Consider the following 115,343-nt stretch of genomic DNA (forward strand, 5'->3'; position numbering starts at 1 on the left):
TGCAATGTAACGGGGATGATAGTAAGTTTTTGTTCAGGCATATGAAAAGCACCTCCTTTAATCGATATCTAAATTTTATCAAGAGGTGCTGCTCAATTATATGCGTTGTTTGAATGGGGGCTTACGTATCAACTTTTTTCAGTTGTAATAAAATCTATAACTTTTGCCTCTTAAACAACCACGGTGAACCGTACCACAAGTAGATTCAGCTTTATTAAAACTACGCCCTGGGATTTTACTAATAAACAATCTGGTGCGCAATCATCCTAGATACATATAAATATCCTATTCTTTCACCAGTTAATAAGGAATAATTCGATCCGTAAAAAAATCGTAAATGAATGATTTTAGGGGCGATGAATCACCCCCACAAATAAAATTAATTTCTAGCTAGCCCTCTTTCAAAGGCTGCTAAATGATTTAACGAGGCATTACGTAGTTGTGAAAAGACAATTCTTACATCATTAGGGATATTCATCGATAAAAATCTTTCGTACATAGATATATTATCTATTTCCCCTTGAACACCCGCTGCATATGCAGCCTTTAGATTTTCTGGAGGTGAAACAAATGATTGAGAAATATCATTAGGTAATGGTACTTGATATCGTTCGAAGAGTGGTAATAATGCACTAATATGTCTCATTTCTGCCTCTTTAATTTGTACAAACGTTCGTATATTACCAAATGTTCGGATAATGCTATTATAGCGTGCTTGGGCCAAATATTCGTCCTGAAGGGCAAAAGTTAACATTTGAGGTAAGGACAATGAGGAAGCACTTAAAGCCCCTTTAGCACCATAATCTTCAATTTGTCTATAGGTTTGTGTTACCTTTGGATATTTTGAAAAAAAAAATAAAAACCAAACAGCGTGATTTTGTTCATCTGATGCTGCACGTCGAAATCTTTCTTTGATTGTAATATCCACTGCTTTATCTGAGATATCTAAATAAGAGTCAACAGCCTCTTGTTCATCTTTAAAAGCAAATTCAATACCTGCTCTGTAATTGTCTGGACATTCCTCAGTGATTTGAAAAGATGGCTGTCTCCCTGTTAAATTTGTGAAAATTCTACTAAATTCTTCAAGGTGTCGTTTTTCATCTTTTCGGATTTCAAGTATTATGTTCCTTTCACCTTGTGTCGGAGCCATTTTAGCTAATTTTCCGTAACAAGAAATGGCACTATACTCAGCATTAATTGCCTTTTGAATATCATTTACAAGTTGAGTATCTGGTGCCAACCGATAAAAATCACCATAACTAGGAAGATAATATGGTTGATTTATAAACATGACCCTCCCCCTTTTTTTCCTTTCAACTTATTTTATGCATCATATATGGGTAGGTGTGCAGGAGAATAGATTTATAGTTTCCTGCATTTAATGGTTCTGTCCTTTTTACCATTCTTTTGGCTCATAGTTTAGTTCTCTAAATAATTGAGTGCGCTCTTTTTTTGATAAATCTCTCCATTGTCCAGGAGCGAGGTTGCCTAAATGGATATTCATGATGCGGATTCTTTGTAATCGGCGAACTTTGTATCCTAATGCTGCACACATTCGCCGAATTTGCCGGTTTAATCCTTGTGTCAAAATAATTCGAAAATCATATTTTGATAACTGAACTGTTTTACAAGGAAGTGTTTTCGTACCTAAAATTCTTACGCCCTCTGACATCCTCTTTAAAAATTCAGGAGTAATTGGTTTATCGACTGATACGATATATTCTTTTTCATGTTTATTTTCAGCACGTAGAATTTTGTTAACAATGTCTCCGTCGTTAGTGAGTAAAATTAAGCCCTCCGAATCCTTATCAAGACGCCCAATATGAAACACTCTCAGTGGATGGTTAACTAAATCAACAATATTACCCTTTATACTTCTATCCGTTGTGCTAGTAATGCCAACAGGTTTATTTAACGCAATATAAACATAATTTCCCCCTACACGGATGGGATTCCCATCTATTCGTATATCATCTCCCGGTTCCACTTGGCTACCTATCGTTGCTCGTTGGCCATTAATAGTGACTCTTCCATCAGCAATAAGTTTATCGGCACCCCGTCTAGATGCTTTCCCAGATTCACTAATATATTTATTAATACGCATACTAACTCTCCTATGAAGTTAATTATTTTCCACCTATTAACTATACGTTATTTTATAGGTACATTAAACTCATATTTAACTGTAAAAACAAGAGATTATAGAGAAAAATATTCCTGTCATCGGTTGATAAGATTTCAAAAAATGCATTCGTTTTATACAATGCTACTAATTTCCATGTTATCCTCTAAATGAAAGGGTTATACAACTTATTAATTCGGTTGTTATTTTCCATAAAACCCCTTTTCTGCATCTCCTTATGATTTTCCATATTTTCTCCTCATCCATTTCATTATCTGATTCACCTTCACAAATTACTTCCTTTCGTTACTCTTTCTTATAGAAGGAAAAATTTTTAGATGGTCATACAGTACAATCCAATGTAAGATGAAATTATGCATTATTTTTTAGTTAAAGATTATTAATAAAGAGTAATTTTTTGGAGGATAAAATGATAAAAATTATGGCTGATTCTACCTGTGATTTATCTGATGATGTACTGAAAAAGTACGATAGCAGCTTGGCACCTCTAACAATAAACATAGACGGTAAAATTTATCGAGATAGAATAGATATTCAACCGGACGAATTCTATGGGATGATGGAAGCATTACCTGAGTTTCCAACTACAGGGATGCCCAGTCCAACCGAATATCTGAAAATAATCAAACAGGCTGTGCAAGAAGGTAGTAAAGAAATATTATGTATATGCATGTCCAGTGGGACGAGTGGTGCCTATCAGTCAGCCGTTTTAGCGAAAGATTATTATTTTGAAGAAAATCCAAAGTCAAATATAAAAATCCATGTTGTTGATTCGAAATGCATGAGTCATGGAAGTGGCTGGCTAGTTATGAAAAGTGCAATGATGAGGGAAAAAGGAGCTAGTTTTGAAGAAATTATTGCTTTTAACGAGAAATATAAGAAAAAAGTAAAGCACTTTCTTTCCGTAGCCGACTTGGATCATTTAATCAAGAGTGGCAGGCTTACGAACGCAAGTGCCTTTATCGGGAAAATTCTAATGTTAAAGCCAATTATGACGATGAAAGATGGGAAAGGTGCTATCGTTGGGAAAGAAAGAGGATTGAAAAAAGTTCTAAAGCATTACACGGAAGAATTGATGAAAAGAAACGATCATGAAAAGACGGACTTTATTATCATTGGTTATACATCAGATGTGAAAATTGCTGAGAACCTGAAGGCGAAAATTCAATTGGATACCAATTTTACAGGTGATATTCATATCATGCAAATGGGAGTATCCGTTGGAACACATGTTGGTTTAGGCGCTATTTCCATGTTTTTTGTAGAAAAATAAAAAAACCGGGAAATATTGAGTGGGGATATTATGGAGATAAACTAAGAGAGGAAGCACTACAAGTAGTTAATCATCTGTTGGAAAAATTAAATTTGAGTATGGAAGCGGACGATCGGTAATAAGGTTCCATTTAAATGGAAACATGCAAAAACGCAGTAAATAGTTACTGCGTTTTATATAAGAATAAAATATATATTATTGCGATTTTTTATCAAAGAATAAATTTAAATCCGTCTTATCTGTGTCTTCTGCTAAAGCTTCCTGAATAGTATTGTTTAACATTTGCATTTTTTGCTTTTCAAAGAAAGGTACACTTATAAAATATGGTGTTCCTGATTTTTCGATGTTTAAAATAGTTTGAATACCGCTTCCCGCAACACCAATACCAATAATAATTAATGTTAACCCACCAAGGAAGGTTTCTCCAAAGGTACCAAAGCCGAAAAATAATAGGAATAACCCGATAATAATTGGCTTTAAGAAGTATTTTGTAGACAACATAGATCCAGAAATATTTTTTAAAGGAATACTCTGTTGGTCTTTACCAGCAGGGAGAAAACCTAAGATTGTATTGGATAAGTTTGTTTTGACAAATCTATTATCCACATCTACTTTCCCCTTAACCCAAAAGAACAGCAAACTAGTAGAAAATTGGAACTGTTTCATCATAATCACCTCTTATTTATTTTTTTGTATAATTAAACAATACTGCTTTATTTTACCATATAATTAATACTTTGGTAATATAATTTTATAAAAATTTACTATTTGTAGTGCTTATTTACTATTGAAACTATTTGGCAACTACATTCAGTTTTTTTACTTCACTATCACTTTAACAAACAAATACTTTCGTAGCAGATTAGTTACAGTATGGAATAAATCTAGTTCTTTTTACCTATATTTACAAAAAAGTATGGTAAAATGATAGTACAAAAGGCTCAATGAAAAGGCAAACTCATTGAAAAATGGGGACGCAAAACTACAGACCTACGGGAAATCTATGGTGGCTGAGTTACCAAAGGGGATAACAAAGAGATATTTCTAAATAGCATTGTAAATAATATAGAAATATTTTTAAAGATAGTTATCATTTTCTTGAGGCCTAGGAAAGTTCAACTATAGGAGGAAATGATAATGATAGGTCTCAAAAGAAGCAGGTTTTTTTACATATGTATTATTTTTATTTTATTGTTTTTTATCTTCCCTAATATTTCCAGCACATCAGCGAGTTTTAATTGGACTATTGAAAAAATAGAAAGCGAACTTGTTCGTGGTAATGGATATAAGCAGGTTTTACAATGGTTCAATAGTGAACGAGAATTCCTAAAGAATAATGATCCAGCTTTGTACTATTATCTGGAGGGAATTAATCAAGTAGTTGAAAATAATTTTCACAAAGCTAATGAAAATTTCCAAGAGGGGCTAACAATTAGTAAAAAGGAAAAACAAATGGAACTGGAAATTGCAATTTTAAAAGAGCTGACCGTATTAAGCGAGTATTACGGTGATAGCGGTAATCTAGTAGAATACGGTTCCCGCTTGTTAGAAATTGCGGAAGAAAATACAGATGCTAAAACTCAAATGTATGCATATAAAACGATAGCATTATCCTTTTACTATGTTATGGATGATGCCAAGGTTATCGAGTATTTAGAGAAAATGCTTCAAATAGCAAATAAATACGATGACAATTTTTATAAAGCTATTTATAAAGACTTTCATGCCGATTTATTATTATCATATGAAGAGAATAAAAGTGCATTAAAGCTTTATGAAGAAGCTGGCGAATTATTTAATAAGGCAAATGGAGTGGAAGCAGACAATTTACAACAGTGGAATCAAGCGTCGATTGCTTTAGTGAAAAGTAAACTAAGTGATAAGAAAGATAAAACAGTAAGGAAAACAGTAATAAAGGAAATAGAGCAGCTCGTGCCATTTGCGGAGAATCATTATCATCGTACAACTAACTTAGAGTATTTATATAGTATAAAAGGCCTAATTGAAAGCGAGTATGAATTAAATCAAGCGGCAGTAGACAGTTTTGAGAAAAGTAAGGAACTGTCAGAGAAGATTATCCATATCGATGGTAGGCTGGATGCAATTAGGTACGAAAGTATAAATTTAGCGCAAGCATATTATGAAAATAAAAACTTTAAACAAGCAGCAGATTTATATATGTTTGTTTCCAAAATGGATGAAGACCCACAAACATTTAAAGATATTGATGAAATGACTTCGAAAATTAGAAAGTTTACTGAAAAAGAGCTAAATGAAAAAATACAGACTTTAACAGCCTTAAAGCAAGCGCAAAAAAAGTCAATTACGCAACAAAGAATAATGATTGTGACTACAATTATAGGAATAATAATAATTACAGCTGCTTTCATTAGAGTAAATCAGTTAAAAAACTCCTTATACGTTAAATCAGTGACAGATGGTTTAACAGGGGTATATAATCGAAAAAAGATATTAGAAATCCTACAAGCGGAAAAAAAGGATTGTATAGTTGCTCTTGTCGACATTGATAACTTTAAGTCCATCAATGATACGTATGGTTATTTATTCGGAGATAAAGTGATAAAAAAGGTAGTGCAAGTAATTAAACAGGAGCTTGCTGATAATGATGAGATTGGTAGGTACGGTGGCGAAGAGTTTTTACTCATTGTACGGGATAAAAGTTTCGATGATTCGATAGTGTTATTTGATCGTATTCGAAAAAAGGTTGCACAACTTTCATGGGAACATGAAGATTTATCAACAGCTATTTGTATTGGTGTTTCCAAGAAAAAGCAGGAAGATGGTTGGGAAGAAGTATTTCGCCGTGTAGACACACTTGTCCATGAAGCTAAAAGAACCGGGAAAAATAAAGTATTATTCAGTGATTAAAGGAAAACACGCAACTACTGGTAAATTCATTACGAAAAGTGGTCAGTCAAAAATTACTAAATCATATTTCTTATTTGTGAAAGAAAAAGAGTTTGATAACAAGAAAGACCGTTTTAACGAAGACGTTAATAGTAGCCGTGACATTTATAAAATATGAAAAATAGATTGCGAATAAAGGTGCTATAGTTGAAAGAATTTCTAGGCACCTTTGCTCTTTTAAAAAAAGCAATATAGAGAATAAAAACTCCCAAATCAGAAAAAAGCAAAAGAGAACAAATAGTAGTATAAATAGAGTGAAAAATCAATAGTACACATAAGAGTTAAGTAATATAATAAACATATAGATTGATCAAAGGTGACGTACTTTTAATCAAAATGGGGGACAAGTATGAAACAACTATATATTAAGCAAAAGGTATTTAGTTTAAGTGGAAAGTTCACGGTGAAAGACGATCAAGAAAGAGATGTCTATTATGTTGAAGGTAGTTTTTTGAAGATCCCTAAGACATATACTATCTACGACAATAGAGGAAGTGAAGTTGCTCTTATTACGAAAAAGGTATTTAGTTTCTTACCGAAGTTTTTCGTGGAAGTGAATGGGCAAGAAGTATTAACGATAAAAAAAGAGTTTTCTTTCTTTAAAGCACGGTATTTAATTGATGCAGCGGGAATTGAAGTCCGCGGCAATTGGTGGGACATGGATTTTCAAGTGTTTCAATTTGGAGAAGTTATCGGTATGGTTAGTAAAAAATGGTTCACTTGGGGTGATAGCTACGAAGTGGAGATATTCAAAGATGAAATGGAAGAGATAATGGTTGCACTAGTTGTCGCAATTGATTGTGTAAAAGCAGATGAAAGAGCTGCCGCCTCTGCACCAGGACAATAGGAAGCCGTTATACGGTAACCTGTATCAATGGAAACATTCATTATTTTTTTTAATTGGCTATGTTATTGTTTATTGTTGATTTTTAGGCAGTTGTTGACTGTAGTGTAAGGCGGCGACTCCGGCGGGAACAGCACGAGCCAGAAATAAGGAGACGAGTAGCGTTGTAGTGGCTGGGGCCGTGCCCGCGGAAAGCGTCCGCCTTTCCTGTCGCTGAGATTCGTCACAAATAAATTTGAAACGGAAATTAACACCAAACTTTAACAGAGTCTTTTAATTAGAGTAACATTTGTTACATTGAGCCATAAAAAAGCAGGAAAATATAATCCCTGCTTTTTATAATGATTATTGATGATCTTATTTTGAATTTTTATTTTCACTGGAACAAAATTAAAGTACATAAGAAGATGTTATTTCATGTAACGATAGGTTAAATGAGGTACAATCTTAAATAAGTAAGTCATTTCCAGTCTTTCTAGCCATTTATAGTCGTCTCCTCCATGGCCCATCCTTAACAACTGGGATAATCCAATTTTTTGTGTTTTGTTCTCAACCTCCGTAATTATTCGTTACCGCTATCGTTCGTTTATTTGCCAAGTGCTTCACTTTCCTAATTAGACTACAGCAAATCTTCCCCTACAACATCTCATTTATTTGTTCCAGGCTAAGACCGATCGTTTGGGCAATTTGCTTTTTAGTTTCACCGTTTTTTATCCTTTTTTTAATCTCCTTTTGTAATTTCGTTCTGCCGCCCAATTTTGCTACGCGGTTTTCCTCTTTTAAGATTTCTAGAAATTCTCCATTTGTACGAAAAACCATTTCATCGAGATTTTTATATTTACTCGATTGAAGATTACCGTTATTACTTGGGTTAACATATACATCTGGTATCCAAGTTGTCGGAAAAACAATACACTCCACTAATTCGACTGTCATTTCCTCTGTAAAGCGGATGAGAAAGGTCGCAATATACAAATTACTAGTTGGATTATTTTCTAAAAATTCTATTAATCCAATCGCCTTGGATATATCATCTTTATTTACCTTTCCATCAATTACAGCAGATTTAATATTGACAAAGGATTTCGATCCCGATTTTAATTGAAATTCAAAATCATACACGCCAACTTCTGAATCTGCCGGTATGACAGATTGGAAGCCATAATCTTGAGCGTACTTTTCTAAGTTTTGACTAATGACTTCTTCAATAATTCGCCAAACAGTCCGCCCTTTTGCAGCTTTCCGCCAACCATACGGCATTAATTGATTATTAGCGATCGGAATATGTTTAATTTTATCGTGAACAAGTTTATTAATATTTTCTTCTAGTACTTGTCTTTCTTTAGCAATATTGTTAATAAGTAATTCTCGGTTCATCACCATACTCCATACCCCCTGAATGTTATACAAACATACTATAACATAAGTGAAATGAATCATTGAACAGCATATACATATATTTTGCTTTATTTAACTTTGGGATAACTATTTCAAGAGAACATCCATTTGGAAAAAAAAGCAATGAAAATAAGTGTTGACTTTTCATTCTGTTTTTGTAATAATTCATGTAACTAAATACTGGTACCTTTAATTCAGTCCAGAGAGGCTGACAAGGACGACGGAAATAATGATAAATTACTAGTCTAAAAATTACTTTAGACTTGTATTTCATTATGGTTAAAGGCTTCTTGTCACGTTTTGGCAAGAAGCCTTTTTTGGTGGAGAGCAAAAGGGAAAAACACCATCATTACGACAATCCGTTCTCTGGTACCGGTTCTAGCTTAAATTTATTTGAGTGGAGGAATTGGTATGAAAAAAGTAGATTTGGATTTTTCATTACAAGCAGTACCTAAGGAAAACCGAAATGGATTTTGGAGAATGTTAGCAGTAATGCTCGGGTTAACATTTTTCTCAGCGAGTATGGTGTCGGGAGGAACTCTTGCAAGCGGGTTAAGTTTTTCTAAAATGATAGCAATCGTGTTAATAGGTAATCTCCTACTCGGGCTATATACAGGGGCACTTGCCTTTATTTCTGCAAAAACAGGATTATCAACCCCTTTACTTGCTCGTTATGCATTTGGTGAAAAGGGATCGTATTTGTCTTCATTTTTACTGGCGATTACCCAAGTAGGCTGGTTTGGTGTTGGTGTAGCGATGTTTGCTCTTCCAGTGGAGAAAGTTACTGGAATGAATGTGTATGTTCTAATAGCGGTTGCAGGTGTATTGATGACAACTACTGCATTTTTCGGTATAAAAGCATTAACAATCTTAAGTGTTATAGCAGTCCCAGCAATTGCAGTATTGGGCAGTACTTCTGTTGTTCGGGCAACGGAATCAATGGGTGGTATTCAAGCACTGTTTCATTATGAACCGCAAACACAAATGGAGTTAGCGGTGGCGTTAACTATTTGTATCGGTTCATTTATTAGTGCGGGAACATTAACACCTGACTTTGCCAGATTTTCAAAGTCTAATCGAGGGGCAGTATTAGCGACAATAATCGCCTTCTTTATTGGTAATTCTTTAATGTTCTTTTTCGGAGCAGTCGGTACTATTGCAACTGGTCAATCCGATATTTCGGAAGTAATGTTTCTCCAAGGATTAATTATTCCAGCAATTATCGTCTTAGGGTTAAATATTTGGACGACTAATGATAATGCTTTATATTCATCTGGATTAGGATTCTCCAATATTACGAAAATCGCGAAAAGTAAAATGGTCATTATCAATGGTATCATTGGTACAATTTTAGCAATGTGGTTATATAACAATTTTGTTAGCTGGTTAACAATGTTAGGATCCACCTTGCCCCCAATCGGTGCGATTATTTTAGCTGACTTTTTCCTTGTAAAGCGAGGCGTGTATGATAATTTTACAAAAATGAAGTTCAAAACGGTGAATTGGGTAGCGATGTTTTCCTGGGTAATCGGTGTATTAGCTGCAAACTTTCTCCCGGGGATTCCTCCAATTAACGCATTAATCAGTTCAGCAGTGTTTTACACCGTTGTTTCCATAGTACAGTTGAAGAGCTTTCCATTATTAGAAGCGAAAAAGGTGGGGGTTAAACAATGATTATAAAAAATGCTAGCTTAAGAGGAAGACAAGGGTTATGGAATATAGAAGTACAAAATGGGATAATAAAACAACTAACGAAAGATTATATCGTTTCAGATGAACAAACAATGGATGTCGCAGGTGCTTTAGTATTACCACCATTTATAGAACCGCATATCCATTTGGATACGACGTTAACAGCCGGTCAACCAAATTGGAATAGGAGCGGGACATTGTTTGAAGGGATTCAAAGATGGGCGGAAAGAAAACAGACGGTGACAATCGCTGATGTAAAAAATAGAGCAAAAATGGCTTTAAAATGGCAAATGGCACAAGGAATACAATTTGTCCGTACACATGTTGATGTAACAGATCCAAATTTAACCGCCTTAAAAGCAATGTTAGAAGTAAAGGAAGAAATGGCTCCATATATAGACTTGCAAATTGTCGCCTTTCCACAAGAAGGAATTTTATCCTATTCTGGCGGGAAGGAATTAATGGAAGAAGCTGTAAAAATGGGTGCTGATGTTGTCGGTGCCATTCCCCATTATGAGTTCACACGGGAATACGGAGTCGAGTCCGTACAATTTGCCTTTGATCTCGCCGAAAAATATCAGCTTCCGATAGACATCCATTGTGATGAAGTAGATGATGACCAATCCCGCTTCATTGAAGTAGTTGCTAAGGAAAGTTATGAACGGGGAATGGGATCACTCGTGACTGCTAGCCATACGACAGCAATGGGTTCCTATAATGATTCGTATGCAAACAAACTATTCCGGTTGTTAAAATTAGCCGATATAAATTTTGTAGCAAACCCATTAGTCAATATCCATCTCCAAGGTCGCTTTGATTCTTATCCGAAACGGCGTGGAATTACTAGGGTAAAAGAATTACTTAGTGCGGGGTTAAACGTATGTTTTGGTCATGATGATATTTTTGATCCGTGGTATCCGTTAGGAACAGGTAATATGTTGCAAGTTCTTTTTATGGGTATTCATGTGAGTCAATTAATGGGATATGAGGAAATTATCCAATCCATTGATTTAATAACAACAAACAGTGCGAAAACGTTAGGATTGGAATCTCACTATGGGATAGAAATTGGCAAACCAGCTAACTTTATTATTCTTTCTGCAAACGATGAATTTGACGCAATTCGGAAACAAGCATCTGTCTTATATTCCTTTAGAAACGGAAAACTAATAACTAAAACAACACCGAGTAAAACAAACATAATAGTAAATGACAAAGAAGAAACAATTGAATTTGAAAGGCTAGGTTAACCATCAGTTTCCCTATTGTCAAATTGGTAGGCTACAAAGAAAATATGATTATGTTAAACATTTTCTGTAGCCTCTTTTTTGTTTTAATTTTTCTTCTTTTCGCAATTCGGAGGTAAAAAATGACATTTAAAAACTGTTAAGCTATAATACAAGTGGTAACCAACTTTTAACACTATTAATCCCAAGTTGAACATTTGTTAGTGAATAAATGTATAGTAGGAAAATGAAACAAATTTAACCCTATTGCCACTGTAGAAAGGGTGAAACAAATGATTACATTGAAAAATGTTAGTAAGACCTATCCACAAGGTTCAAAACAGTTTCATGCGATTCAATCAGTTAATTTAACGATTAGTAAAGGGAATATTCATGGCGTTATCGGAGCGAGTGGAGCGGGAAAATCAACTTTATTAAGAATCATTAATCTATTGGAAACCCCAGATAGTGGAGAAGTAATAATTGAAGGTAACGATATTGCGAAATTAAAACAGAAAAAATTACGTGAAGCAAGACGCTCGATTGGAATGATTTTTCAGCATTTTCATCTCGTCCATAACAAGACTGTTTTTGATAATGTCGCTGTATCCTTACAACTAGCACGATTTCCAAAAAAAGAAATAAATAATCGAGTAATCGAATGTTTACGTTTTGTCGGTCTTGAGGATCAACGAGCAAAGTATCCGGCTCAATTAAGTGGTGGTCAAAAACAACGAGTTGCAATTGCACGGGCGTTAGCAAACAAGCCTTCTATCCTTTTATGTGATGAACCAACATCAGCACTCGATCCAAACACGACCGGTGATATTTTGCGTGTATTAAAGATGATTAATGAACAACTAGGTGTCACAATCGTCATAGTAAGTCACGAAATGAATGTGATTAAAAGTATTTGTAATCAAGTAACGGTACTCAATAATGGACAAGTCTATGAAACTTTGGAAATAGAGCCTCGTGGTTTAGCAACTGCCAATCATGACCCAAGTTGGTTCGTGGAACAGTTAAAGAAGGAGGCTATCCAAAATGCCTGAAGTACTTATTTTATATCAAACAGAAATATGGCAATCAATAGTAGAAACATTCATTATGGTAGGGATTTCTATTTTGGCTGCTGTGTTCATTGGCCTGCCGATAGGAACATTATTATTTTTAACACGAAAAGGTTCCATGATGGAAAACCGTCCTATCTTTTCCACACTGAATATTTTTGTCAATGTGGTTCGTTCCTTTCCATTCTTATTGCTTGTTGTATTTTTAATCCCATTTACCCGCTGGTTAATTGGAACGGCGATGGGGACAATTGCTTCGACGGTACCATTATCTATTATTGCTATCGCCTATTATTCACGCCTAGTAGAACAAGCTCTGCTTGAAGTGCCGAAAGGAGTGATTGAGGCGGCAACAGCAATGGGAGCTTCTACCTTTGAAATTATTTATAAGTTTGTTTTTGTAGAAGCAAGGTCTGGGCTCGTACTCGGCTTAACAACCTCTACGATTAGTTTCATCTCCTATTCGACTATTATGGGAGTAGTAGGCGGCGGTGGAATTGGTGATTTTGCCATTCGTTATGGCTATCAACGTTTTGAAACAGAATTAATGAATTACATGATTATTATCATGATTATTCTCGTTACCATTATTCAGTTTACTGGAACAACCGTCTCGAGAATGTTGGACAAACGGTAACAAAACCTATTACATAATGGAGGTATATTTAAATGAAGAAAATAGTATTATTTTTACTTACGGCGATGTTAGTATTATCTGCATGTGGGAAAAATGAAAAGGATACAGAAGGTAACAACGCGAATACGAATCAAGAAGAACAAACATTACGAGTAGCATCATTAATTCCGCCGATGACGGAAATCCTAGATGTCGTTAAACCGCTTTTAAAAGAAGAAGGGATTAACTTAGAAGTAGAAGTATTATCCGATAATGTGCAACCAAATGATGCGTTAGCGGCCAAAGAAGTAGACGCTAACTTTTTCCAACACGTACCATATATGGAGGAATATAATGAAAATAAAGGAACAGAGCTTGTTCCAATTACACCGATCTATCATGCTATTTATGGTGTTTATTCAAAAAAATACAAATCAATCGATGAAGTTCCAAACGGAGCATCCGTTGCCATTGCAAATGACTCAACGAATATTGGTCGTTCCCTCGTTCTGTTACACAACCACGGTGTTATTAAACTTAAAGATGGGGTCGAAGTAACTCAAACGACACAAAAGGACATTATTGAAAACGAAAAAAACTTAAAATTTAAAGAAGTAGACTTATTAATGTTAGCAAGAATGTACGATGAAGCTGATATAGTAGTCATGACACCTGCTTATGCCGCTCCACTCGGTTTAACACCGAAAAAGGACGCATTAATTACAGAAGGTTTAGAATCTGAGTTTGCGATTACGTTAGTAGCAAGGAAAGACAATGCCGATTCTGAGTTAATTAAAAAGTTAGCTGAAAAGATGACAGGACCGGAAGTGAAGAAGTTTTTAGAAGAAAATTATAACGAAACAGCAATACCAGCTTTTTAATAGCAGAAACTAGAACATAAGGGATTAGAATCCTACATACGATTCTATATAGCGATTCGAGCTATATATACCGTAGGGATTCTAATCCCTTTTTCCTGTTAGTAAATGTTGTTAAGCTTGATGTAAATCTTGAAATTCATACCCTTGTATGTCAATATTTATATATTAAGTATTTAACAGAACATACTCGTAAATGTGTATTAATAGAGGGGTTTTTAAAATGGAAAATAAAGCAGTTATTTTAGGCAACAACTACTATATTGGATTAAGCGTTATTAGAAGTCTAGGTGTCCATGGCATTCATACCGTGGCAATTGACTATTCGGAAAAAGATACATATGGAACAAAATCAAAATATTGTTCAGAAACGTTAATAGCCCCCCACTATAAGGAAGAAAAACGACAATTTATTGACTTTCTCATTAACTATGCCAAACAACAAACCGAGCCACCTGTCCTAATCCCATGCCATGACAATTATGTAGAAATTATCGATGAATATTTACATGAGCTAAAAAAATATTATTTATTATTGGATATCGAACAAGGCTTATATACGAAGGCAATGGATAAAGGCTCTCTTTATGATTTAGCGAAAGATTTTCAAGTATTAGTTCCTGAATCATTATCTGTGGATGATGAAAATTTATTAGAAAAAGTAGACACGATGATTAAATATCCATGTATTGTCAAGCCTACCGATTCACCAGCATTTGTCGCTAAATTTAGAAGAAAGATTTTTAAAGTTCATAATCAAGAACAACTATTAGATGCCATAAACCAAGCGAAAGAGGCAAATTTAGAAGTTATTGTTCAGCGAATTATCCCTGGTTTCGATGACCATATGTACACTTTTGATGCTTATTTAAATAACGACTCAAAAGTTGTTCATTGGGTAACATGTCAAAAACAACGGCAATTTCCAATAAACTTTGGTGCTTCTGTATATACTGGCCAAAAATACGTGCCAGAACTGTATGATATTGGGGCGAAATTTTTAGAAGGAATTGGCTTCAAAGGTTTTGTTGAAATTGAATTTAAAAAAGATGCCGAAACTGGACAATACTATTTAATAGAATTAAACGTCCGAACAACAAATTTTAACAGTTTATTATATAAAATTGGTATGAATTTCCCATATATTTTATATCGTGAGCTCACAGGCAATCCATTACCTCCATCAGCCATTAAACATGATACAAATACGTACTTTTGGTATGCATATGAAGATTTTCTTGCAATTAAAGATTACTTAAAAACAAAACAACTAACATTAGGGCAAGTAATCCGATCCTTATTTGCGAAAAAGGCGTATGCCATTTGGGATTGGAAAGACCCTAAACCAGGATTAGTCTTTGCAAAAATGATATGGAAAAAAGCAATGAAAAAACTGAAGAGATAATTTCAATGAAACATGAGATTAACGGAGATGGTGCTATGTTATTAACAAAATTAGTGGAAGATTTAACATATGAATTAATTCAAGGAAGTCTAAATATTGATATATCATCAATAGCTTATGACTCAAGAAAAGTTGAAAAAAACGGTTTGTTTGTGGCAGTAACTGGTTTTACGGTTGACGGCCACAGGTTCATTAATAATGCCATTGCAAAAGGGGCAAAGACGGTAATCGTCGAAAAAGATGTATGGGTAGAAGAAGGTGTCACCGTATTAAAAGTTCCAGATAGTCGGGCTGCCTTGGCTAAAGTTTCTGTTAACTTTTATAACCATCCAACGGAAAAATTGAATTTAATTGGAATAACGGGTACGAATGGTAAAACATCCACGTCATTTTTCTTAAAATCAATATTGGACGTAGCGGAGAAATCGAATGGAGTAATCGGCACAATTGGTACATTTATTCAAAACGAACAAATAAAAAATAATAATACTACTCCAGAATCATTAAACTTACAACAAATTTTTTCCAAAATGGTGAAGGAAAAAATTGAGAACTGTATTATGGAAGTTTCTTCCCATTCGATTAGTTTAAACCGGGTAGCATATAGTCAATTCAACACAGCAATCTTTACTAATTTGTCGCCAGATCATTTAGAATTACACCATTCGATGGAAGAATATTTTTTAACTAAGGCACAATTATTTCAGTTGTCATCTGACTATAACGTCATTAATATAGATGATGAGTATGGTGCTAGATTAGCGGAAATTGTGGAACCGTACAAAGCAAAATTAATAACATACGGATTAGATAACCGCGCACATATTCAAGCTCGCCATATTTGTCAGTCGGAAAATTTTACGGAATATGAATGTCTCACACCTAGTGGAAGTTTCACAGTGACAGTCAATATTCCTGGAATAGTGAATGTATATAATTCCTTAGCAGCGATTAGTTGTGCGTATTTACATCAAATCCCGGTTAGCGTCATTCAAAAAGGTATTGCGTCAGTAACGAATATTAAAGGACGATTTGAAGTGATTTATCATGAAAAGGATAAAAAAGTCGTTATTGACTTTGCTCATACAGAAGATGGCTTGCAAAAAGCGTTAGAAACATTAAGACCTTTTACGAAAGGTCGCTTAATCGTCGTTTTTGGTGTATATGCAGCACCTGGTAAATTGGGGGAGGATAAACGAAGAGCAATGGGCAAAGTGGCTGCTCGTTATGCTGATTTTTCCGTCGTAACTTCCGATAACCCGAAGGAACAAGATCCAAATGCCATTATTAATGAAATTGTAGCGGCAATGGAAGAGGAAAATGGCAACTATGCGATAAGAATAGATCGTAAGGAAGCGATTATCTATGCATTACAAATATGTCAACCAAATGATACGGTATTACTCGCAGGGAAAGGGCATGAAACGTCCCAAGTAATTGGTAAAGAAGAAATTCCTTTTAACGAGAAGGAAATTGTCCTCGAATATTTTTCAAAAACTCCTTTTTAATGGACTGTTGATTTTGTTCTATTGGAATTCAATCTCTATATAAATCAAGAAATTTTTTCAAAAGCAACATTGTCAAAAAATAAATTACAAACGTAATTAGAAAGTAAGTGGTGATGGGTCATGTGTGGTTTTGTTGGGTTCGCTAACAGCAATGTAACAAACAAAGAACAAATTATTCAAGCGATGATGGAGGCAATCAGGCATCGCGGTCCCGATAGTGGTGACTATTTTACGGATAAACAGGTTACATTTGGTTTCCGGAGATTAAGTATTATTGACTTAACAGATGAAGCAAGTCAACCAATGTACAATGAAGATAAAAGTATTGTATTAGTTTTTAATGGTGAAATATATAACTTTCAAGAAATACGCCAACAGTTAATTGAAAAAGGTCATGTGTTCAAAAGTCACTCTGATAGTGAAGTAATTGTCCATGGCTATGAAGAATTTGGTCCAGACATATTACAAAAACTTAGGGGAATGTTTGCTTTTGCCATTTGGGACAAAAATACGGAAAGCTTATTATTAGCCCGTGATCATTTTGGAATTAAACCATTATACTATACGCAAAATACAACAGATCAATCATTCCTTTTTGGTTCAGAAATAAAGACATTTTTACAACATCCTAGTTTTCAAAAAGAGTTAAACCGGGATGCTTTAAAACCGTATTTAACATTCCAATATTCGGGTATGGATGAAACGTTTTTCCAAGGTGTCTATAAATTAAAACCAGGACATTACATGCTATATAAAAATGGAACAATAGAAATTAAGCAATATTGGGATATTGCTTTTAACGAACAGGCAGGTACGGAAGAAGAATATATTAAAAGAATTAATAACACCATGCAGGAATCAGTGGAGTATCACAAAATTAGCGATGTAAAAGTCGGCTCCTTTTTATCTGGAGGAGTCGATTCTAGTTATATAACCGCTCTATTACAACCTAATAAAACATTCTCTGTCGGTTTCAAAGATTACGAGGGTATTTTTAATGAAACAAATATCGCTCAAGAATTATCGGAAAAACTAAACATCGAAAACCATCGAGAATTAATTAATGCAGATCAATGTTTCGAAAAACTTCCAGAAATTCAATATTATATGGATGAACCGCAGGCAAACTTGTCATCCGTACCGTTATATTTCTTATCACAACTTGCAAGTAAACATGTAACGGTCGTTTTATCTGGAGAAGGTGCCGATGAAATTTTTGCTGGTTATGATTGGTATAGAAAGTCTAAAAAGTTAGTAAAATATGAAAAAATACCGTTTGCGATACGAAGATTCATCTCTAAATCAAGTAAATTATTACCAAAAAATAAATTGACTAGTTTCTTAGTAAAAGGTGGTCAAACGATAGAGGAAAAATTCATCGGGCAAGCGATCATATTTGAAGAGTCAGAAGCAAATGATGTATTGACGGAAAGGTATCAAGCTGGGCCGTCAGTGTTCAATATTACCAATACTCACTACCGAAAAGTGAAAGATAAAGATGAATTAACAAAAATGCAATACTTAGACTTAAAGCAATGGCTTCCAGGTGATATTTTATTAAAAGCAGATAAAATGAGTATGGCTCATTCGATTGAATTGCGTGTCCCTTTTCTAGATAAGAAAGTAATGGAAATGGCAGGGGAAATTCCTAGTCATTTACGTGTTAATGAAAAAGACACGAAATATGTATTAAGAAAAGCATCAGAGAAAGTATTACCGGAAGAATGGGCGAACAGAAAAAAGGTCGGTTTCCCGGTACCAGTTCGTCATTGGTTAAAAGAGGATAAATATTACAATCTCGTAAAAGAAATGTTCCAAAGAGACTTTGTCAAGGAATTTTTCAATACTACAAAACTAGTAGAAATGCTTGATGAGCACCATGAAGGAAAACATAATCACGCAAGGAAAATTTGGACGGTGTATGTATTTTTAGTTTGGTATCAAAAGTATTTTATCGAATTATAAGTTGTATTCGAATAAATACCCAAAATAGCCTTCCTACAAAGGAGGTTGTTCATTGCGGAAAATAGTCCTTTTTGAAATAATTTTCGTTATTGGTTTGGCAATAATTATATTTGTGAAACTGAATCCAGCAATATTGGATCGGTTTCATTTCCGCGAAGGAACAGCACTATTACAAAGCAACACCATAACTGTTCAAAAAATCCCTAGTTATATTAAGGATTTTTCGCAAACTGAGGCTGGTGACATGGTAATTTCCGAAGTTTTTATTCCAGTGGATGAAGTGATGCAACTGCCAGAGCTACCACATGGATGTGAAATTACCGCCGTTACCTCTATATTGAATTATTATGGTTTCGTCGTTTCCAAGACTGTTTTGGCAGATGAATATTTGCCGAAACAGCCTTTTTCTGTAAAAAATGGGCGTCGATATGGTCCAAATCCATATAGTGCGTATGCGGGTAATCCGCGGGAAAATACGGGGTTTTTCGTATATGCTCCGCCAGTCGTGGAAGCTGTAGAAACCTTTTTACTAGAAAAGAAAGCCGATTTTACCGTGAAAGATATTAGTGGAAGCACGCAAAGTGAAATAATGGATTATTTAAAAGCAGGGACTCCTGTTGTTGTTTGGGTAACGAAAGATTTATCCCTACCTAAAATGAACTATTCATGGTATTTTTATCATAATGATGAATACTTTCAGGCACCAACGAATTCGCATACGGTCGTTTTAAATGGATTTCATGATAAAAACATTTATGCAATGGACCCATTAAAAGGTCATGTTACATACGAGTCAAAATTATTTTTCCAATCATATCAAGCATTAGGCAGTCATGCGGTTGTTATTAAGAAAAAATAAAAGAATTCAGGTGTATAAAATGGAAGAGATGAAATTAGGAATTATTGGCGGGATGGGATCAAAAGCAACAGCTGTTTTTTTTGACAAACTTGTTGAAAAAACGGTCGCAGAAAAGGACCAAGACCATATTAATACAGTCATCTTAAATCATGCTACCTTACCCGATCGTACAGAAGCGATTATTAATCAAACAGGAGATGCATTTTTACGTGCAGTCAAGACAGATTTCCAGCTATTAGAAACGGCTGGGGTAAAGCATATCGCCATTCCTTGCAACACGTCACACTACTATTATGAAGAGATGCAAGCAATGACAACAATTCCAATCATCCACATGATTGAAGAAACAGCCAAAGTAATTTACAAAAAGCATGGGGTAAATGCTAAAGTGGCTTTAATGGCAACGGATGGTACAGTTAGGAGCGGCATTTATAAAAAAGCGTGTGATAAATATGATATACAACTAGTCTTACCTAACGAACAACAACAAGCACAAATAATGGATATTATTTATACGAAGGTCAAAGGTGGAATAACGACGGAAATCCAGGAGTTCAATGACCTTGTCAATGATTTTGTGCAAAATTTACAATGTGATTGTGTAATTTTAGCATGTACGGAATTATCGTGCATAAAATTAACCGAGGATATAAAATCTTATACTGTGGATGCAATGGAAGTACTCGTAGAAAAGTCAGTCTTACTTTCAGGAAAACAATTGAAAAGTGCTACTGGCTTGTTTGATTAAACTGGCTTGTATATAAAGGGGGAGTTACATGTCTCAAGAACTCATGGCGAGTTTTGAACAATTTCTAACCGAATCTTTAAATGACGGTCATTACGTTCGTGAATTACGTCTGTCGGATGAGGAGTTAAATATTATTAAAAAGCTCTATCCATTTGCAAGACTAAGAATTTTAACAACGAAAAAAGCAAATGACGGAAAGATGTGGTATGAAATAAATATTTTACCTCCCTTTAGTCAAACAAATCAACAAGAGATAGATTATGAAAGAGTGAAAAAGGAAAATCAACAGTTGAAAAGAGAATTAGAACGGTTGAGAAAACTAGTGAAGTGACATAAGCTATACTGAGTCTGAGGCTATCGGAAAAAGTACTTCGTTTCCTTCTGAATACACAAGGTTGTGTTAAGTTGGAAGATCGTCGTACTAGACAGCCTCTTTTTTATTTCTTCCAAGGAATATTTTTTATAGATAGAGGATAAATAGTTTTCATTTTACAGTTCCGACAATCTGCGCTAAAATAAAAAATTAATAGTTTATTATGTCATTATCTTTTTTATAGGACATATAATGGGAATAATCAAAAAACGAAGGGAGAGGTATGGTTGGAAGCAAGTGAACAGAAAAGGGGTTTTGTTTTACGGTCATTGGATTGGATTGAAAGAGTAGGGAATAAGCTGCCACATCCTATTACATTGTTTTTTATTTTGGCAGGAATAATTGTACTACTATCTGCATTAATGTCTGGTTTAGGTGTATCAGTGGAGGATCCTTCTTCAGAAACTGGTAAGATTGAAGTTTTTAATTTGCTAAGTAAAGAAGGAATTCAGTACATGTTTGAGAGTGCTGTTGCAAACTTTACTGGGTTTGCTCCGTTAGGAACGGTGTTAGTGACGATGTTAGGTATCGGGATTGCTGAACGTTCTGGTCTAATTAGTGCAGCTTTACGAGCGTTAGTAACATCTGTTCCGAAACAACTAATAACTGCAGCACTAGTTTTCGGCGGAATTATGTCAAGTATGGCAGCCGATGCGGGTTACGTAATTTTGACACCACTTGGAGCAGTATTGTTTGCGGGATTAGGCAGACATCCTTTAGCAGGTTTGGCTGCAGCTTTTGCAGGTGTATCTGGTGGTTTCAGTGCGAACCTTCTACTAACTTCTCTAGACCCTTTATTAGGTGGACTTACGATTGAAGCAGCAAAAATATCTGATGCGGCTTATGCGGCACAAATGAACTATTCGATGAACTTATACTTTATGATTGCGTCTACCATTTTAATTACCATTTTAGGTACAATAGTTACGGAAAAAATAGTAGAACCACGCTTAGGTAAATATACTGGCGGTGTTCAGGAAGAAATTAATTATTTAAAGCCACTAGAAAAGAAAGGTTTATGGGGAGCATTTATTTCATTAATTATAACAACAGGTCTTTTAGTATTACTTGCAATTCCTAATTTCGGTCCATTAGGCGGTACGGGTAAATTTGTCGAGTCGCCATTTTTACAAAATTTAGTGCCAATTTTATTAATTTTCTTCTTCGTACCTGGATTAGTTTATGGAATAATAACGAAGGAAATAAAAAATGATAAAGATGTTGCCACCCAATTATCAGACACGATGGCTACGATGGGAATGTATATTGTCTTAGCTTTTGCGGCTGGGCAGTTTATTGCTTATTTCAATCATACGAATATCGGACGCATCCTTTCATTAAGTGGCGCAGAGTTTTTAGATAATATCGGAATGAGTGGAATACCACTAATTTTAATGTTTATTTTAATAACGGGATTTATTAACTTATTTATTGGTAGTGCTTCTGCTAAATGGGCAATAATGGCACCTGTCTTTGTACCGATTATGATGGAGTTTGGCTTTTCACCAGAATTAACACAAGCTGTTTATCGAGTTGCTGATTCAACGACAAATATTATTTCGCCACTAATGCCATACTTCGCAGTTGTGATTGCATTCGCCCAAAAGTATGATAAAAAAGTTGGAATTGGCACGTTAATTTCAACAATGTTACCATACTCAATTATCTTTACTATCGGTTGGGTCATCCTCCTAGTTATCTGGATCTTAACAGGCGTGGACTTGGGACCTGGTTCACCGATAATCTATCCTAATTAAACCTTTATAAACAAAATGGATTGACAAGCTTTTAACAATAAGTATTGATGAAGCAATTTACAGAAATGTTATAGTTTAATAGATTATCTTGCTTTGATAGGATAAATTTTGGGATAATATTGTTCCCCCTTAATTACGTTAATTATGTGATAATTACACAATAATCACTTATTAGCTGTTTAAGGGGGGCTGTTTTTGAACACTAGGAAAAAAATTTGAGCTTCTAAATAAATTGGAAGCATTTTTTAAAATTTAAGTTCAATTCCTTTGTTTTTACAGAAGCAACCCATACTTCCTCTGAAATCTCCGCAATGTCTTAAGCCAACTATTCCCAAAAACAGCTAGGAAAAAAGCATTGGAAAGCCCGTGTGCTAAATCGTGTGGAAAGCTCGTAGTGTAAAAAACGAGTAAACTCTTAAAGTTAAATTCTGTTCCCATACTAAAAATCACCCACAAATTCATTATCCAACCGAAAATAATCCCAGCAAAGAAGCCAAATAAAATCCTCGAAAATTTATTTTGCAATATCAACGAATTATTTAACAGTCCGGCAACTAATCCAATCATACCCCACCCATACATTTGCCAAGGAGTCCATGGTCCTTGACCTAAAAATAAATTAGACACAATAGCGGCTAATGCACCCACGACAAAACCACTTTCCGCACCAAAAACGATGGCCGTCATGATAATGACAAAGGTGGTTGGCTGCACACTTGGTATGGAAGCAAAAGGTATTCGGCTTACAGCGGCGATGGCAGCTAATATTGCTAAAATAACAAGTTCGCGACTAGATACTTTTCGTTTTTCAAAGCGGAGGAAAAGCGGAAAGAAACTTATGACTAAAAAAATTACACTAGTAAGATAAAAATGGTTAATGATGAAATTAGGACATGAAATAATGAGTGCAATGAACGCCACACTAATCAAAATAATGATAAATCGGGAATAGCCTTTTTTATGTTTTACATAACTTTCCACTTGTCGATTGCCTCCCGTACGGTAATTACTTCTGGTACGTTCGCTTCCCGGGTAATTCGATTAACGACAGTCGTGTAAAAAGTGTTGCCTTTGAAAAATTCTGCCGTTTTTGTATGAACTGCAATATCCCCGAGAAACAGCATTGCACAATGATCAGAGTAATTGGCAGCAAATTCAATATCATGAGTAACCATTACAATTGTTAAACCCTTTTGCTGTAATGCTTTTAACAACATCCCTAGTTCTTCCCTTGCTTCTGGGTCTATTCCTTTAGTCGGCTCATCAAGTAAGATTAATGGTGGTTCTGTTAAAAGAGTGCTAATTAAAGCCACTTTTTGCATTTCGCCGCCACTAATATCATATGGGTGCCGATCTAACATATCCGCGATTTTGAAGTCGTTAATCAGATTGTTTAGTCGTTCCTCACCGTTTTTAATCTTATGTTGTTTTATCACACTGAATAATTCCTCTCGCACAGTGTCATGAACGAATAGCAGTTTTGGATTTTGTGGCAAATAACCTATTTTCAACGGTGCATCTTTTTTCAACTTTTTTCCATTTACATAAATAGTTCCTCTTTGTGGGGTAAGAATATTTGCCATAATTTTTAATAAGGAAGACTTTCCTGTTCCGTTCGCACCGACGATTGTAAGCCAATCCCCTTCTTTTACTGTGAGTGAAAGCCGGTTGAGTATCTTTTCACTCCCTTTATCATATTGAAACTCCACATTCTTTAATGATAGTAAAGCTTTTTCATTTACTATCGTTTCATTCCGTAAATCGGTAAATGAGTGATCCTTTTTCTCTATAGTAACCGATTGTAGCCATTTTTTCCCATCACGCACGGTTAGTGGTATGTCTTCTATTTTTATTTGTTGATTTATTTGTAAATATAACTGGGACGGGCTTGGTACATAAGGATACATTTTCTCTAACTGCTTCGTCCAAATTTGTTCAACAATTTTCTTCGGTTCACCTATTTGAAAAATTTCGCCATCGTTTAACACGACAATTTTATCCGCAGATGGAAAGACGTCCTCCAAGCGATGCTCTGCAATTACAACGGTCATCCCAAATTCTTGGTTCATTCTTTGGAGAATCGATAAAAATTCCTTCGCGGCTATCGGATCAAGCTGTGCAGTTGGCTCGTCCAATAAAATTAATTTCGGCTCCATTAATAAAACTGAGGCTAAACTAATTAATTGCTTTTGCCCACCAGATAGTAAGTGAATCTTCTTTTGAAGGAGTGCTTGAATACCAAAATAATGGACAATCTCTGCCACTTTTTTTCGCATTTCATCGGTCGATATACCGATATTTTCTAATCCAAATACTAATTCTTCGAGTCCACGGTCCATCACTAGTTGGTTTTCTGGATCTTGAAACACCATCCCAATTTCTTTAGCAATCGTTATTTCATTGTAGTCAGCCAATCTTTTGCCACGATAAAGAATTTCTCCGCGTACATCACCGAAAGGAGCAATTTCCCGCTTTAAAAGGCGCAATAAGGTGGACTTCCCGCTTCCTGAAGGACCGCACAAAACGACAAAATCCCCTTCATGAATTTGTAAGGAAATATCTTTTAGTGCTGGATTTGTCACTTCTGGATAGTAAAAGGTTAAATTTTTCGTTTCCAGTAACGCCATAATAAAGTTTCTCCTCCTTCACTGATGAGTGGAAAACTAATGAGCAATAGAAAAATTGCAAAATAAAACCATTCTCTTCCTTCTAATAAGATGGGCTCTAATATAGGGAGGATGGAAAGCACCCCATCCCCTAGCCACCAACCGAATACAGCAATGATAACGAATAAAGTTAAGATAATAATGGTGAAGAGATCAGTGAAATAAAATTGATAAGGTGTATATTTACTTCTTTTTTGTATGCCGTACCCTCTTGCACTCATAGAATCAGCTGTTTGAATGCCATCTTCCAGTGACCAAGTTAATAATATTTGCAAAAATAACAGTCCATTCTTTAACCGTCGTTTGACCGGGATGTCTCGTAAAAAAAGGCCACGGCTTTTTTGAACGGCAATAATTTCTTGAAGTCGTCTTTTCAATAGTGGAACAAAACGCATACTTAGCATTATTAATAGTGCCCACTTCGGAAACCATTTCGAAAATAAAAATAAAAATTTATCTGCAGTAATAATCATATTAAAGGCTACAAATAAAACCATAATCGAAAACAAAGTTAACGACAGAATAACACCTTGGATAATTGCCTCTAATGTGATTGGATTTTTTAAATAAAACAAAATATAATTTCCACGATGATTGATTAGTGGTGTGAGGATAAAAAATAAACTGGTGATAAATATAATCATCGGGAGCCATTTTTTCAGTTGTTTTCCTTGATCAATAACAATGTTTAATAAAACTAATGAGATACTAGAAAATAAGAGAAAGAATGGATGTTGGTATAGCATAATAACAGTAAGAACAAAAATGAAATATAGTAAATAGACAAAAGGATGGAAGCGGTCATAACTTTTATACATACATCGCCCATCCCAATCTCTGTTTTCCTATTGGCAAAACTCCTAAAGAAGTTATTCTTTCGTATAATCTTTTGTATATATCCATTCAATTTCATCTCCGTGACTTACTTTAACAGAGCCAGAACTTCGGTCAAGTAGTACTCCATTCTTTTTAACGAGCCAACCACTTAGTGGACCGTCATCAAACTCATAATAATTACCGATGCCCGCCACATATGTTTGCGAACCACTGCCCCTCACTTCAAAGGCAATTTTTTTCCCTTTTAATAAATCAATAGTGGCATTAATTATCGTAGCATTTTTAACAATTTCTACTTTCGTTTTTTGGATGAGAATTTCATCTAATGCTTTTATCGTGACAAACACGTATGGACCCTGTTCACTTTTTGTTTGTTGCGGTTGTTTTTGTTCATCTTCTTGTGTTGAAGTGTTCGCTGTATCGTTTTCAGTTCGGTTTTGCTTTTCTTCCGTTTTGGTCGTGCTCGCCTTTTTGGAAGTTTCCTCGTTGTTTTCTTTACTTTGTTTTTGTTCTTTTACATTCGTACGGTCTGTATGCTTTTCAATATCTTCTGTTGAAGTATCTTCTTCTTGTTTTTCTGCTGGATGATCGGTAGTGTTATCGGAATCTTTTCGTTCTTCGCCCAACTCTTCTCTATGTTCCGTTAGTTGCGTGTCATGTTTGTCAGTCGGTAACACGGAGTCCTTTTCACAGCCTGTTATCACCAATAAGAAAATAACAAGAAAATAGAATAGAAGTTTTTTTATAAAGCGCATCATCTGCCTCCTTTCCATGGGGAAGAATGAGGCAAAAGAATGATTCTTTGCCTCCTATCTACATTAATTAGTAGTTATTTTTTTCCTATGATAATAAAAAGCGGTAGCTGAAAATAAAAGAAGCGATAAGCCAATTAGCAACAAATTGTAATAGGCAGTTGCTGTATTTGGTAGTGGTTTTCCTTCTTGCGCATTTTCTTCTTTAGGATTAGTTGTGTCACTATTCTTTGTATCCTCTACTGGTGAAACTTGTTCTAGATCTTTTGATTTTTGAACAAGTGAATAGATAGAACCTGTTCCTTCAGCAAACTTTTCATAGGCAGCAAGTGCCATTAATGCTTGACTAGTTGCAATAGAACTTGATTGGTTATCCGTAGGTAAATGAGCAAATCCGCCATCGGTCTGTTGGGCGGCAAGGAGAAAATCAATTAAATTTGTTTCCCCTTTTGTAAATAATTTTCCCGTTGGATCAATATTTAAGGCGGTTAAACCAATAATTACTTGGGAAACCGTTTCGATAGCTTCACCACCATTAAACGCCTCATAAAAGCCAGCAGAATCTGATTGGAAATTACTTAACCATTGGACCGCGTTTCTGATGGCTGTTTTTACATTCGCCTCATTTTGATACGGTGCAAGAGCTGCAAGTGCCATTCCTGTAATATCAGCACTTCCATTATCTCCGGCCAACGCCCATGCGCCATTAGAAAGTTGATGTTCCAATAAGGAGTTGACTAATTGGTCTCTATTCCAAGTACTATTCTCCAGTGTTTGGTAATTGGCACTATCCAACGCAAGTAAAGCAAAAATAACACCATTCGATCCTTGATTCAATAGTCTTTCGTGATTCGTAAGTTGTTCAATCAAATTGTAACCAGCAATATTATTGGCATCTTTTCCAGCAGCTGTCACTATTAGAATCGCCTTTTCTAAATCTGTTACATTACGAAACTTTGCTTCTTTATCGACAATATCTTGAATTGTTTTTTGTAAGTACGTATTTGGGATCGGTAGACTTAATCCATTGAACGCTATAGCAGTAAAAAAGTCAAAATTATCTTTGTTGGATATATATTGGATGGCAGAGTCAATCGCCTTTTGGATATCTATCTGTTCATGACCTTTGTCCGGTTGATCCGGTTGTTCTGGGGCTCCAATCGGATCCTTGTCACCAGGTTCGGACGGTTCTTCTGGACTAGTTTGGTAAGATTCCACTTTTAATTCGAGCTGGTCCCCATCTGTAAGCAAATAACTAACTAAGCCTACCTCCATATAAGAGCCATTCAAATATGCACCAAAATATTCATTGTTGCCTAATATGTCACCGATATTATTTAAAAAGGTAAGCCAAGTGTCATCAACAGAAGCAGAAATTGATAAATTATGTTCAAGTGTTGCTTGAACTAAGGCATCATATGCTGTTGCCCCTTTCACAATGGTTACTTCTGTTTTTGGAATAATTTCTGCCCCTAATTTATCCTTAATAACAACAGTAGCGTCAACCATAACTGGAGGCCAATGAGTCATTTTAAAAAGAATATTATCTCCGTTCTCAATCTTATATGTTGGAGCTCCTTCATTTGCTTCTATCCCGTTGATAAAAAAGCCCCAATAGCTTTCTCCTTCAGGGAAAATTCCGTTAATTCCAGTCATAAAGGCACCGAAATCAGATTCCTCATATGTAACGTTAGCTATTTTTTCTAAAACATCTGCGGCAGTAGCCCCAATCTCAAAAGGAACGGCAGTTGTTTGAATAACAGGTTCTCCCTTTTCATTAAGAACAGTAACGGTCGCACCGTTTTCCAAAATGGCCGCATTCGCTGTCGATAAAGAAAGAACGCTGCTTTGAGCAAAAAGCAAGAGAATAACTGTGAAAGTGATAAAAATAGATTGCCAGCGTTGTTTTTGAAACATAGTATTTCCTCCTCAATGATTGTTTTTTGGCATAAAAAAAACATCCCTGGAGGAGATGTATATGCATTATGGAAAGTAACTCGACACGTTCCTTTGCAGACACACCCCCTATCCACGTAGGGTTATCGGCGCGCAAAAATAGGCAGGTCTCCTGACTTATGTTCAACATTCTCTTTAGCCTTCCCATCAAAGACAGTGGCTTTAGTAAGAGAACTCCCAATTACAGTGGCGGGACCGCGTCGGACTTTCACCGAACTTCCCTTTTAATGTTACTGTTGCAAAAGAACCATCTTTTTAAGAACGGTTTCCTTTATTTCCCAACAGAAACAACCTATTTTTCCGATATTCAGTTAAATTCATCATAAGCCAGTATCTAGTATGCGTCAAGCAAGAAACATTTGGATAATTTGCGAATATTTAAGGAAAACGATTTAAATTATGGTATATTGGTAGAAAGTAAAGTTAGAATTTTTAAAATTACAGTGTGTTATTAATCGAAAACAATTGAAAATAGTAAAAAAGATGGAACATAGTGAAAGGTACATCCGTATCGTAAAGTAGGAGTGTCGATTTTACTGCTAATTTAATTTTTGAAAAGCTAAAAAATGGGGTAGGGAGGATTTTATGAAAAAAGGATCGTCGTACATACTTATTGGTGTTTTTGGGTTAGTAGGGGTATTAGGATTATTATTTATTATTTTTCCCTTCCTAGGACTTGCTTCTTTTTCATCACACACCAACTCTATTAGTGTCAGTACAGCTGTGCAAGGAACTACTTATAATTGGGGGTTTGAGGTAAATAATGCTAAAGACACGATAAGTGAACAAGTTACTATCAAAAACGATAATGTAATCGAGATTGATAATGTTCAAGGGGAAAGTGTGATTAAAATTGTTGTGAAAGATGCGAATGGGAAAAAGGTTTTCTCGGAAAAACAAAAAGGTTCTGGAACACTTCAGTTTCAAGCAGCGGCTGGTCCAGCAACGATTGAAATTACTTTAAATAAAGGAAACTATATTAGTTCCGTTACATTAAACCCTGAAAAATAGTTACTTAAAAAAGGGAAGAAATATTCGTGTTAGTAAATTTATTAAAAAGGATTGATTAACTTTCAGCAGAAAATATTCAACGTCAATTTCTTGAATTAATAAAAACGATTGGCTTTATACCAAAGGGAATCCAAGTAGCTAATGAAGAACTTTATAATAAATTACATCCTCTTACGAAACAATTGGCAGTAGAGATGCAGTTGTTGGAGGAACTAGAGGAATTGACGATGATAAAGGAAATGATTATTAATCAAGCAGAAAACGACGAAGATTTTTTTAGTTAATGACTTTTTTCACGAGGAAAAGCTGGTAAAAAAAGGGACTACAGGGGGAGAAAATGGTGGAAAAGCGTGTCGCAATTCAAGATGAATATAGTGAAAAAATTGCCTGGTGTTATGGGTGTGGAAGACTAAATGATAAGGGGCACCATTTTAAGACATATTGGGATGGCGAAAATACAGTCACTTACTATGAACCAAAACAAGAACATATGGCCATTCCAGGTTTTGTTTATGGAGGAATCATTGCTTCATTGATCGATTGTCATTCCACTGGCTCCGCATCCATTGCACTTCATCGAAAAAATGGCAATGAACCAGGAAGTGGAATCGAGCCTCCGCGCTTCGTTACAGGAAGTTTAAAGGTGGATTATTTAAAACCGACACCTCAAAATATCCAGTTAAAAGCAGTTGGAACAATTGAAGAAATTCATCCGAAAAAATGGCGAATCTTAACGGAAGTATATGCAAATGATTTACTATGTGCAACCGGTGATGTCACAGCAGTCGTCATGCCAAGCAGTTTTTTGAAGGAATAAACAAAAGCTGTCCCTAAAAGATTTTGGGGACAGCTTTTTTTCATCGTTAATCTAATGGATTGGCAACTTAGAGTAATAATCAGTATCAAGAATCTTTGTAGAAAAGTAAAACTTACTATTCACAATCGCTTGGATTTGCTTAATGTAGTCACTATTAATTTTTTCCCCTTTAACAGGATAAAATTCCCTCGTCACGGCATTATAGCGTCCTTTACTCGTAATAAAACTTTTATTTTGAAAAATAACGAGCGGCTCTGCATTTGAAAAAACATCTCTCCCCATTAAGAGTCTGGAATCGTATGGTAACCCAAGTAAATTAGAGACAGTCGGAATAATATCTAAACTCGAAACAGGCTCATCAATAGTCAAAGGTTCCATACCTTTCGTATATAAAATAAATGCACTTTTATAAAGATCAAAATTCTCTTCTACTTTATGTCCCGCTAACTCATCAATTGTTTTTTTATCTAGTCCATACGGATAATGGTCTGCACTTAAAACAATTAACGTCTTATCCGCAATTCCTTTCTGTTCAAGTTCCTGTAAAATTCGTTCCAAAGCTTTATCAAGCTCAATTTGAGTTGCTAAATATGCCTTTGCCTGTTCACTATAAGGGAGATCCTTCACTAATTCCCGATTTTTATAAGCAATATAGTTTCCGGAAAAGGAATACTGCATATGACCGCTAACAGTCATGTAATATGCATGAAATGGCTCTGTATCAATATATTCCGAAATCGTTACATCCATCATTTCCAAGTCTGACTCGGGCCATGTTTGTTTCACCTTTAAACCATTCCCAACCCCTTTATACGTATATCCCATATTCGGATGCGAAACATCACGCCGATAATAATCAAAAGTATGGTTATGGTAGGCGACAGTTTTATAACCTAACTTCTTTAGCTGATTTCCTAATGCAAATGGGAGCTTATTTTTCCCTGATTGATAAAAACTCCAAACTCCACTTTTCGGGATTAAACCAACATTGGCAACATATTCTCCGTCAGATGTACTAACACCCCATAACGGATTATAAAAATTTGGAAAATAAACTCCTTCATGGACAAGCTTATATAACGTTGGTGTGACATTTTTTTGTACAGCTAAATGGGAAAACCCTTCTGCTGTCAGGACAATTACGTTATACCCTGCATACTTACCAGTAAATTGATTTTTCTCCGTTGGTGGAACAGAAGAGAAATATTGGTGCATTTCTTTTATCTCTGGATTTTTTTCTTCTTTTATTAACTTATCAAAATCAATCGGCAAAGTTTGAAAGGTAATGGTTGGCTTTACCTCTTTGTCCGATGAGTCTATATTATCGTTTCTTGTCAAATTCCCTTCATCCTGAATAGAGTCCGTCTTTTCTTTTTTGCCAGACGGTAGTTTAGGATATACAGGAGAAGCGGCATGTAGTTTTGGGGACCATCCGGTAATTTGTCTTTGTAAATCGAGCCGCATCGTGGTTAATATCCCCAGTTTTTCAACAGAAAGGATTGGATCATTCGTATGAAAGTATAAGTCATAGGCAGAGTTTTGTTCATGACTTTCCATGAAAATAGTTGTTATCCCGATCATATAAGAACTAACGATGCACGAAATAAGAAAGATAGTAGAAACTCCTCTAGCTCGCTTAAATGGAAATATTCGTTTTCCGATAATTAGTAAAAATAGTGCTGGTAGAAAAAATAAAATGAGCCAAAAGCTATTTTTACCAACTGCCGCCCAAATATCATTCCAAAACTCCAATACTTGACCTGCATTACTTGCAGAAAAGATGGAATAATATGTTTTGAAAAAATCGAAGTAAATTAGTTGGGATGAATAAATACATCCAATGATGACCAAAAAAAAGCATGCTATGAGGTAATTGGTTGTTTTATTAAATAAACTGCTTAAAAGAAATGCTATGGCAGCGAAAGTGAGGATAAAAATAAACGATAATAAAAAATGGACGGAGAAGATTTTCCCAGTCGTTCCAAGACGAAAGATCACTTCTGAAAATCCAAAGGCAAATATAAAAAAGAACAGTAAATAAAAATCATGCAACTCTTTCCTCATTTCCACTCACCCTTTCATAACTAAAGAAGAAAAAGTTCTCCTTAATATTCTTGACGAGGAAATCGACAATATGTTACATCTGTACAATAACTTTATTTAAATTTTTGGAAATACATTGGAAAGTTATGGCAATTACCGACTTTTAAGAAGGGTGGAATATATTCCCAAGGTGCTTCAAAAATTTTACATTGATTTTTTCACGAAAAAGCACTATTATAAAAATACAAGCTACGTTGTTCGTACAGTTAATAAGTTTTTAACCTAGTTACTGTAATAGGGAGTTTTAGATTGAAGCAGGGAATGACAAACCTCCGTCTATACGACATAGAGGTCAAGCAGGAAAGCTTCTGCGAACACCCACTTTAAGGAGTGGTGGTTTTAAAACTTCATTATTCCAATACGGCAAATGTGGCTCTTCTATTCGTACGAAACCAGCTCCTTTTACGGGGTTGGTTTTTTTTATTGGAACTTGGACGAACTTAAAGAGGACACCGTTGTTATTGTAAATATAGTAAAGATTCAAGCAATACCGCCTTATGAACGATAGTAATGTAGGAGAAAACGGTCTTTTAATGGGCTCCTTTTAATCAATCCTTGTTTTTATGTATTTCCTAGGTTGAGTATAGTGAAAAGCAAAACTTCAGCGAAAATAAACTATTTGGAAAAAATATGAAGTTTTGTAAGAAAGGCATTTAATAAAAGTTGCATTAATGACAGGCTTGCCTCATAATCTTTACCAAGGGCAACTTTTTTCAACTAAGATAAATTTTCATAAAATTTGTTAAAGCTTTTTTTAGTACCAAATGTTTATGGAAACATAAAATAATGAATAATAGTTCTGAGGTTTTGAGAGGAGAAAAATATGACAGATAATGTATTGCTAGCGTTTGGCTTAACATTAGTGGCTGGTTTAGCAACTGGAATCGGCAGTCTGCTGGCCTTTTTTACTTCATCTACGAATACAAAATTTTTATCCTTTGCCCTCGGTTTCTCGGCAGGAGTAATGATTTATGTTTCTATGATTGATATTTTTCCAAAGGCACAAGAATCGTTAGTAAAAGCTTTAGGTTTAGAGCGAGGAAGCTGGTTCACCGTTATCGGTTTTTTTGGGGGAATGCTATTAATTGCGCTGATTGACAAATTTATTCCGAAACAGAATAATCCTCATGAATTAAAGAAAGTAGAGGATATGAATGCTCCTGTAAAAGATCCGGCTTTACTAAAAATGGGGACATTTGCTGCCCTTGCTATCGGTATTCATAATTTTCCTGAGGGAATAGCAACATTTACCTCTGCACTGCAAGATCCAAAATTAGGAATTGCCATTGCTGCGGCTATCGCAATACACAACATCCCAGAAGGAATTGCTGTCTCTGTACCAATTTATTATGCAACTGGAAGTAGAAAGAAAGCTTTTAAATTGTCATTCTTGTCCGGCTTATCTGAGCCGATCGGTGCCTTATTTGCCTTCTTTCTATTAATGCCGTTTTTAAATGATATGGTATTTGGAATTATTTTTGCCGCTGTGGCTGGGATTATGGTATTTATCTCTTTAGATGAATTATTGCCAGCTGCAAAAAAATATGAAGAAGCACATACATCAATTTACGGGTTAATTGGTGGGATGGCTGTGATGGCGATTAGCTTATTGTTATTTATATAGGGATGAATTTTTAGTTGTTGTTCTTCACTTTCGTCCCGCAGAGAGTTTTCGTATTGGAGACTCTTTTTAATCATATAACGAATAAGTATGATAAAAATGAAAGGCAAATAGTTTGGATTTTTTTCCTTCCTATTTGCCTTTTGTTTCTATATTTTAACCCCTTTTCATAACCCTAGTTTTAATTCTCTTCATTGGATAGTTTTAAAATATCTAATAGTCTAAAGAATAAGCTTAAAATAATCGCAATAATGGTTGCAAGCCCCATTCCCTTTATTTCTACCGGTCCGATATAAATGGTCGCGCCACTAATGCCAATTACTAAAACAATTAATGATAAAATCATATTTTGCGAGTTCGCATAATTTACATTTGCCTCTACTAACATTCTAATTCCGCTAATCGCAATCATACCAAATAGGAGCAAGGAAATACCGCCCATAACTGGACTTGGAACAGCACTGATCAAAGCGGAAAATTTTCCAAAGAAGGAAATAATAATCGCAATAATCGCCGCCCCGCCAATAATCCATGTAGAATACACTCTCGTTATCGCTAATACACCGATATTTTCCCCGTACGTTGTATTAGGCGTCGAACCGACCAAACTCGATATAATAGTAGATACTCCATTTCCGATAAAGGAGTGGTCGAGTCCAGGATTTTTTACTAAATCTTTTTGAACAATATTACCAGTAACAACTAAATGACCAATATGTTCTGGAATAAGTACTAGCGCAGCAGGTAAGATAATTAAGATATCCGACCAGTTAAATTTCATTTGGTAAAACTGTGGTAATGATACGGTTGCAGCATTTTGGACACTAGAAAAATCCACTAACCCAAAGAAATAGGCAATAATATAGCCGCTAACAAAGCCGATTAAGATAGGAATAATTTTTAAAAATCCGCGCATTGTTACCCAACAAATAATGGTAATTGCCAATGTTAATAAAGATACCGTTAGAATATCTGGATCTGGTCGCCAATTACTGCCAGCATTATCAGGCGCAATTAAACCAGCCATCCCTGCCGCTACTGGTACAAGCTCTAAACCAATAACTGCTACAATTGCTCCCATCGCTGCCGGAGGAAAAATGACATCAATCCATTTCGTTCCAGCATATTTAACAATAAGCCCAGCTAGTATGAGCACGATTCCGACGACAAGAAACCCTGCTAACACATAAGAATAGCCTTCTACCCCTGTTCCTTTATACTTAAGCAAAACGGCACTAACTGGGGAAATAAAGGCGAAACTTGATCCTAAGTAAGCGGGAATTTTTCCTTTCGTAATGAATAGATAAAGTAATGTGCCGATTCCATTCATTAGTAAAATCGTTGCTGGATCCACCCCGAATATAATTGGTACTAACACTGTTGAACCGAACATTGCAAATAAATGTTGAAAACTTAATGGTAAGCTTTGCCAAAATGGTAATCGTTCATCGACTTGTATTTCTCTTTGTCTCATGAAATCCTCTCCTCACAATAGTTAGTAATAATCATCTTTTGACAAATGGATGACCTTTGAACGGCTGCAAGAAGTTGGATATACTTAAGTTTTAAAAAAGTCTGTTGAATTTTTGGAAATACGTATAAAAAAACACCTTACCAGTAATTGGCAAGGTGAGGGAATGCCCATGTAAATACCGTACTAATGGGCATAAAATTGTTGATCATTTATCACTACGATAACCTTGCCAGCCTCACGGGACTGATATTAAAGGTTCACATTCATTTGTCTTTGCTATTATGGCAGGTATAACCGAAAAAGTCAACTTAAAAAATTAGTATATTTAATAATTATTATTTTAGTAGATTCAAAAGGAGTAACGATGTATGTTTCGGGGAAATAGATAAACTATATAACAAAATGTTTGTCTAATCCATTATGTTTTCAGTATTATAAAAAGTAATACTTAGATTATTTTATGAAATTAGGAGGATGTCTGATGAGGGTGTTAAATAAAAAAAGCATTGCTGCAATAATGTTAGCGGTATTGTTATTACTATCTGGCTGCGGCACGAAAGGACAAGATAATAGTACAGAGGACAAAAAGAGTGGTGAAAATACAATGGATGCGGTGGAAAAAAATCCGATTGTTACGATTGAAATGGAAGACGGTGGAAAAATTGAAATGGAGTTATACCCTAATATCGCACCTAATACCGTGGCTAACTTTGTATCATTAGTTGAAGAAGGCTATTATGATGGAGTTATTTTTCACCGCGTTATTCCAGGCTTCATGGTTCAAGGTGGTGACCCACAAGGAACGGGTATGGGCGGCCCAGGATATCAAATCGCGGGGGAATTTTCGGCGAATGGTTTTGAGAATAATTTAAAACATGAACGTGGTGTCGTATCCATGGCTAGGACACCAGATCCAAACTCCGCTGGTTCACAATTCTTTATTATGGTTGCGGAAGCCACTCATTTAGACGGAGAATATGCAGCCTTTGGGAAAGTTATATCAGGTATGGATGTTGTTGATGGAATTGTTAATGTGGAGCGGGATGCAAACGATAAGCCTCTGAAAGATCAAGTGATGAAAAAGGTTAAGGTAAATACGTTCGGTGTAACTTATCCAGAAGTGAAAAAAGTAGAGTAAGGGGATACATATAAAATTCCATCTACCAAATGCATCATAAATAATAATACCCAAGAATGTTGTAAGCATTCTTGGGTTAAACATTTACATTTTGTATAGCCATATTCATACAGTGGATTATTTTACAGCTTCTGGTACTGGCAAACCTAATCCTTCTGCTACACGAGCACCGTATTCTGGATCTGCTTTATAAAAATGCTCAATTTGGCGTTGTTTAATTTCATCCAATGTTACTAGTTTCATAGATGCTACAATATTATTTACAAGACGAGTTTTTTCTTCGTCACTCATTAAGCGGTATAAATCCCCAGCTTGCGTATAGTGGTCGTCAGAATCATAGCTTACACTATCAGCAACCCCACTCACTTCAAATGGTACAATTTTAGCATTTGGATCTTCTTTTGGTCCGTCAAAGCTATTTGGTTCATAATAGACAGAACCACCACCATTTGTACTAGGATTCATAAAGCCATCTCGTTGATAGTTACTTGCAGGAACTTTTGGCTGATTAATTGGAAGCAAGTTAAAGTTCGCGCCGATACGATAACGTTGAGTGTCATGATATGCAAATAGTCGACCTTGCAACATTTTGTCTGGTGATGTCTCTACCCCAGGAACTAATGTACCAGGTGAGAATGCTGCTTGTTCCACTTCGGCAAAATAGTTCTCCGGATTGCGATTAAGTACCATCTTACCAACTTCGATTAACGGATAATCTTTATGGGACCATACTTTTGTTACATCAAATGGATCCCATTTGTACGTATTAGCATCTTCTAACGGCATAATTTGTACATATAATGTCCAAGACGGGTAGTCACCCTTTTCTATCGCATTATGCAAATCTTCAATATGATAATCTGGATTTTCTCCGGCAATTTTAGCTGCAAGCTCCGGATCCATATTTTTAACCCCTTGATCCGTTTTGAAGTGATACTTCACCCAGACAGCTTCCCCTTCTGCATTCACCCATTTAAATGTGTGGCTTGCATATCCATTCATATGCCGCCATGTTAATGGCAGTCCACGATCACCGAATAAGTATGTAACTTGATGAAGAGATTCAGGTGATAAGCTCCAGAAATCCCATACAGCGGTTGGGTTTTTCAAATGTGTCTTTGGGTCACGCTTTTGTGTGTGTATAAAGTCTGGGAATTTGATGGCATCACGAATAAAGAAAATAGGTGTATTGTTACCAACAATATCGTAGTTACCTTCTTCTGTGTAAAATTTTACAGCAAAACCACGTGGGTCACGTACTGTATCTGCAGAACCTAGTTCCCCAGCAACAGTGGAAAAACGGATAAATAATGGTGTTCTTTTACCAACCCCGTTAAAAAGTTTTGCTTTCGTATATGGTGACATATCATTAGTTACTTCAAAATAACCATGAGCCCCGCCACCTTTCGCATGAACTACTCGCTCTGGTACTCGCTCACGATTGAAATGTGCTAGTTTTTCCAATAAATGTACATCTTGAATTAATGTTGGGCCTCTAGAACCGGCAGTAATTGAATTTTGGTTGTCTCCAACAGGAGCACCCCAACTAGTTGTTAAACGGTTATTAACCACTTACATCACCCCTCTATTATTATCAAACTCTATCATACCAAATTTAATATAAAAATCAATACTTTATTATAATAATTTTAAATTAGAACTTATTATTACGTAACTGAAACTAACTTTAGTATAAATGTTACTACCAGAAAATACAAATAAAACGCATCTTACAACAAAAAACCCTAGCAAATGTTTTGCTTAACAATTGCTAGGGTGGGAGATATTATCATTTGCGGTCAACTAATTGATAATAATAATTATCCTTTTAACAAGTTATTCACCTTTTAAATGAAAATAACAGACTTAACGTTAGTTCGCTTTTTCTTCAAAAATTTTCGCGATTTCAATGATCACTTCGGTAGCTTTTACCATCGTTTCGGCTGATACGTACTCAAACTTGCCATGCATATTTTCCCCGCCAGCGAAAATATTTGGTGTAGGTAGCCCCATGAAGGAAAGTTGGGAACCATCCGTACCGCCGCGAACAGGTTCGATAACAGGTTCAATTTGTAGTCGCTTCATTGCTTCATAAGCATTATCAAATACTTCTTTGACTGGTTCAATCTTTTCGCGCATGTTGTAATATTGGTCTTTCAAGTCTATAATAAGCGTGTCTTTCCCGTATTTATCTTGTAATTTTTCAACGACATTCGTTAATGTAGCTTTTTTCGCTTCAAATTTATTTCGGTCATGGTCACGAATAATATAGTACAAATTTGTTTTTTCCACATCACCAGAAAAGGATAATAAGTGGTAAAATCCTTCATATCCTTCTGTGAATTCTGGAGCTTCTTCTGTTGGTAGTAGGCTGTTTAATTCCATTCCAATTTTAATCGAGTTGACCATTTTATTTTTCGCAGAACCAGGGTGGATATTGTTGCCTTTAATCGTAATTTTTGCAGCGGCGGCGTTGAAGCTTTCATATTGAAGTTCCCCAAGAGGACCACCATCCATCGTATATGCATATTTTGCATTGAATCGTTCCACATCAAATTTGTGTGGACCTCTACCTATTTCTTCATCAGGCGTAAAGGCTACGCGGATTTCTCCGTGTTTAATTTCGGGATGTTGAATGAAATATTCCATTGCTGTCATAATTTCCGCAATTCCGGCCTTATCATCTGCTCCGAGTAAAGTTGTCCCGTCAGTTGTTATTAATGTTTGCCCAACGTAATTTTTTAAGTTAGGAAATGCATCGGGAGATAACACAATCCCTAAATCTTTATTTAAAATGATTTCCCCGCCATCATAGTTTTCGTGAATTTGTGGGTTTACATTTTTACCGGTAAAATCAGTAGCGGTATCAACATGAGCTAAAAAGCCAATTGTCGGGACATCTTTATTTGTATTGGCTGGTAAAGTTGCCATTACATAGCCATTTTCATCTATTGATACATCTTTCATACCGATTTCTTTTAATTCTTCTACTAACAATTTTAATAAATCCCATTGTCCAGGAGTGGAAGGGCAAGTTTGGCTATCTTCGTTAGATTGTGTGTCTACTTTCGCATATGTAATTAATCGGTTAATTAAAGCTTCTTTCACTTTGCTTCATCTCCTAAAAATTTTAGTTTTATCATAACACTTTTTATCTTTTTTATGAAGTTAAAATTTTATGTCTGTTTCAGAAAGAAAATCAATGTTGGCTGCTAGCAGTTAAACAACTCACTTAAAAACTTCGAGAAAGCTCCATAATGATTCGATTCTTTTACTAGAGTAAAAATGGGTAATCTATTCGCTTTTATAGCCATCTGAAAAAAATTACGTTAGAATATTATTCGTGAACATTTTGAGTTACGAAATATTTTTACCCATTTACCCTACTAAAATACAAACTAAAAGGAGACATACGATGATTCGTCGATTTCTATCTTATTATAAGCCACATAAAAAGTTATTTACGATTGACTTTACGAGTGCGGTAATCGTCGCTATATTGGAGCTTGCTTTTCCAATTGCAGTGCAGTGGTTTATTGATGATTTGCTGCCGTCTGGAAATTGGACCGCTGTAATTTCTGTTAGTGCTGGATTGCTTACTTTTTATATTATGAGCACTTTTTTACAATATATTGTTAATTATTTAGGGCATAAATTGGGGATTAACATTGAAACAGATATGCGCAGCCAGCTTTTTAACCATGTACAACGACAATCTTTCCGCTTTTTTGATAACACGAAAACAGGCCATGTCATGAGTCGTATTACGAACGACCTATTTGATATTGGTGAACTTGCTCACCACGGACCTGAGGACTTCTTTATTGCAATTATGACTTTAGTTGGTGCATTTTGGATTATGCTAACTGTCAATGTTCAGCTAGCATTAGTAACGATTATTGTCATCCCCTTCCTCGTCTGGGTAATTACTTTTTGTAATATTCGCATGAACCGTGCTTGGAAGAAGATGTATGAAAAAATTGCGGACGTTAATGCTCGCGTAGAAGATAGTGTATCCGGAGTACGGGTTGTACAATCATTTACAAATGAGAATTACGAGATTAATAGATTTTCCACAGATAATAAAAAGTTTCGCAAGGCAAAACTAGAGGCATATAAAGTAATGGCATATACGAATTCAAGTATCTATATGATGACTCGTTTTGTTACACTTGTGGTGCTAGTTGTCGGGGCTTGGTTAAGTTTTAATGACCAGTTATCTTATGGGGAGCTAGTAGGATTTGTATTATATGTTAATGTGCTGTTTAAGCCAGTTGATAAAATAAGTGCGTTAATGGAGTTATATCCAAAGGGTATGGCTGGATTCAAACGTTTTACCGAGTTAATTGATACCGAACCTGATGTAGTGGATCGTACCGATGCGGTGGAGGTTCCGTTTTTGCGCGGTGATATTGACTTCCATAATGTATCATTCCGCTATGAAAATAATAAGTCTGTATTAAATCAAATTAATTTGTCGATTGAAGCAGGACAAACTGTTGCCTTTGTTGGCCCATCTGGTGCTGGAAAAACAACTATTTGCTCGCTTATTCCCAGATTTTATGATGTCAATGAAGGCAGTATAACTATTGATGGAATCGATGTGCGGGAGATGACGAAGCAATCATTACGTTCGCAAATCGGTATTGTACAACAAGATGTGTTTTTATTTACTGGGACATTAAAGGAAAATATTGCATACGGCAAATTGAATGCAACTGATGAAGAAATCATTGAAGCGGCAAGACGAGCTCATTTAGTGGATTTTATTGCTTCATTACCTGATGGGTTAGAAACACAAGTTGGTGAACGAGGTATGAAGCTATCTGGAGGGCAAAAGCAACGAATTGCTATTGCAAGGATGTTTTTGAAAAACCCGCCGATTCTCATTTTGGATGAAGCAACATCTGCTTTAGATACAGAAACAGAAATGATTATTCAACAAGCATTGAACGAATTAGCAGAAAATCGTACCACCTTAGTTATCGCCCACAGATTGGCAACGATTCGCGGTGCAGATAAAATTATCGTCGTTACGGAAGAAGGAATTTCCGAAGAAGGAACCCATGATGAACTAATTAACAGGGGCGGAATCTTTGCGAAATTGCATGAAGTACAATTTCAGCGTTAATTAATTGATTATAAAAACGGTCCTTTATTTCTTGAATTAAATAAAGAAATAAATGACCGTTTCCTTTCAGATGAGCATATTTGGAAACATTGTCGCTTTAAGTTAATAACGTAGCTTAGCTTGCATAAGATTCATAACAATAACCCTTTCGAATGGAGCATTAGGAAAACTAATTTGGTCTAGACGTGTGTTGAATTCCATAAATATACCAGTTACTGTGATTTTCATTTCTACTGTATCGAACACCATAAAGTTGATCTAGTTGAATTAAATTATAGACTCTTTCATCATCCACTTGAAAAATAAATTCATGTTCATCGCCTGGTAAATAATATCCTTCTGGTATATATCCTTGTAAGAAAAAATAACCTTTTGGATCCTCTTCAAACTCTAAATCCATCCACTTTTTCACAAAAATAATATCTGAAATTCTAGCTTCGTTATGTTCTTTATCCTTATTAGAGATACTTATGAAGAAAAGAACGGACAGGCATATGGTAAATATAAGCGTGAGCAATAACAACCGTTTTTTCATGATTATCTCTATTCCTTTCATTTCGCTTAAGGCACAAAAAAGTGGAATGTTTGTACCTTGCGCGTTATTTATTATTCTTTCACTAGATTCAAATTCTGCAATATAATAATATAACCAAATTTTATCATTGCATATAGGTTTTCCAGGGATAGACAGGTGTGGTTATAAATTATAAATAACTGTTAATTTTAATTTTTATTCCAGAATAACAAAAATCTTTGTGCCTAAAGTATAATTATTTTCATCTTCGTTCTCATTGAATCTATTATTATAGCTATTCCATAAAGATAAATTTGAAGAACTCATCGTTAAACTTTCCTTTGGATATTATAATAATTAATAGGGTTAATAATTCTTGTAAATCATGCCTAGAACAAGTAAAAAAATAAATGGGAACTTTTTTATGTTGAGCTTAACCATATTAATTCTCCTCTCATATTTTTAATGCCTTAAACATGGATAGTAACCAACGATAAATGGGGTACCTTAATTGTTAACGTTTTCAATCGTGATGTTATTAAACATAAATTAATTATAATATCTTTATATAAATATATTATTATAGTATCACAAATGAATTAATAATACCATTTATTTAAAAAAATTTAATAAATTCCCAAAGGAAAAAGTTCTTTTAAAAACTTATAGGAAGTATGGGTAATTATTTAGTTGAGAAAAATAGAGCAGGATAACAAAAATTACAGAAAAAAGAGAGAACAGTGGATTTCAATAAATACTCATTGTTGATCTGCTGTTTTTTATCTAATAAGTGAAAGAATACTGTATATATTAAACTTATTTTATTATTCCAATCTAATAGTTGAAGTTTAAGTGAAACCAGACCATTCCTTTGTTCCTTTAGATGAAGGGGTGGTGAACCTCCATCAACAAATTAAACAAGCCTATAAGCAACAAATAGGAGGGGCAGATTTGAATGAGTTCCATCTGTCACGGATTTTGAAGAATGGCTTTATCACTTATCGGGGCAATCGGTTAGACTTTGCCAATACGATTGAATCTAGTAAACAAGCAATAGCAACCATTATAGCCGACCGCATGAAATCCGTTTGGGTCGAGGAAGTGGATTTTTTTGATGCGATATTTCTCGCAGGAGGTGGGGGGATTTATTTGAACTTGTTATCCAGCCCCACTTTGATAATCGCTTAAAGTACATTAACGAGAGTCAATTTGCCAATACGATTGGCTATTTACGATTAGGAAAATTGCAATTGTCGATTTATGCGCGAACTCCCACGTTATGCGCGGATTTTTCAATTTATGCGCAAACTCCCCCTTATTATGCGCGCATTTTTTTAGCTGTAACTAGTGGAGAATAAGGAAAAATCCCACTAATTTAGTTAGTTACTACACTCTAATAATTTACCAATTCAAATCCATCCCCGTGCTACCATCGCTTCTGCAACTTGTTTGAGAGATATGATGAACGCAGACTTGCGTAAGTCTATGGCATAATCATTGGCTGTAGCAGTAACCTTTTCATAAGCATTAATCATCATCGTATGTAACTTTTGATTAACTTCTTCTTCACTCCAATAGAAGCTCATCATGTTTTGCACCCATTCAAAATAAGAAACGGTAACTCCGCCAGCATTGGCAAGAATATCAGGAATAACCGTAATTCCTTTTTTGAATAAAATTTCATCAGCAGCTGGTGTTAACGGCCCGTTTGCTGCTTCAGCAACGATTTTCGCCTTGACGTATTCTGCATTTTTCTTCGTAATCACATTTTCTAACGCGGCAGGGACTAATACGTCAACATCTAGTTCAAGCAGTTCTTCTGGGTTCTCCATTATATTACAGTGATGGTAATCTAAAATAGATGATGTATTTTTGTATTGTTTAACGAGGTTCACATCGAGACCTTGAGGGGAAAAGATTGCACCAGTTGAATCACTAATAGCTACTACTTTCATTCCAGCTTCTGATAGTAATTCAGCGACAATTTGACCAGCATTGCCAAAACCTTGAATGGCAACAGTCGCATTTTTAATTTCCATACCCTTCATTTGTAATGCTTGTAAAATTGTATAAACACAACCACGACCTGTTGCCTCACTCCGTCCTTTTGATCCGCCAATAATTAATGGTTTTCCGGTAATGACACCAGGCTGAAATACTCCCTTCATTCTGCTGTACGTATCCATCATCCAACCCATAATTTGTGAATTCGTATAAACGTCAGGGGCAGGGATATCACGATCAGGACCGACAATATCAGCAATAGCTTCCATGTAACCTCTACTAATTCGTTCGATTTCACTTTTACTATGTTGCCGCGGATCACAAATGACACCGCCTTTACCGCCACCATAAGGCAGACCTACAACACCACATTTAAAAGTCATCCACATTGACAAAGCCTTTACTTCGTCTAAGGTAACGTCTGGATGGAATCGTATCCCGCCTTTTGTTGGACCGAGGGCATCATTATGCTGAGACCGGTACCCTTCAAACACTTTAATAGATCCATCATCCATTTTCACTGGAAAACTAACCGATAATACCCGTTTTGGTTTTTTCAGAATATTAATAACGTGTTGTTCTAAGCCGATTATTTCTGCAGCTTGATCTATTTGTCTTTGTACAATATGATATGGGTTCGTATCTTCTTCTACTAAAAGTTGATTTTTATCAAACGGCATCGCTTTTCTCCATTCTAAAATGTTAAATTAAAAGAATAATAGAAATATTTTAACACAATTACATAATAATAGCAAATCAAAGGTAGTATAAAAATTGTACCATAAAAATCATCCATCACTTTAATAAAGTTCTGAATGTAGTGGAAATATTATCAACGAAAAAATAATGTTAAAGAAAGTGTGGAAAGATTTTCGCAGATGGAATGACAAAAACCAACTGTTAACTCTGGAAAATAAGAAAAGAGCTAATCTAATAGGAAAAACAATCCCTTTAGAATTAGCTCTTGATGAATTGACAGTTAGAAGCTTAGGCATGGACCTCTTGTATTTCGGGGTCATTATAAATGTCTTCATTTAGTTCTCCAGTTACTTTACTTGTAATAACACCTGCTGTCATACTTCCGCTCACATTCAATGCAGTTCTTCCCATATCAATAAGCGGTTCAACGGAAATAAGTAGCCCAACAATGGCAACTGGTAAGTTCAAAACAGATAACACAATTAAGGATGCAAATGTGGCACCACCGCCTACACCGGCAACACCGAATGAGCTAATAACGACCACAATGATAAGAGTAGCAATAAATCCAGGGTCTGTTGGATTAATGCCGACAGTAGGAGCTGCCATCATGGCCAGCATCGCTGGATAGATTCCCGCACAACCATTTTGCCCGATGGAAAGACCGAATGAACCAGCAAAATTTGCAGTACCTTCATCAACACCGAAATTATCAGTTTGTGTTTTAATATTTAATGGTAATGTCCCCGCACTAGACCGCGACGTAAAAGCAAATGTTAATGCAGGTAAAGCCTTTTTCACATATTTTACTGGGCTTAATTTAGCAAAACTAATTAGCAAAAGATGGATCAAAAACATTACAATAATTGCCGCATAAGACGCAACAACAAATTTACCTAGTTTCACAATCGCGCCATAATCGCTAGTGGCTGTAATTTTTGTCATCAGTGCTAAAACGCCGTACGGAGTAAGTCTTAATACTAACGTAACAATCCGCATTATAATCGAGTATAAAGCGTCGATAATTTTCGAGAACATTTCTGCGTGTTCTGGTTGTTTTCTTTTTACCCCTAAATAGGCAATCCCGATAAACGCAGCAAAAATAACAACCGCAATCGTGGAAGTTGGTCTAGAACCTGTTAAATCAGCAAACGGGTTGCTAGGTAAAAATTGGATAATTTGTTGTGGAATGGTCATATTTTCTACTGTTGTTACACGGTCACCGAGCTCTGCAATCCGTGCAGATTCTAACTCGCCTTGTTGCAGTTGAATACCTTCTAAATTAAAGCCTAAAGCAGAAGCAATTCCGATTGCTGCAGAAATTGCTGTTGTTCCTAGCAAAATCCCAAGAACTAAAAAACTAATCTTTCCTAAGTTTTTTGTTACTTTTAGTCGGGTAAAGGCAGCAACAATAGAGATAAATACAAGTGGCATAACAACCATTTGCAATAGTTTTACATAACCAGTTCCAACGATATTAAACCAATCTATCGTTGTTGTCGTAACAATTGAACTTGTACCGTAAGCTAAGTGGATTACTACTCCAAGTAGTATTCCAATACCTAATGCAGCAAACACTCGTTTTGAAAAGGAAACGTGTTTCTTTTGCATCATAAATAAACCAGCTAACAATAGCAAGAAGACGATAATATTAATGACAATTAATAAAGAATTCACGGTGTAACCTCCTTGTGTTAATATGGAATAAAATGGATTATTACCTAAAAGCATATTTTACCATAATTACTTATAGTATAAACGATAACACTAATATAACTATAATACGATTATTCCGATTGGTAAAGTATGAATAATGAAAAACAAGAAAATTTTATAAGGTTGCATTTGCAAACGTTATCTTGGTAAAATTTTACTATAATTGCATTGCGAAACAATATTAAGTTAATACTTTCACAAAAACAATTAAACCATAAGAAAAGGAGTAGAAATAATGGCACTAATCCAATGCTCATTTTTTTCCGAAGTTTTATCGTTAAGCACGACTATGACAGTTATTTTACCACAAGAAACACACAATCAAATAGGTATGAAAGGTACAGTAAAAAAGGATAGACATCCCACATTGTACTTATTGCACGGATTTAGTGATGATGATTCCATATGGTTGCGCCGAACATCCATTGAAAGGTATGTTGCGGAATTAGGTTTGGCAGTTGTTATGCCACAAGTCCACCATAGTTTTTATACAAATATGGAATATGGAAATGATTATTGGACCTTTCTTACAGAGGAATTGCCCGCTCTTGCTCGCTCATTTTTCCCATTATCAGAACGGCGGGAGGATAATTTTGTCGCTGGTCTTTCTATGGGTGGTTACGGTGCCTTTAAATGGGCGCTTGCAAAACCAGACCAAATTGCTGCAGCGGCAAGTCTTTCTGGTGTTCTCGATATTGCTAGTCGCAAAGAAACAGCGGATGACCATATTGGTAGAGCATTTCGCTTCGTATTTGGAGAAAAGCAAATTTCCAATACGGAACATGACCTTTTCTGGTTGTTAAAGAAACTACAACAGTCAAATCAACCGCGCCCGAAATTATACCAAGCATGTGGGACAGAAGATCATCTATATAAAGACAACGTAAAATTTACTGAGATTTGTAAAAATACTGATTTGGACTTAACCGTCGACTATAGTTCAGGGACCCATGAATGGGGATACTGGGATGAGAAAATTCAATCTGTATTAAAATGGCTGCCAATAAATAATTAATAAATTAGGGCTGTCCTGAAAGTTGCATTTTTGACTCAGGATGCCCTATTCAGATTTTTAAACCTCGATATAGCCACAATCCTTATTAGCCACCTGTTTGGATGTACTTATCGGACAGATTCGATATTTAAGATTAGTTTTTTAGTTTTATTTGCTTTGCCGTTCTTGTAAAGTTCCGATTAGCGGAAAGTCAACTGGAGAAAAGTTGGGAGAATCTTTTCCAACATTTTCTTTGAAATGCTTATCCATCCTTTTCTTCCAAATGGATAATATTATCTCTTTCTCTCGATAAAATTGGCCTTTCTAGCAAGTCAATGTCTACGGCATATTTTGGTCGGCGCTTCACTTCTGTAAATACTTTGCCAATGTATTCGCCAATCATTCCAATGCTGATTAATTGCAAGCCTCCGATAAACCAAATCGAAATCATTAACGATGTCCATCCTTCTGTTGTAGCCCCTAAAAATTTTTGAAAAAGCGCATAACTACCAGTAATGACACCGATAAAAAATAATAAAAACCCTAAACTAGTTATTAATCGAATCGGTGCAATTGAAAAGGATGTTAATCCATCAAAAGCAAAAGAGAGCATTTTTTTCAAAGGGTATTTTGATTCTCCAGCCAGTCGTTTTTTTCGGTCATAATAAACCTTTGTTGAAGAGTAGCCGAGGAGCGGGATAATTCCCCGTAAAAACAAATTACTTTCTTCATATTTCAACAGTTCGCGCAATGCCCTTGTACTCAATAAGCGGAAATCAGCGTGATTATATACTAATTGAATCCCAAGTCTTTCCATCAGACGATAAAAAAACAATGCGGTATTCTTTTTGAAGAAACTGTCCGTATCCCGACTATCTCGGACACCATATACGATGTCATATCCATCATGGTACTTTTCGACAAACTGACGGATGACGGTTATATCATCTTGTAAGTCTGCATCAATAGAGATTGCACAATCACAAACTTCCGCCGCCTTATGTAAGCCAGCAAGTAGTGCCTTCTGATGACCGACATTTTTGGCTAGTTTCATTCCAGTCACAAATTCATTCGCTACACTTGCCTTCGCGATAATTGCCCATGTTTTATCTCGACTGCCATCATCAACAAATAATATTTTACTCTCCTTTGCAACGAGGTCACTAGTCACTAATTCTTGGATCGTATTCGAAAGCTGTTTTATCGTTTCGAGTAAAACTTCTTCTTCGTTATAACAAGGAACTACAATGAACAACTTAGGCAGTTGTTGCTGTCTATCCACAATAAAGAATCCTCCTTTACTTTAACATTATCTTGATACTATTTGTGTATTGTTAACCTCATATAAATAAATTTTCCATGCAGATTCATCATGATCAAATGATCGTAAGAAGGTTAATTTATTTTCCTCATAATTTTTAATAGGGATAGAAGAAAAAATATATCTGCCGCCCATCGCGTAAAAAGCATCTGTATTTAATTCCAAGTTTTTAATCTTTTTCTTGGATGTTTTTTTGAAGTTGTATTTTTTGCCGAGTTCATCCACAAAAACATAACAACGGCTACCCCATTCGTCATAATACCCCCGTAATGTTTTGTTTTTATTTAATTCACCAGCAATGATTTTCCTAAACTCATATTTATAAGCAAGTGGATAGAAGTTATTATACGTATCTAACGTATAAAATCCGTTATACTGGGCAATTACCGGGTGTATGCCAATACTTACGACACGATAGTTTTCTTGCGGTTCCCCGATATAATCTTTAATCTCAGCAAATTGCTTTTCTGCGTAAAATTCGCGAAATGACGGGGTTTTATGGATTACTCCATAGTGAATTTCTTCATTGTATGGTGTTAACACAATCAGCTGACCGACCAATGCTACCGGAATAATCCAGCGCCATTTTTTTCCCAGTTTCCATAAGTAATATAAAGCAAGGGCAAAAGTTAAATAAATAATAAAAGGACGTACAAAATGGAATCTCGCAAAGTTAAATGTATTAAAAATATCAAATCGTTCTTTTAACGGAGTCCACAGCACATTAAACCATAAGGCATACCAAAGCGATAAAGCATAATTTAAGACAAGTAAGAAAATATATACTCTCTCTTTCTTTATTTCTTTCCGAAAAATAATTAATGCTAATACAAGGAAGATTATCGGCAAAATAACAAATGTATGTAATGTCATTACATGTGTGTGACCGAGCAAGAAATTTTTTACAGATAAATGAAAGGATCGGTATAAGTCATGCCGCGATGAAATGAATTCAGAACGATGGCTCACTTCATCACTAAAAATGGTCGAGTAAACGAGCCGGTATTCTACTAGCAAAAAGACACTCGACATAAAGGCGATACTTCCAAGAAAACGCCAATTCCAAGTTCGTTTCGTAATGAGGTCATAAAGCCAAAAAAGACTAATTAATACAAGGAAGAAGAAAAATCCAAGAACGATACTTGAGTAAAATGGCAATAACCCAAGTGTTAACCAATGTTTCCACGAGTCTTTATGACTTCGAATAGCTAAAAATGCCCACAATGCTAGCGGATGCCCTAAAGTACTTAACATCCCTGATGGCCAAAAAGGGGTTATTGCAAATAAAAAGGCGACTCCAACACGTATCCAGCCAGCTTTCGGTTCTTTGACAAAAAAGTCACGCAATAGTAAATACATGCCAATAAAGGCGAATACCCTCGTTATCGTTTGGCTTAACGCATAAGCAAGCATGGAAGGAAATAGAGCGTGAAGCCAGACAATACCTGTCCATTCGGAACCGTAAGAATAGCGGGGAAGACCATTAATGACTTGTGGGATGACTGCATTAGCATCTCCGAATATTTGTCCGCTTTCTGCTAAAACTTTATACCAAGCAATATTTGAATCTAAGTTATCGTGAACACGAATATGAGCATCTTCTCCTAAAATAAATAAAGGGGAAACGAAAGCAATAAGCAAAATAGCTGCTAATATAAGTAAACGACGGTCATTTAATTTTTCTGGAACTAGCATTACCTTCACTCTTTCTAAAGTCAAACTTTGTCATTGTTTACTAAATTTTAATATCCTTGATTAATATAACCATATATTGGAATGTTTTATGCATAAAAAAAAGAAACAACAAGAAATTTGTTGTTTCTATGGAAATAAGTCGTCTAACTTCGTAATGAAGTACCTGTTAATCACTTAGTGCCTGTTAAGAAGATCATTTAGCTACTTATTTACGGTACAATCGTTACAGGACAAGGAGCAAAATGGAGGACACCGTAACTTACACTACCAATCACTGCCCCTTTAATTGGTCCCATTCCGCGAGAACCCATAACAATACAATAGGCATTCGCTTCTTTTGCTTCTTTGCAAATTTCTACTTTCGGAACACCGATGCGAATGACTTTTTCAATAGGAACAGTCGGTTTCACCGTTTGAATAGCATTATCAATAATTTCTGTCCCTAGCTCTTGTAAATAAGCATCAATTTCATCTTGTGAAATAAATCGTTTCACATTGGTAGTAGCGATATTTGGCTGGACATTTAATAAAATAATTTCACCTTTTAAACATTGGGCAAGATTTACTGCAAATTGAAATGCTCGATGGGAATGGATAGAGTTATCAATCGGAACTATAATCTTTTTAGCCATTATTTTCGGACTTCTATTAAAGAAGATGTCCTTCCCTCCCTACGTAAGTTTTCCTACTAATTAAATAATTCGCCAACACATAATGAAACACCTACTGATTTTGTTAAATTTCAAAAAATAATCATATATTGGCGAAAAAATAAACATGCACAGTAAAGAAGGGAAATGTTTGGACAAAATCATGAAGTACTAGCTAATAATTCTCTTAACATCTTCAACTCCTTCTCCATTTCCTCCAACTGTTTTTCCGCGGTGGAGACATTGCGGCCAACAGACTCAAGTTTTTCTAAGTCCCCTTGTATGCGGACATAGTCACTTTTCAATTCGGCTATTTTTTGTTGAATTTCATCCTTTGTCATTTTTGTCATCTCCTCGTATCGTAATCAAAGCTTACTGCTTATTTTTATATTATAGTTTTTGGAGCAATGATGACCAATGATAAGTGCTGCTTAAGTTTTTCTAAATTGCCTCCTTTTTACTGAAAAACAATGAGGAATTTTTTTCATAGGGACAAACATAAATGGGGTTGTCACGAAAGTTCATACTCACAAATTTGTGGTATGAATATCGGACACCCCAATAAGTAGGAAGATGAATATATAGCCACATTCATAAACCATTATGAATGATGGTTGCATAAACATATAACAATTTTTCTTAGCTAATTAACTACCTTAAAAATAAAGGTTGTATTACGATTATTCTTAACGGATACAGTTCGCTTTCCGTGGAATTATCGAAGTTTTCGCCAAGCTCACCTTTAATTATGCTGAAGTGTTTTTTCTAGCATGGTTCCTTTTTTGGCAAAATTAATATGCCAAGAAAAGGCTTTTTCTAATATATGCGGTGTTTGGCCACCGTTTGCTAAAGCTTCGTTATAGTATTCTAATAACTGTTGTTTATATAATGGATGTGCTAGTTTTTCAATAATAAGTGGTGCTCGCTCTTTCGGAGCAAGTCCTCGTAGGTCAACATAGCCCTGTTCCGTAACAATAACATCTACATCATGTTCCGTATGGTCCACGTGGGAGACGAATGGGACAATACTTGAAATCGCTCCCCCTTTGGCAATAGACTTTGTTACGAAAATAGCTAGTCTAGCATTTCGAGCAAAGTCACCAGACCCGCCAATTCCGTTCATCATCTTAGTTCCTAATACATGTGTGGAATTGACATTTCCATATATATCAACTTCAAGTGCCGTATTAATCGATATTAACCCGAGCCTGCGAATTATCTCAGGTAAATTAGAAATTTCCTGAGGACGCAAAATTAATTTATCTTGATATTTGGCAAAATTGCCATATACTTCTTTTCCGCGTTCTTCGGATAAGGTGATGGAACAACCTGATGCAAAACGAACCTTCCCAGCATCGATTAAATCAAATACTGCATCTTGTAATACTTCCGAATATACCTCTAGATCTGTGTAATCGGAGTCCAATAAACCATGTAGTACCGCATTTGCAACGGAACCGATGCCAGATTGTAAAGGTGCTAATTGTTTTGTTAAGCGCCCACTTTCAATTTCCTTTTCTAAAAAGGCCATTAAATGATTTGCCATCATTTGTGTTTCTTCATCAGGCGGTACGATAGTAGAAGGTGAGTCGACATGGTTTGTCAGAACAATACCAGCAATTTTTTCTAATTTCACTGGAATACCGATAGTGCCGATTTGATCATCGACTTTTGTCATCGGCACAGGTTTTCTCTCCCCTTGTGGTCCTTGTTCATAAATGTCGTGAACGCCAATTAATTCTTTCGGACTAGCAGTATTAAGCTCAACTATCACATTTTTTGCGTTTTCAACAAAAATACCCGAATTACCAACAGAAGTAGTTGGGATAATCATGCCATCATCGGTAATTGCGACAGCCTCAATAATTGCATAGTCAATCGTTGGTAAAACATTTGCCCGTAAAAGTTCTGCTGTATGGGACAAATGTTGATCAACAAACAGTAATTCCCCTTCGTTAATTTTTTTTCGCATCGTACTGTCTGCTTGGAATGGTAAGCGCTTTAAAATAAGTCCATGCTCAGCCATTAATTTATCAATATCAGATCCGAGTGACGCACCTGTGAAAACGTTTACTTTTAATGGATTAGTTTTAGCCCGATCAACGAGTGCAAAAGGCACCGCTTTGGCATCCCCAGCTCGTGTAAAACCACTTAACCCTAGAGTCATGCCATCTTTAATCCAAGAAGCTGCTTCTTCAGGTGACACGATCCGTCCTTGAAGTGTTTCTGGAATAAGCTCATTGTATTTCCCCATAAGTATTATCCCCCTCATTATATACTTAATAGAAAAATACCAGCTACGTAATACTTTTTCATTAACTTTTGTGTAAAAAACAAAGAAACTGTATTAAAACAGAATAAAACAAACATAAAAAATAAACAATATTGTTTAAATTTTTGTTTATAATTTCACAAGTTTATCCTAAAAAAAAGAAAACCCACTTGGACTAAGTTTTAGAACTTAAAACAAAGTGGGAAAAAGACCGCAAATCAAAAAGTTAAAACATTAAATTTTTTCGGAAGTAACTTGCATACGATTGACTTACTGGGACACGGTCGCCATTTTTCATTACTAATAGAAAGGTAGAGTGAAAATCAGGTTGTATTTCTGCTATTTCATTCATATTGACAATAAATGAACGGTGGCAGCGAATAAACTTATCGGCTGGCAAAAATTGTTCTATATCAGACAAATGGTATTTGTGAAGACCAGAAATATGTTTTGCGACAATCTTTGCCTTTCTATGTTCGGCTTCTAAATAAATAATATCGTTAATTGAAATCGGAAACCAGCGGTCATTATTTTTCACAGTAAAGATTGCTGGAGTGGATTGATCTGTTCGTATTGGTAAAATTGCTGTAATAACGGACTCTATTTCCTCGTTTTTTATTACGGGCACAGAAAGACCGAAATAGGAAATTCCAAAAACATTACTGTCAATGTAAGTGAAAATTCGTTGCTTCGACAGTAACGCTTTATAAGTAGCGGATCCTTTACGAATTTCATCGCCAGGTTTAATCTGTAAGTTAATTAGTTGGCTTGGCCGATAATATACAAATTTATTTTTATCGGCAACAGCGATAGATGTTTCAGAAGGGAAAATATCTAAGAACGTTTCCAAAATATTTGGAGCAGGTAACTTATTCACGGTTTTACCTCCATTTACCAATTGTTTTTGTATTTTGGAAAAGGCTAATAGTCATATTAATCTATCAATATTATACCGTACAAAGTAAAAAAATGCTTGTAATAGCTATTTTTCTACATAAAGTAAATGAAATTACAGGACACAGGTTGATAGAAAAATAAAAGGACTGTCTAACAATGGAAAGGAATCAAATCCTTTCATTTTGACAGTCCTTAAATTATTATGTTTTTAGTTATGTGCAGGTATTTTCCCAGCAAAATCATTTATATAGTGGCAAGCGGCTTGATGACTTTCCTTCATATGATCTTCTGTCGTTAACACTGGTTCTTTTGTTTTGCAAAGATCTGTTGCAAATGGACAACGCGTATGAAAGCGGCAACCGCTAGGGGGATTAATTGGTGAAGGAACATCCCCTTTTAAAATAATACGCTCTTTTTTTCGTTCTGGATCAGGCACTGGAATGGCAGATAATAAAGCCTTCGTATAAGGATGTTGTGGGTTCTCAAAAATCGAGTGTTTATCCCCCGTTTCCACAATCTTTCCTAAATACATCACGATAATGCGATCAGAAATATGGCGAACGACTCCTAAATCATGTGAGATAAAGAGATAAGTAAGTTTAAACTCCTTTTGCAAACTTTTTAATAAATTTAATACTTGTGCTTGGATAGACACATCAAGTGCGGAAACGGCCTCATCACAAATTATTAATTTTGGGTCAACGGAAAGTGCGCGTGCAATACCAATCCTCTGTCTTTGTCCCCCGCTAAATTCATGCGGGTAACGGTCCGCTTGATAGGCAGCAATCCCAACTTTCTCTAACAAATCTAATACACGATCATTTCTCTCCTTTTTCCGTACTACTTTTTGGATTGCCAGTGCCTCTTCCAAGATTTGTTTCACGGTTTGACGCGGATTCAGTGAGGCGTAAGGGTCTTGGAAAATGATTTGCATTTCCTTCCGTAATTTTCGCATTTTCCGATTACTTAAAGTAAGCACATTTTCCCCTTGGAAATATACTTCGCCACTAGTCGGTTCATCCAGACGCAAAATTGCTCTTCCAGTTGTTGATTTTCCACAACCGGATTCACCAACAATACTTACAGTTTCTCCTTCGTAAATGGTAAAAGATATATCATCCACTGCCTTAACATGATTCACTGTTCGTCCTAAAAATCCCCCTTTAATCGGGAAATGTTGTTTTAAATTTTTAACGGTTAACAGTGGCTTCTTTTCCATTCACATTCACCTCCTTATCTCCATCCCACTCATCTGTATAAATCCAACAGCGAACATCTCTTCCTTGTTCTAAAGTAGTAAGTTCTGGTACTTTCTCGTGGCAAATAGGGGATGCAAATGGACAACGAGGGGCAAAACTACAGCCCTTTGGCATATCAAATGGACTTGGTACCGCCCCTTTTATTGCAACGAGATCCTCTTGATCCATGTCATGTCGTGGTAATGAATTAAGCAGGCCGACAGTATATGGATGTTTCGGATTTTTGAAAAGTGTTTTCACATCCGAATACTCTACTACTTTTCCGCAATACATTACTGCTACATAGTCACAAGTTTCAGCAACTACCCCTAAGTCATGAGTAATAAAAATAACGGACATATTCAATCGTTTTTGTAAGTCCTTAATTAGTTCCAAAATTTGTGCCTGAATGGTAACGTCAAGGGCAGTCGTTGGTTCATCCGCAATTAGCAAACTCGGATTACATGCAAGTGCCATTGCAATCATTACCCTTTGCCGCATTCCTCCAGATAATTCAAATGGGTATTGATCCACTCGTTTTTCCGGCGATGGAATACCGACTAGTTTCAGCATTTCAACAGCCTTTATTTTAGCTGTTCGCTTTGATAATCCTTGATGGATTTGAAATGACTCGGCAATTTGGTCGCCAATAGTATATACAGGGTTTAAAGAAGTCATCGGTTCTTGGAAAATCATAGAAATTTGATTGCCACGAATATGCCGCATCTCTTTTTTTGATTTTTTCAGCAAATCTTCCCCTTTAAAGATTACTTCACCACCGACAATCTTCCCTGGATGGTCTATGAGGCGCATTAAGGATAAAGAAGTAATACTTTTACCAGAACCAGATTCGCCAACAATTCCTAACGTCTTTCCGGCGGGTAAAGAAAAACTAACACCGTCTACCGCCCTTACTTCTCCTTCACTAGTAAAAAAGGATGTTCGCAGATTATTAACTTCTAATATATTTTTGCTCACAACATGCACCCCTTTTTTAATTCAACTCAATTCGCTTATTTAAGTATCGATACGAAATGTCTACTAATAGATTAACAATGACGAACAAGATAGAAATAACTAGCACTGTTCCTTGGACAACTGGAAAATTTCGTTGATATATCGCATCAATGACTAATCTTCCCATTCCATTCACGGCAAAAACGCTCTCTGTTAATACAGCTCCACCGAGAAAACCGCCAAACTCTAAGCCCACTACAGTCACGACAGGAATAAGTGCATTTTTTAAAGCATGTTTGTAAATGACGATTTGTTCCTTTACTCCTTTAGCTCGAGCGGTTCGAATATAATCTTGATTAATCACTTCAAGCATACTGGAGCGAGTCATTCGAGCAATAATGGCTGCACCACCAGTACCTAATGTAATTACTGGTAAAATATTTTGTTGCCATGTTCCCCATCCGGACGGATCAAAGATACGAACTTCTATCGCAAAATACTTAATTAACATTAACCCTAGCCAAAAGTTTGGCATCGATAAACCGAATAAAGCAACAACCATAATGGAAACATCCATCCAAGAGTACTGTTTTACGGCAGAAATGATTCCAGCAATTAATCCTAAAAAAACAGCTAGAATAACACTGTATATAGCAAGCTCTAACGTTATCCAAAACCGGCTCTCAAAAATTTCATCAACGACAGGCCGGTTACTACGAATGGAATCACCTAAATCCCCTTGTAATAAATTACCTAGGAACTTTCCGTATTGAACATGTAAGGGATCATTCAAGCCAAGTTTTTCTCGGATTTGTTCAATTGTTTCTCTCGGAGCACCTTCTCCGGCGATAACTAACGCGGGATCGCCTGGTGTTAGGTGAAGTAATAAAAAGACAAGAACAGTTACCCCGAAAAGTACTGGTATCGTTTGTAAGATTCTGCGAATAATAAATTTAAACATGAAATGCCCCCCTATTTTTTACTTGACTTAGGATCTAACGCATCCCTCAGCCCGTCTCCAAAAATATTAAATGCTAATACGACCGTAACAATTGCAAGACCTGGGAATAACGCCACATGTGGATAGTCGAAAATATAGGACCGTCCATCATTTAACATAGCTCCCCACTCTGGTTCTGGGGGTTGAGCACCCAAACCTAAGAAAGACAAACCTGCAGCTGTTAAAATGGCCGTCGCTATTCGCAATGTCGCTTGTACAATTATTGGAGACATAATATTCGGTAAAATGTGCCTGAAGATTATTCGTAAGTCTTTCGCACCAAGAGCTCTAATCGCGTCTATATATTCTAGTTTCCTAACGGCTAACGTCGAACCGCGAACGATACGGGCAAAGGAAGGGACTGAGAACACAGCAACAGCAATAATGACATTGTATAAACTGCCCCCTAATACACCGGCAATAGCAATCGCAAGCAAAATTCCTGGAAATGCAAGGAAAACATCGACCACACGCATTATAATTGTGTCAATTACTCCCCCGTAATAACCAGATATAATTCCTAAAACGACCCCTGCAATCATTCCAATAAATACGGAGAAAAATCCAACAAATAAGGTTAATTTCATCCCGTGAATAATCCTTGTGAAAATATCACGACCGTTATGGTCAGTACCGAACCAATGCTCACTTGAAGGCTCTTGTAATTTAATAGAATACTTGACCAAATTCGGATCATGTGTGGTGAACATCGGTCCAAAGATTGCAACTAAAATAAAAAATAAAATAAAATATCCGCCAATAAGTGCAGCTTTATTCTTTTTGAAGCGTCGGTAAAAAATCATCCAATTGGATTGACCCTTTTGTTTGGAAACTGGAGGAGTGGTTGTCGTTTGAATTGGTTGATTCGTCATAGATTCCATCCTTTCTTTGTCTGTATCAATATTTTGAATTCATAGAGTTTAACCTATCATACAATAAAATTAATAATTATGTAATATTATATTAGTAAAAAATTAATTTAATCCTATAGTTTTCTCTCAACAAAATATGGCAAAAAACGCTATTTTATTACAAAATTCGACAAAAAAAGCAACAGCTTGTCGAAAAAAGATGTACGATTTTTCAAAAAAAGATATTGAGAATTTATTCATTTCACGGTATATTTGTAAAAACATCAAGTTGTTTACTAGATTTTCACTATTACAAAAACAAATTCAAACAGGGGGGAATTTTTTTGAAGAAAAAATCATTTTTATTACTTGCCTTCATGTTAATGTTTGCATTGGTACTATCTGCATGTGGTGGCGGTAAAAAGGAAGAGACGGGAGGCAAAAATTCAGGCGGACAAAATGGTGGAGACGAAAAGAAGGCCCAGGATTTAATTATCGCTAGCCTTTCAGAGGCAGTTTCATTAGATCCGCATGGTTCCAACGATGTTCCATCTAGTAATGTTGCTTACAATATTTATGAAACTTTAGTTTATCAAAACGAAAAAATGGAAATCGTCCCAGGACTTGCAAAGGAATGGAAAATGATTGACGACACAACCTATGAATTTAAACTACAAGAAGGTGTAAAATTCCATGATGGTTCTGATTTTACCGCAGATGTAGTAAAAGCAAACTTTGAACGAATTTTAGACCCGAAAGTTGCTTCACCTAGAGCCTTCTTATTCGAAATGATTGAGTCGGTTAATCCAGTAGATCCAACAACTGTACAATTTAAATTAAAATATCCATTTGCCCCATTCCTAGCACACTTAGCGCATAGTGGTGGCAGTATGATTAGTGCAGAAGCAATCAAAAAAGATTACGAGGAAATTGAAAAAGATTCTAAGAAAAAAGCAGGAGCTTATATTAGCTTAAATCCATCTGGAACTGGCTGGTTTAAATTAGGTAAATGGAACTCTGGTGAGTCTATTAAGCTAGTACGTAATGACGATTATTGGGGAGAAAAGGCAAAGCTGGATAGTGTCACTTGGAAAGTAGTGAAGGAAGCATTAACAAGAGTAGCAGAATTAGAAACTGGTAATTCCCATATTATTGATCCAGTTAGTCCATCGGATTTGAAACGGGTAGAAGATTTGGCGAACGCCGGTGTTAATAAGCAAACATCGTTGAGTTTATCGTATGTTGGTTTTAATGCACAAAAAGCACCGTTCGATAATGTGAAAGTTCGTCAAGCCATTTCTATGGCAATTGATAAGAACGAAATTATTAACGGAATATATGAAGGGACAGGAGTACCAGCAGTTGGTCCGCTTGCCCCAGATGTATATGGTTTTGATGCATCCGTCAAGCCAATTGAATATGATGTAGAAGGAGCTAAAAAATTATTAGCCGAAGCAGGTTTCCCTGACGGATTTGAAACAACTATTTGGACAAATGACAACCCAGATCGCCGTAAGATCGCAGAGTATGTCCAAAGCGCACTTAAAGAAATTGGTGTAGAAGTAAAAATTGAAGAATTAGAGTGGGGTTCCTACTTAGAGCAAACAGCAGCAGGTAACCATGATATGTTCATTTTAGGATGGTCTACTGCAACAGCTGATGCGGACTATGCCATGTTCCCATTATTCCATTCGGATAATGTCGGTGATCCAGGGAACCGTACGTTCTTAAAAGATGCGGAACTTGATTCTATTTTAGAAAAAGCACGACAAGAAACAGATAACACAACACGTCTTGCTTTATATAAAGAAGCACAAGAAAAACTAGTAGAACTTGCCCCGATGCTATACTTAATGCATACAGAGCATTTGAACGGCGTAAGTGATAATGTAAAAGGATTTGGTGTAACAGCTGCGGGAATGTTCTTATTAAAAGACGTAACAATTGAATAACATTTAAAAGAGCGAAGCCATCTAAAGGTGAACAATCATCACTTTAGATGGCTTTTTTTCTCGTTAAAGTAAATCTTAAATTTCATTACATAAATAAATGAATATGCTAAAATGATTAGTGACAATGTAACAATAAGCAATATTTATTTATAATAAAATACTATCTTTCGATAACATATTGATAGGAGGACATAACGATGTCAAGTTCAACTTTACATGGATTTTTACAAACAAATTTACAAGATTTAAAAGATCAAGGTTTATATAATGAAATTGACCCATTACAATCTGCCAACGGTCCAATCATTCGTATCGATGGCAAAGAATTAATTAATTTATCTTCCAACAACTATCTCGGTTTAGCAACTGATGACCGCTTAAAAGAAGTTGCTAAAAAGGCAATTGATGATTGGGGCGTTGGTGCAGGAGCGGTCCGTACTATTAATGGAACATTAGCAGTACATACTAAATTGGAAGATACAATTGCTACATTTAAAGGAACAGAAGCAGCGATTGCTTACCAGTCCGGTTTCAACTGTAATATGGCAGCAATTTCCGCCGTTATGGATAAAAATGATGCGATTTTATCTGATGAATTAAATCATGCATCGATTATTGATGGCTGCCGTCTATCAAGGGCAACAATTATTCGTTACAACCACTCAGATATGGAAGACTTACGGACAAAAGCAAAAGAAGCTAAAGAATCAGGAAAATATAAGAAGTTAATGGTCATTACTGACGGTGTATTTTCGATGGATGGTGATATTGCTCTACTACCTGAAATTGTAGAAATAGCCGAAGAATTTGACTTAATGGTATATGTCGATGATGCTCACGGTTCTGGAGTTCTCGGTAACGGTGCAGGAACAGTGAAACATTTTGGTCTGCAAGACAAGGTAGACTTTCAAATTGGGACGTTATCGAAAGCAATCGGTGTCGTTGGAGGATATGTTGCAGGAAAAAGAGAGCTAATTGACTGGTTAAAAGTACGTTCTCGGCCATTTTTATTTTCAACTGCGGTAACACCAGCAGATGCAGTGGCTGCAACAAAAGCAATTGAATTATTAATGGAAAGTACCGAACTTCATGATAAGCTTTGGGAGAATGGGCGGTATTTAAAGGCTGGCTTGAAAAGGTTAGGCTTCGATATCGGTCAAAGTGAAACACCGATAACACCTTGCATTATCGGTGATGAAATGACAACCCAACAATTTAGCAAACGACTTTACGAGGAAGGAGTATATGCTAAATCCATCGTATTCCCAACCGTACCAAAAGGAACAGGGCGCATAAGAAACATGCCAACAGCTGCCCATACGAAGGAAATGTTAGACCAAGCTTTAGCAATTTATGAAAAAGTCGGTAAAGAACTTGGAATCTTATCTTAAGGCTTTAGTAACAGACAACAATGATTATTATGCTTAATGGATAGAGCGAAATTAGGCGATTCAACGTTTTTTACGATAATCATTTGATTTTTTTGGGTAGCGGAGGAAGTTGTATGAAAAAAATTTTAGTAACAGGTGCACTAGGACAAATCGGTTCAGAACTAGTAATGAAACTTCGAGAAATTTACGGGGCAAACAATGTCGTTGCAACAGATATTCGGGAAGCGGATAATGAAGTAGTAACGAGTGGGCCTTTTGAAATTTTAAATGTATTAGAAGCTAATAAAATGGCGGATATTGCAAAAAGACACCAAGTAGACACGATCATGCATTTAGCTGCCTTACTTTCTGCAACAGCGGAGGCTAACCCGCAACTTGCATGGAATATTAATATGGGTGGGCTCATGAATGCGTTAGAAGTTGCAAGGGAAGAACATTTACAATTTTTCACCCCTAGTTCAATAGGTGCCTTTGGTCCGTCTACACCGAAGGATAATACACCACAAGACACATTACAAAGGCCTACAACGATGTACGGTGTCAATAAAGTAGCTGGTGAACTGCTATGTGATTACTACTTCGCTAAATTTGGTGTCGACACACGGGGGGTACGTTTTCCAGGATTAATTTCCTATGTTGCACCTCCTGGGGGCGGAACGACGGATTACGCAGTGGAAATTTACTATGAAGCATTAAGAAATAAAAAATATACATCTTTTATCGGAAAAGGCACCTATATGGATATGATGTATATGCCAGATGCAATTGATGCAATTATCCGGTTAATGGAAACTGATGCAGGCAGACTTATTCACCGCAATGCATTTAACGTATCAGCAATGAGTGTCGCTCCTGAACATTTTGAAGCGGCGATTAAAAAGCATATACCAGAATTTACTTTACAATACAAAGTTGATCCACTTCGGCAAAAAATTGCTGAAAGCTGGCCCAATTCCATTGATACGACTGCGGCAAAACAAGAATGGGGCTTTACAACACGGTATGATTTAGAAAAAATGACAGCGGATATGCTAGAAAAATTATCTGTGAAATTAACAAAAAATTAGTCAAGATATATAAAAGAGGTTAGGACGAAGAAGTTTAATTGTAGGGAACTTCGAACAAGTGTGGGATCAACCACTTTGGAGATACGGTATAACAGTTACTGCACCTATTTCCTCCACAAGACAAATGTCATTGTTCACCTTACAAATAAATCTCACTCTTATATCCTAACCTCTTTCACATGTCAAAAAATATGAGGCTTTCTAATAGTTATAAGTCATTTTTAGAAGAGGTGAGAAACGATGATGAATTCCTATTTAGAAATCCGCCAAGAAAATGATGAGTTTCCATATTCCTGTTATTTGCATAGCGGGGATATTTCACTATTACCTCATTGGCATAAAGAAATTGAAATTGTTTATGTGAAAAAGGGAACATTAACAATAGGAGTTAATGAAAACTTATTGACAATGGAAGAAGGTCAAATTCGAATAATTAATGGTGGTGAAGTTCATTATTTCCTCTCCTCACCTGAAAGTGAAAGAATTGTTATTCTATTTGACCAAGTTTTTTTCAAAGACATGCGTTTAGTACAAAAGGAAGAAAGGTCCTTCATAGACATCATATCAGGAATGGAGAAAAATAGTTTGTGCTGGCCAGAGGGGATCACGGAAAAGATAAAGGAATTGATCGAGACTATTTATAAAGAAGAAATAACGAAGGACAAAGGATATTTATACGCAATAAAAGCGAAAATGTATGAACTAATAGTAACGTTATACCGCAATGTTTTTAATGAATCAAATATTACAGAGGAAACAAAATATGCAAATCCGAAGCAATTGATTGATAATTTAAATCGAGTTTTTTCTTATGTAGAAGAGCATTATCAACGAAAAATTACCATTGATCATATTGCTCATTATTTAGGATTTAATCCGCAATATTTTACGAGATATTTTAAAAAATTAACAGGACAAACATTTATACATTTTTTAAACGAATATCGGTTAAATAAAGCAAAATGGATATTATTAAATGAGGATATCCCAATAATTGAGGTGGCAAACAAAGCGGGATTTAATAGTGTGAAAACATTTCATCATCTTTTTAAAGAAAAATTCGGCATCTCACCTTTAAAGTATAAAGTCAATATCCGGGAATAACTGATTTGAATTCGAGGAAGAAACAGGAGAACCTATCGATTAAAATAAATGTAAACGTTTTAATAACATTTGTATTATAATTTAAGCCTATGTTATTTTTATTGTTCATTTTTAGGCAGTTGTTGATTGTAGTGTAGGCGGCGACTCCGGCGGGAAAAGCACGAGCCAGAAATAACGAGACGCCTAGCATCGAAGCGGCTGATGCCGTGCCCGCGGAAAGCGTCCGCTTGTTCCTGTCGATTCGCTTCGTCACAAATAAAATTGGAACGGAAATCAACACCAATCTTTGCACATAGCCTAATTTAAAGAAAAGCTTCCTCGCTAAATAGTATTGGTTTAAAGATTCCTAGGTAAGACCATAATGGATAATAAATTAAAATATTATTATCCGAGGTGGCCCAAAATGAGAGATTTTAACCAAGAATATAGTGTGTTCCAAAAGGCATTAGGTATTGAAGATCCATGGTATGTTATTGATTACGAATTGAACCAAAATGATTATATTCTTGATATTTATTTAGATTTTAGACGTGGTTCTGAATTTGTATGCACTCATTGTGGTCATCCTCAGGCAAAAGTTCATGACATAGTAAATGATGATCGTACGTGGAGGCACCTTAATTTCTGGCAGTATCAAACCATCTTACACGCAAGATTGCCTCGAACAAAATGTAATCTTTGTAATAAGATTCGTACCATTCATGTAGAATGGTCTCGCCCTGGTGCTGGGTTTACATGGTTTTTTGAATCTGAATTAATGCAATTAATGAAAGAAATGCCCGTTGCTACAGTGGCCCGAAAAGTAGGTGAACATGATACTAGGTTGTGGCGTGTCTTTCATTATTATGTTGATAAAGCCATGAAAGAATTGGACTTTTCCAATGTTAAGCGAATAGCCATTGATGAGACATCTAGCCGGCGAGGACATGAATATGTCACTCTGTTTGTAGATATGGATACAAAGCTTGTTTTATTCGCTACAGAAGGAAAAGACGCGAATGTTCTTAAAAAATTTTCTTCCTTCTTAAAGGATCATAATGTTGAGCCTAATAACATTAAAGAAGTCTGTAGTGATATGTCCCCAGCATTCAAAAAGGGTGTCGAAACAGAATTTCCAGAAGCACACATAACCTTTGATAAATTTCATGTCATGAAACTTATGAATGAGGCGCTAGATCAGGTACGACGCAATGAGCAAATTGAACAACCAGGCCTTAAAAAGACACGTTATTTATGGTTAAAAAACCATAAAAATCTAAACACCGAACAACAGGAAAAGATCCTAAAATTAAAGGATACCAATTTAAAAACAGCTAGAGCTTATAGATTGAAGCTTTCGCTTCAAGAAATGTGGACCAAAACTGAACGCTTTGCCACCCTTCATTTTAATGAGTGGTACCAATGGGCCACCCGTTCTCAGTTAGAACCAATAATAAAGGTTGCCCAAACATTAAAGAAACACGAACAAGGGATATTAAGATGGTTCGTTTCAAAAATGACTAATGGTCTACTCGAAGGTATCAATAGTCTAGTTCAAGCTGCAAAGAGAAAAGCTAGGGGCTACAGAACCACAAAGAACTTTATTGCGATGATCTACGCAACAGCTAATAAGTTATTGATTAGTGTAGAACCACATAAGCTAGGGTAGGTCCTTCTCAACTTACAGACCCAGCTCCATTTTACGGGGAGGTTGTCAAGTGCTTTCCTTGACAGCCTCCCCGTAAAATGGAAAACTATCAAAAGTTGAGAAGGAGGCTTACCACTTATTATGGTCCGAGATTCTTTTATACCCACACTAAATAGCGAAGAGCCAAAGAAAAGATAAGATAAGCATAGATTAGGAGGATATGACATGGTGAATGTAACCGTATGGAACGAAAATCGTCATGAGAAAAGCAACCCAGCTGTAAGTGAGGTTTATCCTCTAGGGATTCACGGTACCATTAGTGAATTTTTATCGAAAGCAGGATTTGCAGTAAAAACAGCTACGCTAGATGAGCCGGAACATGGATTAACAGAGGAAATTTTAAATAACACCGACGTACTAATCTGGTGGGGACATATGGCTCATGATGAAGTAAGAGATTCAATTGTTGGGAAAGTAAAGCAGCGAGTACTAGATGGAATGGGACTAATAGTTTTACATTCTGGTCATTTTTCGAAAATATTTAAAGCATTAATGGGTACAAGCTGTGATTTAAAATGGCGTGAAGCTGGTGAAAAAGAGAGAATTTGGGTAGTCAATCCAAGCCATCCAATTACGGACGGACTGCCAGAATATATTGAATTAGCGAATGAAGAAATGTATGGCGAGCATTTTGATATTCCTGCACCAGATGAATTAGTTTTTGTCAGTTGGTTTCAAGGTGGCGAAGTTTTCCGAAGTGGTTGTACCTATAGAAGAGGGAACGGAAAAGTATTTTATTTCCGCCCAGGACATGAAACATATCCAACATACCATAATGAACAAATTCAACAAGTGATCATTAATGCGGTTAAATGGGCAACACCGGTAAAACGCAGCCGTCCAGTATATGGCAACTCTAAACCTTTAGAAGAGCTATAAAAAAACAACGGAGAAGGAATGGATACGATGAAAAAAATTCCCGTCGCATTACAACTATATACATTACGTGAACAGTGTGAACATAATTTTTACGAAACATTGCAAAAGGTCGCCCAGCTTGGATATAGCGGAGTCGAGCTAGCCGGGTTCCATCAGTTATCTGCAGACCAACTAAAGACTATTTTAGACGAATTAAACTTAGTGGCTATTTCTAGCCATGTCCCTTTAGCTGATTTACAAAATAATTTAGAAGAAGTCATTAGCAATCATAAAATATTAAATACGAAATATATCGTATGTCCTTATTTACTGGAAGAACAAAGACAGGAATCATTTTACGATGATTTAATACCATTTTTAGAGGAAACGGGAAACAGACTCCGCCAAGAAGGGTTGATTCTTTGTTACCATAACCATGACTTTGAATTAGAGACACTTTCTAATGGTAAAACAGCGTTAGAAACCATTTTTGATAGTGTCAGTAAGGAGAATTTGCAAACGGAACTGGATATTTATTGGTTAACAAAGGCGGGAGAAAATCCGCTTGACTGGTTGCACCGCTATTCAGGTCGCACACCGCTCGTCCATTTAAAGGACATGACACTAGATGATGAGAAAATTTTTGCTGAACTTGGAACTGGTGGGGTTAATATTGATGCTGTTCTGCAAATTGGCGAACAAAACCAAGTGGAATGGTGGATAGTTGAACAAGACCAATGCAAAGGAGATCCATTAGAAAGTGTCACAATCAGCATTAACTACTTAAAAGAAAAATTACCTTATTTAGTTTAATGCGAATACACTAATGCCATTAGAAAATTGCACAAAGACTTTTATAATGAGTAGCTAAATAAATTGACCATTTTTTATATAAACTGGAGGTTAATGATATGGAAAAGTTAAAAGTAGGCGTAATTGGTTGTGGGAGTATTGCAAAACATCGCCATTTACCAGAATATGAAATGAATGCAAACGTGGAAATTGTTGCAGTTTGTGATATTGTTCCAGAACGTGCCGAACAAATGGCAGAAAAATATAATGCAAAAGCATTTACTGAGTATGAAGAATTATTAAAGTTAGAAGAAATTGATGCCGTTAGTGTATGTTTACCAAACTATTTACATGCTCCTGTTTCAATCGCAGCGCTAAACGCTGGAAAACACGTTCTTTGTGAAAAGCCGATGGCAACATCAAGAGAAGAAGCGCAAGCAATGATTGATGCTGCAAAAGCAAATGACAAAAAACTAATGATTGCTCATAATCAACGTTTTGTTGAATCCCATAAATTAGCAAAAGAAATTATCGATAGCGGAAAACTTGGTAAAATATATAGTTTTAAAACTACTTTCGGACATCCTGGCCCTGAAGGTTGGAGTGTGGATGGAAGAGATAGCTGGTTTTTCGAAAAAGAGAAAGCATTTATCGGTGCCCTTGGTGATTTAGGTGTCCATAAAGCAGACTTAATTCGCTACTTGTTAGGGGAGTTCACAGAAGTGGCAGCTTTTGTAGAAACAAATGCGAAAGAAAATACCGATGTCGATGATAATGCAGTAGTGATTTTGCGATCGAACCAAGGAGTTATCGGACAACTTTCAGCAAGCTGGGCTTACGTAACTGGTGATGATAACTCCACGATCATTTACGGTGAAAAAGGGATATTAAAATTAGAAGCCGATCCGAAATATGCATTAATCGAACAGTATACAAACGGTGAAGTGAAAAATCATGAGTTAGGAAAAATTCAAACGAATGAAGAAGGTGGTCAAACAACAACACATGTTATTGATCACTTCGTAGAAAGTATATTAGAAAATAAAGAACCATTGATTACTGGTGAAGAAGGGAAGAAATCATTAGAAATCATTTTAGCTGCTCTCGAATCTCAAGAGAAAAAGGCAGTCGTTCGTTTACAATAAGGTGAGGAGGTAATCTATATGAAATTAGGAGTATTTACCGTACTATTTTCCGATAAATCATTTGAAGAAATGTTAGATTACGTAAAAGCAGCAGGACTCGATGCGGTTGAAATTGGGACAGGCGGCTATCCAGGAAATGCCCATTGCCCATTAGACGAACTGTTAGCAGATGAGAAGAAACGCGAAGCTTATTTAGAAGCAGTAACTTCCCGTGGCTTAACAATTAGCGCTTTTAGTTGTCACGGAAATCCGTTATCACCAGACAAAGCATTTGCAGAAGAGTCCGATTCGAACTTACGAAAAACCATTCAACTAGCTTCATTATTAGGAGTTCCAGTCGTTAATACCTTTTCTGGCACTCCGGGAGATCATGAAGAAGCAAAATATCCGAATTGGCCGACAGTTGCTTGGCCAACAGAATATGCCGATATTTTAACATGGCAATGGGAGGAAAAATTAATCCCATATTGGAAGGAAATTGGTGAACTAGCAGAGCAAAACAATGTGAAAATTGGTTTAGAACTTCATGGTGGCTTTTTAGTTCATACACCATACACGATGTTAAAACTACGAGAAGCAACAAGCCCTGCGATAGGAGCAAACTTAGACCCATCCCATATGTGGTGGCAAGGAATTGACCCAGTTGCAGCAATTAAAATTTTAGGAAAAGCTGGAGCTATCCATCATTTCCATGCTAAAGACACATACATTGACCAAGATAATGTAAATATGTACGGCCTACTGGATATGCAACCATATGGTAATGTCCAAACACGGGCATGGACTTTCCGCAGTGTTGGCTGTGGACATAGTGTTCAAGAATGGTCTGATATGATTAGTGCACTTCGCACATATGGCTACGATTATGTCGTTAGCATCGAACATGAGGATCCGCTAATGTCAATTGAAGAAGGATTTACACGTGCGGTGACGAACTTGAAATCCGTACTTATCCGGGAACAACCTGCTGACATGTGGTGGGCATAATAAGTTGTATAAACAAGGAAGCAATTGGTCATAACCGGTTGCTTCCTGCAATTGTTTATCTAGCCTCCCAATAAGTAATGAGTAAAATAGGTGATAAATAGTTGATAACCGAACTAGTAGATAACATTTTGTAGGAATTACCCTACTATTAGAAATTTCACTTAACTTAACTAAGATGAATTTTTTACGCTTCTGGAGGATACGCATATGACTAAAAAATATAACTTAGCGATTATCGGCTATGGCGGAATGGGCGGTTACCATGCTCACCATATTTTAAAGGATCATAACCGAATACAAGTTACAGGTACTTTTGACATTCTTGAAGAACGGCAAAAGGCAGCAGAAGGAGAGGGCTATAAAGCATATGAAAGCCTGTCAGCGCTTTTATCAGATGAAACAATTGATATCGTTTTAATTGCGACACCGAATGATGTCCATAAAGAAATTGCCATTCAAGCATTAAGAGCAAAAAAACATGTCGTTTGTGAAAAACCAGTAACAATTTTTAGTAACGACTTTGAGGAAATACTTGCAGTAGCCAATGAAACGAATCGCCACTTTATGGTTCATCAAAATAGACGTTGGGATGAAGACTTCTTAACAATGAAGAAAATTTATGATGCCAACTTAATCGGAGACGTGTTCCATATAGAGTCACGTGTCCATGGAGCGAATGGAATACCTGGTGATTGGCGCCATTTAAAACAATATGGTGGTGGCATGGTGCTAGATTGGGGAGTTCATCTCCTCGACCAAATCGCATTTATGGTAAAAAGTAAAATTACGAGTGTATATGCGAACTTAAGCTATATTTTAGGAGATGAAGTTGATGACGGATTTCAAACGATTTTGACGTTTGAAAATGGTGTAACCGCTCTAGTTGAAGTTGGTACAACAAACTTTATCCAATTACCTAGATGGTATGCGAAAGGAATAGAAGGAACTGCAGTCATTAATGATTGGAATATTAACGGAAAACTGGTGAAGCAAAACTTCGATAAAGAGTATGCGGCACCAAAGCCAATTAAAGCTGGACAAGGATTAACAAAAACGATGGCACCTCCTTCTGAAGAGGCAACAACTTCGTATGATTTACCGAAAGAAGTGGATCATATGGAAAGCTTCTATGACAATTTTTTATCGGTTGTGGAAGGAAAGTCCGCACCAATTGTTCAAAATGAAGAAGTGTTACGCATTTTGAAATTAATGGAAACTATTTTTGAATCAGCTAAGAAAAATGAAGTGATAAAAGTAAGTTTATAATAATCATGAGAATCAATCTCCTTTACAGTTCAATATTTAAAATAATCCACGAACAAAAACGCAGAGTATAACTATTATGTTGCTCTGCGTTTTTATTAATTCATTCACAAAAACAAAGTTGGAAGGTAATGTTCATCACAAAATCGAGTAGGGTAACCGAAGTATTCCGTTTGTCGTCAAATAGACGATTATTTGCCTGCCCGCACTAGTTAATACGGATGTTTTTGCGTTTTTGACCCCATTAAACCCGTTTTATTCCTCAATTTTGCAATTTATAGCGATAACATGTGACAAAGCTTTCACACCTTAAAAAGAACTAGTTCCAGTTAAATTATTCATAAATTTACCGAGAAAAAATAGTTGTAAACGAAAGGCAACTGTTATATAATTAGTATAACAAACAAAACATTTAATCGGAGAAGGTGTCATAGGTGATCATAAATTTAGATCTACAATCAGATGTTCCTATTTATTTACAGCTGAGAAATAAGATTATTGAAGGCATAGCTTCGAAGGAACTTGTTGCTGGAGAACCGCTGCCTTCCGTTCGAATGATGGCAGCAGATTTAGGTGTTAATATGCATACGATAAATAAAGCGTACCAACTTTTGAAACAAGATGGATTTATATTAATTCACCGGCAAAAGGGGGTAGTTGTTAACCCAGATGGAATGCCTGAAGTTACTAATGAATATCGCCAAAGCTTAAAAGATGCACTAAGACCAATTATAGGTGAAGCAATTGCACGAGGGATGAGTGCAAAGGATTTTCAAGTAGTATGCGCAGAGATTTTTTCACAAATTACTCGGGAGGTTGATTAGGATGCATGTTTTATTTATAGCTCTTATTTTTTTGCCAATTTTAATAATTACTGCGATCACACCGTATATTACGAGGAAAACAGAAAGCTTCGGAGTATCTATTCCATCCGAGCTTTATTCTAATCCGACCATTGCAAGCTATAGAAAAGCTTACGCGATACAAACATCGATTATCGGTAGCATTTTTTTTATAATGGCAATCGTTCTTTCCGATATTATTAGTAAAGAAATTTGGGCAATTATTTTTTCTGTAGCCATTTTTGTTTATATGTTTATCGGGTTTCTAGTCTATTACCAATTTCATAAAAAAATGAAGCAGTTGAAGGCAGAACAAAACTGGCATCAGACGAAAAAAGAAACAGTAGTCATCGATACAAGTTTTTACCAAAAAAAGCTAACATATTCCAACAGGTGGTTTCTTATTCCGTTATTTATGGCGCTTATTTCATCCGCCTATAGCTTTATGAATTACGATAAAATTCCTAATCAAATTCCGATGCAATATGATTTTAGTGGAGAGGTTACACGTTGGGCGGAAAAATCAGTTGGAGCGGTCATTAATTTCCCTTTGTTACAATTGTTTATGATTGGTTTATTCATTTTTATTAATATCATCATTGCCCGTAGTAAACAGCAAATAGATCCTGCTAATCCGAAAGTTTCTATGGAGCAAAACATTATCTTTCGTAGAAGATGGTCTCTTTTTACAATAATTGGGGCAACTTTACTAGTGTCAATATTTATAGTTCCACAAATTTCTTTTTTTGTTTCTGTCGATCCAACTATTTACTTTATTATAACCATGGTAATTATTGGTATTATTGTGTTCGGGGCAATCATCTTATCGATTACGACCGGCCAAGGCGGTAGTAGGGTAAAAGTAGTAAAAGGAAATAATGATGAGATGATTAATCGAGATGATGATCGTTACTGGAAATTAGGGGTTTTCTATTTTAACCGGGAAGACCCAGCACTATTTTTAGAAAAACGCTTCGGTAGTGGCTGGACAATGAATTTTGCTAGACCGTTAGGATGGATTATCCTCCTAGCAATCACTCTAATCCCGATTATCATTGCAATCATTACGTCGTAAAACTATTTACTTGGCGTTTATTGGTACATTTTTTATAAAGTCTGACACACATCGTTGTTGTTCAGGTTTTTTTTGTTGTATGACATAGATTCGTTCGTTATAATTAAAAAAATGAATGAATAGTCACTCATATAATAAAGGGGGAAATTTCCGTGTCAAACTCTATTACTGCTTTGCCATTATTAGAACTTTGGGAAAAAATTTTATCAACATTAAATGAACAGCCAGAGCGACTAGCAGACTTTAAAACGATTTATCAAATTAATTTAACTGGTGAGGAGTCAGGAAGTTTTTTATTATCACTGAAGGATCAACAAGCACAGTTATTAGAAAATGAAGCGGTGGCAGATGTTACATTAACGATGAGTGTCAACGACTTTAAGAAATTGCTAACCGGTAAATTAAATAGTACTGCCGCATATATGATGGGGAAATTAAAGGTAAAAGGAAATATAGGCTATGCACTTAAATTAGAGTCTTTATTGAAAAAATATGATTTAAACTAACATATTGGGGGGTAATTTTAAGCTGTAAGTACTTAGAATTACCCCCTAACGGTTGTCAGTCTAAAACAAGAAATGAGCAACTAATACGATGATTGGTAGTGTGATTAACGTTCGTTCGATAAAAATAATAACTAAATCAAGGAATTTAATCGGAATCTTTGAACCTAAAAGCAATCCACCAACTTCTGACATATAAATTAATTGTGATACGGAAAGTGCTGCAATAATAAATCTCGTCATTTCACTCTCAATACCGCTACCAATTAAAGAAGGCAAAAACATATCGGCAAAACCAATTAACATTGTTTCTGATGCGGCAGCTGCTTCAGGTACTTGCATTAACTCTAATAACGGGATAAAAGGCAAACCAATCCACTTAAATATCGGAGTGAATTCCGCCAACATTAATGTCACTGTACCAATGGCCATAACAACTGGTGCAACACCAATCCACATATCTAAAATATTTTTTCCGCCTTCAACAAAAAATCCTTTAAAACTTTTATTGCGATCAGCTTGTTTCAAAGCTTCAGAATACCCCCATTTTAACGGAGTATAGCCTTTAGGGATTTCTTCATTAGCATTGGCAGTCTCTTTACCGTTAACATATGTCTCTGGTTTTCTCGAAAGTGGTGGAATTCTAGGCATAATAATCGCAGCAATAAACCCAGCAAAAGTAACAGTTAAATAAAAAGGCACAAACATATGGGCTAGATCCACGGTAGAAATTACGACTAAACTAAAGGTAATGGAGACAATAGAAAATGTTGTACCAATAATCGCAGCTTCTTTTTTCGTGTAATATCCGCCTTCGTATTGTTTACTAGTTAAAAGCACGCCAATTGTCCCATCACCAAGCCAGGAGGCAGTAGCGTCTATAGCAGACCTTCCAGGTAATTTAAAAAGTGGTCGCATAATTTTAATAAGTAAAGCTCCAAAAAATTCTAATAAACCAAAGTTTAATAGTAAAGGTAACAATAGCCCAGCAAATAAAAATACCGCAAAAAGAACAGATAATAGCTGATCTTCTCCTAACAAAAGTCCCCCAGTATTTTCAGACCAAATCGCTTCCGGTCCCCATTGGAAAAAAGTCATATAGGCAAAAATAACAGCTAAAATTCTAATGCTGAACCAAGCTGGTGATAAGTTGAATAAATTATTCCAAAACGGTGACGAAGTAATAAAGTTAGGTGCCCAAATTTTTGTAATCACTGTTCCTAAAAAAGCAATAGTAATAATCACTAACATAGCTACTGGGATTATCGAAAGAAATTCTGTTTGTACCCATTTTGCCAATATAGCAATGGGAATCGTAATTTCTCCATCCAATTTAATTGGTAACATAAATAAAATAATACCTATCAATGAAGGAATAATAAATTTAATTATACTGCTTGTTTTTGTTGCTTCCGTTCTAACCGATGTGTTTGTCTTTTCCATTTTGTACCCCTTTCTTAACCTATTAATCTTGTATTCTTGAATTAATATACATATTAATGGTTTTTTATTAATTTGTCTACCGTTTTTTACTTTAAGGCTATATTATTGCTTATTGTTGATTTCTAGTCATTTGTTGATTGTAGTGTAAGGCGGCGTGACGATTTTTTAATAAGCAAGGGAATTTTGAATGAACGGATATACAATAATATGCATAAAAATCTCTAGCAATACAATCCGGGCTTAAGTTGTGTATTTCTTTTTTACTAATATTCATTTAAAATATATTTATTATTTGAATTTTATTCATCTTAGGGGGATTTTATACAATGACAACATATCCAAATAGTCAAAAAACGTTGGAAATAATTAAACAACTCGTATCCATTCCAAGTCCTACTGGTAATACGGAGCGGGTCATTACTTTTGTCGAGGATTTTTTTAGAAGTCTAGGTATAGATACATACAGAAATCGAAAAGGCGGGCTAATTGCCACGATAAAAGGAATAGATGACACCAAACACCGAATGGTAACAGCACATGTCGACACGTTAGGGGCAATGGTAAAGGAAATAAAAGATAATGGAAGACTATGCCTCGATTTAATCGGTGGTTTTGCTTGGAATTCGATTGAAGGAGAATATTGTCAAATTGAAACTTCAACAGGAAAAATTTATTCAGGAACAATATTAATGCATCAACAATCAGTCCATGTGTATAAAGATGCAAAAACAGCAGAAAGAAATCAGCAAAATATGGAAGTAAGAATTGATGAACGAGTAACAAACAAAGCGGAAGTACGGGCTTTAGGTATTGAAGTAGGGGACTTTGTCTCCTTTGATCCACGGGTACAAATATTGAGTAATGGATACATAAAGTCACGACACTTAGACGATAAGGCGAGTGTTGGAATCCTAATGAAATTAATGGAACATATCGTTCAGAGTGAGCTAACTTTACCATATACTACTCACTTTTTAATATCTAATAATGAGGAAATAGGCTATGGTGGGAACTCGAATATAACGCCAGAAACGGTTGAATATTTAGCAGTTGATATGGGAGCGATGGGAGACGGACAGCAAACAGACGAACATACTGTTTCTATTTGTGTAAAAGATGCTAGTGGGCCGTACCACTATAAGTTACGCAAGCATCTAGTTGCATTAGCAGAAAAACATCATATTGGCTACAAATTAGATATATACCCATATTACGGTTCCGATGCATCTGCAGCCATTGGAAGTGGATACGATATCGTCCATGGCTTAATTGGACCAGGCATTGATTCATCTCATGCTTTTGAGCGCACGCATATTTCTTCTATCGAAAACACGGAAAAATTACTATACCAATATATCTTATCGGAAATGGTTAAGTAAAAAAGTTAACAAAGAAAAACGCTAAGAGCTGGTAAAAAAATTCTAGCCCCTAGCGTTTTTTTATCTGTAAACCATCTTCCTTGTGTAACCACTAATCATTCCAACGATAAGTCCAAAACCTTTCATACTGCAGCCATTTTAATGCGTTCGGATCTTTTGCTTCTAACCGTTTTGCCATATCGTCATAAAAAAGAGCTGTTTGGGTTTGATGGGCTCTAATTGCACCGAGCTTTTGTTCCGCAGCTGTTAAAACATCATGAATAATATCTGGTTTACCGAGTTGTTCCTCACAATTATTGGAAAAAGCAATACAATACAATTTTGGCCGCTGTTCTTTCGAAAATCTTCTAACCGCACGAACGACGGCTCTTCCTGTTGCATCATGGTCAGGATGAACGGCATATCCAGGATAAAAACTAATTACTAAAGAAGTGTTAAATTCAGTAATCAGTTGAAAAATTTCATCGGCAAGTTTTCCTTCATCTTCAAACTCTACCGTTTTGTCATGATAGCCAAGCATCCGTAAATCTTTAATCCCAATCGCCTCGGCGGATGCTTGCAACTCTTTTTTTCGTATTTGCGGTAATGTTTCTCGATTAGCAAACGGAGGATTCCCTAAATTTCTCCCCATTTCCCCAAGTGTTAAACATGCATAAGTAACGGGCACCTCATTTTGAATATAAGTTGCCAAAGTCCCGGAAATTCCAAACGCTTCATCATCCGGATGAGGCAAAACGACGAGTACATGTCTTTCGTTTTCTATCATCTTTATACTACCTTCCCTTCTTGTACATCAAAATGGGGTTTTACTAAGTTCAAAGGCAATAGCTAATTTACCAGAATGATCAAGCCCAGCCATTATTAGTCGGTTTTGTTCATCAAGCTCAAAATGGGTCAACCCTTCCCCATAAACCCACCCTGATGGTAATTTTAAACCAATACGATAAGGACCGTCCCCAGCAATTTTCCCCCGTTCAAATTGAATCATTGCATTCCGAATAAATGCACTCGCATTAAAAAAGCTGGCATCTTTATGGGTAGCGTACGCCCCATTTGTCGTCTCTAAATGAATATAGACATTTTGATTGGCGAACGAATCGATAATTTCTTGTACTTTTTTTGAATCAATAAGTTGCATAAAAAATCCTCCTAAGAAGTTAACTGTTTACATTTTTTAGCAAAATACGACGTCCCAATAGCAAGCTAAGTGAAAGAAGTTCGACATTAACCTTTTTCTATTTATTTATAAGTATATAAAATGCGGAGCGATTTAGCTAAATGATTGCTTACTTTTAAAAAAATTCCTCCATCGATTCAAGCCAGATATTTTCTATAAATATTTGCATGAATATAGAAAAACCTTCTCACCATTAAACTTGGGAAAAGGTTCCTGTTTGTTCATATGTTATTTTTACATTTTCATTTGTTTTACGACTGGTGTTTTTTCTGTGAATTGATTATAAGCTCCATGCATAACAGGGCCGACAAATTGATTCAGTTTCCAACCGTGTTGGATTGCAGCGGAGACAAATTCCTTTGCTTTCACTACTGCTTCTAATACAGGCAAACCGTTGGCGAGATTTGCTGTAATCGCAGCAGCAAATGTACATCCAGCACCATGATTGTACGTTGTATCAATTTTTTCTGTTTCTAGTAGAACGAACTCGTCCCCATCGAAAAATAGATCCACAGCAGTATCATGTGGTAATTGTTTTCCGCCTTTAATTACGACGTTTTTTGCACCAAGGTCGTAAATTTTTTCTGCTGCTTTTTTCATATCCTCAATCGTTTTAATCGGACCTAATTTTGATAACTGCCAAGCCTCAAATAAGTTTGGAGTAGTTACTAATGCACGCGGTAGTAGTAATTCTCGAGCAGCATCGACTGTTTCAGGCAGTAATACCTCATCTTCCCCTTTACATACCATTACAGGGTCAATCACGATATTTTTTATCTTATATTGATCCATATATTTTGCGCCAAGCTCGACGATTTCTACGGAACCGAGCATCCCTGTTTTCATTGCATCTAAGCCGACAGAAAAAGCGCATTCTAACTGTGCATCAACTGTCTCCGTGGCAATCGGTGTTACATTATGTTTCCACCCGTTATTTGGATCCATTGCAACAATCGATGTTAAGGCAGTCATTCCATACACACCGTGTTCTTGAAATGTTTTTAAATCGGCTTGAATACCAGCGCCACCACTCGTATCAGAGCCTGCAAGTGTTAAAGTCTTTTTTAAACTCATTGAAAAATCCCCCTTAAATTAGGAAAAGTCTAGTTGAACACTATGAATTAATTAATTCTTATTTTATTATAACAACAAATTTTCAAAGTACAATAAAAGAAAACTCGGTATAGTGAGAGGAAAATGATAGTTGCGACTTAGAAGCTTTTTCCCTATTATTTTTCAATGGAATGGTTATACTAATCAAAAATGCTTTTAGGAGGATGGGTATGTCGATTACACCTGAGCAGAGAATTCAACTTCATGGCTTTAATAATCTAACGAAGTCACTCAGTTTTAATATGTATGATATTTGCTTTACGAAAACGAAGGAAGATAGGGAAGCTTATATTGAATATATTGACGAACAATACAATGCGGACAGATTAACAAACATTTTAAAAAATGTCTCTGACATAATAGGTGCTCATGTGTTGAACGTAGCGAAACAAGACTATGTACCTCAAGGGGCAAGTGTTACCGTATTAGTGTCGGAAGGACCAGTTGTGGAAGTTCCCACGGAACATTTTGAAGAATCACCGGGACCGTTACCTGACTCTGTCGTTATTCAATTAGATAAAAGTCATATAACTGTACATACATATCCAGAATATCATCCGTATGAAGGAATTAGCACATTTCGAGCGGATATTGATGTAGTAACTTGCGGCGAGATTTCACCACTCAAAGCATTAAACTATTTAATTAATTCATTTGACACTGATATTATGAGTATTGATTATCGTGTCCGTGGATTTACGAGAGATGTGAACGGTCATAAACTTTTTATTGACCATGATATTAGCTCCATTCAAAACTATATACCAGATGATATTAAAGAGCTGTACGATATGATTGATGTGAACGTTTATCAAGATAATATTTTCCATACGAAATGTAAACTAAAGAATTTTGACCTCGATGATTATTTATTTAATTTAAATAAAAGTCAATTAAGTGAAGAAGAAAAAGCGGAAATTACTAGAAAGCTAAGAAGGGAAATGGATGAAATTTTTTACGCAAAAAATATGAACGTAGATCCTTAAATTAGTAATCCTGTTCCTGCAATAAAGTAAATTCAAATGCTAGGTGGATAAGATGAATGCAAAAAAAATGAATGCGATTGTTTTAGCAGGTGGTGCTTCTCGGAGAATGGGTCGAAACAAAGCACTGTTGCAGTATAATGGGATAACAGCGATAGAAAGGCTAATTGTCTTACTAGAAAGAATCGTAAATAAAGTTATTGTTGTCGGCAGGGAAGATACAGACTATTCGTTTGTATCTAAGCAAATAGTATATGATATGTATCACGGATTCGGCCCACTTGCAGGAATCCACGCTGGGTTAATGCATTCTGATACAGAAGTTAATTTAGTCATTGCCGTTGATATGCCCTTCGTTGACCGAGATGTTATTACATTTCTTGCCCACTCTTATAAAGATGAGAACGCATTAATACCGAAAATAGATAATCGACTACAGCCGTTATTTGCTCTTTACCATAGGAGAATTTTTCCGTCCATTGAGCAATCGATAAGCAATCAGGAGCTAAGTATGCAATTGTTTATAACGAAGATTAACGGAAAAATATTATTGGAAGAAGACTTTCCTTTCAAAGCAATTTGGTTAAATCGGGTGTTTTCTAACACTAACTATCCGGAAGAGTACGAAATTGTTCGTTCACTCGTTCAATAAGGATTTTCTCTAGTTCCATCCATCGTGACCCGCGTAGGAAATTGTTCGTTTATTTGCTTTGTAAGTAATTGAAGTCGGTGTTCCTGCTAAGAATCGGTTACTGATTCACGTTGTAAAGGACAGTTCGCCAAATAAAAATGGGCAAACTGTCCTTTTTTGTGTTCCTCCAACGGTTTGGATGCTATTTTTGTAAAAACGCTCGAACACACACCGGTTCCACACCTATTTTTATGTTAATGCCCCATATCACACAATTTCCGCTACTAATGGAGCGTTTCTATGCCTATGAAATCTAGTTACACGCCTCATACAAAACAACGCTACTCTAAAAGATCTTTCATAAATTGAGGTAATTGGAAACATCCTTGAAAGATACCTTCGTTAAAATATTTCGTCGTTACTTTTTCTCTTAAATGACCGCTTTTTATTGGATGATGCTTAGATCCAATTGTAAAACTCCAAAATCCCCCAGGATAAGTCGGTACTACAGCCATGTACGTGTTTGCATGAACAAACAGATTATGTATATGTTCAGATGTTTGTTTTAATATATCTTGATGGAAAATTGGTGACTGGCTTTGACAAACCATTATCCCATCTAGTTTTAAAGCCTTTTTAATATTAGCATAAAAATCGTATTCAAAGAGTTGTTCTGCAGGCCCAACTGGGTCAGATGAATCAACGATAATAATATCGTATTCTGCTGTTTTTTCTTTAACAAATTGTATGCCATCAGTAAAAATAAACTGAACTCGCACGTCAGATAAATTTCCAGAAACTTCTTGTAAATGATCTTTACATGCTTTAACAACTAGTTCATCAATTTCCACCATATCAATACGCTCAATGTCTTTATATTTTGCAGCCTCTCTAGCCGCACCACAATCGCCACCGCCAATAATGAGTACTTTTTTCGGATTTGGATGTAAATTTATCGGCACATGTACAATCATTTCATTATAAATATGACCGTCAAGAGCTGTTGTTTGAACAACCCCATCTAATACGAGTGTTCTTCCAAAATCGACAGTATCGACGATCATAACGTGTTGAATCGGTGATTGTTCTGAGTAAATAACCTCTTTCACGCGATAGCTTATTTTTAAATTATCACGGTCATCTTCTGTGAGCCATAATGAATGGTTTTTTGCTTCTATCCAGTTCGGAAAATTAGTCATGAACAAATCCCCCTAATCAATATTTTATTACAGTTTAACAATTTTGGACTTAATATGCGAGTGTCTGTCCTGTTTAGGGAAACAATCGCCTGCCTCGCAATCGGTAAGAAATATTGATAAACTAGTATTGGTGAGTCCATAATGAAAATAAATAGCATCGTATGACAGAGGTGAAAAAATGCAAATTAACCATCAAATAATATTAAATAAAATGGCTGAAAAGTTAAATGAAGCACTAACAGTAGATAGTGGAAATCGAGTTCGTGAACAGGTGCAAGCTATAAAAACTCTTTGTGAAGTTATTTTAGATACACATGAGCAAAGTCAAGAAGTGGTGTATGGGGTTTCTAACCGTGTGCAACCAAAATACAATGACCAGACTAAAGTTGAACCTCAAACTATAAATGTTGGGAAAAAACTTGATACCGATGATGGTGCCAATGGGGAGTCGTTATTTGATTTTTAAAGTTTGCTAAAGAAAGTAGCGCCTTATCGTTTTCCAGTAAAATTTGTTACATAAAAAGTAGTTTATTGTTAAAGACAACAATAACTTAAATAAATGTGATTTACTATTTTAGTTATTTGATTCATTAACTTTAACTAAAAAGGTTTTTCCATTTCTTGAAAATCTTTAAAATATTTTTTGGTGAAGAAGTTAAAATCAAGTCAACTACTAATTGTGAGGAGAATACGGATGAATATCTTTTTATTTTTAGGGGCGTTAAACGGGTTTTTATCAGTGGCATTTGGTGCTTTCGGAGCCCATATGTTGGAAGGACGGATTGAAGCAAAATATTTGGATACTTGGCAAACAGGTGTAACTTATGAAATGTTGCATGCAGTAGGGCTCTTAGTCATAGGATTATTAATGGCAAAATTTCCAGGTAATGCTTTGCTAACGTGGTCAGGTTGGTTTATGTTGATCGGCATTATTTTATTTACGGGCAGCTTGTTTGTGCTAAGTTTAACAGGGATTCGCGTATTCGGTGCGATTACTCCAATAGGTGGCGTGTCATTTTTAATAGCATGGGCATTATTAATGATTGCAGCTGTGAAGTTATTTTAAGTAAAGATAAAATAAAGGCTAATCAAAGTTGTCAGCTACTTTGATTAGCCTTTTCTCTTACCTTGGAGAATAAGTAGTCATTTGTTGTTGAGTCATGCCACCAAATGGATAATCATACTCTAATTCTTCTTCAAACACAGCGTAGTTAAAAAATACCATTGGTAATAAATAACGGTAACCAGTTTGCGGGTCACTTAGGATTAAATGATCTCTGCCCGCTGCTTCCACAATTCCTTTAAATACTTTTGAATTCCACTCATTGCTGCCTTCAAAAGACATATAAACCGTTGTTAACTTTCCTTTATTTAACCGGAAAATATTTTCAATATAAGACTGTTCTAACGGTAACATCCCTGGAATTTGTGGCCCTGTTCCACCGACACCTGGCGTTTGGACAACTCCGCCAGAAGGTACTTGCGGAAACATTGGAATAAATCCTTGTTGCTGGGCAGGTTGTTGGAATGGATAAGTTACACCTGTTGTTTGTTGAAAAGGATACTGCCCCATACCAGCTTGCATATTTGGATACATTTGCCGATAAGTTTGGTTCATATTTGATTGATTATTAGTCACCATACTTCCCCCTCATAACGTTTATAAGTATTTTTAAAATAACAAAATCTTTTAAAACACCGTCGGACAATTCGCCTGTGTCGGTGAATAAAAACAATGTGATTTATATCTTCCGGCATTCCATTGGTTATACCATTGGGATGGACAACTTCCTGATGGCATAAAAAACCAAAGGGAAGTAGATGCCGGGTGAAAACGTTCGCCGCGAATAACTCGTCTTGCTAAGTTAATCTCATTTTGTCGTGCTGCTTGATAAAAGTAACCTTTCTGGGTTGCTTCAAAACCGCCTGGACTTTGGAACACCATTCGACGTATATTACGAATATCCCGAAAATCTAAACAATCTGCCCTTACACGATTAACGCCAACATTGCCTACCATTAACATCCCGAGCTCGCCATCACCTTCAGCCTCAGCCCTTATTAATCGTGCTAGTAGTTTTACATCCTCCTCGTTGTAAGAAATAACGGCCATAAAATCCCCCATTCCGAAAAACATAGGCTCTAATCCATAAAATATGTAGAATGGTTGTCTTTTGTTCTTCAAATCTGCAATTTTTTTAAAAACCTTTGTCGAGAAAAAGTTATTAGAGGATACAAATTAAAATGATTTATACTAATATATATGATTAGCAAAAGTAGGTATGATAAGTTTTTGAGAGGTACAAGAGGAAGGTAAAAAAACTGCCCCAATATCGGCGCAGTTTTTTCCTATATATTATAGAGCCACATATGTGCGAAAGCGTTCTTCATCTAATAAATTGCCAACGAAGAAAGAACCGAACTCCCCGTATCGCGCACTCACTTCATCAAAACGCATTTCATAAACTAATTTTTTAAACTGCAATACATCATCAGAGAATAAAGTAACCCCCCATTCAAAGTCATCAAAACCGACCGAACCAGTAATTATTTGTTTTACCTTCCCAGCATATTCACGGCCAATTCTGCCATGACTTCTCATTAGTTCACGGCGCTCTTCCATCGGTAGCATGTACCAGTTATCATTGCCCTCTCTACGTTTGTCCATTGGATAAAAGCAAATGTATTTTGATTTTGGAAGTGATGGATAGAGTCTTGAGCGGACATAAGGATTTTCATAAGGATCCCCGCCATCCCCACCTGCCAAATAATTACTCAATTCAACAACTGAAACGTAGGAATATGTAGGAATAAGAAATTCAGCTAATGTTGTTTTATTTAATTCATTCGCAAGATCGTCTAGCTCTTCCATCGTCGGTCTTAATAACATAATCATCAAATCAGCTTTTTGTCCGACTATAGAATAAAATGCGTGACTTCCTTGCTTATTTTCATCAACCTCTGCCCATTTATTTAATAAAGCTAAAAACTCTTCAACTGCAGCATCCCGCTCTTCTTGAGAAATCGCCTTCCAGCTCGTCCAATCGATAGAACGAAAATCATGCAGTGAATACCAGCCATCTAATGTTTGCACTGCTTCATTCATGTCATATCACTCCTTTGTCCTTTTCACACATACTATATCATAGACAATAACTATTTTTCCTAATAAATGATTGTGACGAAATGATGGCACTCTAATAAAAATGATTTAAAATGATATTAAAAAGTTTATGGTTGATATGGTGTTAGTATAGAAGCGTGGAAACAGCTTAGTTAAGTCTCTATTATAATAAATAGAGAGGAAGTGTCCGAAATGAAACAAAAGCGATATAATCAAGAATTTAAACAAACAATCGTAGAACTTCACAAGGCTGGCACGTCTGTGAGTGACCTCCAACGCGAATATGGTGTATCAGAAGTTACAATTTATAAATGGATCAAAGCCCACTCTCCAGTTGCTGGGTCAGAAGATGGTTTAACTCCTGCACAAATTGCAGAAATACAAAAAGAGAACTTGCGTCTTCAGCAGGAGGTAGAAATTTTAAAAAAGGCTATGACCATATTCGCGCAAAAGTAACAGACCAGGAGATCATTGATCACATTGAACAAGAAAAAGAGAATCCAATTCAATAAATGTGCAAAGTTCTTGAAGCCCAAAAAGTACGTACTATCAATCGTTTAAAAAAGTTCCATCTTCATACCAGATTGAAAATGAAGCGATTTTAGAGCGCATTAGAGTCATTCATGCGGAGAGTAAAGGTCGTTATGGCGCACCTAAAATCCATTTTCTACTGAATCAGGAGGACTTTTCAGTTAGTTTGAAACGGGTACAACGGATTATGAAAGAAGCAGATATCCGCTCTATTATTACGAAAAAGTATCGTCCAACACAAACTGTTGGTCACGTTAAAGATCGTGAAAATCTTTTGGAACAAGATTTTGAAACTACCACTATAAATGAAAAATGGGTGGCAGATATAACGTAATATTAATACCCTTCGGGATGGCTGGTGTTACCTAGCTTCCGTTCTTGACCTGCACACAAAGAAAATAGTAGGATACTCTTTTTCAAAAACAATGACTGTGGAACTTGTTCTCCAAGCGTTATTAAACGCAATCGATGTTCAACAGCCCGGAGAGGGCCTTGTTTTACACACTGATTTAGGCAGCCAATATACCAGTGAAGCTTTTGAAGAAGCATTAAAACAGACAAAAATAAATCAATCTTTTAGTCGTAAAGGTTGTCCGTATGACAACGCCTGCATTGAGTCTTTCCACGCAATATTAAAGAAGGAGGAAGTGTATACAACTATTTATTCTGATTTTGAAACAGCAAGGTTAGCCCTTTTTCAATTTATTGAATCGTGGTATAACCGTAAACGGATCCATGGAGCTATTAACTATATGACACCTCAGCAATTAGAGGATTGTTGTCGTCGTAAAGCGGCTTGATTAGTAAACAAATAAAAAGATTTCACTGAGCCACAGCGGAGCTGCTTGCCAATGAGTGCAGCGCCCGATTCTTAGTAGGCGGTGGAAGGGGGCGGGGCCCCACCAGCGAATACTTAGAATCGATTTGTCCGTGTTATGCTTACAGCAGGAAGAGCCCCTAGGCTGTTTTTTTGGCGAACCTGCTCCGATCCACCAACACGGACAAAAGCAAGGTCAACGGTGGCGGGCAACAAGTGGGAATGCCAAAACAAAACTTTTTGACTGATTATTTTGGAAATATAGATTTAAAGTGATTTAACTTTTTTGTGTCCAAGATATTGACCTAGATCCAATATTATGAATTAGTGTAAATAGGGAATAGTAAATGAAGATATGTGCAACAGTTGAATAATGATCCACCAATTATCCAAAAGTAATGGAAAACAATCAAAAAAAATTATTGTATCAAAGCATTTTTTGTAAATAATATTGTCTCTTTACAGTAAATCGTTTTTGTTTTAATCAATTGGAGTATTCATCGAAAATAAATTTCCTGTTGTAAACGGTGACAATCATTCATTAGCTTGAAAAATTTTTCACAAATAGTATGCTAAAGAAGGAAACTTTATCAAGGAGGCACAATTTATGGATTTATTTTCAATCGTAAAAGAAAAAATTAGTGGAAAAGGATTGCGGATCGTTTTTCCTGAAGGATTAGATGAGCGAATTTTACAAGCAGCTTCTAGACTTGCAGCAGATAATTTAGTTAAGCCGATCTTACTAGGAAATAATGCTGAAATTGAAGCGAAAGCTAGCTCGCTATCTGTTAGTTTAGATGGGGTAGACATAATTGACCCAAATACATATAGTGAATACGATTTATTAGTGGAAAAATTTGTTGAAAGAAGAAAAGGGAAAGCAACGGAAGAGCAAGCACAACAAATTTTGCGTGACGTGAACTATTTTGGAACAATGCTCGTTTATTTACAAAAAGCGGACGGATTAGTTAGTGGGGCAGCCCATTCTACTGCTGATACGGTACGTCCAGCACTCCAAATTATTAAAACGAAACAAGGAGTGAAGAAAACATCCGGAGCATTTATCATGGTTCGCGATGATAAAAAGTATGTGTTTGCTGATTGTGCAATTAATATGTCATTAGATGCGCAGGATTTGGCGGAAATTGCCAATGAGAGTGCGAAAACAGCGAAAATGTTTGATATTGATCCGAAAATCGCAATGCTTAGTTTCTCTACAAAAGGTTCAGCAAAATCCCCAGACACGGAAAAAGTAGCGGAAGCGGTTCAACTTGCAAAACAATTAAACCCTGAATTAGTAATTGACGGGGAATTCCAATTCGATGCTGCATTCGTACCAACCGTTGCGGAAAAGAAAGCACCAGGCTCAGTTATTAAAGGGGACGCGACGGTATTTGTGTTCCCAAGCCTGGAAGCGGGAAATATTGGTTATAAAATTGCCCAACGGCTAGGTAATTTTGAAGCGGTCGGACCGATTTTACAAGGTCTTAATGCTCCAGTAAATGATTTATCTCGTGGATGCAGTAGTGAAGATGTGTATAAATTGGCTTTAATTACTGCAGCTCAATGTATATAATAAAGATACTATCCCGTCAGCTACATAGACGGGATTTCTTTTCATACTCATTTTTGTAAAGGTAGCTTACGTATGAAATATTGAATTTTTAATAAGGAGAATACATATGAGCGAGGCACTAACTCTTTTACGACAACCAGAGTGGCGTGTAATGGACCAATCCAGCTTAGGTCCACAATTCCCTGCCATTCAATCATTCGCAATCGATGATACGTTATGTGAATCGGTTGGCTCGGGAAATTCAGCCGCCGTTGCGCGTGCATGGGTTCATGAAAAAACCGTTGTGTTAGGTATTCAAGATGTTAGGTTACCATACCTGGAGAAAGGTTTAACATATTTAACGGAGCAAGGATATCAATATATCGTTAGAACATCTGGAGGACTTGCCGTATTACTAGATTCAGGCGTTTTAAATTTAACGTTAATTTTCCCTGAAACAGAAAAGTCGATAGATATTAACCGCGGGTATGATGCGATGTATCAATTAATCAAAATGATGTTTGCCGATGTAACGGATAAAATTGAAGCATATGAGATTGTCGGTTCCTATTGTCCAGGAAGTTATGATTTAAGTATTGACGGGAAAAAGTTTGCGGGAATTTCCCAACGACGGGTTAAACGTGGTGTCGCTGTTCAAATATACTTATGTGTTACTGGAAGTGGCAGTGAGAGGGCAGCGATTATTCGCGAGTTTTATGAACAATCCATACAAGAGGAAGAAACAAAAACGGCCTATCCGAAAATAAAACCAGAAGTAATGGCATCTTTATCAGAGTTGTTAAACATAAATTTGACGGTCGACAATACGATGATGCGCTTTTTACAAGTTTTGCAGAAATTAAGTAACAAACCACTAATTACGTCTCAACTTTACGACTTTGAAGTGCCCAAATATGACCATTATTATGAGAGAGTCGTTGAACGGAATGAAAAGTGGCTACCATTGTAACAAAATGGCTAATAAAAAGAGCTAACGCAAAGTATATGCGTAGCTCTTTATTATTATATCCGTTGTTGCCAAACCCGATTTGGAAATCTGGCTGTCGTTTTTAAAAAGTTTTTTCTCCCTTAACTCCCTACTATTCTGCAACTTTTTCTAAATTTCCGTTGCGATCCATTTTAAAAGTCGTTGCTGGTCTTTCCTCTTCATCAAACAGTACAAGCTTGCGTGCACGATTCATTATTTGAATTAATGTTTCATAATCTTCTTGCATTGTTTGAGAGTTTTGTTCTAATTCTTCAATTTTGCTTTCTAATTCTTCATTCTGTTTGCGCAAATCTCGAATTTCTTGTTTTAATCTTGCATTCTCACTCTTATAAATATTAGATTGCAAACTTGAGACATTTAAGCTTTGTAAGAAACGAATAACTTGATCCATCGTTAAATCATTAGTACTTGTCACAGTAGTTACCGGTTCCGTTTGAATGGTAGTTTGTGTAACAGGTTCACTGATTACTTCAGATAGACTTTGTTCAGTTAGATCAGATAATTCAACATCTGTTGGCATTGGTGGCTGGTAAAGTAATTTTTTCTTACCACCATGGTCTTTTCCTAATAATCTTTGTCTTTGCTTCCGTTGTTTTTTTGCTAGTTGTAACGCTTTTTCATATTTATGGCGCACCACTGCGTTCCAGCGAAAACCGCATGCAGCACTTGTCCGATTTAGTTTATCACCTACCTCTTCAAAGGCGTTTAATTGTGTACTTCCTTCACGTACATGTCGTAAAACAGTTTCCGCTAATAATAAATCATTTTCTTCTGTCCATGCATCTTGACGAACTTTCATTTCCTCAACTCCCAATTTCAATTATGTTATTTTTAGTAGGATTACTATTATCATGGACAAATTTTTTTATCTTTATACAAGAATATTAAAAAGGATAATAGATTTTTTAAAATTTTTACTTGTAAAAGTATATTATGGATGATGGATAGCAGGTAAAATGGGAAAAAGCTAAATACATATTTTGTGAATCTTTTAACAAATGAGAAGCTTGATATATCGAATTATTAGCAGTAAAATACCTTTTAGTATAAAAAACCATTTCACTTTTAATTGATAATTTCGCTTGCTAAGTGGGATTTTAATAAACGAATAAGTGACGAGAAAAAACTATATATCATGAAGGGAATGTCAAAGATGGCAAACGAATTTCGTGTTTGCGATGACTGCCAAGCAGTTAATTTGAAAACATTAATACCAAAATTAAAGGAAATTGACCCAGAAGCAACGATTCAGATCGGTTGCCAATCTTATTGTGGACCAGGACGTAAAAAAACATTTACATTCGTGAATAATCGTCCAGTTGCTGCCTTAACAGAAGAAGAATTAATGGAGAAAGTAAAACAAAAATTACAAGGTTAATCTGTTTTGCTTTATTCCACGAAGAAAACACTCTTACATACAAGGGTGTTTTTTTAAACTTTCTATTCATAAATTTTTTAACGAAATGGAGTGGTGTGGAAATTTTAACAAATTAAATGGTATTTTCTAATGAAACAAGCTAGAAAAGCAGATATAATAGATTCATGAAACTTTGGAAGAGGGTATTGCTATGTCTGAACAAAAGTTAAGTGAAGAAAAGGTATTTAAAGACCCTGTTCATCGATATGTACATGTTCAAGATCGCGTCATATGGGACTTAATCGGTACAAAGGAGTTTCAACGATTACGGCGCATCAAACAATTAGGTACGACCTTTTTGACATTCCACGGTGCGGAACATAGTCGCTTTAATCACTCCTTAGGTGTATATGAGATCGTTAGACGAATTGTGGATAATGTTTTTAAAGGCAGACAAGGTTGGAATGAAGAAGATCGATTACTCGCCTTATGTGCGGCACTTTTACATGATTTAGGCCACGGTCCATTTTCCCACTCTTTTGAAAAAGTTTTTTCGTTAGACCATGAAAGTTTTACTCAAAAGATTATTTTAGGTGACACTGAAGTGAACAAAGTATTGCAGACGGTTGATGCAAGTTTTCCGAAACAAGTCGCAGAAGTTATTGCCAAAACATCGGAAAAAAAACTAGTCATCAGTCTTATTTCCAGTCAAATCGATGCAGATCGGATGGATTATTTACTAAGAGACGCTTACTATACTGGAGTAAGTTATGGCAATATTGATATGGAGCGGGTATTACGGGTAATGCGCCCACAGGAAGATCAAGTCGTTATTAAAAAAAGTGGGATGCATGCAGTAGAAGATTACATAATGAGTCGTTACCAAATGTACTGGCAAGTGTATTTTCATCCAGTAACCCGGAGTGGTGAAGCGGTATTAAAAAAACTTTTACATCGAGCAAAATATTTATATAATCACAGCTATTCATTTAAACATGAACCTCGTCATTTTTATACATTATTTTCCGAGCAAACGACGTTACAAGACTATTTAAATTTAGACGAAACCGTAGTATTATATTATTTTCAAGTCTGGCAAGAAGAAGAGGATGAAATATTAAAAGACTTATCTAGCCGGTTTTTAAATCGCAATTTATTCAAATATGTAGAGTTTGATCCAGCGGTAGAATATAAGAAATATAAAGAATTGACCGATTTATTCAAGGCTGCTGGCATTGATCCAGATTATTACTTCGCTTTTGATTCCTCCTCTGATTTGCCATACGATTTTTATCGACCAGGTGAAGAGGAAGAAAGGCTACCGATTCATTTACTAATGCCGAACGGAGAATTAAGGGAACTATCGACTGAGTCGGAAATTGTCGAGGCGATTAGTGGAAAAAGAAGAACGGATCATAAATTATACTTTCCTCAAGATCTTTTATATGATGAATCGAAGGAAGGGCCAATAAAAAAGCAAATTAGAAAACTATTAGGTATAGAATAACAAGGGGATACTTGAACTTTGAGTGAAGTTATTGTAGTTTTGGCCTTTTTGAAAATGAACAATGGATGCAGTAGGAGATGAAGTGAAGATGATGCTTTCGGAACATGCAAAAATATTAAATACGATTCGTTTAGCCGATGAAGTTGTTGGACGGAAAAAGTTACAAAAAATGATTTTTATAGCAAAAAAACTTGCCTATCCTTTTCAAGAAAAATTTGAATTCCATTTTTACGGACCCTATTCAGAAGAGTTAACTTTACAAATGGAAGAATTAGTAAATATGGGTTTTTTAGAAGAAGTAAAAGAGAAAAAGGGTGGCTACTTTCAATATCGTTATACAATCACTGATACAGGGGAAGAATTTTTACAAATGTATGAAAATGCATTAAATACAAACAGCTTTGATGATTTAGTACAAAATCTGAATGATCAAAGTGCCCGCTTTTTAGAACTCGTATCGACTATTCTTTACTTTGACCAATTATCCCGGGAAGAAATTTTTGATAAAGTTTATACAGTGAAAAGTAAACAAAATTATACGGAAGAAGAGATTGAAGAGGCTTTTCGCTATATTGACGCACTGAAAAGTATGGCAAACATCCAACTCCACACATAACGACTAACCGAAAATGGTTAGTTTTTTCTTTATCCAATTCAACTATTTTTATTTTCTTGCATTTTTCATGTATACTGTTCACTAAGATATAGAAAGAATGAGGAATGAGAAGGAGCGAATATATGAATTTTTTAAATCAAATTTTAGCCTTTCCGCTACAGACGTTGCCTTTTATTATTATTTCACTTGTTATTGCCTTTTCCGTACATGAATTTGCCCATGCGTTTGTAGCATATAAATTTGGTGATAATACGGCGGCACGGCAAGGAAGACTTACGTTAAATCCAGCAGTCCATTTAGACCCGATTGGAACGTTGATTTTACTATTATTTGGGTTTGGTTGGGCCCGGCCAGTACCGGTAAATCGTTACAATTTTGCCAAACCGCGCTTAGCTGGTGTCCTCGTTTCAGTAGCTGGGCCACTAAGTAATTTATTGCTAGCAGCGATAGGGGCATTGTTGCTTCATTTATTAATGTTAATCAGCTTGCCATCAGCAATAGGATTCTTTTTATATGAATTGTGTATATGGTTTTCCTATTTGAATATCGTTTTATTCGTTTTTAACTTATTGCCAATTCCGCCCCTTGATGGTTACCGGATTATTGAAGACTTAGTGCCGAACAATGTACGAGCAAAAATGAGCCAATATGAAGTATATGGGATGATTCTTTTTCTAGTCTTGGTCATAGTCGATCCGCTATACAACATAACAATTGGTCCGATTTTCCACCAAGTAATCCCGTTCTTTTTAAAATTGTTAGGCATTGACTTTTTTATTTAACTAGATTAATTCTTGCTTAGAGAAGGTTTGTTTGCGTGCAAGAAAACATATGCTGTAAATATGGAAGGAAAAAATCAGTTTGCTAGTTATTATCTGTAAGAAGGAAAATGTTAGTTGTTTTGAAATAGAAAAAATTGTTGTTCGAGGAGGATAGCAATGGAAGAAAAGAAGGAGAAAAAATCAATATCATTTAATATTATCAAAAATGACCCGACAGACGGCCATAAAGGTTATGGGACAGGGGTATTAAATTTAGAAAATATGACACCAGTTTTCATTGATGTGGAGGAAAAAGAAGCCTTTATCGATATGGGTGCCATGCATGCCCGTAGTAAAGTAGAAAGAGGTATAAAATTTTTAAAAAATAGAGAAGAAGTACCGAATGGAAAACCGTATTGGCTTATTTGGATTACGATTGAGCGAAAAGAAGCTGGACCATATTATCACGGTGTAACCGCCTGTGAATTAACGGTTGACCGTTCCATTCGCCGCGGTTATAAATCTCTTCCAGACCACGTAAATAAAATGGATAAATCACTAAAGGGTCATATTATGGTAGATCATATGGATGACTCATCTAAAAAAGTGTTAGTGGAGTTTTTGAAAAACCATGATCTAGATTTTTGGAATCGCTCTAGTGAGAAGTTGAAAAAGGATTTAGGATATAATTGATTTTTTTACATGTGACGTCATAAATAGTTTTATAATTGAAATTAGCCTATATGATTACTTTATTTTAGTCTATCTCCCGTCTGAATGATGGGGGATTATTTCTGTTTTATTATTTTGACAACTTAGACCGCGCATTCAGAAATGAAAAACAAAAAACTGCCCCTACAACGAGTGTAAGGACAGTGAAAAATCAAGTAAAATTGTAAAACTAAACGAAATTTAATTTAACCAATCAAATAACCGTTTAAACCACGGTTTCTTTTCTTGTTGTTCCTTCTCCTTTTCTTGTTTTTCTATTGGAGGAATATGGTCTAAGCAATAGTCGGTTGGTTCTGTACCAGCAACAAAATAAGTAAGCCTTGCTGTTGGACATGTTTCCGTTGCTAACAGACCGTTTTTCGCATCAACCTCCACACCGACAACCCCATTTGGAGGTTGGAATGGTTGTAATGGTTTGTCCTTTAAGGAAGTTTCCATAAAATCAATCCAAATATTTTTCGCATAACTTTTTTCAGTAACCATCGTAATCTTTTTCCCTTTATCATAACCGGTCCAAACCGCAGTGACAATTTCAGGAGAATAGCCAATCATCCAACTATCCGTATCGGTCGTACCAGATTTCCCTGCATATTCACGCGTCATTTTTTTTGCAATGGAATTTCCTGTGACCGTTGCATAGCCATTGAACCTTTCATCAAAGACGCCTGTTAACATATGGCTCATTACAAAGGCATGGCGCGGATCAAGAATTTGTTCTTGTCGGCTCTTATGCTCATAAATAACTTCTCCATGAATATTTTCTATTCGCTCAATGAAAACTGGGTCTACCGCTTCTCCATTGTTAGCGAACAAGCTATATGCTTTTGCCATTTCCAAAACACTAACACCAGATGTACCTAATGCTAGTGACGGTACTTTTTTTTGCTTGGATTGAATACCGAATTTTTTCGCATATTCCACTAACGTATCCATTCCTAAAAATAAATGTGTTTTCACTGCATAAATATTGTCAGATACAGCGATAGCTTGGGCTAATGTTATTTCGTCATTAGGATATTGATGATTATAATTTTGTGGAGTGTATTCTTTACGCCCGTCATCATACGTAAAAATCGTTTCTTCGCTGCGCAAAGTCGTACTTGGTGTAAAACCATGCTCCAGTGCAGCATAATATAATATCGGCTTCATAGTGGAACCCGGTTGTCGAATGGCTTGAATAGCTCGATTAAAACTGCTCTTTTGATAATCTCTGCCACCAACAAGTGCTTCTACATAACCGTTTTTTGGATTTATGGCAACTAGTCCGACTTGAATATCGGATTCGGTGGAAATTAACGATTGAATTGTTTTCTCGGCAACCTCTTGTTTCTCACGGTCCAGTGTCGTATAGATTCGTAAACCACCTAAGTTAATTGTTTTTTCATCAATACCAAGATCGTTTTTTAAGTGGAAACGAACTACGTCTTGGAAATATGGCGCAAATTCCACTTTCTTCACATGATCATTTCCAAATAAGTTGATTTCCTCTGTTAAAGCAGATTTCCTCTGTTGTTCCGTAATGATGTCTTTCTTTTCCATCAATTGTAGTATTAACGCCTGTCGCTGTTTTGCTTTTTCGAGGGAAACAAACGGAGAAAAGCGACTAGGACCTTTTGGAATTCCAGCTAACAAGGCCGCTTCACTTAAGGATAAATCTTTTGCACTTTTATTGAAATAAAATCGGCTAGCAGCTTCTACTCCATATGCGCCATGGCCATAATAAATTGTATTTAAATACCCTTCTAAAATTTCTTCTTTCGTATAGTTCGCTTCTAACCGAATCGTGTAGAGTGCTTCTTTCAATTTTCTTTTCCACGTTTTTTCGTGGGATAAAAATAGATTGCGTGCATATTGTTGGGAAATGGTACTTGCTCCTTGTGCTTTCCCAAGTGCTTTTACATTGGCAAAAATGGCACCGCCAATCCGTTTTAAATCAAAGCCTAAATGGGTATAAAAATGTTGATCCTCTACAGTAATAGTTGCATCCATAAGTTCAGGGGCGATATCATCTAAAGGAACCCAATAACGTTTTTGACCGCTATGCGTTTCACCAATAATAGACCCATCACTAGCAAAGTATATGGTGGACTGGGGAACAGTTAGCGGTGGAGGACCAGCAATCTTTGCAATAGTATAAGCAGATAATATGAGAAAAAATGCAATAATAACAAAACAAGCTCCAACAAAAGTAGCACCTTTAACTAATCTCAACGTCCTCAAAAAATGTGGGTTCGTCTTCAGCTCCACTAGCATCCCTTCCTTTTTTTGGGGGGACTGTCCCCAACAATTCGGAAAATTTTTAACTATCGGGGACGAGAAAAGAAACAGACCCCTTTTTCTATAGTATGGAAATTTAGGTAAGTTTTTAAACATGCGTGATGACATTAGAAAAAGTGGTTAAGCTAAGAATTAGAAGTTAAAATAAAATAGTTATAGTGAATGATAAGGGGGCAAAAAAATGTCAGGATTATGGTTTACAGAAAAGCAAACGGAACACTTTGGAATTACGATGAAGATTAAGCAAACATTACATACGGAACAAACTGATTTCCAATATTTAGAAATGGTTGATACGGAACAATGGGGAAATATGCTTTTACTCGATGGAATGGTTATGACGACGGTTAAGGACGAGTTCGTTTATCATGAAATGGTTGCCCATGTACCACTATTTACCCATCCGAATCCAGAAAAAGTATTAGTTGTTGGTGGTGGCGACGGTGGGGTGATTCGTGAAATATTAAAACATCCTTCCGTAAAAAAAGCGGTACTTGTTGATATCGATGAAAAGGTTATTGAGTACTCAAAGAAGTTTTTACCGCAAATCGCTAGCAAACTAGATGACCCTCGTGTGGAAGTACAGGTTGGTGATGGTTTTATGCATATAGCAGAAAGTAATGACGAATACGATGTAATTATGGTAGACTCCACCGAACCAGTAGGCCCTGCTGTACAGTTATTTACGAAAGGGTTTTACGCTGGCATTGCGAAAGCGCTAAAAGAAGACGGTTTATTTGTTGCACAAACAGATAATCCGTGGTTCAAAGCAGATCTCATTCGTTCTGTCCATAAAGATGTTAAAGAAATTTTTCCAATAACAAGGCTTTACACCGCTAATATTCCGACGTATCCAAGCGGGCTATGGACCTTTACAATCGGTTCGAAAAAACATGACCCGTTAAAAGCGGAGAAAGATAAAATGAAAGAAATCGATACAAAATATTACACTGCAGACATCCATTTCGCTTCATTTGTTTTACCTCGATTTTTGGAAAAATTAACGAGTGGGGAGTAAGTTACGGAGAGCAAAGAGCGGAAAAAATGTCGGTGGGAAAAAAAGGGGAGTTGTTATTATGCGTTTTGATGAAGCATATTCTGGGAATGTATTTATTCGCAGTCATCCAAATTATGAAGAAAGTAAAGCAGTCATCTATGGCATGCCAATGGATTGGACCGTATCATTTCGCCCAGGTTCCCGTTTTGGCCCTGGGAGAATTCGCGAAGTTTCCCTTGGATTGGAAGAATATAGTCCGTATTTAGATAAACATTTAGAGGAAATTCATTATTTTGATGCCGGTGATATCCCGCTTCCGTTTGGCAATCCACAAAGGAGCTTAGACTTAATTGAGGAATTTGTAACGAAATTGCTTCAAGACGGAAAATTTCCCCTCGGACTTGGAGGCGAACACCTTGTAACTTGGCCCGTTTTAAATGCCTTCCACAAACATTATCGGGATTTTATTCTCATCCATATTGATGCACATGCTGATTTGAGGGAAAATTATGAAGGGGAATTGTTATCCCATTCGACCCCCATCCGTAAAGCATGTGATCTACTTGGAGCACGTAATGTATTTTCGTTTGGAATTCGCTCTGGTATGCGTGAAGAGTTTGAGTTTGCAAAGTCAAGTGGTATGTATATGGCAAAATTTGATGTTGCCGAACCACTGAAATCCGTGTTACCAACATTGGCAGGGAAGAAAGCTTATATTACAATTGATATTGACGTGTTAGATCCATCCCATGCCCCTGGAACCGGAACAGCAGAGGCGGGTGGTATTACTTCGAAAGAGCTATTAGAAGCAATCACATTAATTGCTAATTCCGATTTACAAGTAATCGGAGCGGATATAGTAGAAGTGGCTCCGGCATATGATCCGACAGAACAAACACAAATTGCCGCAAGTAAATTTGTTCGGGAAATATTATTAGGTTGGGTGAAATGAATTTGTTCTAGAAGAAATGGCGAATTTTTTTAAAAAAATCCATCCGATTTCTTAGAATTAGTATATAATAAAAACTAGTTTGTCCAACATAACAAGGGAGCATTTCCCTTGTTTTTTCTTTTCCATAAAAAAATAGACAGACAAAGTTGTTCATTTGCGAATAAGATGTTAAAATTTTAAAAATATACATACGTATTAAAAGTGGTAATTCATTGCTTTCGTCGTCCAGCTTTTTTACAATAAAGCTATGTTAAAGATTGGTGTTGATTTCCGTTCCAAATTTATTGGTGACTTAAGCGAATGGACAGGAACAGGCGGACGCTTTCCGCGGGTACGGCCTCAGCCGCTTCGATGCACCGCGTCTCCTTATTTCTGGCTCGTGCTGTTCCCGCAGGACAAGGAACGCTTCGATAGCTGCGCATTCCACGAAGGAAAAAGCGAATGCTTTTTTCGAGGAGTCACCGCCTGACACTACAATCAACAACTGCCTAAAAATCAACAAAGATAAACTTTTACCATTCGGTTTTAATAGGATAAAATCCGGAAACGGCTTTACTATAGATGTATCGCAATTAAAGGAAGTGGAGTTATGGAAAGGACTGGTTTGCCAGTAAAAATATCATTAAAGACTCATATTAATCAAGATGGAGTATATGAAGACTTTGAGTTGATAGTTTTTGGACATTACTATTTAAAGGGTGACTCCCATTATTTAAAGTATGAAGAAGTGACAGATTCTGGGTCCATACATTCATTAGTGAAAATTTCAGAGAATCGGGTAATGATTTCCCGCAGAGGTGCCGTGAACATGCGCCTAGTGTTAATTCCAGGATATGAAATGACAGGAACTTTTCAAACGGAACAAGGTACATTTGTATTATCGACAGAAACGAAGGCGATAGAATTTACGAAATTAAGCAATGGACAAGTTGGGCATTTACAATTAAAATATCAATTATTTATGGAGCATATTGATGTCGGTTTATATCAGTTAGACTTCACTTTCAAGGAGGCAAAACAATGAATATTGTAATGGCAGTAGAGGAAAAGTTAAAATCTGCAATAAAAATGGCATGTATCGCATCCGGTTTAGTAGAGGAAGCCGTCATACCAAATATTATTTTAGAAACACCGAAAGAAAAAGCATTCGGAGATTATTCTACCAATATCGCAATGCAACTAGCGCGTGTTGCTAAAAAAGCACCGCGTCAAATTGCCGAGGCAGTAATTGCGAATATAGATAAGCAAAGTGCATCCATTGAAAAAGTAGAAATTGCCGGCCCTGGTTTCATTAATTTTTTCTTGAATAATAGTTATTTGGTGGACTTAATTCCTACTGTTTTACAGGAGGGGGAAAAGTATGGTCGCACCAATTTTGGCAACGGAGAAAAAATCCAAGTAGAGTTTGTTTCTGCTAATCCTACTGGTGACTTGCATTTAGGACATGCCCGGGGAGCGGCTGTTGGGGATTCTTTATGTAATATTTTAGATGCAGCTGGGTATGATGTTACTCGGGAGTATTATATTAATGATGCGGGAAATCAAATTCATAATCTTACTTTGTCAACAGAAGCCCGCTATTTTCAGGCGTTAGGATTGGATAAGCCGATGCCAGAAGATGGATATCATGGTGAAGATATCATTCAAATAGGAAAAAAATTGGCCGAGGAATACGGGGATAAATATGTCCATGTTAGTGATGAAGAACGATATGAGTTTTTCCGTAAGTATAGTTTAGCGATTGAAATGGAAAAGTTGAAGACAGATTTAGAAAATTTCCGTGTAAAATTTGATGTATGGTTTAGTGAAACGTCCTTATATGAAAATGGAAAAATTGATGAAGCATTACAGGCGCTTCGGGAAAAAGGTCATATATATGAGAAAGACGGGGCAACTTGGTTACAAACGATGCCATTTGGTGATGACAAGGACCGCGTTTTAATAAAACAAGACGGTACTTATACGTATTTGACACCGGATATTGCTTACCATAAAGATAAGTTTGAGCGTGGCTTTGCGAAAGTAATTAATATTTGGGGTGCAGACCATCATGGATATATTCCGCGGATGAAAGCTGCAATGGAAGCACTTGGATTTGATCCGAATGCATTAGAAGTGGAAATCATTCAACTCGTTCATCTGTTTAAAAATGGTGAAAAAATGAAGATGAGTAAAAGAACTGGAAAAGCGGTGACGATGCGCGAGCTTGTCGAAGAAGTTGGTTTAGATGCGGTTCGCTATTTCTTTGCGATGAGAAGTGCAGATACTCATCTTGATTTTGACCTTGATTTAGCAGTGTCGAAGTCTAATGAAAACCCAGTGTATTACGCTCAATACGCCCATGCACGAATATGCAGCATTCTTCGTCAAAGTGAACAGTTAGGAATAGAAGTTCAGGCACAAGATGGGGATTATTCAAGTATAGGAGCAGAGAAGGAAGTTGATTTACTGAAAAAGCTTGGGGAATATCCGCAAGCAATTGTAGAAGCAGCTGGCAGAAGATCGCCACAGCGGATTACGAACTATATACATGAACTAGCTTCTGCCTTCCATAGTTTCTATAANTTACAATAAAGCTATGTTAAAGATTGGTGTTGATTTCCGTTCCAAATTTATTGGTGACTTAAGCGAATGGACAGGAACAGGCGGACGCTTTCCGCGGGTACGGCCTCAGCCGCTTCGATGCACCGCGTCTCCTTATTTCTGGCTCGTGCTGTTCCCGCAGGACAAGGAACGCTTCGATAGCTGCGCATTCCACGAAGGAAAAAGCGAATGCTTTTTTCGAGGAGTCACCGCCTGACACTACAATCAACAACTGCCTAAAAATCAACAAAGATAAACTTTTACCATTCGGTTTTAATAGGATAAAATCCGGAAACGGCTTTACTATAGATGTATCGCAATTAAAGGAAGTGGAGTTATGGAAAGGACTGGTTTGCCAGTAAAAATATCATTAAAGACTCATATTAATCAAGATGGAGTATATGAAGACTTTGAGTTGATAGTTTTTGGACATTACTATTTAAAGGGTGACTCCCATTATTTAAAGTATGAAGAAGTGACAGATTCTGGGTCCATACATTCATTAGTGAAAATTTCAGAGAATCGGGTAATGATTTCCCGCAGAGGTGCCGTGAACATGCGCCTAGTGTTAATTCCAGGATATGAAATGACAGGAACTTTTCAAACGGAACAAGGTACATTTGTATTATCGACAGAAACGAAGGCGATAGAATTTACGAAATTAAGCAATGGACAAGTTGGGCATTTACAATTAAAATATCAATTATTTATGGAGCATATTGATGTCGGTTTATATCAGTTAGACTTCACTTTCAAGGAGGCAAAACAATGAATATTGTAATGGCAGTAGAGGAAAAGTTAAAATCTGCAATAAAAATGGCATGTATCGCATCCGGTTTAGTAGAGGAAGCCGTCATACCAAATATTATTTTAGAAACACCGAAAGAAAAAGCATTCGGAGATTATTCTACCAATATCGCAATGCAACTAGCGCGTGTTGCTAAAAAAGCACCGCGTCAAATTGCCGAGGCAGTAATTGCGAATATAGATAAGCAAAGTGCATCCATTGAAAAAGTAGAAATTGCCGGCCCTGGTTTCATTAATTTTTTCTTGAATAATAGTTATTTGGTGGACTTAATTCCTACTGTTTTACAGGAGGGGGAAAAGTATGGTCGCACCAATTTTGGCAACGGAGAAAAAATCCAAGTAGAGTTTGTTTCTGCTAATCCTACTGGTGACTTGCATTTAGGACATGCCCGGGGAGCGGCTGTTGGGGATTCTTTATGTAATATTTTAGATGCAGCTGGGTATGATGTTACTCGGGAGTATTATATTAATGATGCGGGAAATCAAATTCATAATCTTACTTTGTCAACAGAAGCCCGCTATTTTCAGGCGTTAGGATTGGATAAGCCGATGCCAGAAGATGGATATCATGGTGAAGATATCATTCAAATAGGAAAAAAATTGGCCGAGGAATACGGGGATAAATATGTCCATGTTAGTGATGAAGAACGATATGAGTTTTTCCGTAAGTATAGTTTAGCGATTGAAATGGAAAAGTTGAAGACAGATTTAGAAAATTTCCGTGTAAAATTTGATGTATGGTTTAGTGAAACGTCCTTATATGAAAATGGAAAAATTGATGAAGCATTACAGGCGCTTCGGGAAAAAGGTCATATATATGAGAAAGACGGGGCAACTTGGTTACAAACGATGCCATTTGGTGATGACAAGGACCGCGTTTTAATAAAACAAGACGGTACTTATACGTATTTGACACCGGATATTGCTTACCATAAAGATAAGTTTGAGCGTGGCTTTGCGAAAGTAATTAATATTTGGGGTGCAGACCATCATGGATATATTCCGCGGATGAAAGCTGCAATGGAAGCACTTGGATTTGATCCGAATGCATTAGAAGTGGAAATCATTCAACTCGTTCATCTGTTTAAAAATGGTGAAAAAATGAAGATGAGTAAAAGAACTGGAAAAGCGGTGACGATGCGCGAGCTTGTCGAAGAAGTTGGTTTAGATGCGGTTCGCTATTTCTTTGCGATGAGAAGTGCAGATACTCATCTTGATTTTGACCTTGATTTAGCAGTGTCGAAGTCTAATGAAAACCCAGTGTATTACGCTCAATACGCCCATGCACGAATATGCAGCATTCTTCGTCAAAGTGAACAGTTAGGAATAGAAGTTCAGGCACAAGATGGGGATTATTCAAGTATAGGAGCAGAGAAGGAAGTTGATTTACTGAAAAAGCTTGGGGAATATCCGCAAGCAATTGTAGAAGCAGCTGGCAGAAGATCGCCACAGCGGATTACGAACTATATACATGAACTAGCTTCTGCCTTCCATAGTTTCTATAATGCAGAAAAAGTGCTCGAAGAAAACAATCTCGTACAAACAAAAGCAAGACTTGGACTAATCAAAACCGTCCAAATCACGCTAAAAAACGCACTCACCCTAATCGGCGTTGAAGCACCACAACAAATGTAAAAAAAAGGGGGGACTGTCCCCCGGTATTTTCCACCATTGACTTTTTGCATTGTTTTACTAGAATAATATTTGTGGCTCTTCGGCGTTCGTTAGCTAGAAGAGCGGGTCGGGAGAGGGATAAGCATTAAAGAAGGTTAACAATGAAACAAACGTTTAATGGAGGGATTTTTCAACTAGAGAAACATGGAACGACAGTAAAGCAAGAAATAGTTGCCGGTCTCGTTGGGTTTTTTACAATTGTGTATATTATCGCTGTTAACTCCTTAATTTTATCGGAAGCGGGCATGCCGATTGAAGGAGCTATTTTAGCTACTATACTTACTTCCTTTGTCGGCTGTGTATTAATGGGGTTGTGGGCAAATGCTCCCATTCTCGTCGTTCCAGGAATGGGGATTAACGCTTTATTTACTTATACACTTGTACAGACGATGAACTTGACGTGGCAAGAAGCGTTAGCTGTTGTCTTTGTTTCTGGTGTCATTTTTACCATTATTGCCTTCACATCTTTAACGCGTATCTTAAGTGAAGCGATACCGAAGACATTAAAGGAAGCTATTAATGTTGGTTTAGGGCTATTTTTAATGTTAATCGGTTTGGAAAAAGGACAGTTAGTGGAAAGAGGCACAAATTCTATAATTGCATTAGGAGATTTAAGTAGCCCTATCGTACTTGCAACAGTTTTGACTTTACTCATCGCACTCGTATTATTTATTCGTGATGTGAAAGGTCACTTTTTATGGAGTATTTTTATCGGGACCTTCATTGCCTCGGTATTCGGTATTTTACCCGAGCAGCAATTAGAAAGTTTTTCCATCGCCAGTTATTTAAATATTTTCGGAGCGATGTCCTTTGCGAAATGGTCTTCTTTTCCATTTTTAGTAGCCGTATTTTCAGTAACGATGGTCGTTGTATTTGAAAATATTGGACTAATTTCTGGACACACATCTTTTTTAAAACAGAATGGCAAATATCAAAAAGCAATCCAAGCAAACGGGATATCAGTGATGCTATCAGGCCTTTTCGGATCAAGTCCAACAGTAGCGACTGTGGAAACAACGGCAAGTATTGCTGCTGGCGGAAAAACAGGGTTAACAGCTGTAACGACAGGAATGCTATTTTTATTATCCATCTTTTTTATTCCGTATATTAAAATGGTACCTGATAATGCCATCTCCCCTGTATTAATTATCATTGGGGGATTAATGGTACAAAACATTCGCCATCTTGATTTGCGTGACTTAACGGAAGCTTTTCCAGCCATCACTATTATTGCTATGATTCCATTCACATACAGTATCGCCGATGGAATTGCCATCGGATTTATCTTATATCCACTACTAAAAATGACGATGGGAAAAGCCCGAGAAGTATCAACAGCCCTATACATCATCGCGGGCCTATTCCTCGTCAACTACATCATTCAAATAATATAAAAAACGAAGCTCCCTGCTACAAGCATCGGGAGCTTTTTGCTAATTGGGGACAGTCCCCCACCGCTTTAAAGCGCTAAAGTGCGTGCTTTCTGCTTAGTATTCCCCTTCTAGTTCGCGGAATTTTTTTGGCGTGAGGCCATTGATTTTTTTAAATAGGGCGGTATAGTAGCTTTGATTACAAAAGCGGAAGAGGTTGGCGATTTCTGAAATGGATATATCTGAGTGCAACAAGAAATATTTGGATTCCTCAATTTTCTTTTGGTTCACGTAATTTATAAGCGTTGTTCCCGTCTCTTTTTTAAAAATACTAGATAAATAGCTAGCATTAACGAATAGGTCTGTGGCAATTTTTTCTAAAGAAAGCTCTGCAAGTATATGTTCATGAATATATGAAATAGTTTTTGTCACAATAGCGGTATACTTCGGAATCTGTTCTTCTTTTAACATTTCGATAAACGTATGAACCATATTATATTCAAACTCTTCCACGTCCTCTTTTGTCTCCAACTGTTCTATTTGTTGAATAAGAACGTCACTCAAATTATAAGCATTCTCCGGACTAACCCCTCCTTCAATACATGCCCTTGTAAATAAAGTGCAGGAGCAAATAATCGAGTTTTTTAAGGAACGTAAGGAGTTATTAGATAATCTCGCTCGCTCCCTTCCATTAATTTCTTTCAACGTTTTAACCGCTTCGATCTCATTACCTAGTTTAATAGCAGTCAGTAATTTTTTCTCCAAATAGTAGGGAGGATGTACATATTCATTTTGCTTATTTTTAATTCGTTCTTTATAAAACTGGTTAATCAACCTTCTTTTAGCTTCTGTTTTCATATGAATACCAACTTTCACAAAAAAATTAATAAAAAACAAAAATATTTAATATAAAGATAAATGATTTCAACTTAAAATTCAAGGTAAAGAGGCATGTTTGAGAGAAAAATAAAGCGGTTACATTTTAAAGTTCTTCACAACTATTATTATTTAACCATTCACATCAATCAATGGGAATGGGTTAAAAAAATATTAAGGGGGAAGTACAATGGTTATTAAGAGAAAAAAAGTATGGTTTATGGCAATTTTGCTTTCTGTCATGGTTTTGTTTTTAGGGGCTTGTAGTGGCGGTGGCGATGATAAAGAAAAAGCCGGAGAAAATGGAAACAAAGGAGACGCCAAAAAAATTACCATATTTCAGAGTAAGGTGGAAATCTCAGATCAATTGGAGGCGTTGGCAAAAGAGTATGAGAAAGAAACAGGAGTAGAAGTTGAAGTATGGGGAACGACAGGTGATGACTATTTCCAACAATTACGAATTCGTCTAAATAGTGATCAAGGACCATCGATCTTTACCCTTGAAGGACTAAGACAAGCTCAACAACTAGAATCATATGTGGCGGATTTAAGCGATGCAGATTTTGTAAAAAATATTGCTCCAAATATGGATTTAAAATTGAATGATAAAGTAGTAGGCCTTCCTTACGGTGTAGAAGGATTTGGTATTGTTTATAATAAAGATTTAGTTAAACCAGAGGATATCAAAGACTATGAATCCTTTGCTAATACATTAAAATCATTAAAAGATAAAGGAATTAATCCATATGGACTATCACAAGAAGCTTATTTCTTGATTGGACATATGAGTAACTATCCGTTCTCCATACAAGCAGATAACTACGCTTTCATTGATAAAATGGTTGCGGGAGAAGTAACAATGGCAGAAACTCCTGAATTCCAAGAGTTTGGTAAATTTATGGAAGTAATTAGAGAATACTCGACCAATCCTCTAGAAGTAACTTATGATGAAGAAGTAGGAGATTTTGCAACAGGAAAATCTGCTATGATGCACCAAGGTAACTGGGCTTGGGGAATGTTCGCTGATTATAATTTAGACTTTGAAGTAGGTATGTTGCCATTTCCATTGGCTGGAAATGATAAATTAGCTGTAGGTGTAGGTGCTTTCTGGGCGGTTAATGGAACAAAAGACGAAGCGGAAGTAAAGGCAGCTAATGATTTCCTAAATTGGTTAGTATCGAGTGAAATTGGCCAAAAGTATATTGTTGAGGAATTTGGATTTGTCCCAGCAATGACTAACATTAAAGCGAATGATCTTGATCCACTATCCCAAGCTGTATTAGAAGCTTCCAATAGTGGTCAAACAATCCCATGGTCACATAGCTACTATCCACCAAACATGATTGTAAATGATTTTACACCAGTTGCACAAGAGTTCTTCTTAAAGAAAGATATGACTGGTCAACAATTAATAGAAAAATTAGATGCTGGATTCAAAAACGCCATTAAGTAAAAAGTAATAAAAATTATTAAACAAAATTGGACACGTCAAACTTATGGCGCGTCCAGTTTTGTTAACAGGAAAATAAAAACGGAAGAAGGGAATGCATTGTCAAAAACTAAAAATCGATTATGGTTTGCCGTGTTTACATTACCTTCCATCTTTATCTTTTCAATAGTCGTCATTATTCCTTTTTTAAGTGGTATTTATTATGCCTTTTTCGATTGGGATGGAATAGGAGCAAATACAAAAGAATTTGTTGGAATAGAAAACTTTATTAAGTTATTGGATGATGAACGCTTTCTCCAATCAGCATGGGTTACTATTAAGTTTACTGTGCTAGCACTAATATCCGTTAATCTAATTGCTATCACTTTTTCTTTACTCGTCACCTCTTCATTAAGAACTGCTAAAATTACTAGAACGATGATCTTTATGCCCAACTTAATTGGGGGACTAATTTTAGGTTATATTTGGAATTTCGTTTTCTCAGATGCATTTGCAATCGTGGGGGAAAGTATTGGACTTAAATCTGTTTTTAATAATTGGCTATTAGATCCTAAATCAGCAGTATATGCATTAGTACTTGTATTCACATGGCAAATGGCAGGTTATATGATGATTATTTATATTGCTGGCCTACAAAGCATACCAGAGGAGCTAATGGAAGCGGCTAAAATAGATGGGGCAAATTATTGGCAAAGATTGAGGAAAATAGTGTTTCCTTTATTAATGCCATCAATAACAATTTCTTTATTTTTAACCTTATCTTTTGCTTTTAAAATCTATGATGTAAACCTTTCACTAACAGGTGGGGGTCCAATCAATTCAACAGAGATGTTCGCCTTAAATATATATAATGAAATTTTTGGATATAGCAATTATGGTTATGGACAAGCAAAAGCAATTGTATTCTTCATAGTAATTGCAATTATTTCACTAACTCAAGTATATATAACGAAGAAACGGGAGGTAGAAATGTAATGAAAAAAGGTAAGATATTTTATGAAATACTTCTTTTCATAGTCGCTCTTTTCTACCTTTCGCCAATCTATATTATGCTAGTAAACTCGTTCAAAAACCGAGCTGAGCTATACGAAAATGTTTTAGCTTGGCCATCAAATTTTTCTTTTGAATATTATATGGCTGCGATAGAAAAGATGAACTTCTTTAAAGCATTTGGCAATTCCTTATATATAACGGTATTGTCTGTCATATTTATCGTAATTCTATCATCAATGACAGCTTGGATGTTGGCAAGGACTAATAATTTATTAAGTAAGATTATTTTTATGACATTTATTGCGACTATGTTAATACCATTCCAAACTATTATGATGCCATTAATGCAAGAAATGAACTGGATTATGAAAACTACAGGTATTCCAATGCTCAATACCCGTGGTGGATTAATTTTTATGAATATTGGTTTTAATACTAGTATGGCAGTGTTCCTTTATCATGGCTTTATTAAATCTATCCCACTCTCCCTTGAAGAGGCAGCAATGATAGATGGAGCAACAAAATTCGGTATTTTTTGGAGAATTATTTTCCCAATGTTAAAACCTATTACCGTAACAGTTATGATATTAAATGTTATTAGTATTTGGAATGACTACTTATTACCATCATTAACTTTAACGGACAAGGACTTAAGAACGATCCCACTATCGACTTTCTATTTCTTTGGTGAATTTACAATCCAATGGAATCAAGCAATGGCAGGGTTAGTATTAACGATTATACCAGTTGTTATTTTCTATGTGTTCGCACAAAAGTATATTTTAAAGGGAATTGCCGATGGTGCAATTAAGTAAAGTAAAATGCTGTAATTCTAGGAAAACATGGGTTGGTAATACTTAGTTATTTATCATCCGTAAAAAGCGAATGATTGATCCTAGGTTGAACACACCCATGTTTTTCTTGCTTAAAAGGAGTTGCTTGGAAATGAGAGGTAGTAATTTTTTAGAAGCTGCCAATGAGATAGTCGACTATGTTATTCGGTTTTTTATAGCAAATTTTTACTGGTTTTTACTCAATATCCCAGTATGGTTTGTAGTATGGAACTTTTTATACAATCCAGTAAAAATAGGTGTTTTATATTATGTGTTAGCATTCTTACTGTTTACGACCCTCTTGTTTTTTCCAAGCACCGTTGCATTATTTGCAACTGTCAGGGACTGGATATTGAAACGACCGCAGCGTTCAACAACGAAGTCATTTTTTAACTATATGAAAATAAACTTCTCGAAAAGTTTTAAAGCAGGTATCCTATTTACGGTTATTTGGTTAATATGGGTAGGTGACTTTTACTATTTTCGAAATACTTCCACTTTCTTTTCTATCGTAATAATAGCTGTTGGGGCAGTTTTACTAGTAGTGACGATTCATTTTCTATCCCTAACGGTGCATTTGGAATTAAATTTAAAAAGTTTATTAAAAAATGCTTTCCTTATCACTATCGGAAAACCGTTAACTTATTTACTAACTTTACTCGTAACTACTTTATTTGGTTATGTAGGGGTTTTTAAAATATGGTTTTTATTTCCACTTTTTACAGGATCCCTTACAGCCTATTTTTCGTTTCTAATTTTTTATCAAATGTACAAAAAAATAACAAGTTAGTAAGACTTGTTTAAAAAATTTTTATAACATCATTCGTATCTACGGAAGGAGTTAAATTAGTGGATTATAACGTAATCAAAGATGGCGATATTTTTTTACTAACAGAAATAACAGGCGATATTGATGAAAGTACTTCCGATTCTTACGGTCTTTTTATGAAAGATACAAGGTTTCTAAGTAAATTAGTACTCACTATTGATGGTACAAAACCAGTTTTATTAAGTTCATCTAATCCAAAAAGTTATAAAGCTGTGTTTCACTCAATGGTAGATGAAAAGGATAAGGGAACGCTAGAAATCAAAAGAGAAAGATTTATTTTTAATGGAGTTTTATATGAACGAATATCTTTTATTAATCATTTTTTAACTGCAAAACAACACGATATAACTTTACATTTATCCGCTGATTTTCAAGATATGTTTATCGTACGTAAATATAGAGATGGTCAGGTAGGAACTCCACTTGGGCAACAAAAGGGAGAAAAACAACTATCCTTCCATTATGTAGGTAGTGACAAAATCAAAAGAGAAACATTAATAGAATGGAACATACAGCAACACTCAATATTTGATCATGGAACGGTTTGCTTTACAATGGATTTCCAACCTAGTGAAAGAAAAGAGCTGTTAATTACCATTAACCCAATAATAGAAAATCAGAAATCAATGAATTATTCTTTCGACGATGCAGAAGGGCTGCTACATAATCAGTACGAAAATTGGAAACGATCCATCACAAATTTTGCAACAGATAATGAACAAGTTAATAAGTTGTTTGAACAAAGCATCCAAGATTTAAAAATGTTAATGACAGATGTTGGTTATGGAGAGATCCCGACTGCAGGAGTACCTTGGTATGCAGTTCCTTTTGGTCGTGATAGTCTAATAACATCATTATTTATGTTGCCTTTAAATCCTTCGCTAGTAAAAGGTACGATTGAAACGTTAGCAGCATTTCAAGGGAAAGAAGAAAATGTGTGGAGAGATGAAGAACCAGGGAAAATTATGCATGAGCTTCGTAGTGGGGAATTAGCGAATACAAATCAAATTCCTTTTACACCTTACTATGGGACAATTGATGCTACCCCACTATTCCTCATTTTGATTGCAGAATATTATCAGTGGACGGCTGACTTGGATTTTATTAACCAACTGAAACCAAATATCGATCAGGCACTAATGTGGATGGATAAAAAGGCAGATCCAGAAACTGGCTTTATCTCCTATAAACAAAATGCAGAAAAAGGGTTTCCAAATCAAGGTTGGAAGGACTCAAGCAACTCAATTATTCATAAAAATGGGGAATATGGAGAATCTCCAATAGCTTTAATAGAAGTACAAGGTTATGCTTATCAAGCAAAAAAAATGCTTGCTCCTTTATTGAAAAAAATGGGCGATGATGCCTTAGCGGATAAACTAGAGGCCGAGGCAAATATATTAAAAAGAAATATTAATGCTTATTATTGGATGGAAGACGAGCAGTATTACGCAATAGCTCTTGATCAAAATAATAATAAAGTAGAATCCGTTACCTCCAACCCTGGCCATTTATTGTTTTCTAGTGTAGTGGAAAGCAAAAATAGGAGCCAAGTTGTTAAACGATTAACTGCAGAAGATATGTTTTCAGGATTTGGAATCCGAACAATGAGTTCTCTTTCTACAGGATATAACCCGTTAAGTTATCATAACGGTTCTGTCTGGCCACACGATAACGGGATGATTCTTTTAGGATTGTCAAAGCATAAATATAGCGAGGAAGCAGAAAAGGTGATAACAGGACTAGTTAAATCGTCCAAACACTTTGAATACAGCAGACTCCCAGAACTCTTTGCTGGTCACAGCTCCGAAATAGGATATCCTATACCATACCCAACTACATGCTCACCTCAAAGTTGGTCAGCGGCAACGGCTATTGTTATATTACAAGTGATGATGGGATTAAAACTGGACGGAATAAACAAACGCATAGAACTAACTCCTGTATTTCCTGAGAATACAACATATATGGAGATTTCAAAGATGCCAATCGGAAAAGGTTTCTTAACTTTAACCATTGAAAAAAACCACAATGACTATCATGTCATAATACATGAAAATTCAACGGGATATTCTATTAGTTAAATGATTTTTTAACAGGTGGGCGATAAGTAAAGACGGTAAAAAATATTAATTAAACACTACTTTGTACCTAGAGTGGCAAGTTATTCATAATAGCCCTCTAGCGTACTTACCATTCCATTCAACAAATCTAAATTTTTTTGTTGAACAAACAGTAATGCTTTACTAGTAAGTGAACCGATTTAACTTGTTTCATAAATATCCATCCTTTCACAAAGATTTTAACAAAATGCTAAAAAAAATAATATAGGAAGAGGCAGTTTCCCATTACAATAGATGTAATTAATTTCACTTTCTCCCGCATTTAAGAATCTATCTAGTTATAATGGAGAAAATACGGAGGACGAAGAAAAATATATAGTAATCGGAGTGTTTCATATGTCATGGACAATTAGCAGCAAATCGTTAACGACAGATTCGTTACTTTTAGAAGAAAGTTTATTCTCCCTTGCAAACGGTTTCCTAGGGGTGAGAGGGAATTTTGAAGAAGGGTATCCAGGACAGTCGGATACAATTAGAGGTACGTATATTAATGCTTTTCACGACGTAGTAGACATTTCATATGGTGAAAAATTATATGGATTTCCATCTACTCAACAAAAAATTGTTAACATCATAGACGCACAAACATTAGAGATTTTTCTAGGAGAAGACGAAGAGCGATTCTCTCTTTTCGAAGGAGAAGTACTAGAGTATGAAAGAAATCTATATTTAAACAAAGGTTTTTTAGAAAGAATCATTCATTGGCGTTCACCAAAAGGAAGAGAAATTAAACTCACTTTCAACCGACTAGTTTCCTTTGAAAGAAAAGAACTGTTCGCCATTCAGGTGCGAATAGAGCCAATAAACTTCTTTGGTGATGTAAAAATTATTTCCACTGTAAATGGCGATGTCACAAATTATGTAAATGAAAATGATCCGAGAGTCGGTTCTGGACATGCGAAACTTTTGAATACATTGGAAGCGAAAGTAGAACAAGACTATGTAGTTGTAATGAATGAAACATCTAGATCCAATTTGCGAACCGCTTGTATTACTTCCTATGTAATGAATGAGGGCACTCGCAAAGATTTTATAGAGGAAAGAATAGTTCAAACAGAATGGAAATTTCGTTTGTCAAAACAAGCAGTAATTGAAAAACGAAATGTCTATGTTGATACGTTACGGCACGGTGAAAATTTAATAGAACAAGGAATTATTTTACAAGATGGACTAAAAAACTACTCTTTTACAGATTTTTTAAAGGAACAAGAGCAATACTTAAATGAGTTTTGGTCACATGCCAATGTAAAAATTATCGGTGATGAGAAAGTGCAAGAAGGTATTCGCTTTAACTTATACCACTTACTACAATCAGCAGGCAGGGATTCCTACTCGAATATTGCAGCTAAAGGTTTATCAGGTGAAGGTTATGAAGGACATTATTTCTGGGATACGGAAATATATATGTTGCCAATCTTCATTATGACTAAGCCAGACCTTGCTAAACAATTACTTCTCTATCGCTATTCGTTACTTGATCATGCTAGAGAGCGGGCAATAGAGATGGGTCATAAGCAAGGTGCGTTATTCCCGTGGCGGACGATATCAGGAGGAGAATGTTCTCCATATTTTCCAGCTGGGACTGCTCAGTATCATATTAGTGCGGATATTGCGTACGGCTTTGTTCAATATTATTTGGCGACGGGCGACGAGGAGTTTTTCCACAAATATGTGGCGGAAGTATTGTTTGAAACGGCTCGGCTATGGTTGGAAACAGGACATTTTAAAGATGATCAATTCCGGATTGATGATGTGACAGGTCCAGATGAATATACAGCGATTGTGAACAATAATTTTTATACGAATGTGATGGCAAAATATAACTTAAATTGGGCTGTGAAAGCATTCGCAAAACTACAAGCGGAAGCCCCTAATTACTTTAAAGAACTTAACGGTCGTCTCCATTTAGAGGAGGCAGAAGTAGAAATGTGGCAAAAAGCCGCTACAAAGATGTATTTGCCATATGATGAAACATTAGAAATCCATGCACAAGATGATTCATTTTTACAAAAGGCTGTTTGGGATTTTGAGAATACACCAAAAGACCACTACCCATTGTTACTGCACTATCATCCGCTTACATTGTACCGTTATCAAGTGTGTAAACAAGCAGATACGGTTTTAGCACATTTCCTGTTGGAAGATGAGGCAGATTTAGATACAATTAAAAATTCGTATCATTATTATGAAAAAATTACTACCCATGATTCGTCCCTTTCTTCCTGTGTATTCAGCATTATGGGTGCGAAAATTGGTGAAATGAATAAGGCATATGAATATTTTATCGAAACAGCTCGCCTTGATTTGGATAATACCCACGGCAATACGAAAGACGGCTTGCATCTTGCCAATATGGGTGGAACGTGGATGGCAATTGTATTTGGATTTGCTGGACTTCGAATTAAAGAAACGGGAATTTCCTTCTGTCCACGCGTACCAGAAAAATGGGACGGTTACGAATGCTCCCTTCAATTTAAAGGACGCGATATAAAACTATTTACTAATAAAGAGTCTGTGACAATCCAAATTACCGGTGAACCTTTAGAAATCCATATTTATGATAAAAAATACACCGTAGAAGAAAAATTGTCACTCCCAGTAATTCCTAACATCTAAAAAAAAACAGTCCCCCGCCGCTTTATCGCTTTAAAGCGGTGGGGGACTGTCCCCAATTATAAAAGTGGTGAAATAATAATGGCGATGAGCTCTTTTAGTTTGCGCCATGGATGGAAGCCGAAGAGGAGTTTTTCCGGCATTTGGACAGATTTACTTATATCTTTTGCAACAATTGCTTTCATTTGCTCAATAAATTTTTGGTCCCGGAAAAAACTGTTCATTTCATGATTTAAATATAAGCTACGCATATCGAAATTAGCCGTCCCAATCGAGCAAACAAAATCATCGATAATAATTAATTTAGCATGATAAAAACCATTCTCATATTGAAAAACAACCGCCCCATTTTTCACCAACTTTCGAAAATAACGAAAGGAAGCTTCTTGCACAAAAATATGATCTTGTTTTTTCGGTACAATGATCGTCAGCTTCACTCCCCTTTTCAACGCCGTAAGTAACTCATGAAACACTTTTTTTCCTGGAACGAAGTACGGTGTTCCGATAAATATCTCCTTTTTTGCCTGTCTTAATAAGCGACAATACGTATCTTCTAATTCGACCCCTTCTGATGCATAAAACCGATGATCGACCCTTCCAGCATATAATGGAGGATAATAGTCGACTAACGCTGTTAAATCCTTCCCTGTTGCCTCTAACCAATCGATTAAAAATTGATCTTGTAAATCTTTCACCCCTTCACCAACAAACCGAACGTGGCAATCTCGCCAAGGGGACAAAACATCATCTTCATTAATATATTCCCGTCCAACATTAAAACCACCTAAATAGCCAATTTCCCCATCAATGACCGTAATTTTCCGGTGATTTCTTGATTGCAATTTATAAAGGAAAAATGGAAATCGCGGTGTATGACAAAAGGCGACATGAACACCCTTTTTCTGCAATAATTTTATTGTTTTTCTAGAAAAACGAAAACTACCAATCCAATCAAGTAAAAGTCGAACTTTCACCCCTTCTTGCACTTTTTTCATTAATAAATCAACAAACTCAGACCCAAAATCATCATTGCGGACAATATAAAAAAGTAAATGCACATGATGTTTCGCCTTATCGACATCTTTAAATAAATTTTGAAACAACTGTGGACCAGAAGTATAAACTAACACATCACTTTTTCTAGAAGGAAATCGCTTTTTTGCTAGATTTTTAATGTGGCTTCTTCTTCCTAAAGCAAAATCCAAATAAACGAAAAAAATAAAAAGAAGGACAGCAAAAAATATCCACGTGAGCAAACTCAAAAAGAGACCACCTCTTTAAAAATAGACATAAAGACTGACTATTAGTGTAACCGGAAAAACCTATTTTATTCCATTTGCCTTCAACCCTTACTAATACCGATCCCAAAAAT

At 36.0% G+C, this 115,343-nt stretch carries 98 protein-coding genes, 2 pseudogenes and 2 riboswitches; of the genes and pseudogenes, 62 read left to right on the forward strand and 38 right to left on the reverse strand.

Features of this window, described 5'->3' with window-relative positions:
* Positions 1–379 precede the first annotated feature (379 nt).
* The gene (locus tag BN1242_RS03230) at positions 380–1,291 is read right to left on the reverse strand and encodes a ferritin family protein (RefSeq protein ID WP_062351217.1); all 912 of its coding nucleotides are present in this window, start codon (positions 1,289–1,291) and stop codon (positions 380–382) included.
* Positions 1,292–1,396: 105 nt separating this feature from the next.
* Complete coding sequence (gene rluF, locus BN1242_RS03235; protein WP_062351218.1) at positions 1,397–2,104, reverse strand: 23S rRNA pseudouridine(2604) synthase RluF; 708 nt, start codon at positions 2,102–2,104, stop codon at positions 1,397–1,399.
* 448 nt (positions 2,105–2,552) lie between these two features.
* On the opposite strand from rluF, the gene BN1242_RS03240 reads away from it, so the two are divergent.
* The gene (locus BN1242_RS03240; RefSeq protein ID WP_062351219.1) at positions 2,553–3,416 is read left to right on the forward strand and encodes a DegV family protein; all 864 of its coding nucleotides are present in this window, start codon (positions 2,553–2,555) and stop codon (positions 3,414–3,416) included.
* A gap of 195 nt (positions 3,417–3,611) precedes the next feature.
* Here BN1242_RS03240 and BN1242_RS03245 read toward each other — a convergent pair whose 3' ends face one another.
* On the reverse strand, positions 3,612–4,082 hold the full coding sequence (locus BN1242_RS03245) for a hypothetical protein (protein WP_077216089.1): 471 nt from the start codon (positions 4,080–4,082) through the stop codon (positions 3,612–3,614).
* 275 nt (positions 4,083–4,357) lie between these two features.
* Positions 4,358–4,439: riboswitch (cyclic di-GMP riboswitch) on the forward strand.
* A 114-nt stretch (positions 4,440–4,553) separates the two neighbouring features.
* Between BN1242_RS03245 and BN1242_RS03250 the strand changes: the two genes are divergently transcribed.
* Both BN1242_RS03250 and BN1242_RS03260 read left to right on the forward strand, forming a co-directional pair.
* The gene (locus BN1242_RS03250) at positions 4,554–6,305 is read left to right on the forward strand and encodes a GGDEF domain-containing protein (RefSeq protein ID WP_062351222.1); all 1,752 of its coding nucleotides are present in this window, start codon (positions 4,554–4,556) and stop codon (positions 6,303–6,305) included.
* 388 nt (positions 6,306–6,693) lie between these two features.
* Entirely contained in the window at positions 6,694–7,191 is a 498-nt protein-coding gene (locus BN1242_RS03260) for an LURP-one-related/scramblase family protein (protein WP_062351230.1), read from the forward strand.
* Positions 7,192–7,824: 633 nt separating this feature from the next.
* On the opposite strand, the gene BN1242_RS03265 is transcribed toward BN1242_RS03260, so the two are convergent.
* On the reverse strand, positions 7,825–8,571 hold the full coding sequence (locus tag BN1242_RS03265; RefSeq protein WP_062351232.1) for a helix-turn-helix domain-containing protein: 747 nt from the start codon (positions 8,569–8,571) through the stop codon (positions 7,825–7,827).
* A 426-nt stretch (positions 8,572–8,997) separates the two neighbouring features.
* On the opposite strand from BN1242_RS03265, the gene codB reads away from it, so the two are divergent.
* From codB to BN1242_RS03325, 12 genes are all read left to right on the forward strand, one after another.
* Positions 8,998–10,260, forward strand: a complete 1,263-nt coding sequence (codB, locus tag BN1242_RS03270; protein WP_062351235.1) for a cytosine permease — start codon at positions 8,998–9,000, stop codon at positions 10,258–10,260.
* A complete protein-coding gene (gene codA, locus BN1242_RS03275; protein WP_062351238.1) occupies positions 10,257–11,528 on the forward strand; it encodes a cytosine deaminase in 1,272 nt (423 codons plus the stop codon). The genes codB and codA overlap by 4 nt, the downstream gene beginning before the upstream one ends.
* Before the next feature lie 269 nt (positions 11,529–11,797).
* Positions 11,798–12,556 (forward strand): methionine ABC transporter ATP-binding protein, encoded by a 759-nt coding sequence (locus BN1242_RS03280; protein WP_062351241.1) that lies wholly within the window; start codon positions 11,798–11,800, stop codon positions 12,554–12,556.
* Positions 12,549–13,211, forward strand: coding sequence for a methionine ABC transporter permease (locus BN1242_RS03285; protein ID WP_062351244.1), 663 nt, complete (start codon positions 12,549–12,551; stop codon positions 13,209–13,211). Before BN1242_RS03280 ends, BN1242_RS03285 begins: the two co-directional genes overlap by 8 nt.
* Positions 13,212–13,243: 32 nt before the next feature.
* On the forward strand, positions 13,244–14,071 hold the full coding sequence (locus BN1242_RS03290; RefSeq protein ID WP_062351246.1) for a MetQ/NlpA family ABC transporter substrate-binding protein: 828 nt from the start codon (positions 13,244–13,246) through the stop codon (positions 14,069–14,071).
* Positions 14,072–14,291: 220 nt separating this feature from the next.
* Positions 14,292–15,473: a carboxylate--amine ligase gene (locus tag BN1242_RS03295; protein WP_062351249.1), complete on the forward strand. Its 1,182-nt coding sequence runs from the start codon at positions 14,292–14,294 to the stop codon at positions 15,471–15,473.
* Between the two features lie 5 nt (positions 15,474–15,478).
* Complete coding sequence (locus BN1242_RS03300; RefSeq protein WP_203226033.1) at positions 15,479–16,981, forward strand: UDP-N-acetylmuramoyl-L-alanyl-D-glutamate--2,6-diaminopimelate ligase; 1,503 nt, start codon at positions 15,479–15,481, stop codon at positions 16,979–16,981.
* 120 nt (positions 16,982–17,101) lie between these two features.
* The gene (asnB, locus tag BN1242_RS03305) at positions 17,102–18,946 is read left to right on the forward strand and encodes an asparagine synthase (glutamine-hydrolyzing) (RefSeq protein WP_062351252.1); all 1,845 of its coding nucleotides are present in this window, start codon (positions 17,102–17,104) and stop codon (positions 18,944–18,946) included.
* A 52-nt stretch (positions 18,947–18,998) separates the two neighbouring features.
* Positions 18,999–19,805 carry a C39 family peptidase gene (locus BN1242_RS03310; RefSeq protein WP_062351254.1) on the forward strand — a complete coding sequence of 269 codons (807 nt, stop codon included), beginning with the start codon at positions 18,999–19,001 and terminating at the stop codon, positions 19,803–19,805.
* A gap of 19 nt (positions 19,806–19,824) precedes the next feature.
* Positions 19,825–20,553 (forward strand): cysteate racemase, encoded by a 729-nt coding sequence (gene cuyB, locus BN1242_RS03315; protein WP_062351742.1) that lies wholly within the window; start codon positions 19,825–19,827, stop codon positions 20,551–20,553.
* A gap of 28 nt (positions 20,554–20,581) precedes the next feature.
* Positions 20,582–20,884, forward strand: a complete 303-nt coding sequence (locus tag BN1242_RS03320) for a hypothetical protein (RefSeq protein WP_062351257.1) — start codon at positions 20,582–20,584, stop codon at positions 20,882–20,884.
* Positions 20,885–21,153: 269 nt separating this feature from the next.
* Positions 21,154–22,683, forward strand: a complete 1,530-nt coding sequence (locus BN1242_RS03325) for an AbgT family transporter (protein WP_062351260.1) — start codon at positions 21,154–21,156, stop codon at positions 22,681–22,683.
* Positions 22,684–22,956: 273 nt separating this feature from the next.
* Here BN1242_RS03325 and BN1242_RS03330 read toward each other — a convergent pair whose 3' ends face one another.
* The 5 genes from BN1242_RS03330 to BN1242_RS03350 form a co-directional block, all read right to left on the reverse strand.
* Positions 22,957–23,664: an ECF transporter S component gene (locus BN1242_RS03330; RefSeq protein ID WP_062351263.1), complete on the reverse strand. Its 708-nt coding sequence runs from the start codon at positions 23,662–23,664 to the stop codon at positions 22,957–22,959.
* Positions 23,649–25,310, reverse strand: a complete 1,662-nt coding sequence (locus tag BN1242_RS03335) for an ABC transporter ATP-binding protein (RefSeq protein WP_062351265.1) — start codon at positions 25,308–25,310, stop codon at positions 23,649–23,651. The genes BN1242_RS03330 and BN1242_RS03335 overlap by 16 nt, the downstream gene beginning before the upstream one ends.
* Positions 25,283–26,167 (reverse strand): energy-coupling factor transporter transmembrane component T, encoded by an 885-nt coding sequence (locus BN1242_RS03340; protein ID WP_062351267.1) that lies wholly within the window; start codon positions 26,165–26,167, stop codon positions 25,283–25,285. Before BN1242_RS03340 ends, BN1242_RS03335 begins: the two co-directional genes overlap by 28 nt.
* Before the next feature lie 51 nt (positions 26,168–26,218).
* The gene (locus tag BN1242_RS03345) at positions 26,219–26,941 is read right to left on the reverse strand and encodes a DUF4430 domain-containing protein (RefSeq protein ID WP_062351269.1); all 723 of its coding nucleotides are present in this window, start codon (positions 26,939–26,941) and stop codon (positions 26,219–26,221) included.
* A gap of 63 nt (positions 26,942–27,004) precedes the next feature.
* Entirely contained in the window at positions 27,005–28,855 is a 1,851-nt protein-coding gene (locus tag BN1242_RS03350; RefSeq protein WP_062351271.1) for a DUF4430 domain-containing protein, read from the reverse strand.
* Between the two features lie 124 nt (positions 28,856–28,979).
* Positions 28,980–29,161: riboswitch (cobalamin riboswitch) on the reverse strand.
* A 318-nt stretch (positions 29,162–29,479) separates the two neighbouring features.
* Here BN1242_RS03350 and BN1242_RS03355 point away from each other — a divergent pair.
* The 3 genes from BN1242_RS03355 to BN1242_RS03360 all read left to right on the forward strand — a co-directional run bounded on the left by BN1242_RS03355 (position 29,480) and on the right by BN1242_RS03360 (position 30,722).
* Positions 29,480–29,905: a hypothetical protein gene (locus BN1242_RS03355; protein ID WP_062351273.1), complete on the forward strand. Its 426-nt coding sequence runs from the start codon at positions 29,480–29,482 to the stop codon at positions 29,903–29,905.
* 74 nt (positions 29,906–29,979) lie between these two features.
* Positions 29,980–30,189 (forward strand): DUF6930 domain-containing protein, encoded by a 210-nt coding sequence (locus BN1242_RS13885; RefSeq protein WP_420805999.1) that lies wholly within the window; start codon positions 29,980–29,982, stop codon positions 30,187–30,189.
* Positions 30,190–30,242: 53 nt separating this feature from the next.
* Positions 30,243–30,722, forward strand: coding sequence for a PaaI family thioesterase (locus BN1242_RS03360; RefSeq protein WP_062351276.1), 480 nt, complete (start codon positions 30,243–30,245; stop codon positions 30,720–30,722).
* Between the two features lie 51 nt (positions 30,723–30,773).
* On the opposite strand, the gene BN1242_RS03365 is transcribed toward BN1242_RS03360, so the two are convergent.
* Positions 30,774–32,786: an LTA synthase family protein gene (locus BN1242_RS03365; protein WP_062351278.1), complete on the reverse strand. Its 2,013-nt coding sequence runs from the start codon at positions 32,784–32,786 to the stop codon at positions 30,774–30,776.
* A gap of 862 nt (positions 32,787–33,648) precedes the next feature.
* On the opposite strand from BN1242_RS03365, the gene zupT reads away from it, so the two are divergent.
* Positions 33,649–34,449: a zinc transporter ZupT gene (gene zupT, locus BN1242_RS03375; RefSeq protein ID WP_062351284.1), complete on the forward strand. Its 801-nt coding sequence runs from the start codon at positions 33,649–33,651 to the stop codon at positions 34,447–34,449.
* A 178-nt stretch (positions 34,450–34,627) separates the two neighbouring features.
* Here zupT and uraA read toward each other — a convergent pair whose 3' ends face one another.
* Positions 34,628–35,920, reverse strand: a complete 1,293-nt coding sequence (gene uraA / locus BN1242_RS03380; RefSeq protein WP_062351287.1) for a uracil permease — start codon at positions 35,918–35,920, stop codon at positions 34,628–34,630.
* Positions 35,921–36,401: 481 nt separating this feature from the next.
* On the opposite strand from uraA, the gene BN1242_RS03385 reads away from it, so the two are divergent.
* Positions 36,402–37,058, forward strand: coding sequence for a peptidylprolyl isomerase (locus tag BN1242_RS03385; RefSeq protein WP_062351290.1), 657 nt, complete (start codon positions 36,402–36,404; stop codon positions 37,056–37,058).
* 117 nt (positions 37,059–37,175) lie between these two features.
* Here the strand turns inward: BN1242_RS03385 and katA are convergent, their stop codons facing one another.
* Together katA and pepT are read right to left on the reverse strand one after the other, a co-directional pair.
* Positions 37,176–38,630, reverse strand: coding sequence for a catalase KatA (gene katA, locus BN1242_RS03390; RefSeq protein WP_062351293.1), 1,455 nt, complete (start codon positions 38,628–38,630; stop codon positions 37,176–37,178).
* Between the two features lie 300 nt (positions 38,631–38,930).
* Positions 38,931–40,166: a peptidase T gene (pepT, locus tag BN1242_RS03395; RefSeq protein WP_062351297.1), complete on the reverse strand. Its 1,236-nt coding sequence runs from the start codon at positions 40,164–40,166 to the stop codon at positions 38,931–38,933.
* A 307-nt stretch (positions 40,167–40,473) separates the two neighbouring features.
* Between pepT and BN1242_RS03400 the strand changes: the two genes are divergently transcribed.
* Positions 40,474–42,189, forward strand: coding sequence for an ABC transporter ATP-binding protein (locus BN1242_RS03400; protein ID WP_062351300.1), 1,716 nt, complete (start codon positions 40,474–40,476; stop codon positions 42,187–42,189).
* Between the two features lie 169 nt (positions 42,190–42,358).
* Here the strand turns inward: BN1242_RS03400 and BN1242_RS03405 are convergent, their stop codons facing one another.
* Complete coding sequence (locus BN1242_RS03405) at positions 42,359–42,724, reverse strand: hypothetical protein (RefSeq protein WP_062351303.1); 366 nt, start codon at positions 42,722–42,724, stop codon at positions 42,359–42,361.
* 831 nt (positions 42,725–43,555) lie between these two features.
* Between BN1242_RS03405 and BN1242_RS03410 the strand changes: the two genes are divergently transcribed.
* Positions 43,556–43,891, forward strand: coding sequence for an acetate and sugar kinases/Hsc70/actin family protein (locus tag BN1242_RS03410; RefSeq protein ID WP_062351306.1), 336 nt, complete (start codon positions 43,556–43,558; stop codon positions 43,889–43,891).
* Positions 43,892–44,112: 221 nt separating this feature from the next.
* On the opposite strand, the gene BN1242_RS03415 is transcribed toward BN1242_RS03410, so the two are convergent.
* On the reverse strand, positions 44,113–45,387 hold the full coding sequence (locus tag BN1242_RS03415; protein ID WP_062351309.1) for a Glu/Leu/Phe/Val family dehydrogenase: 1,275 nt from the start codon (positions 45,385–45,387) through the stop codon (positions 44,113–44,115).
* Positions 45,388–45,694: 307 nt separating this feature from the next.
* The gene (locus BN1242_RS03420) at positions 45,695–47,020 is read right to left on the reverse strand and encodes an L-cystine transporter (RefSeq protein WP_275259441.1); all 1,326 of its coding nucleotides are present in this window, start codon (positions 47,018–47,020) and stop codon (positions 45,695–45,697) included.
* A gap of 337 nt (positions 47,021–47,357) precedes the next feature.
* Between BN1242_RS03420 and BN1242_RS03425 the strand changes: the two genes are divergently transcribed.
* Entirely contained in the window at positions 47,358–48,137 is a 780-nt protein-coding gene (locus BN1242_RS03425; RefSeq protein WP_062351316.1) for an alpha/beta hydrolase, read from the forward strand.
* A gap of 241 nt (positions 48,138–48,378) precedes the next feature.
* On the opposite strand, the gene BN1242_RS03430 is transcribed toward BN1242_RS03425, so the two are convergent.
* The 10 genes from BN1242_RS03430 to nikC form a co-directional block, all read right to left on the reverse strand.
* Positions 48,379–49,398 carry a glycosyltransferase family 2 protein gene (locus BN1242_RS03430; protein ID WP_062351319.1) on the reverse strand — a complete coding sequence of 340 codons (1,020 nt, stop codon included), beginning with the start codon at positions 49,396–49,398 and terminating at the stop codon, positions 48,379–48,381.
* Positions 49,399–49,425: 27 nt separating this feature from the next.
* Positions 49,426–51,132, reverse strand: a complete 1,707-nt coding sequence (locus BN1242_RS03435; RefSeq protein WP_062351321.1) for a DUF6044 family protein — start codon at positions 51,130–51,132, stop codon at positions 49,426–49,428.
* A gap of 209 nt (positions 51,133–51,341) precedes the next feature.
* Complete coding sequence (locus tag BN1242_RS03440; protein ID WP_062351324.1) at positions 51,342–51,764, reverse strand: universal stress protein; 423 nt, start codon at positions 51,762–51,764, stop codon at positions 51,342–51,344.
* A gap of 179 nt (positions 51,765–51,943) precedes the next feature.
* Positions 51,944–52,123, reverse strand: coding sequence for an SE1832 family protein (locus BN1242_RS03445; protein WP_062351327.1), 180 nt, complete (start codon positions 52,121–52,123; stop codon positions 51,944–51,946).
* A 401-nt stretch (positions 52,124–52,524) separates the two neighbouring features.
* On the reverse strand, positions 52,525–54,036 hold the full coding sequence (locus BN1242_RS03450) for an acetyl-CoA hydrolase/transferase family protein (protein ID WP_062351330.1): 1,512 nt from the start codon (positions 54,034–54,036) through the stop codon (positions 52,525–52,527).
* A gap of 244 nt (positions 54,037–54,280) precedes the next feature.
* Positions 54,281–54,931 carry a LytTR family DNA-binding domain-containing protein gene (locus BN1242_RS03455; protein ID WP_062351332.1) on the reverse strand — a complete coding sequence of 217 codons (651 nt, stop codon included), beginning with the start codon at positions 54,929–54,931 and terminating at the stop codon, positions 54,281–54,283.
* Positions 54,932–55,159: 228 nt separating this feature from the next.
* Complete coding sequence (locus BN1242_RS03460) at positions 55,160–56,170, reverse strand: ABC transporter ATP-binding protein (protein ID WP_062351336.1); 1,011 nt, start codon at positions 56,168–56,170, stop codon at positions 55,160–55,162.
* Complete coding sequence (locus BN1242_RS03465) at positions 56,142–57,167, reverse strand: ABC transporter ATP-binding protein (protein ID WP_062351339.1); 1,026 nt, start codon at positions 57,165–57,167, stop codon at positions 56,142–56,144. The genes BN1242_RS03460 and BN1242_RS03465 overlap by 29 nt, the downstream gene beginning before the upstream one ends.
* A gap of 16 nt (positions 57,168–57,183) precedes the next feature.
* The gene (locus tag BN1242_RS03470) at positions 57,184–58,107 is read right to left on the reverse strand and encodes an ABC transporter permease (protein WP_062351342.1); all 924 of its coding nucleotides are present in this window, start codon (positions 58,105–58,107) and stop codon (positions 57,184–57,186) included.
* 11 nt (positions 58,108–58,118) lie between these two features.
* Complete coding sequence (gene nikC / locus BN1242_RS03475; RefSeq protein WP_077216092.1) at positions 58,119–59,027, reverse strand: nickel transporter permease; 909 nt, start codon at positions 59,025–59,027, stop codon at positions 58,119–58,121.
* A 347-nt stretch (positions 59,028–59,374) separates the two neighbouring features.
* On the opposite strand from nikC, the gene BN1242_RS03480 reads away from it, so the two are divergent.
* The 13 genes from BN1242_RS03480 to BN1242_RS03540 all read left to right on the forward strand — a co-directional run bounded on the left by BN1242_RS03480 (position 59,375) and on the right by BN1242_RS03540 (position 73,666).
* On the forward strand, positions 59,375–60,949 hold the full coding sequence (locus tag BN1242_RS03480; protein WP_072136163.1) for a glutathione ABC transporter substrate-binding protein: 1,575 nt from the start codon (positions 59,375–59,377) through the stop codon (positions 60,947–60,949).
* Between the two features lie 197 nt (positions 60,950–61,146).
* Entirely contained in the window at positions 61,147–62,340 is a 1,194-nt protein-coding gene (locus BN1242_RS03485; RefSeq protein ID WP_062351348.1) for a glycine C-acetyltransferase, read from the forward strand.
* A 113-nt stretch (positions 62,341–62,453) separates the two neighbouring features.
* Positions 62,454–63,407 carry an L-threonine 3-dehydrogenase gene (locus tag BN1242_RS03490; RefSeq protein WP_062351353.1) on the forward strand — a complete coding sequence of 318 codons (954 nt, stop codon included), beginning with the start codon at positions 62,454–62,456 and terminating at the stop codon, positions 63,405–63,407.
* Between the two features lie 240 nt (positions 63,408–63,647).
* The gene (locus tag BN1242_RS03495; protein ID WP_238985076.1) at positions 63,648–64,511 is read left to right on the forward strand and encodes an AraC family transcriptional regulator; all 864 of its coding nucleotides are present in this window, start codon (positions 63,648–63,650) and stop codon (positions 64,509–64,511) included.
* Positions 64,512–64,914: 403 nt separating this feature from the next.
* Entirely contained in the window at positions 64,915–66,159 is a 1,245-nt protein-coding gene (locus BN1242_RS03500; protein ID WP_062350066.1) for an ISL3 family transposase, read from the forward strand.
* A 204-nt stretch (positions 66,160–66,363) separates the two neighbouring features.
* Entirely contained in the window at positions 66,364–67,077 is a 714-nt protein-coding gene (locus tag BN1242_RS03505; RefSeq protein ID WP_062351356.1) for a ThuA domain-containing protein, read from the forward strand.
* Between the two features lie 27 nt (positions 67,078–67,104).
* Positions 67,105–67,869 (forward strand): sugar phosphate isomerase/epimerase family protein, encoded by a 765-nt coding sequence (locus BN1242_RS03510; RefSeq protein ID WP_062351755.1) that lies wholly within the window; start codon positions 67,105–67,107, stop codon positions 67,867–67,869.
* Between the two features lie 98 nt (positions 67,870–67,967).
* Positions 67,968–68,993 carry a Gfo/Idh/MocA family protein gene (locus BN1242_RS03515; RefSeq protein ID WP_062351359.1) on the forward strand — a complete coding sequence of 342 codons (1,026 nt, stop codon included), beginning with the start codon at positions 67,968–67,970 and terminating at the stop codon, positions 68,991–68,993.
* Between the two features lie 18 nt (positions 68,994–69,011).
* Entirely contained in the window at positions 69,012–69,980 is a 969-nt protein-coding gene (locus BN1242_RS03520) for a sugar phosphate isomerase/epimerase family protein (RefSeq protein ID WP_062351362.1), read from the forward strand.
* Between the two features lie 207 nt (positions 69,981–70,187).
* A complete protein-coding gene (locus tag BN1242_RS03525; protein WP_062351365.1) occupies positions 70,188–71,246 on the forward strand; it encodes a Gfo/Idh/MocA family protein in 1,059 nt (352 codons plus the stop codon).
* 431 nt (positions 71,247–71,677) lie between these two features.
* Positions 71,678–72,067: a GntR family transcriptional regulator gene (locus tag BN1242_RS03530; RefSeq protein ID WP_062351368.1), complete on the forward strand. Its 390-nt coding sequence runs from the start codon at positions 71,678–71,680 to the stop codon at positions 72,065–72,067.
* Between the two features lies 1 nt (position 72,068).
* Positions 72,069–73,160: a DUF1648 domain-containing protein gene (locus tag BN1242_RS03535; RefSeq protein ID WP_062351371.1), complete on the forward strand. Its 1,092-nt coding sequence runs from the start codon at positions 72,069–72,071 to the stop codon at positions 73,158–73,160.
* Positions 73,161–73,312: 152 nt separating this feature from the next.
* Positions 73,313–73,666: an SCP2 sterol-binding domain-containing protein gene (locus tag BN1242_RS03540; RefSeq protein ID WP_062351374.1), complete on the forward strand. Its 354-nt coding sequence runs from the start codon at positions 73,313–73,315 to the stop codon at positions 73,664–73,666.
* A 60-nt stretch (positions 73,667–73,726) separates the two neighbouring features.
* On the opposite strand, the gene BN1242_RS03545 is transcribed toward BN1242_RS03540, so the two are convergent.
* Entirely contained in the window at positions 73,727–75,106 is a 1,380-nt protein-coding gene (locus tag BN1242_RS03545) for a YjiH family protein (protein WP_062351377.1), read from the reverse strand.
* A gap of 326 nt (positions 75,107–75,432) precedes the next feature.
* Here BN1242_RS03545 and BN1242_RS03550 point away from each other — a divergent pair, with 326 nt between their 5' ends.
* The gene (locus BN1242_RS03550) at positions 75,433–76,485 is read left to right on the forward strand and encodes a M42 family metallopeptidase (RefSeq protein WP_062351380.1); all 1,053 of its coding nucleotides are present in this window, start codon (positions 75,433–75,435) and stop codon (positions 76,483–76,485) included.
* 91 nt (positions 76,486–76,576) lie between these two features.
* Here the strand turns inward: BN1242_RS03550 and bshB2 are convergent, their stop codons facing one another.
* From bshB2 to pdxK, 3 genes are all read right to left on the reverse strand, one after another.
* Complete coding sequence (bshB2, locus tag BN1242_RS03555) at positions 76,577–77,248, reverse strand: bacillithiol biosynthesis deacetylase BshB2 (protein WP_062351758.1); 672 nt, start codon at positions 77,246–77,248, stop codon at positions 76,577–76,579.
* 30 nt (positions 77,249–77,278) lie between these two features.
* A complete protein-coding gene (locus BN1242_RS03560; RefSeq protein ID WP_062351383.1) occupies positions 77,279–77,623 on the reverse strand; it encodes a YojF family protein in 345 nt (114 codons plus the stop codon).
* 273 nt (positions 77,624–77,896) lie between these two features.
* The gene (gene pdxK / locus BN1242_RS03565; protein ID WP_062351386.1) at positions 77,897–78,736 is read right to left on the reverse strand and encodes a pyridoxine/pyridoxal/pyridoxamine kinase; all 840 of its coding nucleotides are present in this window, start codon (positions 78,734–78,736) and stop codon (positions 77,897–77,899) included.
* 209 nt (positions 78,737–78,945) lie between these two features.
* Between pdxK and speD the strand changes: the two genes are divergently transcribed.
* Positions 78,946–79,761 (forward strand): adenosylmethionine decarboxylase, encoded by an 816-nt coding sequence (gene speD, locus BN1242_RS03570; RefSeq protein WP_062351396.1) that lies wholly within the window; start codon positions 78,946–78,948, stop codon positions 79,759–79,761.
* A 52-nt stretch (positions 79,762–79,813) separates the two neighbouring features.
* Positions 79,814–80,410, forward strand: coding sequence for a molybdenum cofactor guanylyltransferase (mobA, locus tag BN1242_RS03575; RefSeq protein WP_062351399.1), 597 nt, complete (start codon positions 79,814–79,816; stop codon positions 80,408–80,410).
* A gap of 320 nt (positions 80,411–80,730) precedes the next feature.
* On the opposite strand, the gene speE (BN1242_RS03580) is transcribed toward mobA, so the two are convergent.
* Positions 80,731–81,588 (reverse strand): polyamine aminopropyltransferase, encoded by an 858-nt coding sequence (gene speE / locus BN1242_RS03580; protein WP_062351401.1) that lies wholly within the window; start codon positions 81,586–81,588, stop codon positions 80,731–80,733.
* Positions 81,589–81,766: 178 nt separating this feature from the next.
* Between speE (BN1242_RS03580) and BN1242_RS03585 the strand changes: the two genes are divergently transcribed.
* Both BN1242_RS03585 and BN1242_RS03590 read left to right on the forward strand, forming a co-directional pair.
* Entirely contained in the window at positions 81,767–82,054 is a 288-nt protein-coding gene (locus BN1242_RS03585) for a YwdI family protein (protein ID WP_062351403.1), read from the forward strand.
* Between the two features lie 228 nt (positions 82,055–82,282).
* Positions 82,283–82,654 (forward strand): DUF423 domain-containing protein, encoded by a 372-nt coding sequence (locus BN1242_RS03590; protein ID WP_062351405.1) that lies wholly within the window; start codon positions 82,283–82,285, stop codon positions 82,652–82,654.
* 57 nt (positions 82,655–82,711) lie between these two features.
* On the opposite strand, the gene gerQ is transcribed toward BN1242_RS03590, so the two are convergent.
* The 3 genes from gerQ to hemQ all read right to left on the reverse strand — a co-directional run bounded on the left by gerQ (position 82,712) and on the right by hemQ (position 84,694).
* Positions 82,712–83,230 carry a spore coat protein GerQ gene (gene gerQ / locus BN1242_RS03595; RefSeq protein ID WP_077216094.1) on the reverse strand — a complete coding sequence of 173 codons (519 nt, stop codon included), beginning with the start codon at positions 83,228–83,230 and terminating at the stop codon, positions 82,712–82,714.
* Positions 83,231–83,278: 48 nt separating this feature from the next.
* A complete protein-coding gene (locus tag BN1242_RS03600; RefSeq protein WP_062351407.1) occupies positions 83,279–83,701 on the reverse strand; it encodes a cell wall hydrolase in 423 nt (140 codons plus the stop codon).
* 243 nt (positions 83,702–83,944) lie between these two features.
* Complete coding sequence (gene hemQ / locus BN1242_RS03605) at positions 83,945–84,694, reverse strand: hydrogen peroxide-dependent heme synthase (RefSeq protein WP_062351409.1); 750 nt, start codon at positions 84,692–84,694, stop codon at positions 83,945–83,947.
* 210 nt (positions 84,695–84,904) lie between these two features.
* Here hemQ and BN1242_RS13435 point away from each other — a divergent pair.
* The 3 genes and pseudogenes from BN1242_RS13435 to lipL all read left to right on the forward strand — a co-directional run bounded on the left by BN1242_RS13435 (position 84,905) and on the right by lipL (position 88,585).
* Positions 84,905–86,043: pseudogene (locus BN1242_RS13435) on the forward strand (IS3 family transposase).
* Positions 86,044–86,667: 624 nt separating this feature from the next.
* Positions 86,668–87,636, forward strand: coding sequence for a phosphate acetyltransferase (gene pta / locus BN1242_RS03620; protein ID WP_062351414.1), 969 nt, complete (start codon positions 86,668–86,670; stop codon positions 87,634–87,636).
* Positions 87,637–87,742: 106 nt separating this feature from the next.
* Positions 87,743–88,585 (forward strand): octanoyl-[GcvH]:protein N-octanoyltransferase, encoded by an 843-nt coding sequence (lipL, locus tag BN1242_RS03625; RefSeq protein ID WP_062351417.1) that lies wholly within the window; start codon positions 87,743–87,745, stop codon positions 88,583–88,585.
* 130 nt (positions 88,586–88,715) lie between these two features.
* Here lipL and BN1242_RS03630 read toward each other — a convergent pair whose 3' ends face one another.
* Positions 88,716–89,423 (reverse strand): RsfA family transcriptional regulator, encoded by a 708-nt coding sequence (locus tag BN1242_RS03630; RefSeq protein ID WP_062351420.1) that lies wholly within the window; start codon positions 89,421–89,423, stop codon positions 88,716–88,718.
* 354 nt (positions 89,424–89,777) lie between these two features.
* Here BN1242_RS03630 and BN1242_RS03635 point away from each other — a divergent pair, with 354 nt between their 5' ends.
* From BN1242_RS03635 to BN1242_RS03655, 5 genes are all read left to right on the forward strand, one after another.
* Positions 89,778–90,002 carry a YuzB family protein gene (locus BN1242_RS03635; RefSeq protein ID WP_062351423.1) on the forward strand — a complete coding sequence of 75 codons (225 nt, stop codon included), beginning with the start codon at positions 89,778–89,780 and terminating at the stop codon, positions 90,000–90,002.
* A gap of 190 nt (positions 90,003–90,192) precedes the next feature.
* Positions 90,193–91,488, forward strand: coding sequence for an HD domain-containing protein (locus BN1242_RS03640; protein ID WP_077216095.1), 1,296 nt, complete (start codon positions 90,193–90,195; stop codon positions 91,486–91,488).
* 91 nt (positions 91,489–91,579) lie between these two features.
* A complete protein-coding gene (locus BN1242_RS03645; RefSeq protein ID WP_062351765.1) occupies positions 91,580–92,104 on the forward strand; it encodes a YwgA family protein in 525 nt (174 codons plus the stop codon).
* Positions 92,105–92,226: 122 nt separating this feature from the next.
* Positions 92,227–92,886, forward strand: coding sequence for a site-2 protease family protein (locus tag BN1242_RS03650; protein ID WP_062351426.1), 660 nt, complete (start codon positions 92,227–92,229; stop codon positions 92,884–92,886).
* A 156-nt stretch (positions 92,887–93,042) separates the two neighbouring features.
* A complete protein-coding gene (locus BN1242_RS03655) occupies positions 93,043–93,558 on the forward strand; it encodes a YwhD family protein (RefSeq protein WP_062351429.1) in 516 nt (171 codons plus the stop codon).
* Positions 93,559–93,777: 219 nt separating this feature from the next.
* Here BN1242_RS03655 and BN1242_RS03660 read toward each other — a convergent pair whose 3' ends face one another.
* The gene (locus tag BN1242_RS03660) at positions 93,778–95,844 is read right to left on the reverse strand and encodes a transglycosylase domain-containing protein (protein WP_062351432.1); all 2,067 of its coding nucleotides are present in this window, start codon (positions 95,842–95,844) and stop codon (positions 93,778–93,780) included.
* Between the two features lie 211 nt (positions 95,845–96,055).
* Between BN1242_RS03660 and speE (BN1242_RS03665) the strand changes: the two genes are divergently transcribed.
* The 7 genes and pseudogenes from speE (BN1242_RS03665) (at position 96,056) to BN1242_RS03695 (ending at position 104,281) form a co-directional block, all read left to right on the forward strand.
* Entirely contained in the window at positions 96,056–96,892 is an 837-nt protein-coding gene (speE, locus tag BN1242_RS03665; protein ID WP_062351437.1) for a spermidine synthase, read from the forward strand.
* Between the two features lie 58 nt (positions 96,893–96,950).
* Positions 96,951–97,823, forward strand: a complete 873-nt coding sequence (gene speB, locus BN1242_RS03670; RefSeq protein WP_062351440.1) for an agmatinase — start codon at positions 96,951–96,953, stop codon at positions 97,821–97,823.
* Between the two features lie 589 nt (positions 97,824–98,412).
* Entirely contained in the window at positions 98,413–98,847 is a 435-nt protein-coding gene (locus BN1242_RS03675; protein WP_062351442.1) for a YwiB family protein, read from the forward strand.
* Positions 98,844–100,385: pseudogene (argS, locus tag BN1242_RS03680) on the forward strand (arginine--tRNA ligase); the annotation flags it as partial. The gene BN1242_RS03675 and the pseudogene argS (BN1242_RS03680), both read left to right, overlap by 4 nt.
* Positions 100,386–100,743: 358 nt before the next feature.
* The gene (locus BN1242_RS03685; RefSeq protein ID WP_062351442.1) at positions 100,744–101,178 is read left to right on the forward strand and encodes a YwiB family protein; all 435 of its coding nucleotides are present in this window, start codon (positions 100,744–100,746) and stop codon (positions 101,176–101,178) included.
* A complete protein-coding gene (argS, locus tag BN1242_RS03690; protein WP_062351445.1) occupies positions 101,175–102,848 on the forward strand; it encodes an arginine--tRNA ligase in 1,674 nt (557 codons plus the stop codon). Before BN1242_RS03685 ends, argS (BN1242_RS03690) begins: the two co-directional genes overlap by 4 nt.
* Positions 102,849–102,988: 140 nt before the next feature.
* On the forward strand, positions 102,989–104,281 hold the full coding sequence (locus BN1242_RS03695; RefSeq protein ID WP_062351450.1) for an NCS2 family permease: 1,293 nt from the start codon (positions 102,989–102,991) through the stop codon (positions 104,279–104,281).
* Positions 104,282–104,374: 93 nt separating this feature from the next.
* On the opposite strand, the gene BN1242_RS03700 is transcribed toward BN1242_RS03695, so the two are convergent.
* Positions 104,375–105,115 carry an AraC family transcriptional regulator gene (locus tag BN1242_RS03700; protein WP_062351453.1) on the reverse strand — a complete coding sequence of 247 codons (741 nt, stop codon included), beginning with the start codon at positions 105,113–105,115 and terminating at the stop codon, positions 104,375–104,377.
* 208 nt (positions 105,116–105,323) lie between these two features.
* Here BN1242_RS03700 and BN1242_RS03705 point away from each other — a divergent pair, with 208 nt between their 5' ends.
* The 6 genes from BN1242_RS03705 to BN1242_RS03730 all read left to right on the forward strand — a co-directional run bounded on the left by BN1242_RS03705 (position 105,324) and on the right by BN1242_RS03730 (position 113,974).
* Complete coding sequence (locus tag BN1242_RS03705) at positions 105,324–106,586, forward strand: sugar ABC transporter substrate-binding protein (protein ID WP_077216097.1); 1,263 nt, start codon at positions 105,324–105,326, stop codon at positions 106,584–106,586.
* Between the two features lie 96 nt (positions 106,587–106,682).
* Positions 106,683–107,558: a carbohydrate ABC transporter permease gene (locus tag BN1242_RS03710; RefSeq protein WP_062351456.1), complete on the forward strand. Its 876-nt coding sequence runs from the start codon at positions 106,683–106,685 to the stop codon at positions 107,556–107,558.
* Entirely contained in the window at positions 107,558–108,391 is an 834-nt protein-coding gene (locus tag BN1242_RS03715; RefSeq protein WP_062351460.1) for a carbohydrate ABC transporter permease, read from the forward strand. Before BN1242_RS03710 ends, BN1242_RS03715 begins: the two co-directional genes overlap by 1 nt.
* 130 nt (positions 108,392–108,521) lie before the next feature.
* A complete protein-coding gene (locus BN1242_RS03720; protein ID WP_062351463.1) occupies positions 108,522–109,199 on the forward strand; it encodes a YesL family protein in 678 nt (225 codons plus the stop codon).
* Between the two features lie 59 nt (positions 109,200–109,258).
* Positions 109,259–111,319 carry an amylo-alpha-1,6-glucosidase gene (locus BN1242_RS03725; protein ID WP_062351466.1) on the forward strand — a complete coding sequence of 687 codons (2,061 nt, stop codon included), beginning with the start codon at positions 109,259–109,261 and terminating at the stop codon, positions 111,317–111,319.
* Between the two features lie 375 nt (positions 111,320–111,694).
* Entirely contained in the window at positions 111,695–113,974 is a 2,280-nt protein-coding gene (locus tag BN1242_RS03730; protein WP_062351469.1) for a glycoside hydrolase family 65 protein, read from the forward strand.
* A 56-nt stretch (positions 113,975–114,030) separates the two neighbouring features.
* On the opposite strand, the gene cls is transcribed toward BN1242_RS03730, so the two are convergent.
* On the reverse strand, positions 114,031–115,233 hold the full coding sequence (cls, locus tag BN1242_RS03735) for a cardiolipin synthase (RefSeq protein WP_071435428.1): 1,203 nt from the start codon (positions 115,231–115,233) through the stop codon (positions 114,031–114,033).
* Between the last annotated feature and the right edge of the window lie 110 nt (positions 115,234–115,343).

Source organism: Bacillus kwashiorkori (assembly GCF_001375515.1).
Lineage (GTDB): Bacteria > Bacillota > Bacilli > Bacillales > Caldibacillaceae > Bacillus_BK > Bacillus_BK kwashiorkori.

Excerpts from the sequence above, each read along its gene's own strand:
- BN1242_RS03290 (WP_062351246.1), top strand. The coding sequence starts at position 13,244 with ATGAAGAAAATAGTATTATTTTTACTTACGGCGATGTTAGTATTATCT.
- BN1242_RS03505 (WP_062351356.1), top strand. The coding sequence starts at position 66,364 with ATGGTGAATGTAACCGTATGGAACGAAAATCGTCATGAGAAAAGCAAC.
- hemQ (WP_062351409.1), bottom strand. The coding sequence starts at position 84,694 with ATGAATGAAGCAGTGCAAACATTAGATGGCTGGTATTCACTGCATGAT.
- BN1242_RS03600 (WP_062351407.1), bottom strand. The coding sequence starts at position 83,701 with ATGGCCGTTATTTCTTACAACGAGGAGGATGTAAAACTACTAGCACGA.
- BN1242_RS03515 (WP_062351359.1), top strand. The coding sequence starts at position 67,968 with ATGGAAAAGTTAAAAGTAGGCGTAATTGGTTGTGGGAGTATTGCAAAA.
- BN1242_RS03510 (WP_062351755.1), top strand. The coding sequence starts at position 67,105 with ATGAAAAAAATTCCCGTCGCATTACAACTATATACATTACGTGAACAG.
- BN1242_RS03585 (WP_062351403.1), top strand. The coding sequence starts at position 81,767 with ATGCAAATTAACCATCAAATAATATTAAATAAAATGGCTGAAAAGTTA.
- BN1242_RS03695 (WP_062351450.1), top strand. The coding sequence starts at position 102,989 with ATGAAACAAACGTTTAATGGAGGGATTTTTCAACTAGAGAAACATGGA.
- mobA (WP_062351399.1), top strand. The coding sequence starts at position 79,814 with ATGAATGCAAAAAAAATGAATGCGATTGTTTTAGCAGGTGGTGCTTCT.
- nikC (WP_077216092.1), bottom strand. The coding sequence starts at position 59,027 with ATGGAATCTATGACGAATCAACCAATTCAAACGACAACCACTCCTCCA.
- BN1242_RS03435 (WP_062351321.1), bottom strand. The coding sequence starts at position 51,132 with ATGCTAGTTCCAGAAAAATTAAATGACCGTCGTTTACTTATATTAGCA.
- speB (WP_062351440.1), top strand. The coding sequence starts at position 96,951 with ATGCGTTTTGATGAAGCATATTCTGGGAATGTATTTATTCGCAGTCAT.
- BN1242_RS03545 (WP_062351377.1), bottom strand. The coding sequence starts at position 75,106 with ATGGAAAAGACAAACACATCGGTTAGAACGGAAGCAACAAAAACAAGC.
- BN1242_RS03500 (WP_062350066.1), top strand. The coding sequence starts at position 64,915 with ATGAGAGATTTTAACCAAGAATATAGTGTGTTCCAAAAGGCATTAGGT.
- BN1242_RS03245 (WP_077216089.1), bottom strand. The coding sequence starts at position 4,082 with ATGAAACAGTTCCAATTTTCTACTAGTTTGCTGTTCTTTTGGGTTAAG.
- BN1242_RS03440 (WP_062351324.1), bottom strand. The coding sequence starts at position 51,764 with ATGGCTAAAAAGATTATAGTTCCGATTGATAACTCTATCCATTCCCAT.
- cuyB (WP_062351742.1), top strand. The coding sequence starts at position 19,825 with ATGGAAGAGATGAAATTAGGAATTATTGGCGGGATGGGATCAAAAGCA.
- BN1242_RS03715 (WP_062351460.1), top strand. The coding sequence starts at position 107,558 with ATGAAAAAAGGTAAGATATTTTATGAAATACTTCTTTTCATAGTCGCT.
- uraA (WP_062351287.1), bottom strand. The coding sequence starts at position 35,920 with ATGAGACAAAGAGAAATACAAGTCGATGAACGATTACCATTTTGGCAA.
- BN1242_RS03675 (WP_062351442.1), top strand. The coding sequence starts at position 98,413 with ATGGAAAGGACTGGTTTGCCAGTAAAAATATCATTAAAGACTCATATT.
- BN1242_RS03685 (WP_062351442.1), top strand. The coding sequence starts at position 100,744 with ATGGAAAGGACTGGTTTGCCAGTAAAAATATCATTAAAGACTCATATT.
- BN1242_RS03240 (WP_062351219.1), top strand. The coding sequence starts at position 2,553 with ATGATAAAAATTATGGCTGATTCTACCTGTGATTTATCTGATGATGTA.
- BN1242_RS03340 (WP_062351267.1), bottom strand. The coding sequence starts at position 26,167 with ATGTATAAAAGTTATGACCGCTTCCATCCTTTTGTCTATTTACTATAT.
- BN1242_RS03535 (WP_062351371.1), top strand. The coding sequence starts at position 72,069 with ATGCATGTTTTATTTATAGCTCTTATTTTTTTGCCAATTTTAATAATT.
- BN1242_RS03280 (WP_062351241.1), top strand. The coding sequence starts at position 11,798 with ATGATTACATTGAAAAATGTTAGTAAGACCTATCCACAAGGTTCAAAA.
- BN1242_RS03320 (WP_062351257.1), top strand. The coding sequence starts at position 20,582 with ATGTCTCAAGAACTCATGGCGAGTTTTGAACAATTTCTAACCGAATCT.
- BN1242_RS03400 (WP_062351300.1), top strand. The coding sequence starts at position 40,474 with ATGATTCGTCGATTTCTATCTTATTATAAGCCACATAAAAAGTTATTT.
- BN1242_RS03525 (WP_062351365.1), top strand. The coding sequence starts at position 70,188 with ATGACTAAAAAATATAACTTAGCGATTATCGGCTATGGCGGAATGGGC.
- BN1242_RS03260 (WP_062351230.1), top strand. The coding sequence starts at position 6,694 with ATGAAACAACTATATATTAAGCAAAAGGTATTTAGTTTAAGTGGAAAG.
- pdxK (WP_062351386.1), bottom strand. The coding sequence starts at position 78,736 with ATGAGTTTAAAAAAGACTTTAACACTTGCAGGCTCTGATACGAGTGGT.
- BN1242_RS03365 (WP_062351278.1), bottom strand. The coding sequence starts at position 32,786 with ATGAGGAAAGAGTTGCATGATTTTTATTTACTGTTCTTTTTTATATTT.
- BN1242_RS03295 (WP_062351249.1), top strand. The coding sequence starts at position 14,292 with ATGGAAAATAAAGCAGTTATTTTAGGCAACAACTACTATATTGGATTA.
- BN1242_RS03285 (WP_062351244.1), top strand. The coding sequence starts at position 12,549 with ATGCCTGAAGTACTTATTTTATATCAAACAGAAATATGGCAATCAATA.
- lipL (WP_062351417.1), top strand. The coding sequence starts at position 87,743 with ATGAGCGAGGCACTAACTCTTTTACGACAACCAGAGTGGCGTGTAATG.
- zupT (WP_062351284.1), top strand. The coding sequence starts at position 33,649 with ATGACAGATAATGTATTGCTAGCGTTTGGCTTAACATTAGTGGCTGGT.
- speD (WP_062351396.1), top strand. The coding sequence starts at position 78,946 with ATGTCGATTACACCTGAGCAGAGAATTCAACTTCATGGCTTTAATAAT.
- BN1242_RS03385 (WP_062351290.1), top strand. The coding sequence starts at position 36,402 with ATGAGGGTGTTAAATAAAAAAAGCATTGCTGCAATAATGTTAGCGGTA.
- BN1242_RS03705 (WP_077216097.1), top strand. The coding sequence starts at position 105,324 with ATGGTTATTAAGAGAAAAAAAGTATGGTTTATGGCAATTTTGCTTTCT.
- speE (WP_062351401.1), bottom strand. The coding sequence starts at position 81,588 with ATGACTAATTTTCCGAACTGGATAGAAGCAAAAAACCATTCATTATGG.
- BN1242_RS03425 (WP_062351316.1), top strand. The coding sequence starts at position 47,358 with ATGGCACTAATCCAATGCTCATTTTTTTCCGAAGTTTTATCGTTAAGC.
- BN1242_RS03415 (WP_062351309.1), bottom strand. The coding sequence starts at position 45,387 with ATGCCGTTTGATAAAAATCAACTTTTAGTAGAAGAAGATACGAACCCA.
- BN1242_RS03265 (WP_062351232.1), bottom strand. The coding sequence starts at position 8,571 with ATGGTGATGAACCGAGAATTACTTATTAACAATATTGCTAAAGAAAGA.
- BN1242_RS03300 (WP_203226033.1), top strand. The coding sequence starts at position 15,479 with ATGAAACATGAGATTAACGGAGATGGTGCTATGTTATTAACAAAATTA.
- BN1242_RS03450 (WP_062351330.1), bottom strand. The coding sequence starts at position 54,036 with ATGGGGAAATACAATGAGCTTATTCCAGAAACACTTCAAGGACGGATC.
- rluF (WP_062351218.1), bottom strand. The coding sequence starts at position 2,104 with ATGCGTATTAATAAATATATTAGTGAATCTGGGAAAGCATCTAGACGG.
- BN1242_RS03355 (WP_062351273.1), top strand. The coding sequence starts at position 29,480 with ATGAAAAAAGGATCGTCGTACATACTTATTGGTGTTTTTGGGTTAGTA.
- BN1242_RS03230 (WP_062351217.1), bottom strand. The coding sequence starts at position 1,291 with ATGTTTATAAATCAACCATATTATCTTCCTAGTTATGGTGATTTTTAT.
- BN1242_RS03420 (WP_275259441.1), bottom strand. The coding sequence starts at position 47,020 with ATGATGCAAAAGAAACACGTTTCCTTTTCAAAACGAGTGTTTGCTGCA.
- BN1242_RS03405 (WP_062351303.1), bottom strand. The coding sequence starts at position 42,724 with ATGAAAAAACGGTTGTTATTGCTCACGCTTATATTTACCATATGCCTG.
- BN1242_RS03495 (WP_238985076.1), top strand. The coding sequence starts at position 63,648 with ATGATGAATTCCTATTTAGAAATCCGCCAAGAAAATGATGAGTTTCCA.
- BN1242_RS03720 (WP_062351463.1), top strand. The coding sequence starts at position 108,522 with ATGAGAGGTAGTAATTTTTTAGAAGCTGCCAATGAGATAGTCGACTAT.
- codA (WP_062351238.1), top strand. The coding sequence starts at position 10,257 with ATGATTATAAAAAATGCTAGCTTAAGAGGAAGACAAGGGTTATGGAAT.
- asnB (WP_062351252.1), top strand. The coding sequence starts at position 17,102 with ATGTGTGGTTTTGTTGGGTTCGCTAACAGCAATGTAACAAACAAAGAA.
- BN1242_RS03730 (WP_062351469.1), top strand. The coding sequence starts at position 111,695 with ATGTCATGGACAATTAGCAGCAAATCGTTAACGACAGATTCGTTACTT.
- BN1242_RS03550 (WP_062351380.1), top strand. The coding sequence starts at position 75,433 with ATGACAACATATCCAAATAGTCAAAAAACGTTGGAAATAATTAAACAA.
- speE (WP_062351437.1), top strand. The coding sequence starts at position 96,056 with ATGTCAGGATTATGGTTTACAGAAAAGCAAACGGAACACTTTGGAATT.
- BN1242_RS03460 (WP_062351336.1), bottom strand. The coding sequence starts at position 56,170 with ATGGAAAAGAAGCCACTGTTAACCGTTAAAAATTTAAAACAACATTTC.
- gerQ (WP_077216094.1), bottom strand. The coding sequence starts at position 83,230 with ATGGTGACTAATAATCAATCAAATATGAACCAAACTTATCGGCAAATG.
- BN1242_RS03360 (WP_062351276.1), top strand. The coding sequence starts at position 30,243 with ATGGTGGAAAAGCGTGTCGCAATTCAAGATGAATATAGTGAAAAAATT.
- BN1242_RS03630 (WP_062351420.1), bottom strand. The coding sequence starts at position 89,423 with ATGAAAGTTCGTCAAGATGCATGGACAGAAGAAAATGATTTATTATTA.
- BN1242_RS03560 (WP_062351383.1), bottom strand. The coding sequence starts at position 77,623 with ATGCAACTTATTGATTCAAAAAAAGTACAAGAAATTATCGATTCGTTC.
- pta (WP_062351414.1), top strand. The coding sequence starts at position 86,668 with ATGGATTTATTTTCAATCGTAAAAGAAAAAATTAGTGGAAAAGGATTG.
- argS (WP_062351445.1), top strand. The coding sequence starts at position 101,175 with ATGAATATTGTAATGGCAGTAGAGGAAAAGTTAAAATCTGCAATAAAA.
- BN1242_RS03250 (WP_062351222.1), top strand. The coding sequence starts at position 4,554 with ATGATAGGTCTCAAAAGAAGCAGGTTTTTTTACATATGTATTATTTTT.
- BN1242_RS03590 (WP_062351405.1), top strand. The coding sequence starts at position 82,283 with ATGAATATCTTTTTATTTTTAGGGGCGTTAAACGGGTTTTTATCAGTG.
- BN1242_RS03700 (WP_062351453.1), bottom strand. The coding sequence starts at position 105,115 with ATGAAAACAGAAGCTAAAAGAAGGTTGATTAACCAGTTTTATAAAGAA.
- codB (WP_062351235.1), top strand. The coding sequence starts at position 8,998 with ATGAAAAAAGTAGATTTGGATTTTTCATTACAAGCAGTACCTAAGGAA.
- BN1242_RS03650 (WP_062351426.1), top strand. The coding sequence starts at position 92,227 with ATGAATTTTTTAAATCAAATTTTAGCCTTTCCGCTACAGACGTTGCCT.
- BN1242_RS03480 (WP_072136163.1), top strand. The coding sequence starts at position 59,375 with ATGTTAATGTTTGCATTGGTACTATCTGCATGTGGTGGCGGTAAAAAG.
- BN1242_RS03645 (WP_062351765.1), top strand. The coding sequence starts at position 91,580 with ATGCTTTCGGAACATGCAAAAATATTAAATACGATTCGTTTAGCCGAT.
- BN1242_RS03350 (WP_062351271.1), bottom strand. The coding sequence starts at position 28,855 with ATGTTTCAAAAACAACGCTGGCAATCTATTTTTATCACTTTCACAGTT.
- BN1242_RS03335 (WP_062351265.1), bottom strand. The coding sequence starts at position 25,310 with ATGGCGTTACTGGAAACGAAAAATTTAACCTTTTACTATCCAGAAGTG.
- BN1242_RS03640 (WP_077216095.1), top strand. The coding sequence starts at position 90,193 with ATGTCTGAACAAAAGTTAAGTGAAGAAAAGGTATTTAAAGACCCTGTT.
- BN1242_RS03445 (WP_062351327.1), bottom strand. The coding sequence starts at position 52,123 with ATGACAAAGGATGAAATTCAACAAAAAATAGCCGAATTGAAAAGTGAC.
- BN1242_RS03485 (WP_062351348.1), top strand. The coding sequence starts at position 61,147 with ATGTCAAGTTCAACTTTACATGGATTTTTACAAACAAATTTACAAGAT.
- BN1242_RS03470 (WP_062351342.1), bottom strand. The coding sequence starts at position 58,107 with ATGTTTAAATTTATTATTCGCAGAATCTTACAAACGATACCAGTACTT.
- BN1242_RS03345 (WP_062351269.1), bottom strand. The coding sequence starts at position 26,941 with ATGCGCTTTATAAAAAAACTTCTATTCTATTTTCTTGTTATTTTCTTA.
- BN1242_RS03655 (WP_062351429.1), top strand. The coding sequence starts at position 93,043 with ATGGAAGAAAAGAAGGAGAAAAAATCAATATCATTTAATATTATCAAA.
- BN1242_RS03635 (WP_062351423.1), top strand. The coding sequence starts at position 89,778 with ATGGCAAACGAATTTCGTGTTTGCGATGACTGCCAAGCAGTTAATTTG.
- BN1242_RS03490 (WP_062351353.1), top strand. The coding sequence starts at position 62,454 with ATGAAAAAAATTTTAGTAACAGGTGCACTAGGACAAATCGGTTCAGAA.
- BN1242_RS03520 (WP_062351362.1), top strand. The coding sequence starts at position 69,012 with ATGAAATTAGGAGTATTTACCGTACTATTTTCCGATAAATCATTTGAA.